The sequence below is a fragment of the Chitinophaga polysaccharea genome, assembly GCF_902150045.1.
GTDB classification, from domain to species: Bacteria; Bacteroidota; Bacteroidia; order Chitinophagales; family Chitinophagaceae; genus Chitinophaga; species Chitinophaga polysaccharea_A.
Genome location: NZ_CABFVU010000001.1, coordinates 2,133,848 through 2,249,190, shown reverse-complemented (window position 1 = coordinate 2,249,190; position 115,343 = coordinate 2,133,848). Strand labels below are relative to the sequence as shown.

General features: G+C 45.6%; 83 protein-coding genes and 6 tRNA genes (2 of these 89 running past the window's edge). 47 read left to right on the top strand and 42 right to left on the bottom strand.

What is annotated here, in order from left to right:
- The 7 genes from FN124_RS09105 to FN124_RS09075 all read left to right on the top strand — a co-directional run.
- Window positions 1–438: the 3' portion of a TetR/AcrR family transcriptional regulator gene (locus FN124_RS09105; RefSeq protein ID WP_185937137.1), read on the top strand. Its footprint begins 168 nt before the window's first position; the window shows 438 of its 606 coding nt (coding positions 169–606); its start codon lies off the left edge, out of view; it ends in the stop codon at window positions 436–438.
- A 9-nt stretch (window positions 439–447) separates the two neighbouring features.
- Window positions 448–1,062, top strand: coding sequence for a TetR/AcrR family transcriptional regulator (locus tag FN124_RS09100; protein WP_142684418.1), 615 nt, complete (start codon window positions 448–450; stop codon window positions 1,060–1,062).
- Window positions 1,063–1,088: 26 nt separating this feature from the next.
- The gene (locus FN124_RS09095) at window positions 1,089–2,444 is read left to right on the top strand and encodes a TolC family protein (RefSeq protein WP_142684417.1); all 1,356 of its coding nucleotides are present in this window, start codon (window positions 1,089–1,091) and stop codon (window positions 2,442–2,444) included.
- A 45-nt stretch (window positions 2,445–2,489) separates the two neighbouring features.
- Complete coding sequence (locus FN124_RS09090) at window positions 2,490–3,560, top strand: efflux RND transporter periplasmic adaptor subunit (protein ID WP_142684416.1); 1,071 nt, start codon at window positions 2,490–2,492, stop codon at window positions 3,558–3,560.
- A gap of 40 nt (window positions 3,561–3,600) precedes the next feature.
- Window positions 3,601–6,783: an efflux RND transporter permease subunit gene (locus tag FN124_RS09085; protein WP_142684415.1), complete on the top strand. Its 3,183-nt coding sequence runs from the start codon at window positions 3,601–3,603 to the stop codon at window positions 6,781–6,783.
- A gap of 154 nt (window positions 6,784–6,937) precedes the next feature.
- Window positions 6,938–7,270: a hypothetical protein gene (locus tag FN124_RS09080; protein WP_142684414.1), complete on the top strand. Its 333-nt coding sequence runs from the start codon at window positions 6,938–6,940 to the stop codon at window positions 7,268–7,270.
- 20 nt (window positions 7,271–7,290) lie between these two features.
- On the top strand, window positions 7,291–7,668 hold the full coding sequence (locus FN124_RS09075; protein ID WP_221887749.1) for a hypothetical protein: 378 nt from the start codon (window positions 7,291–7,293) through the stop codon (window positions 7,666–7,668).
- 42 nt (window positions 7,669–7,710) lie between these two features.
- Here the strand turns inward: FN124_RS09075 and FN124_RS09070 are convergent, their stop codons facing one another.
- The 7 genes from FN124_RS09070 to FN124_RS09040 form a co-directional block, all read right to left on the bottom strand.
- Window positions 7,711–9,297 (bottom strand): class I SAM-dependent methyltransferase, encoded by a 1,587-nt coding sequence (locus FN124_RS09070; protein ID WP_142684412.1) that lies wholly within the window; start codon window positions 9,295–9,297, stop codon window positions 7,711–7,713.
- Window positions 9,298–9,418: 121 nt separating this feature from the next.
- Window positions 9,419–10,834 (bottom strand): nicotinate phosphoribosyltransferase, encoded by a 1,416-nt coding sequence (locus tag FN124_RS09065; protein WP_142684411.1) that lies wholly within the window; start codon window positions 10,832–10,834, stop codon window positions 9,419–9,421.
- A 17-nt stretch (window positions 10,835–10,851) separates the two neighbouring features.
- A complete protein-coding gene (locus FN124_RS09060; protein WP_142684410.1) occupies window positions 10,852–11,757 on the bottom strand; it encodes a pantoate--beta-alanine ligase in 906 nt (301 codons plus the stop codon).
- Between the two features lie 252 nt (window positions 11,758–12,009).
- Entirely contained in the window at window positions 12,010–12,696 is a 687-nt protein-coding gene (locus FN124_RS09055) for an NUDIX hydrolase (protein WP_142684409.1), read from the bottom strand.
- A gap of 12 nt (window positions 12,697–12,708) precedes the next feature.
- Window positions 12,709–13,119: a hypothetical protein gene (locus tag FN124_RS09050; protein ID WP_142684408.1), complete on the bottom strand. Its 411-nt coding sequence runs from the start codon at window positions 13,117–13,119 to the stop codon at window positions 12,709–12,711.
- 12 nt (window positions 13,120–13,131) lie between these two features.
- Window positions 13,132–13,527, bottom strand: coding sequence for a nuclear transport factor 2 family protein (locus FN124_RS09045; RefSeq protein ID WP_142684407.1), 396 nt, complete (start codon window positions 13,525–13,527; stop codon window positions 13,132–13,134).
- 106 nt (window positions 13,528–13,633) lie between these two features.
- Window positions 13,634–14,917: a M28 family peptidase gene (locus FN124_RS09040; protein WP_185937136.1), complete on the bottom strand. Its 1,284-nt coding sequence runs from the start codon at window positions 14,915–14,917 to the stop codon at window positions 13,634–13,636.
- A 203-nt stretch (window positions 14,918–15,120) separates the two neighbouring features.
- Here FN124_RS09040 and gcvT point away from each other — a divergent pair, with 203 nt between their 5' ends.
- The 13 genes from gcvT (at window position 15,121) to FN124_RS08975 (ending at window position 31,586) form a co-directional block, all read left to right on the top strand.
- Window positions 15,121–16,209, top strand: a complete 1,089-nt coding sequence (gcvT, locus tag FN124_RS09035) for a glycine cleavage system aminomethyltransferase GcvT (RefSeq protein ID WP_142684405.1) — start codon at window positions 15,121–15,123, stop codon at window positions 16,207–16,209.
- Between the two features lie 91 nt (window positions 16,210–16,300).
- Complete coding sequence (locus FN124_RS09030; protein WP_142684404.1) at window positions 16,301–16,774, top strand: SRPBCC family protein; 474 nt, start codon at window positions 16,301–16,303, stop codon at window positions 16,772–16,774.
- Window positions 16,775–16,790: 16 nt separating this feature from the next.
- A complete protein-coding gene (locus FN124_RS09025) occupies window positions 16,791–17,513 on the top strand; it encodes a 2-phosphosulfolactate phosphatase (protein ID WP_142684403.1) in 723 nt (240 codons plus the stop codon).
- A gap of 75 nt (window positions 17,514–17,588) precedes the next feature.
- Window positions 17,589–18,383, top strand: coding sequence for an MBL fold metallo-hydrolase (locus tag FN124_RS09020; protein WP_142684402.1), 795 nt, complete (start codon window positions 17,589–17,591; stop codon window positions 18,381–18,383).
- Between the two features lie 226 nt (window positions 18,384–18,609).
- The gene (locus FN124_RS09015) at window positions 18,610–22,347 is read left to right on the top strand and encodes a DEAD/DEAH box helicase (protein WP_142684401.1); all 3,738 of its coding nucleotides are present in this window, start codon (window positions 18,610–18,612) and stop codon (window positions 22,345–22,347) included.
- 275 nt (window positions 22,348–22,622) lie between these two features.
- Window positions 22,623–22,958 carry a DUF7674 family protein gene (locus FN124_RS09010; protein WP_142684400.1) on the top strand — a complete coding sequence of 112 codons (336 nt, stop codon included), beginning with the start codon at window positions 22,623–22,625 and terminating at the stop codon, window positions 22,956–22,958.
- A 106-nt stretch (window positions 22,959–23,064) separates the two neighbouring features.
- Window positions 23,065–23,142, top strand: a complete 78-nt coding sequence (locus FN124_RS31745; RefSeq protein WP_142685518.1) for a potassium-transporting ATPase subunit F — start codon at window positions 23,065–23,067, stop codon at window positions 23,140–23,142.
- Window positions 23,143–23,196: 54 nt separating this feature from the next.
- Window positions 23,197–24,909 carry a potassium-transporting ATPase subunit KdpA gene (kdpA, locus tag FN124_RS09000; protein ID WP_142684399.1) on the top strand — a complete coding sequence of 571 codons (1,713 nt, stop codon included), beginning with the start codon at window positions 23,197–23,199 and terminating at the stop codon, window positions 24,907–24,909.
- A gap of 20 nt (window positions 24,910–24,929) precedes the next feature.
- Window positions 24,930–26,975, top strand: a complete 2,046-nt coding sequence (gene kdpB, locus FN124_RS08995) for a potassium-transporting ATPase subunit KdpB (protein ID WP_142684398.1) — start codon at window positions 24,930–24,932, stop codon at window positions 26,973–26,975.
- Window positions 26,976–27,000: 25 nt separating this feature from the next.
- Window positions 27,001–27,564 carry a potassium-transporting ATPase subunit KdpC gene (gene kdpC, locus FN124_RS08990; protein WP_142684397.1) on the top strand — a complete coding sequence of 188 codons (564 nt, stop codon included), beginning with the start codon at window positions 27,001–27,003 and terminating at the stop codon, window positions 27,562–27,564.
- A gap of 113 nt (window positions 27,565–27,677) precedes the next feature.
- Entirely contained in the window at window positions 27,678–28,760 is a 1,083-nt protein-coding gene (locus FN124_RS08985) for a porin (RefSeq protein WP_142684396.1), read from the top strand.
- Between the two features lie 10 nt (window positions 28,761–28,770).
- Window positions 28,771–29,895: a sensor protein KdpD gene (locus FN124_RS08980; RefSeq protein WP_142684395.1), complete on the top strand. Its 1,125-nt coding sequence runs from the start codon at window positions 28,771–28,773 to the stop codon at window positions 29,893–29,895.
- Window positions 29,892–31,586, top strand: coding sequence for a sensor histidine kinase (locus tag FN124_RS08975; RefSeq protein ID WP_142684394.1), 1,695 nt, complete (start codon window positions 29,892–29,894; stop codon window positions 31,584–31,586). The genes FN124_RS08980 and FN124_RS08975 overlap by 4 nt, the downstream gene beginning before the upstream one ends.
- A 5-nt stretch (window positions 31,587–31,591) precedes the next feature.
- On the opposite strand, the gene FN124_RS08970 is transcribed toward FN124_RS08975, so the two are convergent.
- Window positions 31,592–34,534 (bottom strand): hybrid sensor histidine kinase/response regulator, encoded by a 2,943-nt coding sequence (locus FN124_RS08970; protein ID WP_142684393.1) that lies wholly within the window; start codon window positions 34,532–34,534, stop codon window positions 31,592–31,594.
- A 283-nt stretch (window positions 34,535–34,817) separates the two neighbouring features.
- Here FN124_RS08970 and FN124_RS08965 point away from each other — a divergent pair, with 283 nt between their 5' ends.
- On the top strand, window positions 34,818–35,522 hold the full coding sequence (locus FN124_RS08965) for a porin family protein (protein WP_142684392.1): 705 nt from the start codon (window positions 34,818–34,820) through the stop codon (window positions 35,520–35,522).
- Between the two features lie 84 nt (window positions 35,523–35,606).
- On the opposite strand, the gene FN124_RS08960 is transcribed toward FN124_RS08965, so the two are convergent.
- Window positions 35,607–36,383, bottom strand: coding sequence for an enoyl-CoA hydratase-related protein (locus FN124_RS08960; protein WP_142684391.1), 777 nt, complete (start codon window positions 36,381–36,383; stop codon window positions 35,607–35,609).
- Window positions 36,384–36,394: 11 nt separating this feature from the next.
- Window positions 36,395–38,380 (bottom strand): S9 family peptidase, encoded by a 1,986-nt coding sequence (locus FN124_RS08955; protein WP_260607374.1) that lies wholly within the window; start codon window positions 38,378–38,380, stop codon window positions 36,395–36,397.
- 135 nt (window positions 38,381–38,515) lie between these two features.
- On the opposite strand from FN124_RS08955, the gene hflX reads away from it, so the two are divergent.
- The 6 genes from hflX to FN124_RS08925 all read left to right on the top strand — a co-directional run bounded on the left by hflX (window position 38,516) and on the right by FN124_RS08925 (window position 43,434).
- Window positions 38,516–39,706 (top strand): GTPase HflX, encoded by a 1,191-nt coding sequence (gene hflX, locus FN124_RS08950; protein ID WP_142684389.1) that lies wholly within the window; start codon window positions 38,516–38,518, stop codon window positions 39,704–39,706.
- A complete protein-coding gene (locus FN124_RS08945) occupies window positions 39,706–40,047 on the top strand; it encodes a Rieske (2Fe-2S) protein (protein ID WP_142684388.1) in 342 nt (113 codons plus the stop codon). The genes hflX and FN124_RS08945 overlap by 1 nt, the downstream gene beginning before the upstream one ends.
- A gap of 70 nt (window positions 40,048–40,117) precedes the next feature.
- Entirely contained in the window at window positions 40,118–41,740 is a 1,623-nt protein-coding gene (locus FN124_RS08940; RefSeq protein ID WP_260607373.1) for an ArnT family glycosyltransferase, read from the top strand.
- A gap of 138 nt (window positions 41,741–41,878) precedes the next feature.
- Window positions 41,879–41,952, top strand: a tRNA-Asn gene (locus FN124_RS08935).
- 152 nt (window positions 41,953–42,104) lie between these two features.
- Window positions 42,105–42,458, top strand: a complete 354-nt coding sequence (locus FN124_RS08930) for an ISAon1 family transposase N-terminal region protein (RefSeq protein WP_260607324.1) — start codon at window positions 42,105–42,107, stop codon at window positions 42,456–42,458.
- Between the two features lie 7 nt (window positions 42,459–42,465).
- Window positions 42,466–43,434: an ISAon1 family transposase gene (locus FN124_RS08925; RefSeq protein ID WP_142684000.1), complete on the top strand. Its 969-nt coding sequence runs from the start codon at window positions 42,466–42,468 to the stop codon at window positions 43,432–43,434.
- Window positions 43,435–43,984: 550 nt separating this feature from the next.
- Here FN124_RS08925 and FN124_RS08920 read toward each other — a convergent pair.
- The 6 genes from FN124_RS08920 to FN124_RS31735 form a co-directional block, all read right to left on the bottom strand.
- On the bottom strand, window positions 43,985–45,019 hold the full coding sequence (locus tag FN124_RS08920; RefSeq protein ID WP_142684387.1) for a type II toxin-antitoxin system HipA family toxin: 1,035 nt from the start codon (window positions 45,017–45,019) through the stop codon (window positions 43,985–43,987).
- Window positions 45,000–45,335, bottom strand: coding sequence for a HipA N-terminal domain-containing protein (locus tag FN124_RS08915; RefSeq protein WP_142684386.1), 336 nt, complete (start codon window positions 45,333–45,335; stop codon window positions 45,000–45,002). The genes FN124_RS08920 and FN124_RS08915 overlap by 20 nt, the downstream gene beginning before the upstream one ends.
- A complete protein-coding gene (gene relB / locus FN124_RS08910; protein WP_221887748.1) occupies window positions 45,332–45,559 on the bottom strand; it encodes a type II toxin-antitoxin system RelB family anti-toxin in 228 nt (75 codons plus the stop codon). Before relB ends, FN124_RS08915 begins: the two co-directional genes overlap by 4 nt.
- 119 nt (window positions 45,560–45,678) lie before the next feature.
- Complete coding sequence (locus tag FN124_RS08905) at window positions 45,679–47,928, bottom strand: hypothetical protein (protein WP_142684385.1); 2,250 nt, start codon at window positions 47,926–47,928, stop codon at window positions 45,679–45,681.
- A gap of 95 nt (window positions 47,929–48,023) precedes the next feature.
- Entirely contained in the window at window positions 48,024–48,791 is a 768-nt protein-coding gene (locus FN124_RS31740) for a LytTR family transcriptional regulator DNA-binding domain-containing protein (protein ID WP_376765846.1), read from the bottom strand.
- Window positions 48,752–48,868, bottom strand: coding sequence for a histidine kinase (locus FN124_RS31735; RefSeq protein ID WP_142684383.1), 117 nt, complete (start codon window positions 48,866–48,868; stop codon window positions 48,752–48,754). Before FN124_RS31735 ends, FN124_RS31740 begins: the two co-directional genes overlap by 40 nt.
- A 419-nt stretch (window positions 48,869–49,287) precedes the next feature.
- On the opposite strand from FN124_RS31735, the gene FN124_RS08890 reads away from it, so the two are divergent.
- From FN124_RS08890 to FN124_RS08875, 4 genes are all read left to right on the top strand, one after another.
- Window positions 49,288–49,361 (top strand) — tRNA-Asn (locus FN124_RS08890).
- A gap of 460 nt (window positions 49,362–49,821) precedes the next feature.
- Window positions 49,822–50,520: a dTMP kinase gene (gene tmk, locus FN124_RS08885; protein WP_142684382.1), complete on the top strand. Its 699-nt coding sequence runs from the start codon at window positions 49,822–49,824 to the stop codon at window positions 50,518–50,520.
- Between the two features lie 371 nt (window positions 50,521–50,891).
- The gene (locus FN124_RS08880; protein WP_142684381.1) at window positions 50,892–52,073 is read left to right on the top strand and encodes a glycoside hydrolase family 76 protein; all 1,182 of its coding nucleotides are present in this window, start codon (window positions 50,892–50,894) and stop codon (window positions 52,071–52,073) included.
- A 66-nt stretch (window positions 52,074–52,139) separates the two neighbouring features.
- Window positions 52,140–52,853: a hypothetical protein gene (locus FN124_RS08875; protein WP_142684380.1), complete on the top strand. Its 714-nt coding sequence runs from the start codon at window positions 52,140–52,142 to the stop codon at window positions 52,851–52,853.
- A 143-nt stretch (window positions 52,854–52,996) separates the two neighbouring features.
- Here the strand turns inward: FN124_RS08875 and recB are convergent, their stop codons facing one another.
- Genes recB through recD form a run of 3 tightly spaced genes read right to left on the bottom strand, consistent with a single transcriptional unit; the run spans window position 52,997 to window position 61,467 of the window.
- Complete coding sequence (gene recB / locus FN124_RS08870) at window positions 52,997–56,413, bottom strand: exodeoxyribonuclease V subunit beta (RefSeq protein WP_142684379.1); 3,417 nt, start codon at window positions 56,411–56,413, stop codon at window positions 52,997–52,999.
- Window positions 56,410–59,619, bottom strand: coding sequence for an exodeoxyribonuclease V subunit gamma (recC, locus tag FN124_RS08865; RefSeq protein ID WP_142684378.1), 3,210 nt, complete (start codon window positions 59,617–59,619; stop codon window positions 56,410–56,412). Before recC ends, recB begins: the two co-directional genes overlap by 4 nt.
- 42 nt (window positions 59,620–59,661) lie before the next feature.
- Window positions 59,662–61,467, bottom strand: a complete 1,806-nt coding sequence (gene recD, locus FN124_RS08860; protein ID WP_260607372.1) for an exodeoxyribonuclease V subunit alpha — start codon at window positions 61,465–61,467, stop codon at window positions 59,662–59,664.
- A 188-nt stretch (window positions 61,468–61,655) separates the two neighbouring features.
- Between recD and FN124_RS08855 the strand changes: the two genes are divergently transcribed.
- Both FN124_RS08855 and pth2 read left to right on the top strand, forming a co-directional pair.
- Window positions 61,656–62,111 carry a hypothetical protein gene (locus FN124_RS08855; protein WP_142684377.1) on the top strand — a complete coding sequence of 152 codons (456 nt, stop codon included), beginning with the start codon at window positions 61,656–61,658 and terminating at the stop codon, window positions 62,109–62,111.
- A 39-nt stretch (window positions 62,112–62,150) separates the two neighbouring features.
- Window positions 62,151–62,546: an aminoacyl-tRNA hydrolase gene (gene pth2, locus FN124_RS08850; RefSeq protein ID WP_185937135.1), complete on the top strand. Its 396-nt coding sequence runs from the start codon at window positions 62,151–62,153 to the stop codon at window positions 62,544–62,546.
- Here the strand turns inward: pth2 and FN124_RS08845 are convergent.
- The 6 genes from FN124_RS08845 to FN124_RS08815 all read right to left on the bottom strand — a co-directional run bounded on the left by FN124_RS08845 (window position 62,543) and on the right by FN124_RS08815 (window position 64,848).
- Window positions 62,543–62,752 carry a YwbE family protein gene (locus tag FN124_RS08845; protein ID WP_142684376.1) on the bottom strand — a complete coding sequence of 70 codons (210 nt, stop codon included), beginning with the start codon at window positions 62,750–62,752 and terminating at the stop codon, window positions 62,543–62,545. The two genes, pth2 and FN124_RS08845, sit on opposite strands and share 4 nt — an antisense overlap.
- Before the next feature lie 81 nt (window positions 62,753–62,833).
- Window positions 62,834–63,928 carry a slipin family protein gene (locus FN124_RS08840; RefSeq protein WP_142684375.1) on the bottom strand — a complete coding sequence of 365 codons (1,095 nt, stop codon included), beginning with the start codon at window positions 63,926–63,928 and terminating at the stop codon, window positions 62,834–62,836.
- A 496-nt stretch (window positions 63,929–64,424) separates the two neighbouring features.
- Window positions 64,425–64,499, bottom strand: a tRNA-Phe gene (locus tag FN124_RS08835).
- A 7-nt stretch (window positions 64,500–64,506) separates the two neighbouring features.
- A tRNA-Tyr gene (locus FN124_RS08830) sits at window positions 64,507–64,595 on the bottom strand.
- Window positions 64,596–64,707: 112 nt separating this feature from the next.
- A tRNA-Gln gene (locus tag FN124_RS08820) sits at window positions 64,708–64,779 on the bottom strand.
- An 8-nt stretch (window positions 64,780–64,787) separates the two neighbouring features.
- Window positions 64,788–64,848 (bottom strand) — tRNA-OTHER (locus tag FN124_RS08815).
- An 890-nt stretch (window positions 64,849–65,738) separates the two neighbouring features.
- Between FN124_RS08815 and FN124_RS08810 the strand changes: the two genes are divergently transcribed.
- The 3 genes from FN124_RS08810 to FN124_RS08800 all read left to right on the top strand — a co-directional run bounded on the left by FN124_RS08810 (window position 65,739) and on the right by FN124_RS08800 (window position 66,834).
- The gene (locus tag FN124_RS08810) at window positions 65,739–66,134 is read left to right on the top strand and encodes a response regulator transcription factor (protein ID WP_142684374.1); all 396 of its coding nucleotides are present in this window, start codon (window positions 65,739–65,741) and stop codon (window positions 66,132–66,134) included.
- The gene (locus FN124_RS08805) at window positions 66,119–66,421 is read left to right on the top strand and encodes a winged helix-turn-helix domain-containing protein (protein ID WP_142684373.1); all 303 of its coding nucleotides are present in this window, start codon (window positions 66,119–66,121) and stop codon (window positions 66,419–66,421) included. The genes FN124_RS08810 and FN124_RS08805 overlap by 16 nt, the downstream gene beginning before the upstream one ends.
- A 137-nt stretch (window positions 66,422–66,558) precedes the next feature.
- Window positions 66,559–66,834: a hypothetical protein gene (locus FN124_RS08800; RefSeq protein ID WP_142684372.1), complete on the top strand. Its 276-nt coding sequence runs from the start codon at window positions 66,559–66,561 to the stop codon at window positions 66,832–66,834.
- Window positions 66,835–67,039: 205 nt separating this feature from the next.
- Here the strand turns inward: FN124_RS08800 and FN124_RS08795 are convergent, their stop codons facing one another.
- Window positions 67,040–67,336 carry a hypothetical protein gene (locus FN124_RS08795; RefSeq protein ID WP_142684371.1) on the bottom strand — a complete coding sequence of 99 codons (297 nt, stop codon included), beginning with the start codon at window positions 67,334–67,336 and terminating at the stop codon, window positions 67,040–67,042.
- Window positions 67,337–67,493: 157 nt separating this feature from the next.
- On the opposite strand from FN124_RS08795, the gene FN124_RS08790 reads away from it, so the two are divergent.
- Window positions 67,494–67,706 carry a helix-turn-helix transcriptional regulator gene (locus FN124_RS08790; protein WP_142684370.1) on the top strand — a complete coding sequence of 71 codons (213 nt, stop codon included), beginning with the start codon at window positions 67,494–67,496 and terminating at the stop codon, window positions 67,704–67,706.
- Window positions 67,707–67,714: 8 nt separating this feature from the next.
- A complete protein-coding gene (locus FN124_RS08785) occupies window positions 67,715–68,443 on the top strand; it encodes a hypothetical protein (protein WP_142684369.1) in 729 nt (242 codons plus the stop codon).
- Window positions 68,444–68,558: 115 nt separating this feature from the next.
- Here FN124_RS08785 and FN124_RS08780 read toward each other — a convergent pair whose 3' ends face one another.
- The 6 genes from FN124_RS08780 to FN124_RS08755 form a co-directional block, all read right to left on the bottom strand.
- Complete coding sequence (locus tag FN124_RS08780) at window positions 68,559–69,533, bottom strand: ComEC/Rec2 family competence protein (RefSeq protein ID WP_142684368.1); 975 nt, start codon at window positions 69,531–69,533, stop codon at window positions 68,559–68,561.
- Between the two features lie 9 nt (window positions 69,534–69,542).
- The gene (locus FN124_RS08775; RefSeq protein ID WP_142684367.1) at window positions 69,543–70,292 is read right to left on the bottom strand and encodes a hypothetical protein; all 750 of its coding nucleotides are present in this window, start codon (window positions 70,290–70,292) and stop codon (window positions 69,543–69,545) included.
- Between the two features lie 2 nt (window positions 70,293–70,294).
- Window positions 70,295–73,066, bottom strand: coding sequence for an EcoRII N-terminal effector-binding domain-containing protein (locus FN124_RS08770; RefSeq protein ID WP_142684366.1), 2,772 nt, complete (start codon window positions 73,064–73,066; stop codon window positions 70,295–70,297).
- A gap of 346 nt (window positions 73,067–73,412) precedes the next feature.
- Window positions 73,413–74,666: a type II restriction endonuclease gene (locus tag FN124_RS08765; RefSeq protein WP_142684365.1), complete on the bottom strand. Its 1,254-nt coding sequence runs from the start codon at window positions 74,664–74,666 to the stop codon at window positions 73,413–73,415.
- A gap of 4 nt (window positions 74,667–74,670) precedes the next feature.
- Window positions 74,671–75,951, bottom strand: a complete 1,281-nt coding sequence (dcm, locus tag FN124_RS08760; protein ID WP_142684364.1) for a DNA (cytosine-5-)-methyltransferase — start codon at window positions 75,949–75,951, stop codon at window positions 74,671–74,673.
- Window positions 75,952–76,008: 57 nt separating this feature from the next.
- On the bottom strand, window positions 76,009–76,425 hold the full coding sequence (locus tag FN124_RS08755) for a very short patch repair endonuclease (protein WP_142684363.1): 417 nt from the start codon (window positions 76,423–76,425) through the stop codon (window positions 76,009–76,011).
- A 151-nt stretch (window positions 76,426–76,576) separates the two neighbouring features.
- Here FN124_RS08755 and FN124_RS08750 point away from each other — a divergent pair, with 151 nt between their 5' ends.
- Together FN124_RS08750 and FN124_RS08745 are read left to right on the top strand one after the other, a co-directional pair.
- Window positions 76,577–77,062: a sigma factor-like helix-turn-helix DNA-binding protein gene (locus FN124_RS08750; RefSeq protein WP_142684362.1), complete on the top strand. Its 486-nt coding sequence runs from the start codon at window positions 76,577–76,579 to the stop codon at window positions 77,060–77,062.
- Window positions 77,052–77,423, top strand: coding sequence for a hypothetical protein (locus FN124_RS08745; protein WP_142684361.1), 372 nt, complete (start codon window positions 77,052–77,054; stop codon window positions 77,421–77,423). Before FN124_RS08750 ends, FN124_RS08745 begins: the two co-directional genes overlap by 11 nt.
- 149 nt (window positions 77,424–77,572) lie before the next feature.
- Here FN124_RS08745 and FN124_RS08740 read toward each other — a convergent pair whose 3' ends face one another.
- The gene (locus FN124_RS08740; protein WP_260607371.1) at window positions 77,573–79,420 is read right to left on the bottom strand and encodes an ABC transporter ATP-binding protein; all 1,848 of its coding nucleotides are present in this window, start codon (window positions 79,418–79,420) and stop codon (window positions 77,573–77,575) included.
- 736 nt (window positions 79,421–80,156) lie between these two features.
- Between FN124_RS08740 and FN124_RS08735 the strand changes: the two genes are divergently transcribed.
- Window positions 80,157–81,368 carry a glycosyltransferase family 87 protein gene (locus tag FN124_RS08735; RefSeq protein ID WP_142684360.1) on the top strand — a complete coding sequence of 404 codons (1,212 nt, stop codon included), beginning with the start codon at window positions 80,157–80,159 and terminating at the stop codon, window positions 81,366–81,368.
- 63 nt (window positions 81,369–81,431) lie between these two features.
- Window positions 81,432–83,720: a GH92 family glycosyl hydrolase gene (locus FN124_RS08730; protein WP_142684359.1), complete on the top strand. Its 2,289-nt coding sequence runs from the start codon at window positions 81,432–81,434 to the stop codon at window positions 83,718–83,720.
- 163 nt (window positions 83,721–83,883) lie between these two features.
- Here the strand turns inward: FN124_RS08730 and FN124_RS08725 are convergent, their stop codons facing one another.
- The 4 genes from FN124_RS08725 to FN124_RS08710 all read right to left on the bottom strand — a co-directional run bounded on the left by FN124_RS08725 (window position 83,884) and on the right by FN124_RS08710 (window position 88,695).
- Entirely contained in the window at window positions 83,884–84,975 is a 1,092-nt protein-coding gene (locus FN124_RS08725; RefSeq protein ID WP_142684358.1) for a family 10 glycosylhydrolase, read from the bottom strand.
- A 5-nt stretch (window positions 84,976–84,980) separates the two neighbouring features.
- Window positions 84,981–86,069, bottom strand: a complete 1,089-nt coding sequence (locus tag FN124_RS08720; RefSeq protein ID WP_142684357.1) for a carbohydrate-binding family 9-like protein — start codon at window positions 86,067–86,069, stop codon at window positions 84,981–84,983.
- On the bottom strand, window positions 86,066–86,455 hold the full coding sequence (locus FN124_RS08715; protein ID WP_142684356.1) for a GxxExxY protein: 390 nt from the start codon (window positions 86,453–86,455) through the stop codon (window positions 86,066–86,068). The genes FN124_RS08720 and FN124_RS08715 overlap by 4 nt, the downstream gene beginning before the upstream one ends.
- Before the next feature lie 188 nt (window positions 86,456–86,643).
- Window positions 86,644–88,695 carry a M13 family metallopeptidase gene (locus tag FN124_RS08710; RefSeq protein ID WP_142684355.1) on the bottom strand — a complete coding sequence of 684 codons (2,052 nt, stop codon included), beginning with the start codon at window positions 88,693–88,695 and terminating at the stop codon, window positions 86,644–86,646.
- 133 nt (window positions 88,696–88,828) lie between these two features.
- Between FN124_RS08710 and FN124_RS08705 the strand changes: the two genes are divergently transcribed.
- From FN124_RS08705 to FN124_RS08695, 3 genes are all read left to right on the top strand, one after another.
- Window positions 88,829–90,016: a DUF5009 domain-containing protein gene (locus FN124_RS08705; RefSeq protein WP_142684354.1), complete on the top strand. Its 1,188-nt coding sequence runs from the start codon at window positions 88,829–88,831 to the stop codon at window positions 90,014–90,016.
- Between the two features lie 152 nt (window positions 90,017–90,168).
- Complete coding sequence (locus FN124_RS08700; RefSeq protein WP_142684353.1) at window positions 90,169–90,426, top strand: hypothetical protein; 258 nt, start codon at window positions 90,169–90,171, stop codon at window positions 90,424–90,426.
- Between the two features lie 6 nt (window positions 90,427–90,432).
- Window positions 90,433–90,681 (top strand): hypothetical protein, encoded by a 249-nt coding sequence (locus FN124_RS08695; RefSeq protein ID WP_142684352.1) that lies wholly within the window; start codon window positions 90,433–90,435, stop codon window positions 90,679–90,681.
- Window positions 90,682–90,684: 3 nt separating this feature from the next.
- On the opposite strand, the gene FN124_RS08690 is transcribed toward FN124_RS08695, so the two are convergent.
- The 5 genes from FN124_RS08690 to FN124_RS08670 form a co-directional block, all read right to left on the bottom strand.
- Window positions 90,685–92,577, bottom strand: coding sequence for a monovalent cation:proton antiporter-2 (CPA2) family protein (locus FN124_RS08690; protein ID WP_142684351.1), 1,893 nt, complete (start codon window positions 92,575–92,577; stop codon window positions 90,685–90,687).
- 1 nt (window position 92,578) lies between these two features.
- Window positions 92,579–93,184, bottom strand: coding sequence for an NAD(P)H-dependent oxidoreductase (locus FN124_RS08685; RefSeq protein ID WP_142684350.1), 606 nt, complete (start codon window positions 93,182–93,184; stop codon window positions 92,579–92,581).
- A 70-nt stretch (window positions 93,185–93,254) separates the two neighbouring features.
- Window positions 93,255–94,982 (bottom strand): chloride channel protein, encoded by a 1,728-nt coding sequence (locus FN124_RS08680; RefSeq protein WP_260607370.1) that lies wholly within the window; start codon window positions 94,980–94,982, stop codon window positions 93,255–93,257.
- A 139-nt stretch (window positions 94,983–95,121) separates the two neighbouring features.
- Complete coding sequence (locus FN124_RS08675) at window positions 95,122–96,042, bottom strand: transglutaminase domain-containing protein (protein ID WP_260607369.1); 921 nt, start codon at window positions 96,040–96,042, stop codon at window positions 95,122–95,124.
- A 21-nt stretch (window positions 96,043–96,063) separates the two neighbouring features.
- Window positions 96,064–98,661 (bottom strand): NACHT domain-containing protein, encoded by a 2,598-nt coding sequence (locus FN124_RS08670; protein WP_142684348.1) that lies wholly within the window; start codon window positions 98,659–98,661, stop codon window positions 96,064–96,066.
- Window positions 98,662–99,304: 643 nt separating this feature from the next.
- On the opposite strand from FN124_RS08670, the gene FN124_RS08665 reads away from it, so the two are divergent.
- Together FN124_RS08665 and FN124_RS08660 are read left to right on the top strand one after the other, a co-directional pair.
- Window positions 99,305–114,385, top strand: a complete 15,081-nt coding sequence (locus FN124_RS08665; RefSeq protein WP_142684347.1) for an Ig-like domain-containing protein — start codon at window positions 99,305–99,307, stop codon at window positions 114,383–114,385.
- A gap of 92 nt (window positions 114,386–114,477) precedes the next feature.
- Window positions 114,478–115,343, top strand: partial view of a PorP/SprF family type IX secretion system membrane protein gene (locus FN124_RS08660; RefSeq protein ID WP_142684346.1) — the 5' portion only. Its footprint extends 142 nt past the window's final position; only the first 866 of its 1,008 coding nucleotides appear in the window; the start codon lies at window positions 114,478–114,480; its stop codon lies off the right edge, out of view.

Here is a 115,343-nt window from a genome sequence, read left to right as displayed (position 1 = left end):
ATTGCCGTACTGGAAAAAATTGCAGAAGCATATTTCCAGCAAATGGAAAAAGAAGCAGTACAGGTGAAATCGGCCGCTAAAGCCTTATATAATATCATCGATCTCCGGAAAGATTTTATCAGCAAATTCTGCCGGCTCGAATTATTCCAAATATTACAGGACAACTCAGCGCTTTTCCTCGCGGAAAAGAAAAAAGCAAAACAACGGGAATTTGATATTCATACCGCTATTATCAAAGCAGGAATTGAATCGGGGGAATTTAAAGTAAAAGATCCTGCCCAGGTTGCGGAATTGTTGGTGCTTACCACTATGGGGTTACGCTTTTCGGTGCCGGATCATATCCGGGAAGATATGGATATGGATGAAGAAATGATGGACCAGGTGATAGAAAAACAAAAGCAATTACTTGAAATTTTCATAAAAGGAATAAAAGCTTAAACGGATATCATGGTGGTGAGAGAAAGGATATTGGAAACAGCACTGAAAATGTTCAGAACTTATGGTGTGAAAGGAGTAACTATGTTTGATATCGCCCGCGATTGCGGGATCTCCAAAAAAACAGTTTACGAGCATTTCCAGGATAAACAGGCGTTGATAGACGAAGGGATGCAACAGTTGCTGACAAACCATATTAACTACTTCCATGAATGTTTGCAAACCACAGACAATGCCATAGAAGAATTGGTGCGCAACATGAAGTACATTACCAATATGGCTAAAACAATGAACCCGGTGATGCTGCATGAAATTCAGAAATACCATCCGGATACCTGGCGCAGTATTGAAAGTTTCAAGTCGGGTAATGTGCTTTGTAACATCAAAAAGAATTTAAAGAGAGGAATGGCGGAAGGCCTATACCGCCAGAACCTTCACATCGATATTGTAGCACGCATGCGCCAGCTGCAGCTGGAGGCAGCTTTCGATCCGGAACAATACCCCGCAGATCAATATGAAATGCACGAGGTAATGGAACAGGTAACCGCCCACTTTATACTGGGCATCGCTACCATCCGGGGACATAAACTGGTAAACCAGTACCTGCAAATAAAAGAAGAAGAATAAAACTACTACGCTAACAGATTTATTTTATGAAGCGATTAAAGTTAACGCTTGTCCTCCTCATGGGGATAGGGGTATATAATGGCTATGCCCAAACGCAGCTAACCTTACAGGAAGCGCTGAAGTTTGCATTGAACAATAATAAACAACTGGCCAGAACCAAAATGGACGAAGAAATGGGCAAGTTCAAAACCCAGGAAGTCCGCTCCCAGGCGCTGCCTCAGCTGAATGGTAACGCCTCCTATACAGATAACCTGATGCTGCAGAAATCGCTCATCCCAGGTGCTGTATTTGGTAAGCCCGACAGCTCCATACTGGTGGCTTTTGGGGTAAAATATAATGCTACCGTTGGCGCAGAACTTAGTCAGCAGATCTTTAACCAGGCAGTGTTCACCGGCCTGAAAGCATCCAGGGCAGGAGAAGAATATTATAAGATACAAACAGAACAATCTGTTGAGAATGTGATCTACAATGTATCGCAGCTTTATTACCAGCTGCTGGTAACACAGGAAAAGATCATCACTATCAATAGTAATATCGAAAAGCTTACACAGCTGGTAAGCGCCACTAAATCTCAGTTTGATAATGGACTGGCAAAGAAAATTGACCTCGACCGCATCAAAGTGAACCTCATCAACAATATGACGCAACGCACGCAGTTGCTGAACCAATATGCCACGCAAACCAATAACCTGAAAAAGGTAATGGGTATGCCACTTCAATCTACTTTCCTGCTGCCGCCGGCATCCCTGAAAGACATTGAGGCCAAAGCCGCCGGCGTATTACAGTACGATGATATGAACCTTGCCAACAGAACGGAATACAGGTTACTGAAGAAACAGGAAGAGCTGCAGTTGTTCCAGAAGAAGGCTTACCAGGCGGAAAATTATCCATCATTGTCGCTGTTCGGAAGATATTCCTATAACGGGATGAGCCAGCAATGGGCCTTCTCAAAAGACCCTTCCAATTCTACCAGCTGGTTTGGTGCAGCAGCCATCGGCATATCCCTGAAAGTGCCCATCTTCGATGGTTTTGGCCGCCACTCCAAAGTAAGCCAGGCTAATGTAACCCTCCGTCAGCTGGGCAAACAACTGGAAGACACTGAGCTTACCCTCAACACAGATTACGAAAATGCCAAGCTGATGATCCGTAGCAATTTATCTACCATCACCACGCAAAAGGAAAATATGGACCTCGCCAACGAAGTGTATTATTCCACACAGAATAACTACAAGCTCGGACTGGCAGGTTTAACGGATCTGCTGAATGCAGAAACATCCCTGGCAGATGCACAAAACAGCTACAACGAAGCCCTGCTGCAGTACAAACTGGCAGAGCTGGAAATCATAAAAAGCAAAGGAAGTTTAAAAGAACTCCTAAACTAAACGTATAAACGAAAACAAGGATAGAACACACAAACTATTTTGCAGATGAAAAAGTTTATAATCTGGGGCCTGGTGACAATAGGTGCAGTAGTACTGATCATGTGGAAACTCAACGCCAATAAAAAAGCGAATGAGGCTAAAACAGAATTCGTAAAACAAAGCAATATCGGCGACATCCCTGTGCTGGTACAGAAAGTATCCCGCAACGATTTTTCCCAGGGATTCCTGGCCAACGGTAATTTCGCCCCGGTACGCGAACTGACGTACCTCGCGGAAACGGCCGGCCGTATTACCAAACTGCTGGTAGATGAAGGCAGCGTGGTAAGACAGGGCCAACCCATTGCCTATATTGATGGTCAGCTGCTCAACACCGACCTCGAATCTGCAAAAGCAAACCTCGATCAGCTGAAGGTAGACAAAGAAAGATATGAAAGTGCTTTCAAAACAGGAGGCGTTACCCAGAAACAGATGGATGATGCCCGCTTGCAATACGATATCGCAAAAACACGCTACGAGGCCGCCAGCCGCAGGGTAAGCGATACTTATGTGAAAGCTCCTATCTCCGGAATCATCAATAAGAAATATATAGAACAGGGCGCTTACCTTTCTGTAAGCAACAAAATGTTCGACATCGTAGATGTGTCCAGGCTGAAACTGGCGGTATCTGTACCGGAAGGACAAGTGGTAACACTCAAAAAAGGCCAGAAAGTACAGGTTACTTCCAATGTTTTCCCTGAAACACAATACGAAGGTACAATCACCTTTATAGCAGCAAAAGGTGATAACTCCCTCAACTACCCGGTAGAAATGGAAGTAAATAATATTGAAGGCAAAGATCTGAAAGCCGGTATGTACGGCACAGCGCACTTCGTGGATCCGAATGCTACCCAAACAATTTTCATTGCACGTACCGCATTTGTGGGCGGTGTAAACAGTAATACGGTATACGTAATGGAAGGCAATGTGGCAAAGAAACGTAAAGTGGTGGCCGGCCGTATTGTTGGCGACCAGGTGGAAATACGGGAAGGACTGAAAGAAGGAGAAACTGTGATCACCAACGGTCAGATCAACCTGACAGAAGGTGCGGCAGTAACGGTTCAGAATGATAAAAAGTAAGTAGGGAAATGTATCTGGTGTTTGACCAAATTTTTGCAACATGAAGATTACTGAAGTATCAATAAAACGACCTACGATCGTGGTGGTGGTGTTCACCATCCTCACCCTCCTGGGCGTGATGAGCTATAAATCGCTGAACTATGAGCTGCTGCCAAAGTTTAGTTCCCCAATGGTAACCATTTCTACGGTATACCCGGGCGCCTCCCCCAACGAGGTGGAAAGTACCATTACCAAGAAGATTGAAGATGCCGTAGCATCTATGGAAAAGATCAAAAAGATCATCTCCAAGTCTTCTGAAAGTCTTTCTGTTATTACAGTTGAGCTGAACAGTGATGCAGACGTGGACATTGCGCTGCAGGATGCGCAACGTAAGGTAAATGCTATACTGGCTGATCTGCCAGGCGATGCCAAACCGCCATCACTCAATAAATTCTCCCTGGATGACCTTCCCATCATGACACTGTCTGCCACCGCAAAAATGGACGACAGGCAGTTTTATGACCTGGTAGATAAAAAGTTGCAGCCCTTATTATCCCGGTTACCGGGCGTGGCCCAGGTTTCGCTGATAGGTGGCCAGGAACGCGAAATACAGGTAAACATAGATCCGAAGAAGCTGCAGGCTTTCAATTTATCTATCATGCAGGTGCGGCAGTTGATCACCAATGCCAACCTCGACTTCCCCACCGGTAAGGTGAAAACTGCCAACGAACAGATCCTGATCCGTTTGGCAGGTAAATATAAAAATGTTGACCAGCTGCGTAACCTGGTGCTGAAAACAACGGAAGATGGTACACAGGTACGGCTTGCGGATGTGGCGGATGTACAGGATGCCCAGAAAGATGCAGAACGTATTGCACGTGTAGATGGCGCGGGAGCGATCGCGTTGCAGGTGCAGAAACAAACGGACGCCAACGCGGTAACCGTGAGTGAGGAGATGAAGAAGACCATCAGCAAAATAGAAAAAGACTATGCGGCGAATGACCTGAAGATGACGGTGGTAAATGATTCCTCTGATTTTACACTGGAATCTGCCGACTCGGTTATACATGACCTTATCCTGGCGGTAGCCCTGGTGGCCGTTGTAATGTTGTTGTTCCTTCATAGCATCCGCAGTGCATTGTTTGTAATGATATCCATCCCCGCTTCCCTTGTTGCTACATTCATCGGGATGAAATTAATGGGCTTCTCGCTCAACCTCATGTCGCTGTTGGGCTTGTCGCTGGTGGTGGGTATTCTTGTGGATGACGCCATTGTGGTGCTTGAGAATATTTACCGGCACATGGAAATGGGTAAGAACCGTGTTCGTGCTGCCTTCGATGGGGTTAAAGAGATAGGCTTTACCGTTACCTCCATTACGTTGGTAATTGTGGTGGTGTTCCTGCCTATTTCATTAACCAATGAGCTGGTGTCAAAGATTGTTCGTGAGTTCTGTGTGGTGGTGATGATTTCAACGATGCTCAGTTTACTGTCGTCCTTTATGATTGTACCGCTGTTGTCGTCCCGTTTTGGCAAGCTGGAACATATCACCGGCAAGAACCTTTTTGAGAAATTCATTCTCTGGTTTGAGGCACAGCTGCAGAAATTCACCAACTGGATGACCGTGATCCTGAAGTGGGCGCTGGGTCATAAGAGGGTTACCATCGCGCTGGCGGTTGTTTTATTGATTGCCTCTTTTATGTTGATAGGCAAGGGCTACATTGGCGGTGAGTTTATCCCTAAGGGCGACCGCGGCCAGTTTATCGTGATGCTGGAAATGCCAAAAGATGCATCTGTAGAGCAAACCAACCTGGCTACCCGTACAGCAGAAAAATATCTTAATAAAAAGCAGGAAATCACCCGTTTGATCACCACGGTTGGGCAAACAAGTGAAGATGGTTTCGGTAACTCGCAGTCGACCGCTTATAAATCAGAAATTACTGTGATGCTGGTAGATCCTGAACACCGTGGGGATGCTTCAGATATTTATGCTGCCAAGATCAAGAAAGAACTGAAAGCCATTTTACCCGGAGTAAAAGTAAAAACTACAGACGTAAGTATCCTGGGTACTGCAGAGCGGGCGCCGGTAGAGCTGGTGGTGATGGGTACAGAGCTAGACAGCGTAATGAATTACGCCAAAAGGGCAATGGATACTCTCAAAACCATCAATGGGGCTACGGAAGTAAAATTGTCTGTAGAAGATGGTAATCCGGAAATTAATGTGCAGGTAGACAGGGATAAAATGGCTGCACTTGGCCTCACACTTGATGCCGTGGGTGGTACCATGCAAACGGCTTTCAGCGGTACTGCAGATGACTCCAAAGTTAAATTCCGTCAAGGTGATTATGAGTATGATATCAACATCCGTTTTGATGATTTCAACCGTAAGAACCTCGAAGATGTTTCCAATATACAGTTCATTAATGATAAAGGGCAGCTGATCAAGTTGTCGCAGTTTGCTGCAATCACAGAAGGCTCCGGCCCCAGTCACCTGGAAAGAAGGGATAAGAATACTTCTGTATCTGTACAGGCGCAGGTAATGGGTCGTCCATCCGGTACGGTTACACAGGAGTTTGCAGATAAGCTGGCAAAAATGGATAAGCCTGCCGGCATCAGCTACCTGTTTGGTGGGGATGCCGAAAACCAGGGTGATTCATTTGGTACAATGGGTGCGGCATTACTGATCTCTATCGTGCTGGTATATCTTATCATGGTGGCGTTATATGATAACTACATTTATCCTTTCGTGGTATTGTTCTCCATTCCGCTGGCCATCATTGGTGCATTACTGGCACTGGCGCTCACCAACAATACACTGAACATCTTTACCATATTGGGTATGATCATGCTGATAGGTCTGGTGGCAAAGAATGCGATCATGTTGGTAGACTTTGCCAACCAGATGAAGGAGCAGGGACAAAGTACTTACCAGGCACTGATCCATGCCAACCATGCACGTTTGCGCCCTATCCTGATGACCACTATTGCGATGGTAATTGGTATGTTGCCAATTGCGTTGGCAACAGGTGGTGTGGCTTCTACCAAAAATGGGTTGGCGTGGGTGATCATCGGTGGCCTTATGAGTTCCATGTTCCTCACCCTGATCGTGGTACCGGTGGTATATATGATTATGGATATGGGTATGGCCAAGCTTGGAATTGGTAAATTATCTGCCAAACGTTATATCAGGCAACGTATGGTGGCTTCTTATGAAGAAGTGCCTTTAAATGAAATTCATTCGAATTAAGATATGTTACTAACAGTGTAACAGTTGTAGGTTTAGGTAATAGCCGGAGTAGTCATACTCCGGCTTTCTTTTTCTTTGATATTAACAAGAAATTCTTTCCTTTTCACATTCCTGCATATTTTTCTGCGGATTATATTTGCAGCAAATACTCTTTATGAGAAACTATGTTCCCCTGTTAATATTACTGTTGACTCCTCTTTTTATTCATGCCCGGCAAACGTTTAACGGATTAACCCTTCCGGAAAGTGCAGTTGCTTATAATGGTGGTTATTTCGTATCGGGTATTGGCGCTAAACTGGCGCCGGTTAAGGATGGGGATGGTGTTATTTCTCATATAGGCAGTGATGGGAAACTGGTGTTAAACTATTTTGAAGATACACTTCATGCTCCTTCGGGCTTGCAGCTTATGAATAACATACTCTATGTGGCTGATCTTGACCATTTGAAAGGATATGATGTTGTAACGAAGAAAAGGTATTTGATTTAGATCTTGAAGGAAAAGAAGGAATGCTTAACGATGTATGCCGTGTGAATGACAGCTTATTGCTGACAACGGATTCATTTAAAGGGCATGTATTGATGGTGAATATTTTTACCGGCACTTATACTGTGCTGAAAGGGAATATGGCTGTGCCAAACGGGGTTTGCTATGATGCGGCCGCTGACAAAGTATACGTGTGTGCAATGGGCCCCAATTATGACGGAACTGGCAAGGTATACGCTAAAAAGCATGTATATGATCTCAACAAAAAACAATATACCACGATCAATACGCAACGTGCCCCGGCAGATATTGCCCTGGATGCAAAACAGCAGGTATTGCTGATGCCGCAGATGCTGGATAACCAGCTGAAAATAATTCCACTGAAAGAGTATGGATTATGAGAGGTACCGGGAAGCGATTTACAGCCACTCCCCGGTGACAGATCATTTTCTTGCTAAAAGCAGCATATGCGAAACAGGAAAAGGGACAGGTAAGGGTACACCATTTTTGCACGGGCGCATCAATTGTACCTTACCTTCCAGCCTGTTATTTACAATCCATTCATTACGCCAGGTAGTAGAGAGGTTATCCAACCGAAGGCCGGCTTCTTCGAGAGCAGTTTTCCAGTCTTCGTAATTCCAGAAGCAAAATGTTTCATGCATTTCACTCAGCCAGTTATCATGATAATCTTTTTTGAAAAGAAATTCACATGCATTTTGCATGGATAATTGCGCATAGGTTTGACCTTCAATAGTTACCCATTCATACGGCAGCTGAAACCCTTCGTGATGGCGGAAATCTTTCGCAAATTGTTTAAACAGCGCCATAGTAGACAGTCTCCCCAGCCATGCGGCCAGTTCCTGCGTAGTGGCATTTTCGGGTAAGGTTAGATCATTTTCCCCATCGGCTTCGTTGAGCCAGAGGAGGATAATTTCTTCTTTGTTTTCCGGGCCTACAACATCGCGGTTAATCCAGACGCCGCCGGGTACCAGTTCATTATAACGGTTGTGTATAAACGTAAGCAGGTCTTCCCTGCTGCCATATGATTCAATTTCATGGGTAAGCGAGGAGGTATGAATGGTATTCATGCTGCCTGCTTCAAATACGAGGCTGGTCACTGCATTTTTTTGTGAGAAGAACACCGATGGGTTGGCGAATTCACCATTGTGTTTTCTTTGAAGACAGATATCATACAGGTGCCGGGATACTTCAATCCCGTAGAAGTCGCATTCATGCAGGCGATCATCCCCGCAGGCCATTTTAATCCACGAACCCACCGCACAACCGATATCACCTATATTGCCGGGTTGTATGTAAGGCGCTGTTTCCCGGTATTTCTGCACCGCGATGTCGTCCATTTGTTTTACGTATACATTGTAATCACGGGTGGCAGTTAGATCGCCGTCGGCCCCGATGATGGGGTCTTTCAGGATTTGCTGCACCTTCTCTCCTACATTGTAGAGCGACCATATTTTAAAAGATGCCGGGTGCATCTGGTCGAGAACAGTTTTATTTTTGCGCCAGTCGCCGGCTTGCGCTACCAGTTTTACCACGTCCCATGGCATGGGCTGTGTAAATTGCCTGCTTACCGGGTCCCACTCTGCCGGCAATATGGTGAAGCCATGCTTTATGTACATGTCTTTAACGGCGGTGGAGCAAATAACCAGGGTATTGGCAGGGGTAATAGAGTGAATGCCTTCACTGGAATGCCGTATTGTTTTTACTGTATATTCCGTGAAGTCACTGATCACTCCTACATCGTCGATCCCGTATACATATACCGGAACATCCAGGGAGTTGGAAAATTCCTGGATAATCATAGCCCGGAGATAGAATGGTACAGGGTTTCGTTTGGTGCCCAGGTGATTGGCGGAGGTAACTGCGAAAATCACGCCTTCTATATCCTGTGTGGCTAACGGTTGGCCATATACGTCTTTTTCGCCTTCCAGTTTGCATTTGATCAGGCGGTTCAGGTATTTGAACTGAAAATCTGTGAGCAGGTGATGCCGGCCGGGTATGAGTAAATACATGGCATGAAGTTAAGGAATGCGTTGATTTTTTGTATACAGGTTAACCAAAAATAACAGAGGGTGTATCGTAGATCAGACACACCCTCTCTGAGGTAACATGGTTGGAAGAAATAAGAATAATTTACAGAGCTGCTGTTTTCCTAACCTCCTCGAAAGTGTAGTTAAGCGTTACTTCACCATTTTCGAATACGGTATGCAGAAGATCGGCGGATGCCGGGGCTTCTCCTTCGGTTACAGTTTTAAATGTGTTATTATCTTTTATAAGCCTGAGTTTTCCGGCTTTGGATTTTTTGAAAGAAGTACGCAAATGGCCGGTGGCATCCAGTTCTACAGGCATTTTTTGTACGTTGATGGATTTTCCGTTTACAATAGCGTATGCGCATTTGAGAGCAAATTCCTGCGTATCGCGGTTTACGCGTTGCAGCAAGGCGCCACCCATGCCCAATACCAGGTTTTCCGCGCTGATGCCGGCCTGCTTTAATGCTTCGAATATGCCGGGAATTGAGGAATAGCTGATGCCGTCGCCCTGGATCACCCGTACCTGTGGAGGCAGTACTCTATATCCCTTTTCGTTGACAGTGTAACCGAATTTGTCCATGAGGATGGTAAAGATGCGGAGCAGGGTTTGTACCGGATCTCCGCTGTCGGGGCGGATCACCAGGGTACCGTCTCTTTTCAGGATCTGTTCTTTTAAAGCAGTGCCCCAATATTCTTCACAGGCTCTGAAAATATTGTAGGAGTCTGATACGCAGGCAATGGTACCGGTAGGATAACTATCCAGTATGTGTTTGAATATTTCCAGTTCTCCTTCTTCCCCGAGGAGCGTAACTACAGAATGTTCTGTGGCGGGGATAGATAAGCCCGGGGCCGCAGGCGCATTGTAATATTTTTTTGCAAATACGGAACCTGGAATAGTATCGCTGCCGGCAAAGCTTACCAGATGGGCACTTCCGCCGATACCGGCGCTTTCCACGGAGCTGGCGCCACGGAAGCCAAAGTCGTTCAGCACAAAGTCGATGCCCGCAAAAGCCTCAGCACTGGCAGTTTCGTCATAATATTTCCTTACCACTTTTTTTATTTCCCTGGATACGGAAGCTACGGTGCATGGGTACCATACCTGCATAAGTAATGTTTCAAGGAAGTTAGTGAGCCAGAAACATTCAGGGTCGGTATTTTCGATGGTCATCAGCACATTTCGTACAGGCACAACCGTACCTTCTGCTACTGCTTTGATGCGCACCGGAAGTTTACCTCCGTATTTATCAATAATATATTCAAAGCGGCTGCGGTCAAATACATCTTTCCTGCCAAACACCTCTGTAAGTATGGTTTCGGCCTCGTCCAGCTTTTCTTTTGTGAATACTACTCCGCTCAGGTATTCTTTTAAGAAATATTGCAGGCCATAAAAAACGGTTTCATCAAATTTGCCGCCCCGGCTTTCCAGGTAGGAGTATATAAATTGAGTGCCGGGAACATATAATTTATGGTGGGAATATTTATAAGCATCGGCCAGGAGGATAAGATTTTCCTTTGTCATGTCTCAATATTTTAGTCTTAGTCAATATATTTTTCAGTCAGTTTTGCCAGTAAGGGAATATGGGTATCATTGATTTCTCCTTTGGCAATTAAATTGGGTATATCTGTCACCGTTACCCAGCGTACTTCCTGCAGGTCGTCGCCAGCGGCGGGCTCGCCATACAGCAGGTCGGTGCTGAACAGGGTGGTAATAATTTTATTCACTTCGCTGCGGTAGCGCCAGTCGTTTACTCTTAGGGAAGCTACGTATTGCATAGGACCTGTTTCCACGGCGCCGCATTCTTCCCGCAATTCCCTGGCGGCGGCCATTTCAAAGTTATCGTCTGTTGGATCGGAAAACCCGCCGGGCAGGCGCCATACATTTTCATTGGGTTTGCGGCCCAGCAGCAGTTCAGTTTTGTTATTCCTGAAAAGTGCGATATCTACAGTAGCATATACGGAAGGAAAAAGATTATAGGTATTGTAGATGATACCGGCACGGAATTCTTCTGTATCAAACACCTTATCGGATATAGCTTCCCGCATGGCAGTAGCGTTATAGTCCTGTACCGGAGGAAGGGCCTCAGTTTTAAATTTGCCGGAATAGGTGTCCATAAAACTGTTGCGGCTGCCGTACAATAAGAAAGTTTCATGGGGAAAATTACTGTGAAGCAGTTCATCCAGTTTTTGTGACCATATGACATCACTTTTCTGATCGCTCAGCGGGAGCACAATGATTTCGGGGAACTGTTGTTTGATCATCCGTTCGCGGGTATAATAATCCAGTGGATTTTTGCGGCTGCCCCGTACAGGACTAACGCCAAGTACAATGATCACACGGTTGTGCTTTTGTTTCACCTGGCGGATGAGCTCCAGATGCCCTTCGTGGAGGGACGGTGTCTGGAACCTGGCGATAATAACTCCTGTGGGCTTTGTGTTTTGCATGTTGAGCTATTTTGTGTAATTGTTACACAAATATAGAAACCCTTTTCGGATTTCCAAAATATTTCTTGTAAAAAATACACAAAATAGAAAGCCGACTTGTGATCAGGTGCTAAAACACTGTCACTACTGATGCGTTTACAATTATATCTTATGCTGATGGCTTGCGAAGAGGTTCTAAAACACTGTAACCAGCCGCGTTCCATAATATGGTTATTGTGCCGGGCTGCCTCAATGGTTCTGCAACATATGCATCTATATCTCAAATGTCATTCCTTCTTTCTTCAGTTTAAAATACCGGGCCTCATCGAAGCTGAAAAGTTTGGCTGGTCTCCCCTGTGATACCTGTTTTTGCTTTTCGTTATGTGCAATCAGTATTCCCAGGTGATTGATCTTCTTCTGGAAGTTACGGCGGTCGATGGGCCTGTCAAGCAGCGTTTCGTAGAGTTTTTCCAGGTCGGCGATGGGGAATTTGTTATCCAGCAGTTCAAATCCGATAGGTTCATAGCGGATCTTACTGCGGAGGCGCTGTACGGCAATATCTATAATAGTTGCATGATCAAAGGCCAGCGTTGGCAGGTTTTTGATATTGAACCATTTGGCGTCTTCTGCATCAGAACTGGCGGCGAGTTTGAAATTAGTTGGATTTACCAGCCCGAAGTATGCGATAGACACTACCCTTCCCCGCGGATCGCGGCCGGGCAGACCAAAGGTATACAGTTGTTCGAGGTAGTTGATATTTACACCGGCTTCGGTAAGCAGTTCACGGGTAACGGCTTCTTCCAGCGCTTCTTCATCCAGCACAAATCCGCCAGGCAGTGCCCAGCTGTGCAGGTAGGGCTCTATGGTGCGCTTGATCAGCAGTACCACAATGCCTTCTTTTGGAATATATCCAAATACGACTGCATCTACAGTTAGTCTGATGTTTTGTATGATCGGCAAACTCTTATAGGATTATTTTGCTTGAATGTAATGTTCCAGTTGGGCGGTGCCTTTGTGCAAATTTACGAACAAAGGATTTTTCAGCGGGTCAAAAACAATGATGGTGCTTCGCTCCCAGATATCCTGTGGCACAGGCAGCTCAATGATCACTTCCTGGCCGTTTGCGCGGCGGAAAAGCAGGCTGTCCTTGCCGGCCATATGTCTTTTGTACTGATGCTGGTCGAGGTAATCGGTCAGCTCTTTTCTCAGCTGCAGCACGGAATCGGTCAGCGGGTTGGAGACTGGTTTGAATTCGCGGTACACGTAGCATTTTTCAGTTATAACATCGTAGGCCGATCTGTCGGTGTTGCGTTCGTCATTACGGGTATGGTTACACGCAAACAATAACAGGGGAATACCCAGGAGTGATAATATTTTTTTCATGATCTCATAGCTTTAATGTTCGTAACAATCATAGTTGCGCTGGCGGTAAATTTTCCCGTCGCGGAATTCTATGATAGTGCAAATGAATGCTTTCATTATTTGTCCCCGGCGGAACTGTCCTGCATCTACACCTATTTCCCCGGTCCATTTAGCTTCTACTACCAGGGTATTCCCTGATTCCACCACTTTCAGCACGCTGAAATGCTGTGCTTTCAAAATTATTTTATTCGTAGCCATGCTTTCCAGCATGATGTCAAAGTTCCGTTGTTTAATTTCATTCGAGAGCTGGTTTGGGTATTCAGTCTGAATAATATTTGGATGAAAAATCCTGGCAAATTCAACGGGATCTGCTGAAAAGCTTTCCAGCAGCTGGAAATACCGGTATATAAGCGCCAGTTTCTCTTCCATTTAAAGGGATAAATTGAAATTTTGCGAATTACGTATTTATGCGAAAATATACATTTCGTACTTATATGTAAACCGCAAATTTTGAAGTGGTCTTAATCCGGGTACCTCATTGAATGCTGCTGAATGCAAGTTTGTCTTTATTATTTGTTTTGTCGATGATGTTATACACCAGTTTCAGCACATGTAGTGTGCCGTCGTAATTTACTTTATCTGCGGAGGCGGGAGTGTTTTTACAGAAGTAGAGTACCGGTATATTTTTTTTGTAGAAAGATGCGTGATCAGAGTTGCTGATACCACTGGAGTCATATACCAGTGGCAGCTCTTTGGTAGCGGCCTGCTGGATGATGGCTGACCACCCCGGGGAAGTACCGGTACCGCCGATCTGCAGTGCCGTACCCGGGCTCAGGGTACCAATGCGATCCATATTGATCATGTAGTTCACCTGTGAAAGGTCTACCTTACTATGGGAGGCGAAATAAGAGGAACCAGACAGGCCCTGTTCTTTTCCTGAAAAGGCAATAATGATATAGTTGTTGTTATGGAGACGGGAATTCTTCAGCAAGCGGGCTATTTCCAGCATGGCAGCGGTTCCGCTAGCATTGTCTTCGGTTTTATCGGTGGCGTCCCAGCCGTGGTAGTCGTAATGAGCGCCGATCACGATGGTCCTGGGCGCTTTGTTATTGATATAGCCGATCACGTTGGTACCGTTGCGCTGAATATTTTTAAAGGCTATCTGCATCTGGATAGGGAATCCATCGGCATCATCTGCTCCCAGTTTTTTACTGATATCGGCATTCACCCAAACCGCTGGTATGCCTGTAGCTTTGAGCCGCTGGTCCAGCCATTTCATTACTTCGGCGGCGGTTTCTTTACCATTATAAAATACCACGCCGGTAGCGCCGGCTTTCTCGGCGATCTGTGTTTGTTGCAGGTACTGCGCTACCATGCTTTTGCGGTTATCCGTATCCAGTTCTGCCACATTGATCAGCCAGATGTTATCCGGCTCATTAACTCCCGGAATAGCCTCTCCCCTGGCTGTTTTGCCGGCACTAAAGGGAAGTGGCACAAATTGCCTGCCCGCTTCCAGTTTATTTCCGCCAATGGTCATCTGGCAATCGGCCGATGGCTCACGGGTCTCTTTCACGGTAAATGCCTGTAAAAAGCCATCTTCACCCATAGGCGTTAAACCTATTTGCTGCATTTGTTCAGAAAGATAGGTAGCGGCCAGCCGTTCGCCGGGAGCGCCTGTGCTGCGGCCTTCCAGCTTATCGCTGCTCAGGTAACTGATATGCGCTTGCAGGTTTCCAAGTGTTTTACGGTCTTCCTTTTTCTGTCCATAAATGCAGGTGGTTACAACTACCAATGGTAACAGCCAGGTTATCTTTTTCACAGCGAATCTGTTTTTGGGTGTTGATGCAAAATTACGGATTACAGAACAGCTAAAGCGCATTAACGTGCCAATTCTTTTGACTATATCATTGTATTTTAAGTATTTATAATGTATACCTTCGTCTTAAAACAGTCATACGCCGTTTTATGTTGGCCGTTCATAATTCTCAAATCGCTATTTTTGCCCCGTTTTAAAAACAAAGTATGAAAAACACGCCTTTTACAGAGAAACACATTGCGCTGGGCGCCAAGATGGCCGCCTTTGCAGGTTACAACATGCCTATTTCCTACACTGGTATTAACGATGAGCACCAGGCGGTGCGTACCAACGCCGGCGTGTTTGATGTAAGCCACATGGGCGAATTTATTTTAAAGGGTGAAAACGCATTGGATCTGATCCAGCGTGTTACCAGCAACGATGCCTCCAAACTAACCGCTGGTAAAGCCCAGTACAGCTGCCTGCCAAACAATGAGGGCGGTATTGTAGACGACCTGCTCGTTTATTGCATTGAAGAAAACAAAGTATACATGCTGGTGGTAAACGCCAGTAATATCGAAAAAGACTGGAACTGGATCTCCGGGTTTAATACCAAAGGAGTGGAAATGCACAACATTTCCGATAAAACCTGTTTGCTGGCTATCCAGGGCCCTAACGCTACAAGTATCCTGCAACCGCTCACAGAAGTAGACCTGGTAAACATGAAGTACTACACCTTTACCAAGGGAACTTTTGCTGGTGTGGATAACGTAGTGATCAGTGCAACAGGTTACACCGGCGCCGGTGGTATTGAAATATATTTTGAAGACAAGGACGGGGCTGCAGATAAGATCTGGAATGCCATCTTCGCAGAAGGTGGGCCTAAGGGTCTTAAGCCTATCGGTTTGGGAGCCCGCGATACGCTTCGCCTCGAAATGGGATTTTGCCTTTACGGAAATGATATCGATGACACTACTTCCCCGCTGGAAGCAGGTTTGGGATGGATCACCAAATTCACCAAACCATTTACCTCCAGCGAGTTATTCGCAAAACAAAAAGCAGAAGGCGTAAGCAAAAAACTGGTAGGTTTTGAAATGATAGATAAGGGCATTCCGCGCCACGATTACGAAATTAAAGATGCTGCAGGTAACACAATTGGTCGTGTAACCTCCGGAACCCAGTCGCCATCTATGCAGAAGGCTATCGGTCTTGGCTATGTGAAAACGGCTTTTGCTGCATTGGATACTGAAATTTTTATTGCAGTAAGGGACAAGCTCCTGAAAGCAAAAGTGGTAAAAGTGCCTTTCCTGGGCTAGGAATATGTATGAATAGCCGGTTAAAGTTGTTAATTTCGGTGCCTGGAAAGTTTCCGGCGCACCGGAATTTTTGTATTTTATTGCCATATCTATGCCTACTATTCATTTAACTACCGTTATCTATGCCCCGCTGGAAAGGGTTTTTGACCTGAGCAGGAGCATTACGCTACACAAGCGAAGTATGTCGCACCGGCAGGAAGATGCGATAAAAGGCCGCACCAACGGCCTGATATCCTATAATGAAACAGTGACCTGGAGAGCAAAGCATCTTGGGAAAATGAGGGAGCTAACCACTAAAATCACCGCCATGCGTCAGAATGAATCATTTACTGATCAAATGACTGACGGGGATTTTACCCATTTGAATCATGAACATTATTTTAAACAGATAGAAAATGCCACTGTGATGATTGATATCATGAACTTTGGCACTCCTTATGGCTGGTTTGGAAGAGTATTTGAGCGGTTCTACCTGCAAAAATATATGACCAGGCTCCTGCAGGAAAGAAATAATACCATTAAGGATTACGCAGAGAGTGAGAAGTGGAGGGTGATCCTTGATTAAAACAAAACGCAACTGAATGACAGAAAGCAATAAACCCAGCCTGGAAGTATGTTTATCTCCGGCATTGTTACATTTATTTGATGTAAAAAACAGCATTGTAGTTATTATAGATGTATTGCGCGCTACTTCTACTATTTGTACTGCCCTGTATAACGGCGCTTCCCGTGTAATACCGGTAGCCAGCGTGGAAGAATGTGTGAATATAGGCCGTGCCATAGGTGGTATCACCGCCGGCGAAAGAGATGGCAGGATCGCGGAAGGGCTGGCATATGGCAACTCTCCTTTTGAATATCCCCGTGAATTCGTGGAAAATAAAACGCTGGTACTCACCACCACCAACGGTACCAAATTATTACACATGGCCAAAGATGCCATACAGATCATTACCGGCTCCTTCCCTAACATCAGCGCTGTTTGCGATTACCTGGTGGCGCAAAACCAGAACGTGATACTGGGCTGTGCTGCATGGAAAGACCGCGTAAATATGGAAGACACGCTGTTTGCCGGCGCCGTGGTAAGCCGTATCAAACAACATTTTGACGTAAACTGCGACTCTGCCATTGCTGCTGAAACCCTTTATCACTCCGCCAAAAACGACATCTATACCTTCATGAGGCAGGCCTCTCACTATAAGCGCCTGGCGCAATATGGCCTGGAAAAAGATATACATTACTGTCTTACTGCCGATGAAGCGAATGTATTACCCCTGTTCAGGGATGGGGAGCTTATTGCAGGGTAAGCGGAGAGACTGCCTCGGTCTTCTACTCCACTCTAACCAAAAAATCCTATATTCTGTCTTCTAAAAGATAATGCCATGATACACTATCTGTGCAGCACCTGCGGTGTGCAATATGATGCCGCCGGCCAGGCGCCGGAACACTGCCCTATTTGTGAAGATGACCGGCAATACGTTAATCCCAATGGCCAGAGCTGGACCACTCTGGAGCAGGTGCAGAAAACCCACCGGAATATTATAGAAATGGTAGCGCCCGACCTGTACGCCATTTACACCACGCCCGATTTTGCCATTGGGCAACGGGCGCATTTACTGATCACCCCTTCGGGGAATATCCTCTGGGATTGCATTGCTAACCTCGACGCCTCTACGATAAATATCATCCGGCAGCTTGGCGGCATAAAAGCCATTGCCCTCTCCCATCCGCATTATTTTTCCACCATCGTGGAATGGAGCCATGCTTTTGGTAATATCCCTGTTTATGTACATCAGCTGGATGCCGGGTGGCTGCAACGCCATGATGACGTGATCAAACTATGGGATGGCGGAGAGCTGCCGCTATGGGATGGTATCAGGCTGGTACTGTGCGGTGGTCATTTCCCGGGCGGTAACGTGTTGTATGCCCCTGCCGGGAAAGGCTGTTTGCTGGTGGGAGATGTTATACAGGTATCTTCCGACAGGAAAACAGTATCAGTGATGTATAGCTATCCAAATAATATTCCCGTATCGGCAAAGGAAATCAATGCCCTGCATGCCGCCATAAAACCGCTGAATTATGATGCGATGTATGGCGCTTTTGGAAAATATATTAAAACAGGAGCCCGGGAAGCGGTAGATTTTTCACTGGAAAGATACCTGCGTCATATACGGTAAATAGTTGATAAACAGGCATCTATATTTAAAGAAAATTATATTGAAAAATGGGCGTTGCAATGACCGCGCAAATGAACAGCGATTAACGGGTTGTTAATGGCCTGGCTGCGGGTTATTAGAAATTTTCTGCTTACTTTTGTGGATTGCCTTTTTATCAGCTGTTAAGTTTTTTTGATATATCTATTAACCCTTTTGCTGATAATAAAAGCGGGCAACAACGTATAGTATGTCGCTACCCCATTTGCTAAAATATGTTTACAACAACGGCACTGATGAAGTGATCCGCAGGGGGAAGCGTATTTTTTCTTCCGGGGGCGTTGAACTCATCGAGGCAGACCCGGTGCTGAAAACAGCTACCTTCCGCGTAAAGAGCGACACACATGCCAATTACTACCGTGTTTCCATCAACAAGTATGGGGAAACAAGCGGTATGTCTATCCGGTGTCAATGCCCTTACAACCTGGGCGACATCTGCCGGCACGAAGCCGCAGCGCTGTTCCAGCTCCAGGAAATGCTGGACAAAAATCATTTCGAGAGCTTCGACACACAGTTTGATCAGCAGCATACGCTGATTAAAATGAAGTCTATCGATATTAAATCCATTAAACTGCTTACATCCGGTACCATACTGGCAGAGGCAGAGGAAATTGCCAAAAAACATCCCGCCAAAATAAACCTGGCTAAAGATGAAAAGGTAGAAGCTGTACTAACGCTTAACGGGAAAGAGTTTCCGATGATCATCCAACGGAATGAAGAACGGTTTTTTGATACGCATTGCACCTGCGACGAAACAGAACATGCGCTATGCGTTCATAAAACAGCCCTGTTCCTGCAACTCCTGCAGAAAAACGGCCCGTTCTATTTCGATACACTCCGGAACTGGGACAAGGAAAAGAATAAGCTGTTATCACTATACGGCTATTCCCTTACCGATGACCTCGACGGAAAATTTGCCTTCTCCTACATGGATGGCAAACCCTTTCTGCGCGTACTCGACCCTTCCATCAAACGCGTAGATGGCGCTGCCGCAGGCCGGCAACCGGTTACAGCCCCGCCGCCACCGGAAGAGACCATCACCATTACGCAAAGGCTGGCAGCAGTTTTCAACGCCAACGAAACACTGTATCCCTATTTTAAAATAGACCTGGTAAGCGGCGAAATAAACGAAGAACAAACCGCCTTCGTATCACTGGCCAGTAAACTGGATCTTACCAAATACATCGACTTCTACCAGTTCAAGGAAAAAGACCGTGAACTGATAGCGCCTATACGAAAATTACAGGGCACTGAAGTCAGCAAATTCCTCAGCAAAAATTCCCCCTTTGCCGGTATATGGGAAAATATTACGCATGAAAATGCAGAAGAGCTCCCTACCGAAACAAAAGAACTGATGCTGGAATACCTCCATCCCAAACTCGCCAAACTGTTCCCACAGCTGGCAGAACACGGACTGGTATTTGAACTGCCCAACAGGCAGGCCTTCAAAACAAAGAACCTGCAGCAACTGCAGATTGGCGCCGACAGGCTCAAACTGATCATAAAAACCAATACCGGCGATACTCATGTAGACATCAACTGCTATGTGAACATTGAAGGAGAACTGGTAAATGTATCTGAAAATGAATGGGAAAGCCCGTTAATGTTCCTGTACAAACAAGTGATCTATTTGTTTGAAAGCCCGCAGGATGCCCTCCACGTAGAACTTTTCCGCCAGAACGGGCAGCTGCGGATCGCTAACCGGGAATGGCCGGCCTACCTGAAAGATTACCTGCTGCCGCTGAGCCGCCAGTACGATATACAGTTCGATAAAGGACTGCTCGCAGAACTGAAGGATGTAATGCCGGAACCTCGGGTATTCCTGAAAGAGCTCGGCGAAACATTTATCATACAGCCCGGTTTTGCTTATCGGGGCCAGGAAGTGGAGTGGAACGACGAAGGCAAGATCACCGTACAGGAGGGAAATAAAGTGCTCGTTATCCACCGCAATAAAGAAGCAGAAGATGCTTTTGTAAATAAGCTCCGCACTTTACATACTAACTTCGCACAACATGATAACCATAATTATTTTTATCTGCGCGCGAAAGAAGCGCTGAAAAATAACTGGTTCTTCCTGTTCTTCGATGCACTGAAGGAAATGAATGTGCGGGTGTTCGGATTCGATAACCTCCGCAACTTTAAATTCAGCTCGCATAAACCGGTCACCAACCTGCAGATCAGCTCCGGTATCGACTGGTTCGACGCACAGATCGAAGTACTGTATGGTGATCAGAAAGTAAGTATCAAGGATATTAAGAATGCGTTGGCCAACAAACAGAATTATGTTCAGCTGGCGGATGGCTCCCTGGGTCTGCTGCCGGAAGAATGGCTGCGCAAATACTCCCTGCTGTTTAAAGTTGGGGAAGAAAAAGATAAAGGACTTAAGCTCAGCAAATACAACTTCAGCGTGATTGATGAGCTCTATGAGTTTATTGATGATGAAGCCGTAGTGCTGGAACTTGAACAGAAGCGCCGCAAACTGTTGCAGTTCGATGAGATCCGCAGTATTGCCCTGCCGGAAAACCTGCAGGCAACTCTTCGCCCCTACCAGGAAAGCGGCTTCCAGTGGCTGAACTACCTCGATGATATCAAATGGGGCGGTATCCTGGCAGATGATATGGGGTTGGGTAAAACCATCCAGGCCCTCACCTTCCTGCAGTACTACAAGAATAAGCACGAAGGCAAAACAATGGCGCTGATCGTTTGTCCTACCACATTGATCTATAACTGGGAAAATGAGATCAGGAAATTTACACCGGATATCAGGCATCATATTCATCATGGCCCTGCGCGATTGAAATCCTCCGAGGAACTGGGTAAATTTGATGCTATAATCACCACTTATGGTACGCTCCGCAGTGATATTCAGCTGCTGATGAAGCTTGAATTTGACTACGTGATCCTCGATGAATCGCAGGCTATCAAGAATCCGCAGTCGAAAGTAACCAAAGCGGCACAACTGCTTCAAACCAAGAACCGGCTGGCGCTGAGCGGTACCCCCATGCAGAACAATACCTTCGATATTTATGCCCAGATGAACTTCCTGAACCCGGGCATGCTTGGCAGCGTAGACTTTTTCCGCAACGAATTTGCTACGCCCATCGATAAGTTCCAGGATGAAGAAAGAAAGGAACATCTGCGTAAACTGATCTATCCGTTTATCCTTCGCCGTACTAAGGAACAGGTGGCGAAAGATCTGCCGGAAAAAATAGAAACCGTGATCTTCTGCGAAATGGATGCGGAACAACGGCATATTTATGATGCCTACCGTAACACCTATCGCTCCAAGATCCTTGGTGTTATTGAAGATCAGGGTATGGAACGTTCTCAGCTTACCATCCTGCAGGGCCTCATGAAGCTGCGGCAGATATGCGATTCGCCCGCTATACTGAATGATACAGAACAGTATCCGAATCATTCCGTGAAGCTGCATGAGCTTACCCGTGAAATTTCCGAAAACATCGGCAACCACAAAGTGCTGATCTTCTCTCAGTTCCTGGGAATGCTCGGATTGATCCGCGACCGGATGCAACATCTCAAAATACCATACGAGTATTTTGATGGAAGCACTTCCACCGTTGATCGTGAAAAGGCTATCCAGAACTTCCAGCACAACGACGAATGCCGTGTATTCCTTATTTCACTGAAAGCCGGTGGCGTAGGTTTGAACCTCACTGCTGCTGATTATGTATACATCGTAGATCCATGGTGGAACCCGGCTGTAGAACAACAGGCCATTGACCGTACCCACCGTATCGGGCAAACCAAGAATATTTTTGCTTACCGCATGATCTGTAAAGATACCGTGGAAGAAAAAATATTGCAGTTGCAGGAACGCAAAAAGTCACTGGTGAAGGAAATTATTTCTGACGACAGTGGTTTTGTGAAGAAGCTGACGAAAGAAGATGTATTGTATTTGTTTAGTTAGAACAACAATAAACGATTCATAAAGGAGCGGTTTTACGAAAGTAGAACCGCTCTTTTTTTACGACATTTTTTAAAAGATGTTCCTGGCCAGCACTTTCATTTTCTGCATACACCCTACCATTTCTGCATGGTTTGGCCATTGAGCACCTTCTCCACATCTCCCATAAATATTATTTAATAGCCTGGTTATTAGTTAATTAAGAGAGAAAGTAAGCCCCTGTTCCAATGCTGGCACTTCGCTGGCATTACCCTGTTTGTATCAAAACAATTGATCACATGCTACCAGATTCAAAAATCTCCCAATTGATAGGTTTACAGATTCCGGGCTTAACATTTCCCGCAGAACAACAAAAAGGAGCGATCAGCAAGGTGATTCACACCTTTGCCGGTTATACCGGCCGGATGATCAGAAGCGGGCAGCTTCATGAGGTAAAACGTTGTTTTAACGTGGCCGCTGTATTGTATCACAATGGGAGCAGTGCCCTGCGTAACGCCATAGAGGGCGCATTTATGTACACGCTCTCACCCCTCCTCTGCGGAAAACATAAGGAGCTGCTTCCTTTATCACTGAAGAATGTAAGGATTCAACATTTACAAACTATAGCTATTTAAAACACTTTTTATGATGACTATTCTCCTGGTACTGGCGGGATTGGCCTGCTTCGCAATATTCTTCAAATCAGTCGACTATTTTGAAAAGATCTAAACACTGTTATTTATGAACGCATTATTTATTCTGTCACTTTTCGTTTTCGGCTATATGATCTATGTACTGTTGAAACCTGAAAAATTCTGATCGTAGATATCACTCCAACGCCTATACGCAAAGTTTATTTAACTGACTATAAAAATGACAACAGAAATCTCAGGCGTCATTGCCACCTACGGCATCACGCTATTACTTGCCTGGCCACTGTCGAGGTACATTGTAAAGGTATTCAGGGGCGACCGGACCTGGTCCGATTTTATGTCGCCGCTGGAACGCTTCATCTTTAAAATTTCCGGTATCAATCCTGCCGAGGAAATGAACTGGAAACAACACATGAAGGCATTGCTCACCATCAACCTTGTATGGTTTGTATATGCCTTTTTTGCGCTGTTCTTCCAGGATAAACTGCCACTGAACCCGGATGGAAATCCCGGGCAGTCGGCTGACCTGGCGTTTAACACCGCCATCAGCTTTATGGTGAACTGTAACCTGCAGCACTACTCCGGTGAAACGGGTGTTACTTATTTCACACAATTATTTGTACTTGCCTTTCTGCAGTTTGTGAGCGCCGCCACCGGCATTGCTGCACTTATAGTGGTTTTCAAAGCCATGAAAGAAAAAACCACTACTAAGCTTGGAAATTTCTGGGATATTTTCCTGAAAACAATCACCCGTATCCTCTTACCAATAAGTATTGTAATTGCGCTGATCTTTGTTTTTAATGGTATGCCAGCCAGTTATGCCGGCAAGGAAGCTATTGTAACCATGCAGGGCGATACAGTGAATGTTTCGCATGGCCCTGTAGCGGGCTTTGTCGCTATCAAACATCTCGGTACCAACGGTGGCGGATGGTTTGGAGCCAACTCTGCACACCCGCTGGAGAATCCTAACTATGTGACCTGGATGACGGAAATGGTAGCACAGGTACTTATTCCTATCGCCATGGTATTTGCACTGGGAATGTTTATACAGCGAAGAAAGTTTGCGATGGTCATCTTCGGGATCATGACCATCGGGATGATATGCCTGCTGGTCCCTTCCATGCAGCAGGAAATGGCTGGTAACCCTGCCATAGCCCATATGGGCATTCAACAGGCCACGGGGGCAATGGAAGGTAAGGAGGTACGCTTTGGCGCTGCAGCTACGGGTTACTGGAGTACGGTCACTACTATTATTTCAACCGGTTCTGTATGCGGCTGGCACGATAGTACCATGCCTATGACCGGTATGATGCAACTGCTGGGTATGATGCTGAATTGCTTTTATGGCGGTTGCGGTGTAGGTATTCTCAATTATTACATCTTTATTATTATCGCTGTGTTTATATCGGGCCTGATGGTGGGCCGTACGCCTGAATTTATGGGTCATAAACTGGAGGCAAGGGAAGTAAAGATAGCTGCCATTATTACGCTGCTGTCGCCATTCCTGATACTGGCAGGTACTGCTTTATCGTCGTGGGTATTATCACATTACCCCGATGCCAACTGGGCGGTGAAACCATCGGCCTGGCTAAATAATCCCGGCTATCACGGTTTTTCTGAAATGCTCTATGAGTATACTTCTTCCAATGCCAATAACGGTTCTGGTTTTGAAGGTTTGGGAGATGGAAACGTTTTCTGGAATGTATCTACCGGTTTTGTGCTGATCCTGGGCAGATTCCTGCCTATAATCGGGCCGGTGGCTATTGCCGGGCTGATGGCCTCCAAGAAATACATACCTGAATCTGCCGGTACGCTGAAAACAGATTCACTCACTTTTGGAGCGATGACCTTTGCGGTGATCATTATCCTCACTGCCTTGTCTTATTTCCCGGCGCTGGCACTGGGCCCGATCGCAGAGTATTTTTCCCTGTAATTTTTTAATGACTGATTACCATGAAGCATGATAATAAATTGTTTCCGAAAGAACTGGTGATGGAGAGCCTGAAGCAGTCTTTCGTAAAACTGAATCCAAGATTAATGTTCAAAAACCCGGTGATGTTCACCGTGGAAATAGGCACTGCCGTAATGCTGATAGTAGCGCTGTATGCGATCTTTACCGGTAACAGGGAACAAGGCAGCGTGGCATATAATGTGGCTATTTTTGTGATACTGTTCCTTACCGTGCTGTTCGCCAACTTCGCAGAAGCTATTGCAGAAGCACGTGGTAAAGCACAGGCAGAAAGCCTCCGCAAAACAAGAGAAGAAACACCCGCCAAAAAAGTAGAACTGGTAGGCGAAATCTTCACCAATGAAATAAAAATTGTTTCTTCTTCTTCCCTGCGCAAGGGCGACATCTTCGTATGCGACCCGGGCGATATTATTCCCGCCGACGGTGAAATAGTACAGGGTTTGGCCAGTATCGACGAATCGGCCATCACCGGTGAAAGCGCGCCGGTGATCCGGGAAGCCGGCGGCGACAAATCCAGTGTGGTGGGCGGTACCAAAGTATTGTCCGACCATATTAAAGTAAGGGTAAGCACAGAACCGGGAGAATCTTTCCTTGATAAAATGATTGCCCTCGTAGAAGGCGCCAGCAGGCAGAAAACACCAAATGAAATTGCACTGACGATCCTGCTGGCCAGCTTCACCCTGGTGTTTATTATTGTATGCGTAACGCTGAAACCATTTGCTGATTATGCACAAACGCCCATCACCATTGCGGCTTTTATCTCTCTCTTTGTATGCCTTATCCCTACTACCATTGGTGGTCTATTATCAGCTATCGGTATTGCCGGAATGGACCGCGCACTGCGTGCAAATGTGATCACCAAATCAGGGAAAGCCGTGGAAACTGCCGGCGATATAGATGTGCTGCTGCTGGATAAAACCGGTACCATCACTATCGGTAACCGTAAGGCCACTAACTTTTATGCTACCAATGGTATTCCTGCTGCAGAATTTATCCGCCTCTGCGCACTCAGCTCCTTATCGGATGAAACGCCGGAAGGAAAATCCATCGTGGAACTGGCCGGCAAAGAAGTAGTTAGTAAATTATCTGTAAGTGGCGCCAGCCTGGTGAAATTCACCGCAGAAACACGCAGCAGCGGAATAGACCTGCCCGATGGAAGCCGTATCCGCAAAGGTGCTTACGATGCTATACGCCGGCTGGCAGAAAAGGAAGGATTTACTTTCCCCGCAGAAACACTGGCTAAAGTGGAATCTATTTCAAAAGACGGCGGTACGCCACTGGTGGTAGCACTCAACAGCAAAGTGCAAGGGGTGATAGAATTGCAGGATATCATTAAGCCCGGTATCAGCGAGCGTTTCGACCGCCTGCGTAAAATGGGCGTGAAAACGGTGATGGTAACCGGTGATAATCCGCTTACTGCCAAATACATTGCCACCAAAGCCGGTGTGGACGACTTCATCGCGGAAGCTAAACCGGAAGACAAAATGAGCTATATCCGGAAGGAGCAGAATGAAGGCCGCCTCGTAGCCATGATGGGCGACGGTACCAATGATGCGCCTGCCCTGGCCCAGGCCGATGTAGGCGTAGCCATGAACAGTGGCACCCAGGCTGCCAAGGAAGCCGGCAACATGGTGGATCTTGATAACGATCCTACCAAACTGATTGAAATCGTGGAAATCGGAAAACAGCTGTTGATGACACGCGGCACTCTTACCACCTTTTCCATCGCCAATGATGTGGCGAAATATTTCGCTATCGTTCCCGCCTTATTTATGGCGTCTATACCGGCCTTGCAGGGCATCAATATCATGAAACTGCACAGCCCCGAAACGGCCATCCTCAGCGCGGTGATATTTAACGCTATCATTATCCCGATGCTGATCCCGCTGGCTTTACGCGGGGTGGCTTACAAACCCATCGGCGCCAGTGCATTGCTTCGCCGTAACCTGCTGATCTATGGCGTTGGCGGTATCATAGCGCCGTTCATTGGTATCAAGCTGATTGATATGCTGATCGCGCTTTTCATGTAATTATAAACTGATAAAATTTAAAGAGATGAAAAAATATCTTTGGCCTTCTGTAAAACTCACATTGTTACTCGTGGTATTACTGGGAGGGTTATACCCGCTGTTCATTGCTGCTGTGGCTAAAATGGCCCCCGGCGCAGGCGATGGTATCAAAGTAACACATAACGGAAGAGTAGTGGGTTATGAAAACATTGCGCAGAAATTCAGTGACGATAAATATTTCCAGCCCCGCCCTTCTACCGTGGATTATAATGCTGCCGGGTCCGGTGGCTCCAATAAAGCGGCCGGTAACCCCGACTACCTGAAAACAGTGCAGGAAAGGATCGACTCCTTTATGGTACACAATCCTGATGTTAAAAGAGAGAACATCCCCGCAGAACTGGTTACCGCCTCTGCCAGCGGGTTAGACCCACACCTCACTCCTGCTGCCGCCTATGTACAGGTGCCACGTGTAGCGAAGTTAAGAGGTATCTCCGCCGGTAAGCTGAAACAACTGATCGACGCCAATACTCAGGGGCCTTTAATGGGGCTGTTTGGTTTATCTACTGTGAACGTATTAAAACTGAACATAGCGCTCGATGATATGAAATAGGGCGCTGTCCTTTTATTCCTTTAGCCTGTGAACGTCTTGTGAAAAACTCTTAGCTGGTAACCTGTCGCAGCAGGTTACCAGTGATTCAACTCACGCGAACCTATATATTTAAAATGAAGAAGATTTTATTACTGGCCGGCGCCCTGGCAGCTGCTATTACTATGTTTGCACAGGATGCTCCGCCACAAGAAAAAGAGAAAGGAAAAGTGACCTTTTCCGGCTATGCCGAAGCCTATTACAGCTATGACCTGAACAACCCGGAGAATCATATGAAGCCCGGGTTCCTGTACAACTATAACCGTCATAATGAATTAAACCTTAACCTGGCAATGGTGAAAGCCACCTATACATCAGACAGGGTCCGGGCCAACATAGGACTAATGGCAGGTACTTATCCGCAATACAACCTGTCGGCAGAACCTACCCTCATGCAATATGTATACGAAGCCAATGTTGGTATCCGCGTAGGTAAAAATGTTTGGATCGATGCAGGGGTGATGCCTGCGCATATCGGTTTTGAAAGTGCCATCGGGAAAGACTGCCCTACCCTTACCCGGAGCATCCTGGCAGAGAACTCACCGTATTACGAAACTGGCGCCAAAGTAACCTGGACGCCCAACGATAAATGGTCGTTTGCCGCCATGTACCTGAACGGATGGCAAAGGATCAAAAAAGTGGATGGCAACCAAACCCCTTCTTTTGGTACACAGATCACCTTTAAGCCAACAACAAAAATATTGCTTAACTGGAGCACTTATATCGGTAATGATCTGCCAGACAGTGCACGCCAGATGCGCTACTTTAATAATGTTTATGGTACCTTTAGTATAACAGATAAATTCAGCCTCATTACAGGATTCGACTACGGATTGCAGCAGAAAGCCAAAGGATCGTCGGACTTCAACAGCTGGTACAGCCCCGTTGTAATTGCCAGGTATGCGTTTACAGATAAATTTGCAATGGCAGGCCGTGTGGAACACTATAATGATCAGAACGGTGTTATTATAAGTACCGGTATACCGGAAGGCTTTCAAACTACCGGTTACTCGCTTAACCTTGATTTCACACCGGTAAATAACGTCATGTTCAGGCTGGAAGGCAGAACATTTAATGGAAAGGATAAAACATTCATGAAAGGAACAACGCCGGAAAACACCAATACTGCTGTCACAGCTTCATTAGCAGTATGGTTCTAACCAGATAATAATGACAGAAAAAGAACACTCCGTACAACAGTTTCTTAACCTGGCCAATCGCGCCGGCAGGGGAAAGTTTAAGATCTATATCGGTATGAGCGCCGGTGTAGGTAAAACCTACCGCATGCTGCAGGAAGCGCATACCATGTTAAGAAACGGGGTGAATATCCAGATTGGTTATATTGAAACCCACGGGCGTGCGGAAACGCATGCCCTGCTGGATGGCCTGCCCCAGATACCCCGCAGGCAGGTATTCTATAAAGGGAAGATGCTGGAAGAAATGGATCTTTCTACCATCCTGCTCCTGGCGCCCGACTGGGTAGTGGTGGATGAACTGGCACACAGCAACATACCCGGCTCCAAAAATGAAAAACGCTGGCAGGATGCGGTAGACCTGCTGAATGCAGGGATCAATGTTATTTCTGCAGTAAACATACAGCATATTGAAAGCATTAACCAGGAGGTGAAATCCATCACCGGCGTGGAAGTGCAGGAGCGCGTTCCGGACCTGGTGCTGCAAATGGCTGATGAAGTAGTGAACATCGACCTCACAGCTGATGAGCTGATCACCCGCCTGAAAGAAGGTAAGATCTATGACCGCTCCAAAGTAGAGAGCGCACTGAGTAATTTTTTCCAGGCAGATAAGATCCTGCAATTGCGGGAACTGGCATTGAAGGAAGTAACCACACAGGTGGAAAGAAAAGTGGAGATACAGATCCCCCGTAACATGCAGATGCGCCATGAAAGCTTCCTGGCCTGTATTTCCACCAACGATGAAGTAGCCCGGAAGGTGATCCGCAAAACAGCCAGGCTGGCTGCCTATTATCATGCCGATTGGTTTGTATTGTATGTGCAAACACCTGGCGAGAGCGCTGATAAAATTGCACTGGCTGCCCAACGCCATCTTATCAATAACCTGAAACTCGCTACAGAACTGGGTGCTGAGGTTATACAGGAGCACAACGCCAAAGTATCGGAAGCTATTATTAACATTGCATTGGAAAAACGGGTCACCACAATTTGTATGGGAAAACCGCATATCAATCTTTTCCGGATCATTTTGCGTACTAACCTGTTTAATCAATTGTTGAAAACGCTTTCTTCCAACGATATCGATATTATCATATTATCATGAGCACGTTCAGATTAAAAACAAAGATTACGCTTGGGGTATTGTTCCTGTACATCATGCTGCTGGTGGTGAGCATACTTGGCTATTACTATCTGAACCGCCTGAACGAAAAGGCGAAGTTTATTCTGAAGGATAACTATGAATCATTGGAGTACGCGAAAAATATGCTGGCAGCTCTGGAAGATCTGCCGGCACATCGTGCTGCTGCTATGCAAACTTTTTCCCTTAACCTCAAAAAGCAGCAGGCAAACGTAACAGAAAGAGGTGAGAAAGACGCTACTGCAGCAGTTGCCCGCATTTTTGAACTGCTGCAAAAAGATTCTACTGTAGAAATAAGCGCCATAAAAAAGAATATCTATACCATTATGGATGTTAATATGGCGGCCATTGTGGGTAAAAATGAAAAGGTAAAGAAAACGGCGGATAACGCATTGCTTTATATTGCTATTATCAGCGGTCTTTGTTTCGTGCTGGGCTTTACTTTTGTTTATAATTTCCCTGGGTATATTGCCAACCCAATAGGTGCGCTCACACAAGGCATAAAAGATATCGCCAACAAACAATATGGGAAGAGGCTCTACTTTAAATCCGGTGATGAGTTCGGCGATCTGGCCACTGCTTTTAATACAATGGCCCAGCGGTTGGATGAATACGAACATAGTAACCTGGCGCGTATTGTGTTTGAAAAGCAGCGCGCGGAAGCCGTGATCAGCAGTCTAAAAGACGCCACTATAGGATTTGACGTGAATAACGTTATCCTGTTTGCCAACATCCCTGCATTACAACTGCTGAATATGCAGGAGAAAGACCTGATAGGGCAGGCGGCGGAAGAAATCTCCAAACGAAACGACCTGCTGCGTTTCCTTGTGAATACAAGCGAAAATGCACCCCTTAAGATAGTAGTGGATGGAAAAGAATGTTTCTTTACCCGGGAAACAACAGATATCCGGCATGAAGAAAAACGTATAGGCTATGTAGTGATCCTCCGGAATATTACCACTTTCAAAGAGCAGGATATTGCGAAAACACATTTTATTGCTACTATTTCGCACGAGCTGAAAACGCCATTGGCAGCGTCGGACTTCAGTATTAAGCTCCTGGAGGATGAACGCACCGGAGTGCTCAGCGAAGAGCAGAAAGAGCTGCTGGATAGTTTGAAGCAGGATAACCGCCGCATGATAAAAATTGTGAGCGAACTGCTTGACCTGTCGCAGGTGGAAAGCGGTAATATACAGCTGCAGCCACAACCTGTTGCAGCTATGAACATTGTGCAGTACGCCATGGATACTGTTCGGAAACAGGCTGCCCAGCGGGAAATTACCATCCGTACCCAGGTCCCCGATACTTTACCAAAGGTGCTGGCCGATGTGGAAAAAACAGCCTGGGTACTGGTGAACCTGTTAACCAATGCTATCCGCTATTCCGCTCATGGCGCTGCTATAGACCTGGCGGTGACTTCTACCGGAACAGAAATGTTATCATTTGTGGTACAGGACTACGGGAAAGGTATACCTGAAGCTTTCAGGGGAAAGATCTTTGAAAGATTTTTCCAGGTGCCGGGAATGAAGGGCCAGGGAAATGGGCTGGGACTGGCCATTTCGAAGGAATTTATTGAAGCCCAGGGAGGCATTATTGGTGTAAACAGCGAGGAAGGAAAAGGAAGCCGTTTTTATTTTACACTTCCGGAAGCATAAATTTTTCAGGCTTGTTCAATATGTGCTTTTACAAGATGTACATGCCGGTAATAGATGTTCATAATTTCCTGCAGCCGGTCAGGGATGCTGTCCAGGTGCTCTTCCAGCCTTGCATCCCTTTCAATAGACCAGGCAACTTCCGATGCATACTGCATACCTGCCATGTTCAGGTTAAATTTCATCTGGTGAGCCAGCATATAAAGTGGCTGCCAGTCTTTTTCTGCCACCAGCTGGCTCATCTCTGAAAATTTCTGGGGAATGCTATCCATGAGCTCTTCCAGCATTATTTTTACATGCTCTTTCTCGCCCGACATCATACTGTATACAGCAGAAAAATTCAGTTCGCTGAGCGGTGTAATTACCGCCTCTTCTTTTACGGGAGCCGGTTCAGGTGCCTGTTCCCCCAATCCTCTCAGGATCTTATGAAACAGGTCGGCACGGTCAAATGGTTTTGAGATGTAATCATTCATACCTGCTTCCAGGCAGCGTTCTTTTTCGCCTTTCAGCGCGGAGGCAGTCATAGCGATCATATAAGTTTGAATACCTTTCGCGCGTATGGCCTGTGTAGCCTGGTACCCGTCCATTCCAGGCATCTGTATGTCCATGATAATACAATCGTATTGTTTATAGTCCAGCATTTCAAGTGCCCATTTGCCGCTGTTAACCACATCTGTTCTGGCGCCGGCATTGCGTAGCGTATGGAATACCACCTGTTGGTTAATGTCGTCATCTTCCACTACCAGTATGGTTTTTCCCTGTAGTGGTTTTTCTATGTGATGCAGGTGCCCTTTCTCATCCTTACCGGCAATGTTTTCATTGTTCCGCTCGAATGGCAGTTCAAAGTAAAAGGTAGCCCCTTCGTTCAGCTGGCTGTTCACCCGGATAAAGCCATGTTGCAGGGTAATGAGCTCCCGGGTGATGGCTAATCCCAGGCCGGTACCGCCATACTTGCGGGTATTGTCTGCATGTGTTTGGGAGAAACTTTTAAAGATCAGCTCATGCTGTTCAGGATCAATGCCAATGCCGGTATCTTTTATCTCAAAGCCCAGCCGTAGGGCGTTGGCATCTTCTTTTACCAGTGATACTTTCACGCTTATTTTTCCGGCAGGCGTGAATTTAATGGCGTTTTCCACGAGGTTGGTGACTATCTGCTGGAGTCGCACCTCATCTCCCAGCATGTAAGGCGGGATCGCCTTATCTATCTCATCAAAAAATGATAATCCTTTTTGTTGGGCCTGGAGTTTCAGGGGAAAGAGGGCATTGTCCATTACCTCATAGATATCAAATGGTTCCCGGAGCAGCAGCAGTTTACCGGCTTTTATTTTTGAGAAGTCGAGGATTTCGTTGATGATCACCAGCAGGCGGTTAGCGGATGTTTTAATGGCGCCGGTGTATTCCAGTTGCAGGGGCGACAGCTGGCTTTGCTGCATCAGGAGGTTGGTCATGCCAATAATACCGTTCATGGGCGTACGAATTTCGTGGCTCATATTGGCCAGGAACATTTCCTGTGCGCTGATGGCTTCCTGTGCCAGGTTATTGGCATTTTCAATAGCGGCGATATAGTTGTTCTTTTCCGTGAAATCCTGTCCTATACCGCAGATACCGATCATTTCACCCTCTGCGTTCCTGAGCGGGAATTTGGTGATGAGGAAGTGATAGATTTTATCATTAACGGTAAAGCTCTGTTCAGATTTAACCCTCGTGCCGGATGTAATTACTTCCCGGTCAAGAGCCGTATACCGTTGTACCCAGTCGTAAGGCAGTTCTGCATCTGTTTTACCGATAATATCCTTTTTATCTATGCCGTGTACTTCGGAGAACCGGTTGTTCACAAGCAGGTATTTTCCGGGCATATCTTTTATGAACATCATTGATGGCATAAAGTCGATAATAGCGTCCAGCCGTTCCTGGAGATACATTACCTGGTCTTCGTTTCTTTTTTCCTTGTCGATATCCCTTACAATGCATTGGAATTCTTTTACCCGGCCGTCTTCCCCATAAACCAGGGCAGCCATCTGCTCCACCCATTTTTTTGTGCCGGAACGGGTAATGATTTCAAACTCCTGGGAGGTATAGTCGTCGCCGGTTTTAACCTGGTTCATGTAAAAAGCTTCCAGTCGTTTCCAGGTGGGCTCGTCAAGGAACATGGAGTAGTGTTTACCGACGAGTTCCGTATTGGTATAACCCGTCATTTCAGCGGCGCGTTTGCTCACATAGGTAAAGATGCCATCCACCTGCGATTTATACAGGATCAGCTCTGTTTCTTCTGCCAGTCGCAGGAAAGATTGCTCTCTTTTGTACAACTGGTTATTTCTCTGCTTCTGTTTTTTGAACATCCGGTATAAATAGCGTGATTCGCCCAGTAGCAGTACCAGGGTGAACAGGCTGATGGTAATGGTTGTCCAGAAGGAGTACAGCGTATAGTGGTTGTCTTTATCTATCCGTGTAATCAGTTTGGTCCGGTTTTCCCGCATGAAATCATTTACTTCTTTCCTGATGCTGTCGCGGAACAGGGCGTTTTCAGGTGCAATAGCCAGTTGCCTGGCCAGTGCCGGTTGGGAGGAGGCCAGGGCAAGGATACGCCTGTTGTAATTAATTTTTTTCCGGAGAAGTGTACTGAAGTTGTCCAGTATTTTTTGAGAAACCGTATCACCGGGCATGCTGGCGGCAACAAATTGCAGAATGTGCAGCATACTGTCTGGCAGGGCATAGTTGGTTGCCGGAATAGTAGCCTGGTTCATCAGCAGCATATCGCGGATGCTGTTGGTGTAATTATTATCCAGCATCGCCGCTTGTCTTACTTTATCGATCAGAAGGTTGGTTTGTATCATGCTTTCAGCAGCGCTCCTGCTTCTTTTTTTTATCACCCAGGCATAGTATACAAAACCGATGAGCGCCATAAATACTACCAGGATAAGTACGAGAACCGTATTTACAATTTTTTTCATGCGTACATTTTCAACGACTCTTTAATAGTATTGGCAGGGGTTATGGGGGTGGTGATGGATTATTTATTCAAATTAGGATATTTTGCGGCAATATTGCTGTTCATCTTGTTCAGTATAACGTGGAGATCAGGAAAAGATTATGGTGGCCGATATTTGTTTTTCTGTTACTTTCGGCCTGCGAATGTATTATCGGGATGAATGTTTTTGCAATATTTTAACCAATTGTGTTACAATCATTCCATTATATTTGCCTAATATTCTTTTTCCTAAGTATGTATAATATATGAAGAAAATAATTTTTACCCTGGGTCTGATAGCTGTTTCTATTGGAGTTTTTGCGCAGGATGGTGGCTCGCCGATGAATAAAGCGGTTAATAAGGTTACCCATTCCAACGACTTTTTGATGGTACAGTTATCATACGATGGCTGGGCTGGTGCGCCTGACAGTATTAAGAGCGGCCTTAACAGGGGTTTTAATATCGCCCTGATGTACGATTTTCCGTTCAAGAAGTCCAAATTGAGCATGGCAGCGGGTTTAGGCTTCAGTACCAGCGGTGTTTACCTGAAAGATCATACGATGGATATACAGGGGAAGCTGAATCCCAACCAGGTATCTTTCCCCACCTCTACTGCAAAAAAGAATAAAGTAGCTACCACTTACCTCGAAATTCCTATTGAATTAAGATACCGCAGTGTGCCCGATAACGCCAATAAAGGCTTTAAAGCCGCTATCGGTGTGAAAGTGGGCGCCCTTGTGGATGCCCATACCAAGATTAAATATACCGGCGCCAACGGCAGCAAGGATATTGATAAAGATGCCAACAGGGGATTCTTTAACCCATGGCGCTTTGCGGCAACCGGCCGTGTAGGTTATGGTAATTTTGCCCTCTTCTGTGCATATTCCCTGAATCCGTTGCTGAAAGACAATGCCAGCAACAACCTGGATATCAGGCCTTACCAGATCGGTATTTGCTTAAGCGGATTGTAACAGCCTCAGGGCTTTTATATAAAGGAAACGGCCCGGGTACAGTACCCGGGCCGTTTTTATTGGAAGATGATCTGAGCGGTTGGCTTACTCCCCTTTAAATACAGGCTTTCTTTTTTCGAGGAAAGCCTGTATGCCTTCAGCATTATCCGTGGAGTTGCCTGCAATTTCCTGGCAATAAGCCTCGTATTCAAGCACCTCATCCAGGTTGTCTGTCATGCCTTTGGTGAGCATTTTTTTCATGAGTGCAATGGCTTTAGTAGGTGCGGCAGCGTAATAAGCGGCTTCCGCCTGCACGGTGGCATCCAGTTCTGCTGCGGGCACCACTTTGTTTACCAGTCCCATTTTCAATGCTTCCGCCGCAGGGATCTTACTGGCTTTGGTAGCCAGTTCAAAGGCCCGGTGGTAGCCAACGGTGCGGGGCAGGAAATAGGAAGACCCGGAATCCAGTACCAGTGCAATGTTCACAAAGATCTCTATCATGGTGGCTTCTTCGCTGGCAATAATCATATCACAGGCCAGTGCAATGGAGCATCCTGCGCCGGCGGCCACGCCATTAAGCCGGCAGATAACCGGCTTAGGCATGTTGCGGATGGCGCGTATAATAGGGTTATAGCGCTTATGCAAAGATTCGCTCAGGTCGCGTTTCCCTGACTCCATAGATGCCTTGAGATCCTGCCCGCTGCTGAAAGCCTTTCCGGCGCCGGTTAGCACTACTACCCGCACTGCCGGATCTTTTTCTGCTTTTTTTAATGCGTCCTGCAGCTCATAGCTGAGCGGGTCATTGAAGGCATTGTATACTTCAGGTCTGTTTAAAGTAATGGTAGCAATACCATCCCGGATATCCAATAATAAGGCAGTCATGGTAATATGATTTACAGGGTTTCTTTTAGCCAGTTAAAGAATTCACGTTGCCATACAATGGCGTTCTGCGGTTTTAATACCCAGTGATTTTCTTCCGGGAAATACAGCAGCTTGCTTTTGATCCCTTTCAGCTGTGCCAGCTGGAAGGCCTGCAGTCCCTGTTCAATAGGAACGCGGAAGTCGATGCCTCCCTGGATGATAAGAATGGGTGTATTCCATTTATTGGCATATTCACTTGGATTAAAATATTTGTAACCGTTGGCATTGGCAGGGTCCCAGTAGGCGCCGATGTCCCAGTTGGCAAACCACAGTTCTTCTGTAGTGCCGTACCAGCTTTTCAGGTCAAATAAGCCATCATGGGCAATAAAGCTTTTAAAGCGGTTTTCGTGTACGCCTGCCAGCATATATACGGAGTAGCCGCCGTAACTGGCGCCTACAGCGCCCAGGCGGGCTTTATCCACATAGGTTTCCCTGCTTACGTCATCAATGGCGCTGAGGTAATCTTTGATGGGTTGTCCGCCCCAGTCCTTGCTGATGGAAGCATTCCATTCTACCCCATGCCCCGGCATGCCCCTTCTGTTTGGCGCCACTACTATGTAGCCCTGGGATGCCATCAGCTGGAAATTCCAGCGGTAAGAGTAGAACTGGGATACGGCAGATTGAGGGCCGCCCTGGCAATACAGCAGGGTAGGATATTTTTTTGCAGGATCAAAATCCGGTGGGAAAATCACCCAGGTAAGCATATCCTTGCCATCAGTGGTTTTTACCCAGCGTTTTTCAATTTTGCACATACCTATTTTATCGTAAGCGGCTTTATTTACACTGGTAAGCGGGGTAATGTCGCCTTTCTTCAGGTCTACAGTAAATAGTTCCGCTGCGTGGTTCATATCCGTGCGCGATACTACCATCGTATTGCCGGCCTGGGCCAGCATATCGTTGATATCAAAATCGCCGGTGGTTACCTGGCGTATATGCTTTTCCGTTGTTTGTGCAATATTTTTCTGCAGGGTGATTTCCAGCAGCTGTTCAGTGCCTTTAATCACTGCAAGAAAGTATATTTTTTTCCCGTCGCTGCTGAAGCGGGAGGAAGCGGCGGTACCATCCCATCCTTTGGTGAGGTTGGTAATAACGCCGGTGGCGCGATCCATAATGATCACATCATTTTTGTCTGCTTCATAGCCATCGCGGGCCATGCTTAACCAGGTAAGGTATTTGCCATCCTGGCTGAAAGCCGGCGCCACATCATAGCCCATCATTCCTTCGGAAAGGTTGCGCGTGGTTTTAGTGGCGAGGTTATATTCGTAGATATCAGTATTGGTGCTGACAGCGTAATCTTTCCCGAATTTCTTCTTACAAACATAGATCACACTTTTGCCATCGTGGCTCCAGATCATATCTTCAGGGCCACCGGAAGGCATTTGAGGGCAGTCATAGGGCTCTTCCGCCATAATGTCTATGGGTGTGCCTACTTCGCCATTATTGTAAGTGGCATAAAAAACGTGTGAAAAACTGCCGTCTTCCCAGGTATCCCAGTGGCGGTAGTTCAGGTTATCATAGATCTGTACATTGGATTTTGGAAGATCCGCGTAATGATCGCTGCCGGAAATCTTCTTTATTTTCACATCTTTTGAAAATAAAATATGCTTCCCGTCGGGGGAAATACGGATATTCTGCATACCGCCTTCCACGTTGGTTTTCTGTACCGGATCTGAGCCATCGGCATTCATTTCATACCATTGCCCTTTCAGGGAAAACCCGATCTTATTCCCGGGTAAAACGGCTACATCGCCTTCTGCACCGGGTGTTTGGGTAAGCTGTTTCGCAGCGCCGCCCGACAGTGGAATAGCGTAGAGGTTCTTCTCGCTTTTGTTTTCCGTCATATTGACCTGGGATACGCCATAGATAACGGTTTTCCCGTCAGCGCTCAACGCTTCCCCGCTCACCCGTCCAAGTTGCCATAGCAATTCGGGTGTCATCTTATCCTGGGCTACTGCCATAGTTGATATTAATAGTCCTGTCAGTAAAAAAGGTTTAAACATGATATCGAAAGGTTGTTTTGGATCGGGTAAATGTAGGAAGAAATGGCTTAGCGATTAAATTCTCTGTAAATTTGCTCCAAATTCAGAAATAACTTGATTGAGAAAAAACAGGTAGTACAAAAAGAGGAAAGAGCCGTTATAGTAGGCGTTATCACTAAAGACCAGACAGAGCGCCAGGTAAATGAGTTCCTGGATGAGCTGGTGTTCCTGGCGGAAACCGCAGGTGCTGCCACTGTTAAGCGCTTTACCCAGCGGCTGGCCCATCCCGACAGGGCCACCTTTGTAGGAAAAGGCAAGCTGGAAGAGATCCAGCAGTTTATTGCAGGCAGGGATATATCACTCGTTATATTTGATGATGAGCTAACGGGCTCTCAGATCGCTAATATTGAAAAGGTGCTTAAGGTTAAAGTAATAGACCGCAGTGACCTGATCCTGGATATTTTTGCACGGCGCGCACGCACAGCCCAGGCCAGAGTGCAGGTAGAGCTGGCGCAGTACCAGTACATTTTACCCCGACTGCGTGGTATGTGGAGCCACCTGGAAAGACAGGGGGGCGGTATCGGCAGCAGGGGCCCGGGTGAAACGGAAATTGAAACAGACCGCCGTATTGTGAAAGATAAAATAGCGCTCCTGCGTAAACGGCTGGAGGATATAGACCGGCAATCCCTTACCCAGCGTAAGGAACGCGGTGAATTTATCCGGGTGGCGCTCGTAGGTTATACCAACGTGGGCAAAAGCACGCTCATGAACCTGCTCAGTAAGAGTGAAGTATTTGCGGAAAACAAACTGTTTGCCACATTGGATACTACCACACGCAAAGTGGTATTCGATCAAACACCTTTCCTGCTCAGCGATACCGTAGGTTTTATCCGTAAACTCCCCCATCACCTGGTGGAAAGCTTCAAATCAACGCTGGATGAGGTGCGTGAAAGCGATATCCTGATCCATGTGGTAGATGTATCCCATCCGCAGTATGAAGAACAGATCGAAGTGGTGAACCGCACGCTGCAGGAACTGAAAGCGTTTGAGAAACCCACTATCATGATCTTTAACAAGATGGACCTGTATGAAGCCAACACCTTTGATAAATGGCTGGAACCGGAAGTGAAACAAGACATCCTTGATAACCTGAAACAGCAGTGGGAAACAAAAACACAGGGAAACTGTGTATTCATATCCGCGCTGGAAAAAAGGAATATCGAAGAATTGCGTAAAACGATCCTTGATAAGGTAACCCAATTGTACAGGGACCGCTTCCCCTACAAAACAGAATTCTTCTACTAATGGCCAAAGAATATTCCTGGTATAAACTGGAAGAAGGCCGTTTACCCTTTGCAGAGAAGGAGATCAGCGTATTGGAGGTAAACGGAAAGAAGATCTGCTGTACCCTGTATGAAGGGCAGCTTTTCGCTTTTGCATTTAAATGCCCCCATGCCGGGGGTATTATGGCCGACGGTGTAATAGATGCCGCTGGTAACATTGTATGCCCCCTGCACCGTTATAAATTCAGTCTTAAGAATGGCTATAACAGCAGCGGTGAAGGATATTACCTGAAAACATACCCTATTGAACAGCGTGAAGACGGGCCCTGGCTGGGCATGGAGAAAAGCGGCTGGTTCTGGTAAAGCAATTATCTTTTTGTTAAGTGTGATCGTCATATTTGAAGTAACCGGTATATGCCTGTAACTTTTCGTTATGCTGACTACAACTGCTACACGCTCATTTGTTCTTTCTGAGAAACAAGTATGGCTGCTCATTATTGCCATGCTGGTACTATTACAATTCAGTGCCCTGTTTGTGCCGATCCTGGAGCCCGACGGCGCCCTGTATGCCGGTATCGCCAAAACTATGGTGATTAAACACGACTATTGGAATCTCTACGCTGATGGCCACGACTGGCTGGACAAGCCTCATTTCCCCTTCTGGATGGCTGCAGTTAGCTTCCGGCTTTTTGGTTTTCACACCTGGTCATATAAATTGCCCGCTATTCTTTTTTTACTGATGGGGGCCTGGTATACCTACCGCTTCGCCTTTCATTTGTATGATGAAAAAGTGGCCCGTTGGGCAGCGTGCATCCTGCTTACTGCTGAACACCTTGTGATTTCCAATAACGATGTGCGTGCAGAACCTTATCTCACCGGGTTGATCATTGCTGCGGTATATCATTTTTATCGCCGTCGCATTTTGCCTGGGGCCCTTTTTACTGCCTTTGCCATCATGACTAAGGGAATGTTTGCGCTGGTGCCTGTTTGCGCCGCTATTGGCGGCCATTTGCTGTTTACGCGCAATTGGAAGGAACTGTTCCACTGGCGCTGGGCAATAGCAGCCATATTAATTGCCCTTTTCATTACCCCGGAACTATATGCCTTGTACCGGCAGTTTGACCAGCACCCGGAGAAAATTGTATTTGGCGCCAGCGGTGTATCGGGTATCCGCTTTTTCTTCTGGGACAGCCAGTTTGGCCGATTTATGAACACCGGTCCTATCAAAGGCTCCGGCGATCCGTTCTTCTTCTTTCACACCCTTCTCTGGGCTTTTCTTCCCTGGTCAGTAATGCTGTACGCGGCAGTTATCATCTTTATGAAAAAATGGAAACAACAAAAGGAGTATTACTGCATTTGCGCAGCCCTGGCCACTTTTGCGCTGTTTTCGCTCTCCCGTTTCCAGCTTCCGCACTACCTGAACATCATTTTCCCGTTTTTTGCGATTCTGACCGCACAGTATATTTTATCGCTGCACACGGAAAAAGGGCTGAAATTCTTCCGGGTTACACAGTATACCATCATTATCCTGGTAGCTGTTGCCGGCGTGGTGATCGATCTTTTATACAAGCCAGCCATGCATTATGCCTGGCTGCTACTGGCCGGAGCCCTGCTCCTGCTATACCTGTTGCTGCATTACTGGCTGGATAAATCTACCCGGCAGGCCGTGTTTTACCGTACCATTTCCATCAGCATTTTGCTGAACCTGTACCTGAATACCATTTTATATCCCGATATGATGCAGTACCAGAGCGGAAGTACGGCCGCTGCTTATGCCAATACGCATCTTCCGGGTAAAAGTATAGGGCTGTACCAGGCCAATTCCTACGCATTCGATTTTTATTTGCAGGCCCCTGTGCTTCGCCCGGATTCAGCATCAGGGCTCATTTTCACCACCCCTGATGCAGTAGCTTCGCTACAGCGGCAGGGATATACCTGTACCGTTATCCAGTCGTTCCCGCATTTTTATGTGAGCAAACTGGATCTGCCTTTTGTCCGGAGGGCTACGCGGGCGGGGGCTTTAGGAGAAAGGCAGCTGGTGGCAGTAAAAAAATGAGATTGCCCTAAGCCTTATTGGAGGCGGCTTTCGGGGAGAGGCTCAAAAAAATTTTTAGAAAAGTGAAATAAGATTTTGCAAAAATGAAAATTTCCCTATTTTTGCAATCCCAAATCGCGCAAACGATACGGGAAACACTCCTCCTTAGCTCAGTTGGTTAGAGCATCTGACTGTTAATCAGAGGGTCGCTGGTTCAAGTCCAGCAGGGGGAGCGAAGAAAGAGCCTGGCAATTTGCCAGGCTCTTTCTGTGTTAATAGATATAGGGATAACGGGGATCAACTTGATCCAGTTTTAGGATCAAGTTGAAAAGTTGGGGGATATGTAAAAAAATAGTTTTTTTGCACCCAATTAAGATTAATAGCCGTGGATAAGAATTTTAGCCTTCTGATCGAGGCCCTGCTACCAGAAGGGATTTTATATTATTTCGAGATAACTGATGCTTGTCAAAGTGAGACTGAAATAAGTATTTATTTAGAAGAAAAGAATATTGTTCCAGCTGAGCATCAGCATAAAAAACTTCACGCCAAAGACTTTCTTCCTCCCGTTGCTGTTCAGGATTTTCCTATCCGCAGAAAGAAGGTTACTTTATATGTAAAGCGGCGTCGGTGGGAGGTTGTAGCCACCGGAGAAACAGTAACAAGAGATTGGGAAATAGTGAAAAAAGGAACGCGAATGACATTGGAATTCGGTTATTTTTTAAAAGGACTACTTAGATAATCACCCCATCAGCCCCGTTCAACTTGGCCATCTTTACAATGTTGACGGTAAACAACTCGGGCAACAATACAAACATCATTTAAGTGATTTTTCCAGTTGGGAGCAGAAAGAACATGCTACTGAATGGATGCTTTTTGAACAAAACATTGGTGCCGCTTTAAGTATAGACGAGACAGCCTTTTCCAGTGGAGAACTGTATACAATTGTCACTAATAAGCTGGCCAAAGGGCGCAAAGGCTCAATAGTGGCTATGATCAAGGGCACTCAGTCTGAATTTCTGAAAGAAATACTATTTAAAATCCCTAAACGCCTGCGTAGGATGGTACAAGAAGTTACCATTGACATGTCTGGTAGTCTCAATAGCGCTGTTAAAGCCTGTTTTCCTAACGCCCATCGGGTAATAGATCGCTTCCATGTGCAGCACCTGGCTTTTGAAGCGGTACAGGAGATCAGAATAAAACATCGTTGGGAGGCCCTGGAACAGGAGAATCTGGAATATGAGCAGGCAAAACGAAATGCAGTAAGGTGGGAGCCTGCCAGACTTCCCAATGGGGACACAACCAAGCAACTGCTGGCCAGAAGCAGATATTTACTATTTAAACATCCCCGATTATGGACCAGAGAGCAGCAGCAGAGAGCCGAGCTTTTATTTAGTCATTATCCTCTTATTCATAAATCCTATCAGCTATCCCTGCGTCTGGGCGAGGTTTACAGACATTGTAAGTGTAAAGAAGAAGCATTTAAGAAGCTGGCATTGTGGTATAATGACGTGGAGGAAGCGGGGATTTTATCCTTCAAGACCGTTGCCAGGACTATCAGAACTCACTATCTGGGTATCCTCAACTTCTTCAACAACAGAGCCACCAATGCGGCGGCAGAATCATTCAATGCAAAAGTAAAGTCCTTTAGAAATGCACTACGAGGGGTGCGGGATGTAGAATTCTTTCTTTATAGATTGACTAAACTTTATGCCTAAAATTTATGCCCATCCCCCAACTTTTCAACTTGATCCCAATTAGGGTTTTAAAACTTTTGCTCACTCCAAAACTATAAGATGATACCCGATGAGTGGCCTATAAGGTCATTTGGGTTTCAAAATGGGTATCAAAACAAAGAAGCTCTATGCTGAAACCTTCAATGTGGAGTATCTCGCAAAACCAACGAAACCCAAGAGGTGTCTTGCCCCCAAATGTAGAACACAGTGTAAACCGGTAAAATGTAAATAGGTCATCGGAGTTACTAAGGCTAAGGTTAAATCAGGGAATGTTTGTGATGAATATTTTGTGATTATCTTATTTTGCTCCAATAAATCATTCAGCAATTGGGTAGGTAATTGTCTCATTCAGTGAGCGAAAGGAAATGGAAACGAATCCAAATGAAACATAAGCCTGCGCTTAGCGCGGGCTTTATTTATTTAATCTAGTTCATAAATAATATCAGTCTTTACTTATGATCGGTATAAGATCTATCCTCATGATTTTATGATGGGAGAGATATGATTATGAGTATGATAATTGATCCTATGATTACCCTTTAAATCCCGTCTCAGCTTCATACGCCAGCAGCCGTTTGCGTTGAACCAATATCTCAATATATTTGTTTTTCGCATTTTCACTTAAAAAGCTATGTTGAACCAACTTAATGGCCTCAGGGGTTTTGCTGATGATTTTGTTAATTACCTGCCGGGCCAGAGAGACAGGAATGCCAGCCTTTTCAGCAAACACAATAAAAGATACACCGGTATACATTCCAACATCATAATAGGTTGCTTCATCATAATCTTTATCATATAAACCACCGTGAAGCCCCAGGTGATTATCATCAAGATGCAGTTTGGTGCATAACAGATCATAGGCTGGTGAAAGGATATAATCCCCCTGCCTGGTTTCCATTAGCGAAAAGTTTTTAAGATGGGCATCTCCGTTAGCAATAAGGTAGTTAACTATCAACAGCTGGAAAAATTCCATAAGCACTACCGGGGTTGCCACTGTGTATTGTTTGATCAGATTTGCAATATCCAGGTATGAAGCATTATACTTGAAATTCACTCCTTCCCGCTCCGGTGATTTGCCCATCAGGGCAGCGAAATCTTCTAAATGATATTTGCCTGTACCATCGGGTTTATGATCAAAGCGCCTGGTCAGATAGGCAGGAGCTCCATCGTCAAAAAAAATTATACCGCATTCAGCTGTGTTTACACCAAATATTTGTTTGGCAATCTGCATACTTAAATGCTCGTTTGCGGGGAGATCTTCTAATCGTTCTAACCGCTCATTTGGTATAGGTTTCAGGATATGGGTACCTTGTGTGTCCGTTAATTCCAGGACATTTTTTTTCTGACGTAAACTGTATTTTTCCTGCACGCCGCTAATGCTGATATGTTTACGTTTTTCGTTGTACTCCCGTGTGAGCGCTGTATTTCTTCCTGGTGACCCAAATGGCAAAATATGTGAAACCTTTCTGGTGCGGCTTCCAAAGAGATTCACCTCGGCCAACGGGCTATATGTAGTGAATCCCGGCCGCAACGTTGACGGGCAAACATTAATTTCCGGCAGCGGCATGATCTTCTTTTATTGTTAATGGACCTATATGGTCACCACCAGCGGTGGCAAGCAAAAGTCCGAAATAATCATTTTCATCAATTTTCAGCAACCGGACCTGCATAGCTTTATTAGATCCTTCACTTAGCAGGTTAACAAAAGCCGGAAAAAGTATGTCACTTTCATAAGGCGCTTCCTGTAAGGGTAGCGTAAGACTAATCGGGCGACTATCAGTAGTAGTCAGGTATTGCTTCTCATATACAAAACGGTACTTGTCTCCATCTTTAGACAGATACCCGGCTAACTTGTTATTATAAAAAACCTGGACTGTTTTCATTGCTCAGTATTTATCGGCTGCTTTAATAACAGATCAATACGCAATCCGAGAGGATCAGCTAACCTGATCAGCGTTTGTAGTGATGGATTACCTTTGCCCTGCTCTACTAACTGGATCGTGCGTGTGCTGACACCTGATAGGGCTGCCAATTGCGCCTGCAGCAACCCAAGTAATTCCCGGCGTTGTTGAATCTTTTTTCCCAAATCAACGACTACAATGCGCATTATCCTTTGCTTTTACGTAAAAATAAGAAAAAAAATCAAAAAATTACATCAAAAGCGCAGTATCCTTTGCTTTTCAATACTATAATAATTTGGAAATCGAACCTTATTGCCTAATTAAGCTAATTAGTTAGTCCTCCTTCTCTCCCTACCTCCACATACTCCACCCCTTTCCCGATCAACCCCTGTTCGCTCACTCCTTCTACACTTACCTGGAACCTCCCATAAACATCCGAACAGTAAAAACTGACTGTTGCCTCACCATTTTCATCTGTCGTAATATCCGGTATCCAGGCAAGGGTTTTTCTAAAGTCAGGACCGTTGTTTGACTGATCAAACTGCGGAGAAATATAGTAACCACCAGCTACAGCGAGGTTGAATTTTTTTAGTAGTTGTTCCTCTGTAAATGTAGGGTAGTGATATTTTACTTTTTTCATTTCATCAGCGGTGAAGGCAAACGGATGCGATACAATTTCCTGCCTGCGGTTCCCGATATACGCGCTGTATTTCTTTCCTTCCACGGGTTTGGTCCCTCCCCCACAGGCGGGGCAGTTTAAAAGTCCGCATGCGCCTACATAATCTGCGGGGCCTTCAAGTTTAGCAATGCTATCGAGTTTACCAAGGTATTTGGGCCAGGCGGTTTTGGCGCCTTTGGCGGAGATTTCCACGCCGGCTAATGTTTTACTGAACCGGTTGAAAATAATAGCAGTGTCCGCGGTTTTTATTCTTTTAAAAGCAGGGGGATAATAAGGTGTTTTGTTTTTCTCTGCAACGGCAATGGCGGCAAACGGATCGGTAACGGTCATTGTGAAAGGTTGTTTGCTCTGTCCCGGGTATTTGATATAAAGCCGGTTCCCGGAGGCCAGGATAGCGGGATCCAGGAAGAAACGCCCGGCACTGTCCGTGCTTAACAAGGTATTGTTTTTTTCTTCTGCGTTGAATACAAAAAGCAGGTTGGGAGATGAGTGGGACTTATTCCTCCTGCCCTGGAAACTTAAATTACCGGCAATACTATCGGTGATCACGGGCCTTGTATCAGGATTGGCTTGCCGCTGATCGCTCCACAGGTAACTGTTCTGTTGCCGGGTAAGCAGTAACAGGTCCAGCGCGGCTAACCGGTCTTTATTTTTTTCATCAAAATAGTATCCGGGATCATCGATCCTGGTTTTCAGCTGGCTGGTAAGCAGGTAATGATCATCAATGTGCTTACCATCGTTGTTATCATAGGCATTGTAAAATACTTTCAGGCTAAGCCTTGCGGGAACAGGATTACCTTTTTCGTTTGTTGTTTTAATCACCAGGGAAACTTTTTTCCGGGTGAAGTAATGTTGTTCTGGAAGTTGAAGATGGATGTTTAATTTTTTATCAGGGTGTACAAACACCAGCCGTTTTGCCAATGGTTTCAGTTGCTGGTCAAATAGCGCAATGGCTGCAATGCCGCCGGGGCTTTCGCCCACGGGGATCCGCACCAGCAGGCTGTCTTTGAGCAATGCGGTGGCAGCTGCCTGCATTAGTCCGCGTATCTGGCTGCCGATATAGATCCTCTGCATGGCCATGCCAGGGCTGGCGGTGATTTTAATAGAGATGCTGTCGGGCCCTGCCGGTTGTACATGCATCACAACGCCGGTATCTGCAGCTTTGGGAAGGGGAATCAACTTATCGCCTGCCTGTATGGTGTATGTGGCACCCTGTTGAGGAATAAGATCAAAACTTCCCATTCCCAGGTAGGTGGTTTCAATGTGTTGTAACGGTTTTCCATCTTTAAGCAGTGTGCCGGTAATTTGTACCGGTGCACCGTTGCTGGTTGTTGCGTTAAATGCAATGTGATTTTTTAACCCGGAGATGAATGTACCCCCTTCCGGAAATGTTTGCAGTTGTACAGGGTCGTTTGTTTCCGGCTGTAGGGAAATATTGCCGGACGCACGGGGCAGAGAATAGGAATCTTTAATGATGTGCACTTTGCGTAAGGCATAAAATGGCGCAGGCCCTGCTGTGAAGGAATGCGCGGAATAGGCTTTCAGCCAGTAATCGCCAGCTGTAAGGCTGCCATCCAGGTATATATGACCGCTGGAAGCGCCATTGCTAACCGGGTAAAGCTGCTGCCATATTGTGCTGTCGCTGCCGGCTTTTGTTAGCTTCACATACAATGTCTGATCGGGCGTATACCATACGAAATGCTGCGTATTCAGCAGGCGTGCATTGAACCAGAGGTCTTCGCCCGGCTCATACACTCCACGGTCTGTTTGTAAATAAATATTCCCGGCGGGAATAGCTGCAGCCGCTTCTGTTAATGCGGTGGCTAACTGTTCTGCCTGTGGAAACTGCTGGCCGTTGGAAGTAAGCGGATGAATTGCCAGTAGTATAAGAGCCATAAGTACTGTCTGCCGAAATATTTCCATCTGCTTAAAATATAAAAAATACTCCGTAAAGCGACAGCTGTTTCCGGCTGAGATAAGTTGGCGCCCGGTTATTCATTAGCAATCACCAGCCATTCCAGCAACGGGCTCTTTTTCTCTTTACTTACAATAATATCTTTGCTGAATGGAAATTTCAGGTTCACTTTAAGTTTCCTGGGAAAGTGTTCTGTTGCGTCCCGGATAGCATTGCGGTTAACAAGGAATTGCCTGTTCACCCGGAAAAAAGTGGTGCTTACCTGTCTTTCAAGTTCTTCCAGGTTTTCGGGAATCGAATATATTTTGCCTGAGTGAGTATACAGATGATTGATTTCATTCTCCAGATAAAACAAGGCAATCTTATCAAAACTGATCGGCAAAAAGCGGTCACGGTATTTAATATGAGTGCCGTTGTCTTTCAGCTGATAGGTGGAAAGTGCTTTCATGGCTGCTTCGTATTGATGTACAATATCGTCGGCCAATAATTTTTTCAGGTTTTCAAATTTGGAGATCGCTTTCTCCAGGGATTCTTTACTAAAGGGTTTAAGTATATATTCTATCCCATTTACTTTAAATGCTTCTATGGCGTAGTCGTTGTAGGCGGTACAGAATATGATGGGAACATTGATATGGCCTTTCAGTTGTTCCGTGTTTTCAACCACCAGCTCCCAATCCATAGCGGCACCAAATCTTATTTGCTGCATTTCCAGGTAGTTTTTGCAAACAGAAAGCTCTTCTTGCAGTGTGGCGGCAAATTGTTTATTATGCGATATAGCTACCCGGAAAAATTCAGCCAGTTGTATCAGGTAATGCTCTCCCATTTCTGGGTTGTTTTTATCAATGTATTCAACGCATTAAACAGGAAATGCGGATGCATCTGTTGACGCAGCAACAGGTTTTCGGCTTCTATATTTTTCATTTACAGGCGGGAGTATTCCAGGTCGGTCTGGATCTATAAAGATATACACCTATGCAAATGCGTAAACCTGCGCGTTTTCACAATGTGGCAGTTAATTAATTTAATGTGATTTTTATATATGTAAAATATACACCATATTAATGCCAGATAGTCATTGCAAAGGCGTTTAATTGGGCATATTTGTTTGTTTCTATTTATTGATATTCCCTTTCCCACAGGGAGGAAGCAGATCAAGTCCACCTCCACTCCACCTCCACTCCATTTTTACTGCGGGCCCTATTTTTCTGCACGGTATGCGTATCACTATTCCTGTATGGATAAGCTATACATCACACAATAAAAATCAATATAATCTGCACGTTTAATAAAATTTTAACTAGCTTTGCCGCCGATGTTCATCTTCCTGAACATTGGTCTATTCCTCCTTAGCTCAGTTGGTTAGAGCATCTGACTGTTAATCAGAGGGTCGCTGGTTCAAGTCCAGCAGGGGGAGCAAAAATAAAAAGGCGCTTAACATAATCGGTTGAGCGCCTTTTTATTTTTATAGTGATTTGCCAGTATATTATCTACGCCGTCACCCAATATCATACATCCCGGGTGCACAGGAAATAATTCAAACACCGCATGATCAACACCGCTCACTTTTACCAGCAGCTCATGAAGGCGTAATCAGGCTAAGCGGTTCCAGTATGTTGTGCCGGACGAAGTGACTGAAAATGATGTCGCCAGATTTTTTGATCGCTCATTTGTTTGCCCGCGACAGATTTGGAAAAGTTGTTTTCAAATATTGAATGATAACAAAGACCGGTGGAGGGCAGCCGTTTTTATTAAAAAAAACTTCACTAACTTCGCCGCCATGAAGGTAAAGGGTCTGCAATAATGCAGGCTCTTTGCATTTAAAACATAACAACGAGGATTTTTATTAATTTCCCCTCTTTAATTCAGACAACATAATGGATAAAGCCAGCAAATTTATAGCGGTAGAAGGTTTAGACGGCGCGGGTAAGTCAACACAAATAGAACTGCTGACACAATACCTGGAGTCGAAAAATGAGAAAACCAGGTTTATACATTTCCCCCGTAGCAATAAGGGAATGTTTGGTGAGCTCATTGCTAAATTCCTGCGCGGAGAATTTGGCGACGTGAAAAATGTGCACCCGCAACTGGTTGCCTTGTTATTTGCTGAAGACCGCAAAGAGTTTGCTGCTACTATCGATGAATGGCTGAATGATGGTTATTTTGTATTGGTAGATAGATACGTGCTTTCAAACATTGCTTTTCAGTGCGCTAAACTCCAGTCAGACGAAGAAAAACAATACCTGCGCAACTGGATCAATGAATTTGAATACAACTATAATAAGATCCCTAAACCCCATTTCTCTATTTACCTGGATGTTCCCTTTTCTTTCACGGAGTCCGCACTTACTAAAAGACGCACAAATGAGGACCGGGAATACCTGCAGGGGAAAGATGATATTCACGAAGCGGATTTCTCCCTGCAGCTGGCTGTAAAAAAGGAGTATGATGCCTTGTTAACCGCAGATCCAACCATTAACAGGATCACCTGCTATAATGATGCACAGCAAATGCGCCCCATACAGGAAATCCATGAAGAAATTATCCAACTGGTGAACAGCCAGGTGAAATTATAATAGCTTATTGCTGTGAAGCTGCAACTGTGGGGAAAAATATTCCCTTTAGGCAGATAGAATTATAGTCGCCTGTTGCTGCAGAGTTTTCTCCGCCGGAAAAAATATTCCCTTTAAGCAAGTGGAATGATAACCTCTTATTGTTGCGGGACCCGCCCTTTCGTACAACCGTTCCCGTACCTGAAAAATATTTTTACCGGTTGTAAGTAATTACCGGTAGTATACCTGTCCTCCTGTAAAAACGCCTGCGCCAAACCTGGTTCCACTGTTATGAGCGCACAGTAGCAATTATGACGGCTTTATATACGACTGGCTGAGCACACCAGGTAAACTGTTTATTCCACAACACCCACAAAATCCACAAACTGGAAAACATGAAAACTCTTCCCTGCGCTAAAGCGCTCCTCCGCAGCACCTGCATAGCAGTGCTTCTTCTGGCATTGATTGCTACCGGCTGTAAGAAACCGGAAATGATCAAATCTTCCGAAAACAACACCCTTTCCGGTACAGCCGGCCTGGTAACAATTAACTCCGTACAACCGGTGAAATCCGAAGCGTTGCTGGCCATGCAATGCTACAACAACGCATTTTATCATCAGTACGGCACTTATGGTCCCTCTTTTAAAGCCTATTACTATTCAGATGTAAACCACACCGGCAGGATGGATTTCTGGCGACAGGCAGAGGCCATCGAAACACTGATTGATGCTTACAACATCAACAACGACACAGACCTTAAAAACAAAATGGTGTACCTGTACAACGGAATGCGGGATAACTATGGCCTGCTCTGGACTTCCAACATCTATAACGATGATGTGATATGGGGCGCACTGATGTGCATCCGCGCTTTCCAGATCACCAACGACGGCGGCATGAAAGACATGGCCAAAAACAACTTCGACATGGTATGGAACCGGGCCTGGGATACCAACCTGGGCGGCGGCCTCTGGTGGACCACCGCCAACAATACCAAGAACGCCTGCGTGAACGCGCCGGCAGCTATTTGTGCCATGTACCTCTACCAGGCTACCGGAGATGCCACCTATAAAACCAAAGCCAAACAAATTGTTGATTGGATGGTGACTAAATTATACGTACCCGGCACCGGCGAAGTAAAAGGCGCTATGAACGCTGCCGGCGTTATTACGGAGGGCCCCCGTACCTACACCCAGGGCACTTTTATTGGCGCCTGCGGCCTGCTGCACAACTCCTATCCTTCAGATAATTACAAGACAATGGGTGCTAAAGCCATGGACTATACGAAAATCAGCATGTGCAACGCGCAGGGGCTGCTGCCGGATGAATATGACACCGACGACTGCCAGGGTTTCAAAGCCATTTTTGCACGTTGGGCCTGCCGCTTTGTGAAAGACCATAGCTACCAAAGCACTTACGCCGCCTGGCTCAACTACAACGCAGCTGAAGCCTGGAATTACCGCAACTCCAACGGGCTTATGTGGGGCCAGTGGTGGCACAGAACTCCCGATAATTACGTGAATTCCTTTGAAACTACCTGCGGTATTGCTATGATGAATGGCGTTTGGCTGTTTTAATGACTGCTTTTGTTTTTGTTCCGGGAGATATTTAATTTGTGTGAAACAAACCTATATCAACCGGTTATGATACACACAAAAAGAATAACACTGCTGCTGCTCGTAATATTTTCAGGCATCATCACACAGGCGCAGTCCCTGGCAGATATCGTGAATAAGAACGTTGCAGCGCTCGGTGGCGCCGATAAGCTGAAAGCATTGAAAAGCCAGTATGCCGAAGGCACTATGGAAATGCAGGGAATGAACTTTCCCTTCAAAAGATGGGTGCTGCAAGACAAAGCCATGCGCCTCGAATTTGAAGCGATGGGCACTACCAATATCCAGGTGCTTACAAGTGCCGGCGGCTGGGTACAAATGCCCGTGATGGGTAAAACCACCCCGGAGGATATGGACAGCGCCTCCATCAGGGCCATGGGCAAACAGCTGGACCTTACCGGTGATTTCTACCGCTACAATGAAAAAGGTAATAAACTGGAATTGCTGGAACCTGAAACTGTAGATGGCGTAAAGCTGGCGAAAGTGAAAGTAACCTACACTAACGGCAACGTCACTACGTGTTTTGTAGACCCGGCCACCGGGAATGTGCTGAGAATGGCCAATTCATTGGAAATCCAAGGTCAGCACATGGACCTGGTTACTAACCTCAGCAATTTTGCAAAAACTGCAGATGGCTATAACTATGGCTCCAGCATCTCGCAGGAACCGGTGGGAGTGAAAATCAGCATTACAAAAATGGAGAATAATGTGCCGGTAGACGAAAGCATGTTCAAAAAGCCATAAAACGAAGAAGTGTATCAAAAGAAATGGATATTTCTTAAATGCCTGGCTAGCCAGGCGCTCACATAAAAGAGGCTGTTCAAAATTGAAGTGCTCCAAAAGTGTCGAACTTTTTGGAGCACTTCAATTTTGAACAGCCTACTTCCTTATTTCGTAAGCAACGATTCCAGTAACCTGATCTTCTTAAGATCCGGCTTTGTAGTAAAGATCCCCTGCCCGCTTACATTCCTCACCCCGCGCACAAAGCAGTAGATAACACCCCCGAACTGTTTCTCATAATTAAAGCCAGGAATGCGGCTTTCCAGGTATTTTTTTACCGCTACAGTATAAATAAAATACTGAAGATGGTAATTGTTTTCATTCATCGCTGCCGCCAGGCTGTTCGCATCATAATCAGCCATACTGTTGCCCAGGTAATTCGATTTCCAGTCGAGGATATAATATTTCCCCTGGTGCTCAAAGAACAGGTCTATTTTCCCGTTCATGATGCCTTCCAGCTCCTGGTTGCTGTATTCAGAGAACCGTTTTACGCTTACACTTACCTGGTCGTCGGACAGATTATTGAGCAGGTTCGACTTAAAGACCGGCACCGGGAAATCAAACTCAAATTCTGCCAACCGTTGCTGCCGCCCTACAGATGCCAGTTGGAAACTAACGCCGTCAACATGTATAGTGGAGTACATTACATGTTGCAACATTTCGTTTAGCCGTTCCAGGTATATTTCCCGCTGCCCGGGCACAAATTTCCGGATGGCTTCTTCCAGCCAGTGCTCCCACTTGCTGCTATCGGAGAAATTAATACTTTCAAAGATGAAGTGCAGCAGGTTACCCGTTTTGGCGCCGCGGCGCAGCGTATTGAATATAAAATTATCATAAGGGTCGGTTTGCTGTAGGGAACGTAACCGTGGTTGGTGTTCCGGTTTGGCAGCCAGCATGGTATAGCTCATTTTCCGCCAGTTTTGCTCCTGCAAATGAAAAGATACCGGCGCCCTGCTCACGGCCAGCTGGCCTTTGTTAAGCTGTTGCAGGTAGTTTTCTGCAGACGCTTCCGGTAGGACGCCCTGTAGCTGTATCAGCGAGGCATCCGGCGGCGCTGCAGCCAGCGCCTTCAGGAAAACAGACAGCGACGAATCCTTGAAAGAATGATGGCAGTTTTTAAACAGGTAACATTTATACACAGCACGGGTAATGGCTACATAAATCAATCGACGGTTTTCCTGCTCCTGTTGCTGCTGGTAGGCTTTTAGCTGTTCTTCTGTAAGCAACGCCTTTTGTGTGCCCAGGTAATCGCCGGTGACAGGATCGCGGAAGCTGACAAAATCAATTTTTTGCTTCTCCACAAAATCCAGGAAAGGAGCCATCACTATTTTATATTCCAGTCCTTTACTTTTATGGATGGTTACTATATTCACGGCGTCTTCATCGCTTTCCACGCGTTGGGCATATTCGTCACCGTCGGTGTTCATACCATCAATGCCGCGTTTGAGCCAGGAGATAAGATCCCGCATGGAAAGGTTTTTACGGCTCTGTACCTGGTGCACCAGTTCGGATAACTGGTACAGGTTGGTAATAATACGTTCCCCGTTTTCAGTATGGCCATCCAGCAGTACCTGGCGTACATTGAAGTCCGCAATGAATTCCATAAGCGCGGTATAGGCTCCATCGCGCTGCCACAGGGTGCGGTATTTGCCAAACAGCTCCAGCATTATCTCATCGTCCAGCTGAAGAATGGTGTTGCTGTTGTAGCCGGTGAATGATCCCAGCAATGCCCGGTTGATAGTTGACCGGTCCGGCGCCTCCATGGCTTCCAATAAGTGCAGCAGTTGCTGCGCCTCGGCAGACCGGAGCACTTTGGCTTCATCTATAGTAACAGCAGGGATGCCAAGTTTAGCCAGTGCATGCTTGATGTCCCTGCCCTCCTGCCCGGTGCGCACCAGTATACCAATGTCCGACGGAATAATGGAGCGGGAGCCTTCTTTGTTTTCAATGCGGTAATCCTTATCCAGCAGCAGCTGTGCAATTTGTGCGGCCACGCTGTTACAGATGGATTCTTTTTTATCGCAGGCCATTACCTCAATGGGTACATCGGGCGTATTGCCTTTATAGAGATAGCCTTTCCTGTTATCCTGCGGACTATGCACCTGGATATAATCTATGCTGTCGCCCTGCCCGGTAAAATCAAAAGTGGGAAAGCCGGGTGTTGGCTCAAAGAACACGTTCATGGCACGGATCATATTTTCCGATGAGCGGAAGTTCTGATTCATGTCGTACACATGCTGTACGCCATTGCGGGCGTTGAAATAGGTGAATATATCTGCTTTGCGCCAGGCGTAAATACTTTGCTTGGGGTCGCCAATATAGAACAGGATGGTGTTCTGGCCAAAGGCCCGGTCAAATATTTCGAACTGTTCCTTATCAGTGTCCTGGAACTCATCCACAAATACCGCTTTGTATTTATTTTGTAAAGAAGCAATCAGCTCTTCATTATTATTTTTCACCAAAGCAGTATGCAGGTTGTTGATAAGATCATCATAACCCAGCATGTTGCTGCGCTCCTTGAAAGCGCGCACCTGTTCACTGATTTCCTTGATGGCAACATAGTAAACCTGCCGGCGGATGAGTTGCTGATGTTCTTCCAGTTGTTGGGTTAACGCCTCTATTTTGTCTATTTCTTCCAGAATTTCAGGAAAAACAGCATTGATGAACTTTGCTTTCTCCCGTTTGGCCTTTATTTTTTTAACCAGTTCTTCCGGCTCAGCTACCAGGTCCGGCCATTCGCTTTTGGTGTACCGGTTGGCAGTGCAGGCGGCTACCCAATGTGCGCTGTTAGCTGTTATACCGGTATATAGTTTTTCAGTGGCTTCCTGTTCTTTTGCCTTTAGTTGCTGCAGTTCTTCGATCCATTGCGCCTGCAGGGCTTCATTGATCTCATCCGGTATATCATCTGTATAACCAAAAAACTTCTTCCCGCTGAGATGTTCTTTGATCACATTCAACAGTTCGGTTTTCATATCTTCGTTCCAGATCTGTTCCAGAAGGTCGGGATGAAGGGTGGTTATATTCCTGCGCCAGAATTTATTCAGCTCATTTTCAATAACCGGCGTAAGGTCGGGCACCATGGTGGCGCCAAACAGCTGGTTGGTTTCAAAGGCATATTCATTCAGAGTTTGCTGGCAGAAGCCGTGGATGGTGAGCACAGATGTTTCATCCAGCAGTAGGATGGCATCGCGCAGCAGTTGCTGTACAGGGCGGGGATCATCAAAGTCGATAACGCTGAAAACCAGGTCCATGATCTTTTGATCGCTGATCTCCTGCCCCCGGCTTACTTTATAGGCCTGGCGTATAAACAGCCGGATCCTTTCTTCCAGTTCAGCCACGGCAGCACGGGTAAAGGTGACCATCAGGATTTCTTTGACAGATAGCTTCTGCTCCAGTATCAGCCGTAATACCAGTATGGCGATAGAGTACGTTTTGCCGGTACCGGCGCTGGCCTCAATGAGGTTGCTGCCTTCCAGCGGAACAGTACCCGCATCAAACTGTTTATATGTAATGCTATCGATCATTTCTCTTTGTCTGGTGTTTCAAAATAGGCCTGTAACAGGATAGTTAGCGGCTGTATCAGCAATTCATAAATATCGAGGTAGCTGCTCAGCGCTTCTTCTTTCTCAAAAAATCCCTGTTCATATACCTGTACAAGGTAAGGATCCGGCGATTCCTGCCGGTCTATCATCCCCGATATCTTATCCCTGAATTTCTTCAGATCCATATTCAGCCAATCTTTTTCCGTAATCTCAAGATCAGGGTAAAAGGATATTATTTTGCTGAAGCCTTTTTTATACACTTTTACAATTTCCGTTAAGCGCTTTAATGCTTCTTCCTGCGTTAGCGGAGCGGCCTGGAAGGCGTCTTCTTTTTTGGTGCCTGAAATAAAACAGAGGTCCGTTACTACCCCCGCCGCTTTCCCGGCCAGGTAGCGGAGATAAGCTTCTACCAGGTATTTGCTCTCTTTCTTCGACCATGATACCTGTACCAGGGTTTGGTCAAACACCCGTAGGTTCCCCTTCAGCAGGCTGTCATCTGTCATTAACTCAATTGTGATCCGCTTTTCTTCAGCGCCTTTGGTAACTGCTTCATACAAGCTGCGCACCGGCATTACCATTTCTTCCATTTTATGGATGGCAACGGTAGCCATATTACGGAGCGGCAGTTTCCCTTTTTTTACCAGGGTAGTTTGCAGCGTATTCTTTTTATCGCCTGTTGCCGGCAGCAGTTCGTTTTTCACCGACCATTGCTGCAGCTTATTCAGGTTAAAGATTTCCGTTTCGCTGAGCAGCAGCTGGTTGTCGTTATAGCGGATACCGAGTACCTTGTTGTAATAGGCCCGGAAAGGATTTTTAAAAAAACTGATCAGTTCTTCCAGGGTAATTTCTTCGAAGGTTAAGGGAGTAACAGTTTTATTTTCGTTGAGATAATTTTTTGGGCCGGTTTCCTTATTGCCCAGGTAGGAAAAAAGACGCTGATCTGAACCTGCATATTTCCTGCTGAAGCTTTGCAGTGGCTGCAAGGTGATCAGTTCGCTGCGCACGGCTTCCGGTGTATTTGTACCAGCTTCAATATAATCTACCAGTTCATCTACCAGTACCGATGGCGGAAGATCAGTGTTGTCTTTCGCATCTTTCCCGATATAGCTGATGTACAGGTATTCCCTTGCGGAGAGCAGGGTTTCGAGGAACAGGTGCTTATCGTTTTCTTTTACATTACGGTCGCCTTTCTGCCGGTCTTTTTCCATGAGGTTGAAGCTCGACTTATTCTCCCGTCGTGGAAATTTATTGTAATTGAGGCCCATGAGCGCTACTACTTTGAAAGGGATACTGCGCATGGGTATGAGGGAGCTGAAGGTAACGCCCCCATTTACAAATAATCCCGCGCGGGTGCTGCCGGTAAGCGTGTCCAGGAAGCTGTGGCTGAACACTTCGAAAGTTACTTTTTCGCTCATGAATTCATTCAGCGCATTATAAGCAGTGAGTTGCTTTACGAGCGTATTATAGTCTTCATCAATATCGTCTACCGGCTCGTACACCATATTATGCAATACCCTTTCGGTATAGGCTACCCATTCCACAATGCTGCGTGGGCGCCGCCTGTCTGCGATAGAAGACATAAGTACTTCTGCAAAATGACAGAAGCGGATCACATCATGTGCATCGCTGCATTCGGTAATATCCAGCGGGAAAAAGCTGTCTTCCCCCTGGCCGTATTCTTCTTCCCCACTCATACAGATACCAAACATGATACGTTGGATACCGTATTGCCAGCTCACAAAATGGGTTTCCTCTTTTTTGTTGCCGTTAATACCAAAGCGGATATTGGCAGCTTCAATGATGCGGCGGATAAGCACCGGGTCGTTGAGGTTAAAGCGTTTGCGGATATAGGAAAAGTCGAGCAGCTGCATCACCGCTTCCGATGTGAAATTCTCCTCGTTCATGGTGAGGATGGCGTGGAGGGCATTAAAGAGATTGTCGTTATCCGTATAGCTTTCATCCGCAATCGTATACCGGAAGGTATAAGGCGCATTGTTGAACACGGCTTTGATATAGGGGGCATAGGCGTCTATATCGCTTACCATTACCACGATGTCGCGGGGGGATAAAGCTTCTTTCCGTTGCGCTACCAGGTGTACGAGGTAGTTGTAAAGCACTTCTACTTCACGGGCGATGGTATAGCAGGCATTGATGGTGATGGAGCCGTCGCGCACATCATGCAGGGTGATGGGCTGCCTGTCGGCAGTGGTGGCTGCCGCGTTGAAAATATCGTATTGTATTTTATGGAGCAGGTTATCCGGTTCGGGCTCCACGGTATCAATTTCCTCGTAGGCGTTGATAAATGCATCGTATGCGAAGAAGAGGCCAAAGCTGTCTTGGATAACCCGTCCCCAGCCTGTGAGCAGGGCGTTGCCGGCTTTAGCGTCCTGTATATCTTTTAAGCCTTTCTGGCGCCAGCGGGCTATCTGTTTTTCGTTCCGGTCGTCGAACCAGAACACTACGGGCGATGGGTTAATGATATGAAAATATACGTCTATAAAAGACGATAGTTCATGCAGGATCTTCACGTGGTAGGCGGTGATGATAGACAGGCCGAACAGGTGTACCACCGGCATACGGGCTGCCAGTCCTGATTTCTGGCTGTTGCTGTGCAGGGCATCGAGAATAAAATTTCCTACGATGGTTTTATCCGGAAGGGCGCCGCCGGAAAGTTGTTTTACTTTTACCCATAGCCAGTGCTGCCACCCGGCGGTGGCCAGTTCGGGGGTATCGGTGAAGGTCCATGCCTGGATCATTTCCGGGCGATACACCTGATACTGGTCGAACAGGTCGGCTACTTTTTCTGCGAGGGCCATTCGTTTCAGATCGCTTTCTGTTTCGGCTGCAGTGTAGTAAGCAGCAACTTTCGGGTATTTGGCAATGAACTCTTCCTGGCCGAGTAGTTTAAATACCAGCCAGCTGAGGTTTTGGGGTGAGAGCACTTCTGAATGTGGTCCGCCCAGGATTACGTACAACTGGTACAGCAGGTCGTTGGGCTTCATGAAGCGGCAATTCGCTGCAATGCCAAGATGATCTGCCAGCTGAAGTTTCAGCCAGTTGTTCATCCCTTCCGTTTGGGTAATGATATAATGTGGCTGGAACACACTGTTGCCTGCATCGCGGAGGTTTTGCGCCAGCCCGGATGATAAACTGTTCAGTGAGTTCGAAACTTTTAAAAACAATGCCATTGATAGATCCTTTTGCACTCCGCCATTCCCGAAGCAGGTGATTTAATTTGCCGTTGCCTCCGCTTCCCTGAACCTCGAGGCAATGCCCGAAGCCCTTTCCACGAAGCGTTCTGCCGCCATAAGTATTACTTCCGGCGTTCCCTGTACATACACTTTGTTTTTTGCGCGGCTTACCGCGGTGTACAGCAGTTCCCTGGTGAGAATGGGTACATCGGTAGTATCCGGCAACAGTACCAGCACTTCCCCGAATTCAGAGCCCTGGCTTTTATGGATGGTCATGGCGAAGGCGGTTTCCGCCTGGGTTAAGTAGCCGGGCAGCACGGCTTTTAATGCGCCGGTACTGTCTTCGAACCAGGCCATGAGCACCCCGTTTTCATCTGCACGGATGATGCCGGTATCGCCATTGAACAAGCCATGTTCATAATAATTACGGGTAAGGATCACCGGCCGGTTTTCATAGAATTCCGTATTGGCGGTGATCAGTTTTTTATCGAATAAATATTTTTCTATTTTCTTATTTACAGTATGCAATCCTTGCGGGCCTTCCCTTACGGCAGTGAGCACACGTTGCGCATTCAGGAGTTTCAGCGCAGTGGCAATATCTTTTTCTATAATAAAACCGGCGTAGCCGGCAATAAAGCCTTCAAACAACTGTTCCGAAGCTTCAGGGTCAATGATCACCTGTTCATCTGCCGAAGGCGGAAAAAAAGAACTGATCACCGGAACATTATTGCTGATGATAGCCTTGCTGAATTTACCGATGCCCTTATCCCCGGTGAAACGATGACTGTATCTCAATTCCACGAGGTGTTGGAACAAAGGGTGATGGTCGTCGTTCTGTGTTGCGGATGCAGGGATCTGCCGGCTTTCTTCCGAAATAAAATTATTGATCAGTTGCCGGCGGCTATCTGTAAAACGGTTCAGGTGTTCCTGTGCCTGGCAGAGGTCACCAAAAAGACTTCCCGCTTCTACGGAGGCCAGCTGGTCTTTATCGCCCAGCAAAATGAGCCGGGTATCCGGGTGTATGGCATCCAGCAATTTGGCAAACAGGGCCACATCAATCATGGAGCACTCATCCACGATCACCACGTCGTAGTTGAGCGGGTTATCTTTATTATGCCTGAAATAGGGGCTGCCGCTGATGGGCTTGAGCAAACGATGAATAGTAGCCGGTTGCAGCGTGCGGAATTTTTCGGTGATATGCGCATCCACATCGATGGCGGTATTACGCAGGCTTTCCGCCATACGGGCAGCGGCCTTACCGGTAGGCGCCGCCAGGGCTACTTTCAGTGCCGGGTTGGTGGCAAAAAGGATAGCCAGTATTTTAGCCACGGTGGTGGTTTTACCGGTACCCGGGCCACCCGTGATGATGGTGAAATTATTCAGTACGCCGCTAATGGCGGCGGCCAGCTGCCAATCGGTGGGATCGTTATTATTGCCGGCAAACAGTTTACTGATGAGCGGTTGCTGTTGTTGCAGCAGGGCAATTCTTTCAGGCAGCTGTGTTTTCTCTTTTACCAGGAATTGCCTGATGCGCCGGAGGAAATCTGTTTCATACCGGAAATAGCGTTGCAGGTACAATCTATTCTGATAAATCACAAAAGGTTGTTTATCGTTGCCTTGTGTACCTACCAACGGGATATTTTCCAGGGCTTGATTACTTGTTTCTATTTTTTGATAAGATTCAGGGAGATTATTTTTTTCTTCTACTATTTTATCGAGATGAATGCAAATATGTCCTTCACTTCCTTTTTTGGATAACAGGTAAGCATAAGGCTTTAGCGCCGGTATATCAAAATACTCGGCGAATTGTTGATGAACATCATTGAGTGTGGCTATGTTTCGCATTCTTACCTTATCACTTGAAAAGATTAAAGTACAACTTTTTCTGCTTCTGCTGAAACGCTATATATTGCAGGCATTGTAAACCTATATTCTGTTTTATGCTTAGTAAATTGCTAACCCTTTGCACTGTTTTTTTAGTTGTTTGTTTACATGCCAGCGCCCAGGAAGAATTCTGGAGAAAACCTGGCCAATTGAAAGCAAATTTATCCCTGTTGGGAGTGAATGCAAATTACGAATTGCGGCTGTTAAAATATTCAACGCTTAACCTGGAGGCAGGAGTTGAAATGGGCCTTTCATATTCCAACAGCAGCTATTTTGGAGAAGACTGGGAGTTTGCGGCTTATCCGGTTTTTTCGGCGGAGTTCAGACAGTATTATGGTATTGCCCGCCGTGCTGAAAAAAACAAAAGGATAGATAACAATGCCGGTAATTTTTTCAGCCTCACAGGCGGGTACATTGGCGAACCCCTTACATCTACCAAATACTCCACTGGCAGCGTATTTATCACGCCGGCCTGGGGAATGCAGCGTAGCTGGGGGCGTCGCTTCAGTTTTGAAGGCCGCTTTGGTCTTACTTTTTTCCCCAAAGAGTACGCCGATGTGGTACAGCCGAGTATACGGATCAACTTCGGGTATATAATCCTGTAACGGCGCGTTTTCGTAAATTAGCTGCTTAAACCGTGAGAAATGTCTTCCAGGATAATTAAGCAGGTAATAGTGATGCGCAAGGATCTGAATATGCGCAAGGGAAAAATGATCGCACAGGGCGCGCATGCTTCGATAGCCTTTCTGACGAGGCATGCCACCATTAGTGGGCATACATTGCAAACCAATATCAGGAACCCGGAAGAGGTATCGGAGTGGATGACAAAGGGATTTACGAAGATCTGTTTGTCGGTAGATTCTGAAGAAGACCTGGAGCGGGTATACCGGCAGGCGGTGGAAGATGGGCTGAATGCTACGCTGATCACAGATTCAGGGTTAACTGAATTTGGTGGCGTGCCCACCAAAACCTGCTGTGCCATTGGGCCTAATTTAAACGAGGAGATAGACCGGATCACAAAAGATCTGAAGCTGCTTTAATCTTCGTTGCCTACCACATCGGTTTCCACTACCCTGCCTACCTGTCCGTCTTCCAGCCGTACTTTAATACCGCGGGAATGATAGGCAGCAGAGGTGAGCAGATCCTTTACGATGCCATATGTTTTTTTACCGCTGCGCTGGTCTTTTTTCAGGATGATGGCCACTTCCAGGCCAGGGTAAATATCTTTTCTGTATTGTCCGTTCATAAGTGCAAAGCTAAATATTTTTTAAGGGAAGATGATTATTTCTGCATAAATAAAAGAGGCGGATCAATTGATCCACCTCTTTTATTTAGAGATAAAAATCTGGCGCAGCTGATCTATCAGCATACCGTTTCCGCTTACACTGATGTTGCTGATCTTCTCCGCGATCTTTTCCACATACTCCATTTCCTTCAGCTTAAAGAGCATCGGGTTGTCTTCCATCAACTTAGCGGTATTCAGCAGGCTCCTGGTGCTGGCGGTTTCTTCCCGGCGCATGATGATATTGGCTTGTGCCTTCTTTTCGGCCACCAGTACCTGGTTCATGATGTCCTTTATATCGCCTGGCAGGATAATATCCCGGATACCGAAGCCGGTTACGCTAGTACCGAGAGCTTCCGCTTTTGCGGTGACGGCCTTCAGGATGGCAGGCGCCAGGGTATCTTTCTTTTCCAGTAATTCATCGAAGTTCAGGGCTGCGATATATTCCCTCAAAGCCAGCTGGAACAATACATATAACTGCCGCTCGTATTCCTTGTTTTGCAAAACGGCCTTGTTGATATCGGTTACACGGTATTGTGCCCATGCGTTCACCCGCAATGCCGCTTTGTCTTTGGTCAGGATTTCCTGGCCGTTCACTTCCACCTGCAGCTGGCGGGTATCTACTTTACTAATGGTGATGGTGATATTATTCTTCCACCAGAAGTAAACACCGGTGTACAGGGTCATGGCATACTTACCATCTACCAGCATGATGGCCTGTTCGTAGTTTTCCACGCTGAAGGATCTTACGTAAGGCGCTACCAGCCGGTGGCACAAGGTAGACCGGTCTATATTTTCAGTGATCGCTATTTTAGAGATATCGGCACGAACAAACTTGTTGTCGATGATATTTTTCCAGAACGTATAACGGCCGGTAGTCAATACCTGCTTCAGCAAGCCATTTTCATAGTGCAGCACGATTTCGGTTTCTTTTACTTCCACAACCTGCAATGCGTTCATCACATCTGCATCCTGCAGGAGAATGTTCAGCTCAACCGGTGCAATGAATGGTTTGTTGATATCGTAGATGGTCACATCTTCGTTGATCAGCCAGTGGCGGCCTACCTGCAGCATCCGCTGGTATACGCCGTTCCTGAATACCAAACCTCTTTCGTAGGTGTTGATGGTTACTCTTTTCATTTTCTTCAATTTTTGGGGTGTTGATAATAAAGCCAGCGCTGCTGTCTGGATGGCGAACACGGAAACAGGTGCAGCTCAGTGATTACGCATCACTCAGGGCGGAAGTGCCAAGTGATGGTAAGGAACTGATGTATTCCCTGTTTGCGGGGTGTTTTCCCTCCTGCCGGGTATCATCCTTTTGATGAAGTGGCGGGGCAGTAAGCCCTGGCTTTGTTTGTTTTTGTTAAAGGATTTTCAGTCCTTCTGATTTTAATCTCCCTATGAGATTGTCTATTGCTCTACCAGATGAGCTACCGTTTTTCAAGAACGGAAAGGGTTCGAACCTTTTACCCACAGACTATGTGTGCAGGAACCCTGTTTTTGCAGCAACAGCATACAATTCGTTATTACGACTGCACTGCGGAGTATGGTGATACTCCAGCCTGGGTTGCTGGAAACGGCAGTTGTTCCTGTCTTCCTGATGAGGAAGCTTTTCAGCAAATGCTTTTCATCTGCCTGGTGGATGAAGCAGGGGTCGAACCTGCACGGGCGGTGCTTCAAACCGCTGCTCTACCATTGGAGCTATTCATCCTGTTTGTTGGTGTGAGTAGCGGGATTCGAACCTGCTAAGCCTTTAGGGGCGATGGTTTTACAGACCATTGCGACACTCCCGCTTCGCCGTACTCACTTTGGGGTTTAGGTGTTTTTGGGATTATGATGGGTGCAGGCGGGGTTCGAACCCTGATCTTCCGGTTCACAGCCGGATATTCTGCCATTGAACTACAAGCACCATATTTTAGTAACCCTGACTGGACTCGAACCAATAACTTTCTGCTCCAAATGCAGACGCGCTAACATTGCGCCACAGAGCTGTTTTGAGTGGTCCGGATTGGATTTGAACCAATAGCCGGCAAGTGCTCTGACCATTGAGCTACCGGACCGGATTTGCCTGTTGCTGTGCAGGCATAAAAAAACCGGGCGTTCAGTACGACCGGTTTCTACGTATATACATAAGCGTTACTCATGTTCGCCGACGCCGGTGTCGTTGATGAATAAATTGGCAGCCATAGTTAACCAATAGCAATGGTTTGCTATGATGGCTGTTAAATTGTATTTTATGTGTATGCATTTGCATGCGTATTTTCAGTTTTAAGTGCAAATAAAAATCCCCGCAATCTCTTGCGGGGTCTGTGTTATATCGAATTCGTTTATCTCAACTTATTCTTCAGCATAACATGCCCCGCCACTGGTATAACCTGGTGTCAGGCTAAACTGGTGTTTTGAATGTATGTTAAAAATTGAGCGGTGCATGTTTGTTGTTTTTTGTTAATGCAAAGGTGGGGATATTTTTTTAATATCTCCAAATATTTTTCAAAAAATTTTTTCTGGATAGGTGTGGAAGAGGGAGAAACAGATGGTTAGATAGATATTTACAAGAGAAAGAAATTCGTTTAGTCGTGTTATTTACTGGCATAAAACAATACCAATTGTTAATCAAATACAAATAGTGCGCTTATAATAAATATTTCGGAATGCTAACTTTATCAAATGTTTGTTAACGTCGGATTAACAAAAAGTTTCCTTTATTACTCTTATTGGTAAAGGATTTGAAATTTTTAGACTTAAAGCTCATTTTGATTTTTAGAATTAAAATTTTCCGTTAAGACTTCCATTTTAATGATGAATAGTCATTTCCTTTGAGATCTGAAAATGAAATTTATGAGTCCCATTTTTGCCTTGAAGCAAGAGTTTCGATATAAATGTGAGGCATATACGATAATGCCGATATCAGTTTGTAAAACTTTGATTTATCACCCAAGTAAATATAACTATGAAAAATCGTATCCTACATGCTGAGGACGATGTCCTGTTTTCGGGCATTGTAAAAAAGATACTTCAGCAACAGGGTTTTGAAGTGTATAGTGTCTTTGACGGGGAGCAGGCATGGCAGCTTTTTAACGGAATGAGATTTCATTCATGTTTGTTGGATATTATGATGCCAGGGCTGAATGGAATTGATCTTGGAGAGCGTATTCGCACTCTGGACAAACAGATTCCCATATTTTACCTGTCGGGAGAAGATATTGCGATGGTGTCTGCAGAAGTGTTCGGGAGAGGAGGTGCAAATGGTTATTTCCCTAAAACCTTCAACCTGCGTGAGTTGACAGGAAAATTACAAGCTTCTTTAATTCATATCAATAATTACGCTTTATGGAAAGAATTATAAAGACGTCCTATTATGATCCCGAAGCTAATGAGTTTTATGCCTCTCATGGCAGACCCAGGAAAGTTGCGCCGGAAGTTAAGAAAGTGTACAAGTGCCTTTATGATAATGCAAATAAATTAATCAGTAGAGAAGCTATTATGGATAATGTTTTCGGGAAAGATAATCACGATATAAACAAATTGTATGTATACATATCCAGGATCAGGCGAATTATCAAGGATCACTTCGGTTCAAGGATACATAATGTACGTGGTAAGGGATATAAACTGATTGTGCCCGTAACGTAGGAATCCTCTGTTTATCCCTATATTATTTATTCCAATACCTTGTTATCCTAATGGGATATTTTATTATATTCGTTTCCTGTTTAGTAAACCCAAAGTATAACCGTTAACCATATTTATCTACTACAAAACTAATAGTCATGAAACTCCTTAGAACATTGCATCATCCGGATGGTGTGCGTTCATCAGCCGAATATGAAATAAGGGATAATAATGTTTTTGCCACTGTCCACCATCCCGGTGGATCTGCTCCCCTGCCCTGGTATGAGGTGAGAGAAGATAAGCTCTATCCCACTATCCATCATCCGCAGGGGCGGAGCTCATTTCACTGGTTTGAAATTAATGACACGAGTATCAGGCCTTCCATTCACCACCCAAAAGGCAGTGATGGGTTGCCATGGTATAAGATTGTGTAACCGCTGAAGAAAATGGGTTTATGAAGCTGGCCTGGCATGGATGCCGGGCTTTTTTTATAGCATTTTTGCACTGTATTTTATCTGGATAAATAAGCATTGACCCCGCATTCGAATCTTCTCATCCGTCCCGATCCGATGTTTGCAAGCCTGCTGCATACCCCTATACAACCTGCTTTGGGGTCAATGCTACTCATTTGAAGTGGAATCAAAGCGGTATGATTAACGCCTTATTTACAGGCTTTTCTAAACTTAACAGGTAATTGGCGTCCAATAATTTTAGCAGTTCATTGTAAAGCAAAAGCAGATCGGCCCGGTGCAGGGCATCTTCGTATTGGGTATCCTCCGCAGCCAGTGTTTCAGATAACCACAACCAAAGCGTTTGCCTCGCTGCAGCAGGTGGAAATAGTTCGCAGAAGCGGCTAATGGCCAGCATAGGATCCACAGACTCCTGTTCGGATAAAATGTGTGTAATGAAATAATGACGGTGAGGTTTGTATAACAATAGATTTTTATTGTGCTCTAAGATAGTAAAATTATGATAATAAATGTGATTTTAATCCTTTTAAGTAATGATAATGTGCTTATTTGTGTGATTTTAATGATGCTATAATGATTTTGCTTATGCTTATATTGTTGAAAAATATGCTTATAAAGCAGTTATGGCAGATCAAGTATTCAATAGAATAAAAGCAGTGCTCGCTGAAAAAGGCAGAACAAATAATTGGCTGGCGGAAACTTTGGAAATGAATAGAAATACTGTATCAAAGTGGTGTACGAATCAGATGCAACCAACCATAGAAACATTGTTTAAAATTGCGCAGGCCTTAGATGTAGAAGCAAGAGATTTACTGGTACTAAGAAAAACTAAATAACCCGTTATTTGTCAAACCCATTGCCATATAAAGAGCAGCTTCACCTGCTCCGCCAGCAAATTCCAATCGGTATCCGCCAGGGTATCCAGCTGCTTAATCAAACTAATGGGGATGTTGATGAGGCCCGGCTTATATTTGAGGCTGCAGTAATTGAAACTATCATTCAAAAAATGGCCGTATCCGCAGATACGGCCAGGAAGTATTTAGCAATACATCACTACGATATTCCCCAAACTATTGCCAGTATTAACACAGAACGTTTCACTTTATCTGAACGTATCTTGCAAAGATCGAAGAATAATAAAGAAGATGCGTTAACGCTGATTGTGCAAAGCGTTGAATCTTCATCCGGTATCCAAAGAGAATTCTGGTTGCCTTTGGAAGAACTGGCATATTTACCTCCACCTGTGTATTGCTTATTGGTAATGTATGAATTTTTAAACTATGAAGATTGGGAAGGTTTTGCCAGCGCTATTTACTTCTACTCCGGTATAGTCACCATCCAGCTGGAAACATTGCCCGGATTGGAGTTTGTAGCAAATCACCTGCGCGAGGCAAAAAGGCGTAGCGACGAAATTTACCAGCAGTGTAAAGGATGGCAGGCGTCGGAGATATCCAATAAGGTAGCGGATGATGCGGAGTTTGGTAGACACCAGGCAGTGTTTAATGCTGCGAAAACAATGATCATTAACGGGTTGTATAGTTTGGTGATGGAGCATGTTGGGGTGTTTCCTTAATTGAGTCACTATATTTTATAAATATTATAATGCTAAAAGACTAAGCTGTATTTGGTCATGAAATGAAATTGCTGGTTTATTTATTTGAATAATCATAAGGTAAAATGTTAGTTTGTCAGGATAATATAAAGACCTGATCATTAGACTTCATATAGTCTTCTGCTATTTCACTAAATGTATCAAACATTCTAGATATAGATCGTTGTTCAAGTATAAATTGCTCCATTCCATTAATTATGTTTGTACAATGCACCTGATAGCCTTCTAGATGAAAATGAACCACGACTTCATATGATGGGTGGTTATAATGCCGGTGTTTTCCTGCGGAGATCACAGCATTGCGCCCATCAGTTTTTTCTATTAAATCCCAGAAATATCTATGGTGATTTTTTATCGATCCATGATGCGGAAGCTGACATACAACGAATCTCTTGCCGGAAAGCTGCGCGACACTTCGGTGAACAATTCCTTGCAATGCAAAAATTTCCGCGTCAGAAGTAAGAAGCACATAACAATTATTTATATTCAAACGGAATATCGCAGAGAGGAGATTGGCTGCCTGACTAGCCTCTTTGCTATTAATATCCGGTTCAAGCTTAACAAGCCTCATATATTCTTGTATATCATCATGCGATGGAGCGAGGCATCTGAGATGAATATGTTCTTCTAATTCTAAGGTTTTGTCATCTATCAACCCGTCCATTCTTTTAATAAGGCCCGAACGCTTTAAACGTGCCCATTTATCTACTATTTTCCGTAATAGAAGAGTATCGCGTCTATCAGTTTCGAAATACTTCCAAAATTTTTTCCCACCTTCAAAAAGCATTGTATGGGCAACGCGATGTACAGTTATATTTTTGCATTCTACATACTCGAGAAGCTCAAGCAAACCGGAATAGTGATCACGATGGGGGTGAGTTAAGACAATAAATTCAATTTCTTTGTAACTCTTCTGTTTAAGATGTGTAAGCACAGGATTATTTTTTCCTTTTTTACTACAGTCCACGATACCAATCTTTGCTACCCCATTATGTGTCCATTCCAGTATAATTGAGTCTCCTTGTCCTACATCCTTGAATGTTATTTTCATTATCAGTAATTAATTATCAATCAGGAAAGAAACATCGTCAAGGTCCTCAAAATCATCTGGTTTAATAAATAGATCTGATCTGTCTATATCATCATGGAAAAAGTCGATAGTTCTGCTTCCGGATTTCGTTTCTATTCTGATTGTTAAAAAGCTCCCTTTTTGGTATTTGAAATTTTCCAGAAGTTTAAGATCGAATCGGCGAACTTCAAATGTAGATGTTTCTTTATGAATAAGACAGTTGATAAGTACACAATCTTCCTCTACTGCAATGATTCGCCCATGAAATTCCTGTACAATTGTTTCTTCCTCTTGTTTATTTAACAATCCAAGTTCATTAAGTAATCGATCGATATCATATTTATTTTCACCCGATAATCTGTAGTCTGGTTTTGATCTTGCTTCCACTTGATATGGCATTGGAGATTCCATTTCTCTCATTTTTTGGAGTAGCTCATCTGTATAGCTTTTATCTTTCGACCATATCACCAGGAAATATTTCTGACCAGCCGGAACAATTTTTGTAATCCATTGTATACAGGCATGTACATCAAATTCTGCCCCAAAACCAGTGTTATAAAATAGGTCCAAAAATACAAGTTCTGTCGTGGTTATTGGAGTATCTGGATATGCAGGTTCCACGTAATCAACTTCAAAAAATCTCGTCCCGATATTCCGTTCTGTGAAAAATTCTTTAAGAGGCTCGGCCTCTTTTTTAATATCGTCAATTAAGATAATCTGTGGTCCAAGTACTGGTCGCATATTTATACTTTTTTATTGAATATTAATTCCACTGCAGCGCCATCATACATTTCGGGAACTCCTCTTGTTCTTAATATTTCTTTATCATGAATGATATTTAGTTTCCCAAACTGAATCATAATTGTATCTATCAAATATAAGCCTATCCCTATGCCATCCTTTTTTCTTGAGAAAAAGGGTAATACAACATCTTCTGTTTTATCTTTAAACCCAGGGCCATTATCAACCACAAGAACTGAAGTAATGTTCCCTTCCCGAGCGGTTGATATGTAAATACCGCTTTGCTGCCTGTATACAGTCCCTAACCAATACAGACTATTATCTAAAAGATTCATTATTATAGTAATCAATACTCGTTTATCCGCAATTATTTTATCTGCATTGTCACTAATATTAGCTTCTACAGCAATTTTATGATCACTTAATCTTGTAGTATAATTTTTTATTGCCTGATTAATCACTTCACGAAGTGATATCTCTTTATTGCCTCCTTTTTTCAGCACAGATAGGATTCCTTGAACATAATCATTGAGTTCGTCCATTTGTCCACGCATTTTTTTTATGTCCACGGGCATTTCGCGAATGCTCTCTTGCATTCTCGGTACGAGCTTTTCAATTTCATGCATGGCAAATGATGCTGTCATTCCCACACCGGCTGGTATTAACAAGTTATTTCGGTCTTGTTCATATCTTTCTTCTACTTTTTCCGTTTCAGTTATTAGCTCTTGTTTTTGTATCTGCTGTAATTCCAATTTTAGTATTAAACTCTTTAACGCAGATATACGTGACTCAAAGGATTCCTGGGGGCCCGATTTATTAAATCTTAACCATTTTTGGCGATCGGATTGCCGTTCAGCACTAAATTGAGTAAGAATAAAATCTAATATAACTCTAAAGTGATTATAAGCATCATTTTCAATAAATCCCTCTCTATTAGTTTTTTCAATTAACGCCCCAGAAGTAGCCGGATCCATATAAATATATCCAATATTTTGATTATTAGAAAACCACTCCTTGTTCTGTATGCGTTTCAAATCGAGTCCCAGCCAGTCATTACCAGGATCTCCATAATCATATACACGCAAGTCTCCTTTAAAAACCTTTATACCGGCATGATCCTTCAATAACTCTCTCACTAATCTTGCTGAGTCAGTTGTATCTCTGAGAGATTCCGCGTCAAGATCAAACGAGTATATTTCAAGCATCAGATTACCATAAGGCATTGGATGAGATAAGTATTTTTCGATCATTTCCTTAAGTAAATTTGGCTCATAGCCCTTATCCCTGAAGGAGCTTTCAAAAAATGGCTTTAGCTCCTGCTTGATATTTCTTTCATATTTTGCTTTATCTATTGAATCTGTTGTTTGTTCATTAATATCTCTATTGCCAATCTGTGGATTATTCTTTAATAGAAAACTGTACTCAAAGGTCATTTTATAGTTTTCGTCTATCAGTACGGCCAACTTATAGGGGGCTGATTGCAGAATCTGTTCCGTTTCGGGGAAATGATCCAGCCAGTTATTATTAAAGTTGAGATCAATTTTGAACTTGCTAGGATCATTTTTAGGAGACAACATAGAGATTGTGTTCCGCTTAAGTTGTCTGGCCATCCCTCTCGTCCACTCTTCTTTTAGATCGCTTATCTCTATATATGTTCCTGAGTCGTTTTTAAACCTGAAATTTTCTTTGTTTCGGTTTTTATACCAAGTTATATTAACATCTTCAAGATATCTGCTTTGAGAAAACCTTCTCCAATCAATATCAACAATAAGCTCATAATCAAGTAACTCTTTACTGATAATATTTTCATTATTATCTGTATGAATTATTGCTGGCCTTGAGTACATTCTGATCTTGTTCCCTAGCTTATGTACTGCAAACCGGCCAACACCCTTTTCTCCCATTGGAATCCGTTTAAAAAGGGGACTTCTTTTTATAACTCTTATTCCTTCTTCGCTAATTGGTTTTCGAAAATCACTGCCAGGCTCGAACCAGACGTTTTCCAGCACTTCTTCAGTAATACCGGTGCCTGTATCTTTTACAATGATTGTGGCTTCCTCAAGATTTTCTATATTTTTGAAATTTACTTCTACAGATTTTGCATCAGCATCATATCCATTTTTTATTAGTTCATAAATTGCCATGACCGGATTTTTTATGAGCTCTTCTCCCAGTAAAATAAGGATATGGGCTTTGGGCCTGAAACTAATGATTTTCTCTTGGTACCCTGTTGGAATGAGAGCGTCTATATCCGTATCTTCCACAGTATCAGGGACTAAATAACTCTCGTTTCCAAGGGGTGTTAGTAGATTTTCAGTTTTGCTAAAAGGTGAATCAGTCTGATTACTTGGCAACAGATTATTTGTATCTTTTCTGCTAAGTCCGAAAGTTTGAAGGAAATATTGTTTGTCGTCGGGGTTTGTAAGACAAAATCCAGCATATTTTGTTTCTTCCAGTTTTACGATGATTACTAGATCGTCTTCATTAAAGGTTCTGCCGAGGTTTGTAATCCTGTATTCGTTACGCGTTTTACGACCATAATAAATAAAACGGCACGCTTTGGTATCTCCATTCCACCAGGTAATATCTACCCATTTCTCTAACTGTTGTCCTTTTACTCCGGGCTTGTTGAAAAGTAATGGTATAGAATTACGGGGAATATATAATCCTGCCTGATGCCCACCTGTCGTCCCGGCGTCATTTGAAGAAACAAATTTACAGAAGCTCAGTATACCTGAGTTTACAGCAGCTATGGCACCCTGCAGTTCGGTCATAATTCGAAGTTATAGTTATAGAATCCGAAAATAAGATTTATATATTAAAAAAAGCAGAGCATGTTTTCAAAACATTTATTTTACCTCTTACGCAAATGTTCATGTATAAAGCTTAATATCATGAATATAGGGTCTAATAAAAATAAAATTTCTTTCTTTTAGACAAAAGGTAAACATCCCGCACGTCCAAATGCCTCTTTGAGACTCATAACTAAAATAATCTTAGGCGTTGCCATCATTTTTCAAGTTTTCTAGCGTATGAGATTCGGATTAGTAAGATTCTAGGTACTAATTTTTTGGGGTGTGCTTATTAATGTATGACCAATCGGAGTAAATTACTTTTTAATTATAATGTATATCCCAATTCAGAACTCATAATTTGTTTTCTTAAAATCAGATTCACGAAATCTTTTAAGGTTAAAAGCTCGCTACGCTGGGTATCGGTGAATGTTTGGTGAATTTCGTATGGAACAACTAGTTGGAGATTCCGGGAGCGCATTTCTGCAGTTTGGTCTTCGCTGATTCCAGGTTCTAATGTCAGAAGATGTTTATGTGAAATTCTTGCTGCTTCGGATAGAACTTGCCTCCATCTATCTTTGAGAGATGTTTTTGCGCCTAGCATGGTCAATAATTCTGATGGATATGCAGGGGTGTGATAATACCTTACATCTGGGAAAAGAAAGTCTGGTTTTGACTTATTTTCGGTTCTTTTACCTCTGGAAAAGGAAATATTAAGAGTGTCGAAAATATACTTTATGTGTTCTTCAAATGCACTTCCAGCCCGCGCTTTTCTACGATTTTGTATGCTTAATGAATAGTTTATAAAACCTTCTACATCTGGGGCCTGGCCTTCAACCATGAATCCTAGCCGCAAGCGATCTGCTATGTTATTTTTCTCTATGCACTTAAATAGCTTTTCTTCCCAGTTCATGAATTGCAATAGTGCATGATCTGGATCTTCTCTAAGATTGACTGCTATAGGTAATGTTTGACGTGCATAATGTGAAAATTCAGTGGTTGAAGGTAAATTGCCCGAAAATTTTGCTACTAACCTATTAATTATTTCTTCTTCTGGCTCCTCAATCTCCACGCCTATCTCCTCTAAAATAAATCTTGCAGAAAAATCAATGGATCTGTCTTTAGATGAATAAATATCCGATAAGGTAAAAAGATTTCCTTCAGGGGGAGTTAAATTAAAGAGCCAGTATAATTGATTCACAGCTGTACTTGTGGGGGGGCTTATAATTATTAAGAGGGTGTCGTTTGTTTTACGTGCAACAAACATAATATCTCCTTCCTTTGCTTTTTGGGTAACTTCATTGTTTTTAAAGTATAACCTGTATTCGGGGCTTCTATTGGGCTTATTTATTCTAGCGTTATACCATTTTACCTCCCCGTCTGCTGCAAGGCTTTCATTTTCTTCTCCTAGCCATATATAGCGACAACTAAATTTTCTATCCTCAGTTGTTCGGATAAGTCTTTTTAGTTCCTTTGTACCGTTATATTCATGTTGCGTGGATTTTGACTGGATCACTTCTACTGACCGAAGTGTTTTAGCAACAACGATTTCAAAATACTGAGATAGATGACCGATTCTCATGAATTTAAATTACTGTTTCCGGATGATCGAATGGAATCAACATTTGTGGATCATTGGCACGCATTACACGAAGGAGATAGGGTCTTATAAATTCGGCTATGGCTTTTGCTGCCGGTACAACGACAGAATTACCAAATTGGCGATAAGCTTGAGTATCAGAAACAGGAATTTTAAAATTCGATTCATTCGGTAAATCAAACCCCATTAGTCTTGCACATTCCCTTGGAGTTAATCTCCTGGGCCTCATACCATTTTGATGGATAAGTATTTCTGATCCGTCCTTATGATATCTGGCAGAAAGAGTACGGGTGACATCAGTTGGGCCAAAAACACTGAATCCAAAACCATTTCCTTTAGCGGTGTGTTTTTCTTTGTATCCCTTTAGGTATGACCATAGTTTTTCAGATAGAGTATACTTTTCGGCTACGATGCCATCTCCTATGGTATATGGGGATGAGTCTTCTGACATTTCTCCAGGTTTATGCAATATGGAACCAAGTTTTGGCCCATCAGTAGTAGATGGAATAAGAAAGTCATCGAATTTAAAGCCTACATCTTCGCGAAAACCAGCTATAAAAACCCGCTCTCTGTGTTGAGGCACCCAGCTTTTTCCGTCTATAACTCTATAATCAATTTTATAGCCCAATTCCTCCGTGAGCGTTTTGCATATTATATCAAATGTTCTTCCTTTGTCATGACTTTTTAGATTCTTTACGTTTTCAAGTAAAAAGCCAGCAGGTCTATGATGCTCTATGATCTGCGCCAAATCAAAAAACAGTGTTCCTTGCGTTTTATCCTTGAATCCGTGTGCACGTCCAAGAGAGTTTTTCTTAGAAACACCAGCAAGAGAAAATGGTTGACACGGAAAACCACCAACCAAAAAATCATGCCTCGGAATTCTGTCTAAGGCTTCCGGGCTATTTGTATATTCGCGGATATCACCGACAACAGGATGGTCACAGGCATAGTTTGCCTGATAAGTGATCCGGCATGATTTATCCCACTCACTTGTAAAGAGGCATGTGCCATTTATAGATTCAAAAGCTTTTCGAAAGCCGCCGATTCCAGCAAAGAGGTCAATAAATGTAAATGGATTTTGAACGGGAGGGGGAGCAACCATATTGGCAGCCCTTACTATCTCTTTTAAGTCTCTGATAATTAATGGATTAGGGGATGATGATCCTTTTTGCCATCTATAAACCGTCCTGAGGCTTACCGCATATTTCTCTGCGGCATCCTTGCAGGATAATCCTGAACCTTCTAATAATTCTGCGAATTCACTCATCTGGGTCTGTTTTTGACATTTTGACGCAATTAACAATAATTTTCTTTACTAAAAAAATTAGTTTTTTATTTTTTCAATTAATTGCTCAAAGAGGTTTGCCATTTTCGTTTTTTTTAGTTCACATTCCCAGATGATGATTACTTTCCATCCCTGTTGATGTAGAGCTGCAATAGCATTATTATCATTGTCTATGTTTTTGTTAATCTTTTCTAACCACCAATTAGTCCTAGTTTTAGGGACTACAAAGTATCTGCAATTACTATGCCCGTGCCAGAAACAACCATTGATAAAAATTGCTGTTCTATATTTAGTAAGAACAAGGTCTGGCTTACCTGGGAGGGTTTTTACATGTAATCTATAACGAAATCCTTTTGAATGGAGATATTTACGAACCAGTATCTCGGGTTTTGTGTCTTTCCCCTTTATCTGGCTCATATTATAACTGCGGGTTGCCTTATTGTGGACATCTGTCATCAGATTGACGTTTGCGACATTTAAATGCAAATAAAATTACTATAACTAAATAATAAAGTATAGAATTAATTACGAAGTTGACAGCCAATTAATTGTTTATAAATGTCTCCCCCCTTTGCTAATCCCCTCTTTTCTCCCTATTTTTACCATAATGTCCACGCACCGTCCAAAACAATCTCACCTCCAACTTAAGTCAGTATTTGACCTGCTATACGTGCGCCTTTGCCGGTTTGCCACTCTTTTAATTGCCAATCCCGCCATGGCGGAGGATATCGTTCAAAAAGTGTTCGTAAATTATGAGCAGGAAGATGACGATTTTCCCGCAATTAAAACTTACCTGTACAAAGAAGTGCTGAATGCCTGCAACCAACATACTGCAGCTGTTAAAACAGCCGTTATAAAGGCAGAGGTAGGCGGGGAAATAAACCGGGCTATCGCTGCGCTGCCGGAAGGCTGTAGTAAAGTTTTCAAGCTGAGTTATGTGGAAGAGCTGAAGAACGAAGAGATCGCAGCAGAAATGGCAATGCCGCTAAGCTGGGTGAAAACACAAAAAATGCGTGCATTGGAATTATTACATTGGCGATTAAAACCGGAAACTTTTCTCGTATTAAATTTTTTTCTTTCCATTGCAGAATGATCTTGAGTCATATCAATACGGAGCCCGGCTAATAGTAAAGTACTGGGAAAACACGCTTTCAACTGAAGAGAGTGAGGAGTTAGAGGCATGGATAGCTGCCAGCGAAGAGAACCGGTTGTTATTTGCGGAGCTGACAAAGGAAGCTACCTTAAAAGAAGAATTGCGACAGATAAGCAGGTTCCATCCGCAGCGGGCCTGGAAAAAGATTGAAGCTGCACGTAAGGAAAAGAAACAGGTTCCCTGGGTGGGTGTTGTTGCTACGTTGATCATGTTACTGCTGGCCATTACCTTAAAATGGTGCTATCTCCGCGAGGCACCGCCGGCAGATAAAAAAACAGATAATAGGGGTATCAGCCGCTGAGCCGCGTCAGATAAGGAAAGAGGGATTACCTCTTCTTTCCGCCATAGGTTTTATAGAAGGGTGTATCAAAATTAGATACACCCTTTTTTATTTGGTTACCTGATGAAGGCCGGAGATCGTTTAAGCGAAGCTCCGCGCCCCATATTTACTTATTTATATCCGGCCGCCTGCAGCTCAAATAATTCGGCATACCGCCCTTTGCGGGCAAGCAGTTCTTCGTGGCTCCCTATTTCAATAAGGGCACCACGTTCCAGTACCAGGATACGGTTAGCCATGCGTACTGTAGAAAACCGGTGCGATATCAATACTGCGGTCTTATCGCGGGTAAGATCCGCGAAACGGAGAAATACATTGTATTCTGCCCGCGCATCCAGGGCAGAAGTGGGCTCGTCCAGTATCAGCAATTGGGCATCTTTCATGTAGGCCCTTGCCAGGGCTATCTTCTGCCACTCGCCACCGGAAAGCTCTATGCCCTGGTTAAAGCGCCGGCCCAGCATCTGGTCGTAGCCGAGCGGCATTTTCTCTATAAGCGGGGAGGCAAGACTTTGCCTGGCGGCATCTTCAATCATCGGGAGGTTATTGCTTTGGGTAATGTTGCCTACGGCAATGTTTTGCGAAACCGTCATCTGGTAACGCTGGTAGTCCTGGAATATAACGCCTACCTGCGTACGCAATTCCTTCAGATCGTATTCCCGGAGATCAATGCCATCGAGCAGAATATGGCCTTCTACCGGATCGTAGAGGCGTGACAATAGTTTCACAAGCGTGGTTTTACCAGCGCCATTCTCCCCTACCAGCGCTAATTTTTCACCGGGATGAAGCGTGAAGCTAAGATGCCTGATGGCCCATTTATCGGAATTAAGATATTTAAAACCCACATCCTCGAAAGTAAATCCCTGTTGAATAGGTCGTGGAAATGCCCGCGGATGAGGTACGGGAACCATTTTAGGCTGTATCTCAAAAAACTCAAACAAATCGCGCAGGTAAAGAGCGCCCTGTGTAACGCTGGAAAACCGGATAAGGATGCCCTGGAAGGTAGTGCGTAACTGCCGGAAAGATCCCGCAAGAAAAGCCAGGTCGCCGATACTTAGATGCCCGTGGATCGTTTGCAGGATAATGATCACATAAGCGGCATAATATCCGGCTGCACCTACTATAGCGAAAACGGTACCCCAGATGGAGTCCCGGATCTGCAGCGCTTTTTTATCAGTATAAAATTTATTGGAGATGAACTTAAAACGGTCTACCAGGAAATTGGAAAGATCAAACACTTTCACTTCTTTTGCGGTTTCATCACTGGCGCCGAGATAGCGGATATAATCCAGTTCACGCCTGTCGGATGTTTGGCCCCAGGCCAGTTTGTAATACAGGTCGTTGAAGTGCGACTCATTCAGGAAGGCCGGGATCACTGCCAGCAGCAGTAATAATATAAGCCATGGGTTGAATAACACTAGCCCTGCTGCAAGAAAAACAATCGTAATAATATCCTGCACCTGGCTCAGCACCTGTGCCAGCAACACCGTTCTGCCACTGGTTTGCTGCCGGGCGCGTTCCAGTTTATCATAGAATTCTGCATCTTCAAACTGGTCGAGGTCTAGTTGGGCAGCATGTTCCATAATTTTTACGGAGGTGTGGTTGGCAAACAGATCGCCCAAAAGTCCATCCAACAGTGAAATAGCGCGACTCAGTGCATCAGATATTATTGCCAGGCCCAATTCCATCGCTACCAGTTGCCACAACCACGTAGTAGAGTGCCCCGGATCTTTGGCGAGATGTACTACCTGGTCAATGATCAGCTTGCCCACATACAATAATGATAACGGCATGGTAGCCTGGGCTACTCTCAGCACTGTATTGGCTATGGCCAGCCCCGGGCTGGTTTGCCATACCATCCGGAAAAATGCCGGTAAATTACGAAGAGCGGCCAGCCGCTCTTTGAAGGTTAATTTTTCATCTTTGCCCGAACGTTTTTTCCGGGGATTTGCCATTGCGCTCATGAAGGTAATTTACGAAAATTGCCTTCATGAGCACATAGGTGTATTGTGTAAAAGGATTTTGTTATTTTTGATTTTCATGTGAATAAACCGGAATGCTATGTTATTACTGATCGTTTCCTTACTGGTAGCTTGTTGTGTGATCGTTGCCGGCGTTGTGTACGCGGTGAATGAACAATCCAGAGAATGGGCGGCATCGGAGAGTTAATACTGCGCCTATATTGCAGCAGTGTCCTGGCCCGCCTTCGGCGGGTAAATTGTCCTGGAGCAGGATTATGATGATTATGCTGATTTGTTTGATTTTATTATAGCAGGTGGTTTATCTGTTGATGTCTAAACCAGCTAGAACTCTGATTTCAGCCGGAAGAAACCCCTGTAATTATTTTTCCCGCCGACCTTTTGGAGCAGAAAACGGGATAGATAGAAATAACCTGGAGCTTTACTTCAGACAGAAGAGTCCCTTGCAATTATTCGGGTCGCTGCCCCTTTGAAGCACAAAAACAGAATAAAGAGAAATAATCCTTCAGGTAGAAGAATCCCTTACAATTATCTTAGCCACTACCCCTTTGGTGCGCAATACACATAGAAATAACCTGGATCTCTGATCTCCGGTAGAAAAATCCCCTGCCATAGATTCACGGATAAAAGCACCTGAATCTTCCCTGATTAATAGAGGGATACGCTACACAGCCGCGTTATACCAGCGTATTGGGGCTTTATTTAATTAGCATTTATCGATATGCGTGAAAAAAGAACAGTGCTGAATTACCTGGCAGAAAAGGAATGGCTGATCATGAGCTTATGGTTTGGATTATCCTTTATTGGCGCCATCCTGGAGATCTCCCGGCATAACATCAATAATTATCTCATATTTAAAGACGTATTTTTTCACGTCATACACCAGCAGCCGCTATACATCCCCTACCCGGCCGATTATTATGATGTGAATCTTTATGGCCCGGTATTCAGCATTGTCATTGCCCCGTTTGCAGGGCTGAATACCAACCTGGGTGCAGTACTCTGGTCACTCTCCGGCTCAGCTATTTTATTTTATGCCATCCGGCAATTGCCGCTCACACGTATGCAGCAGAATATCATCCTGTTGCTGTGTTCTATGGAACTGATGGGAGCCGCCAGCTGGTTCCAGATGAACCAGTTCATCGGCGCTTTTATTATCCTCACTTTTACTCATATCATCAAAGGAAAAGAGCTTTGGGCGGCCTTCTTTATTGTTTTGGGAACCCTTACAAAATTTTACGGCATCGTAGGACTGGCCTTTTTCTTTTTCAGTCCCAATCCCAAACGCTTTATCGGCAGCCTGTTTTTATGGGGCGCAGTAATGTTTGCACTGCCCATGATCATCTCTTCTCCCCAATATATCATTCAATGTTATTTTGATTGGTATGCCGCACTGGTACACAAAAATGAACTGAATGAAGGAGCCAATATCCTGTTCCAGGATATATCTGCCGGAGGCTTTATTAAAAGGGTATTTCATCTGCCGGGACTGAGTAATAACGTGGTACTCATTCCCGCAATAGTGCTTTTCCTGTTACAATATACCCGGCTGAGCGACCGTTATAACTCCCGCTACCGCCTGTACATACTCTGTTCTACGCTGATGTTCCCTGTGTTGTTCAGCACCAGCTCGGAATCGCCTACCTACATCATTGCCATACCTGCAGTATGTATCTGGTATGTAATGCAGCCATATACCAGGTGGAACAACATATTTATGTTTTTCGCCATTGTCCTGATCAGCTTTTCCCATTCAGATGTAGTAACGCCGTGGGTAAGGAGGAACATAGCGATGCCATATGCCGTGAAAGCCTTTCCCTGCCTGGTTTTATGGCTCATGATCGCTTACAATATCTACACCCGGAAATATTTGCTGAAAAATGATGCTTCTCCCGCGCCAGTCAGGGAGCTGGAGCCCGCCGCCGTATTGTGAAAAAATTAACTGAAAAAGTAATAATCCGGGCGTAAATTGCCGGATTATTAAAGGTTTTTGATTATGAACACGGGATTCAAGATAGGTAGCGCATTTGCGTTATCTGCGATGCTGTTTCACGGCATTCAGGCAAATGCACAGAGAAAATCAGCACCATTGCCAGGCTTTGTTGAAAGTAAATCAGTTGCTTCGGTAGATCCTTATATCGGCTCCGGGGGGCACGGGCACGTATTTGTTGGCGCCAGCGTTCCTTACGGCGCAGTACAAACCGGCCCTACTAATATTGTAAAAGGTTGGGATTGGTGCTCAGGATATCACTATTCAGACAGCGTTTTAATAGGCTTCTCCCAGATGCACCTCAGCGGAACCGGTATCGGCGACCTGGGCGATGTGCTAATTATGCCCTACACCGGCAACGTTAGAACCAACCGCGGCACACAGGAGAATCCAACTTCAGGATACGGCTCCCACTATTCACACGACCGGGAAACCGCACGCCCCGGCTACTATGCAGTTCAGCTGGATGATTACAACATCAAAGCTGAACTAACCGCTTCAGAAAGAGTGGCTTTTCATAAATACACCTTTCCAAAAGATCAACAGGCTAACATCATCATCGACCTCAAAGAAGGTATAGGATGGGATGCGCCGGTAGAAACATTTATCCGCCAGGTAGATGAATATACTCTTGAAGGCTACCGCTACTCCAAAGGCTGGGCGGTAGACCAGCGTCTTTGGTTTGCCATTAAATCCAATGTACCGGTAAAGCAATTCCAGGTATTTGACGGAGATAATAAACAAAACGGGAAAGAAGTAAAATCGAAAGAAGCAAAGGGCGTGATCGTATTCGATAAATCGCCCGGACAGGTGATGCTGAAAGTAGGCATCTCCCCGGTGAGCAGCGAAAATGCCCTGGCTAATATCAAAGCTGAAATTCCAGGCTGGGATTTTATCAAAACCATCAACAGCGCCAATGCCAAATGGGACAAGGAATTGTCTAAGGTAAGTATTGAAACAAAAGATGAAGCCGCCCGCCGCGTATTTTATACGGCCATGTATCATACCATGATCGATCCTGCCCTGTTTAACGACCATGACGGCAGCTACCGCGGCACTGATAAAAAAGGATATTCCAATCCCGGATTCGATAACTACTCCGTATTTTCTCTCTGGGATATCTATCGCTCCTGCGCACCTCTCGCTACTATCCTGCATCCTGAAAAGGTGAACAGCTTTGTGAACTCAATGCTGGCCATTCATAAACAACAGGGAAAATTACCGGTATGGCCGCTTATGGGTAACGAAACCAACTGTATGGTGGGCTACCATGCAGTGCCTCCTATTGTGGATGCATACCTGAAAGGATTTAAAGGATTCAACGCAGAAGAAGCATTCGAAGCCATGAAAGTAACTGCCAACCGCGACGACCTCGGGCTGAAATACGTAAAGGAACTGGGTTATATTCCCGCAGATAAGGAATATGAATCCGTTTCCAAAGCAATGGAATATGCTATCGACGACTGGTGTATTGCAGCCATGGCAAAGAAACTGGGCAAAACAGCCGATTTCGAATACTATAAAAAACGCGCGGCTTATTACCGTAACTATTTCGACAGCACTATCCGCTTTGTGCGTCCGCGCATGAGCGATGGCAGCTTCAAAACACCTTACGATCCGTTTAACTCCATCCATGAAAAAGGTGATTTCACGGAAGGTAACGGTTGGCAATACACCTGGCTGGTGCCACAGGATGTGGAAGGCCTGATCCAGCTAATGGGCGGCGACGATGCATTTACCCGTAAGCTCGATAGCCTCTTTACTGCAAAAGGCGATATGGGAGCCGAAGCCTCCAGCGATATCTCCGGTCTTATTGGTATGTATGCGCATGGTAATGAACCGAGTCATCACGTTACCTATATGTACGCTTTCTCCGGCTATCAATGGAAAACCGCAGAGAAAGTAAGACAGGTAATGAAAGAGTTCTACTTTGATCAGCCGGAAGGTCTTGCTGGTAATGAAGATTGCGGGGCTATGTCTTCCTGGTACGTATTCTCCTCGCTTGGCTTCTATCCCGAAAACTCCGCCAGCGGCATATATGTATTAGGCAGCCCGCTGTTCGACAAGGCATCGATTAAACTCGGTACAGGTAAAACCTTCACTGTTCAGGCTATTGATAACAGCGCAGAAAATATCTACATCCAAAGCGCTACGCTCAACGGTAAGCCATATACGAAAAGTTTCATTACCCATCAGGACGTGGTGAAGGGTGGAACGCTGGTAGTGAAAATGGGTAGCAAACCCAATCTCAATTTTGGTAAAGCGGTTGCTGACAGGCCGTCGAATGCGCTTTAAGCGGATGTTGTCTGACTCAGGATTATGCTGATTTGTTTGATCACTTTGGATCTGAAAGATTAGTGGGATATAATCGAATAATTTTTCTTCCTGTGGGTTAAAAATATTTGGGGAGATATAAGCAGGTAATTGCTTTTATCTCCCCAAATATTTTCCAAATATGCTAAGCATTTTCACCCAGCACCCGCAACACTTCCGGTGTTACTTCACCAAAAATAGAAACACCTGCTGCTCCATTTTCTATGGCCAGTTTCACGGCTTCGCCGAGATCAGTATAATTGCCGTGGAAGTCGGGAAGATACAAGCCGGCATACAACGGGAATGCCCCATGTAATTCCTTCACGCCTTCTGCTACGGCGTCTCCGATCCAGCTTACATTTTCCTTATAAAAACCGTGATAGATCATCGGGCAAACAGCGTTCAGCGGCCAGTTGGTCCAGTCCTGGCGAACAATACGTTTAGCAATTTCGGGTGTGGGGAACACCGCTGCTGAAATAGGCTTTTTATGTTGCCTGGCCACCGCTGCAAGATTACTTACTACGTTGGTGATCCGGTCGTATCGGAACTTCCGCCAGGAAGGGCTTTGGTCCGGATGCTCCATCTGCAGCGGATCTACGCCGCTTTTTTCTTTATACGCATTACGGCATTGCCCGCAATAACAGAAATCATATTCCGGTAATTCTTTCGACTGGTCAATGCCATAGTTACTCCAAAGATTAACCGGTAATATCACATCACAGAAACGTACATAGTCGAGGTGAATGCCATCTACATAATCCAGCGAAAGGATTTTCTCCACCTGGTTTTTCAAATAGTTCACCACTTCCGGTTTGCTGGGGCATAACCAGCGGTAGTAATCTACATAAGGGGGATGATTGGCACAGGATTCACCTTTGCGGTTTTGTGCATACCATTCCGGGTGACTGGCCAGCAGATCTTTCTCTCCCCTGTTCATGGTCCACATCCAGCGGTGAGCCTTGATGCCATTGGCTTTGGCCATTTTAAAATGTAGGGGACTGTCTTCCTCAAACATAATATCAGTGATGCCTGCTTTACTATAAGCGGCATACCTTGCCTGCAACACGGTCGCAGAATCTTTATGATTAGGGTTAATCCACACCCGGTGCTGCACGGCATTTTTTTCCAGTGTGGGTGCTGCTTTTTCAGCAACTGCAGCGGCACTGGCCGGCAATGGTGGTTTTACCAATGCCAATCCACCTATACCCAATGATTTTATAAAAAGACGTTTATCCATAGCCGTTATTTTCTATTGTTATATACTTTACCTTCCTGGTTGATATTTACAGAACCGCTAAAATTGCTTCCGGTAACGCTGGCATTATATTGCAACGAAATACCTTCCATCGACAGCGTATATATCTGGCCGTTAGGACCTGTTTGTTTTTCAGGGATCTTCAGCGCTTTTAAATTGCTGGCATACCGCCCGTTGGCTTGCCTGTACTCCAGTTGTGCGCTGTATATCTGCCAGAGGTATTGACGGGCTTCCTCCGTTGGGGGTAATTGAAAAGCAGTATTAGCCTTGCTGGTAAACAGCAGGTACCCCCACCGTTCCGGTGCATGCATATTCACAATACCCTGTGGCGACCATACCCAGTTGTGTTCTGGCCGCTTCAGTTTTACATACTTTCCGTTCTTAATATCGGTATCCCACTCCACCCGGGAAAAATTGATCCGCCAAAGGGTGTTTTCCTGTGGCCGCTGCTCTCTGTTAAAAAAGCTAAGCGCACTGAAAGGGATGGCCATTTCCACTGTCCACTCTTTATCCGTATCCAATGGGTTATTAATGGTACCGTTTATATGCACGGCGGTGATAATTCCTTTAGTGTCCCAGTTTATCAGCGCCTCTCCCATATTGCGGTACGGCTTTCCCATGAAAAGGTCCATTACGGTATTTAAAGCGTTGATCTCTATTTCGTAATATTGGTGGGTATCTCCCTCGGGATCTATAAACACCTCAAAATCATTATCCCGGAAAATGATGGCATCATGATCTGTCAGCGTTCCCCAGATATGAGGTTCCTGAAGTGTGGCTGCAATATAAAGATACTGTTGATCCCACATCATTTTCACCCTGGTACGCAGTGCGGGCGCTGGTTTGGCATCGCCTTCAATATCCTGGAAATCGTTGGTCCATGAGGCTTGCTGCCAGGCGGCTTCTTCCAATTTGCCATCGATTACCACCTTATCTTTCGTTTCCTGGCATACGTAATGCCGGGGTGTTCCTTTGAACGGCTTCGCGCTTTGCGCGGAAATTGTCTGACTCAGGATTAAACTGATTACGCTGATTACACTGATTTTTTTTTGTGTATTGAAAGAAAAATTTTTCATTTATAGTTTCCGTTGATTAATCTTCTAAAGTCGAGGCTTGGCCGGCCAAAGTTAATAAGTAATCCGGTTTCTACATTATATGCTTCGAGATAGCTTTTAATCTGGGATAAATGGACTTGTTCTGTTACTGTTAAGGCCTTTAGCTCTACAGCCACAACGTCTTCTACAATGAAATCGGCCCTTCTGCCTTCTACATGTTGTCCTTTATAATATAAAGGAATCTCTTTTTCTCTCACAAAATGAATTTGATTTTCACTCATTTCAATGGCTAATGCCCGTTGGTAAATTACTTCCTGGAATCCTGATCCAAGTATGCGATGTACTTGCATCGCACAACCAATAATCTTTCCGGTAAGCTCGGAATGCTTATAATCTGGATTAATCATACATTATATATTAGGTTAAACAAACAATGGCTCTAATTTAGCTCATTCTAATAATCAAAACAAAGAGCCGGATAAAATCCGGCTCTTAAAATAATACCCAATGAAAATCAAAAATCAAAAATCAAAAAAATAAAATCAGCGTAATCAGCGTAATCAGTTTAATCCTGAGTCAGACAAAATCCGCTGCATTACCAAATGCGTACCCTTGCGCTATCCGGCCTATACATAGCATCCCCGGGTTTTACGCCGTATACTTCGTAGAAGGCATCTACATCCGCAAACGGTCCATTCACCCTGAACTTGGCAGGAGAATGCACATCTGTAAGCACCTGCCTGGCGAGGGATTCCTTTTTGGAATGTCCCAGCCAGCCCAGTGCGTAACCCATGAAATAACGTTGTGATGGAGTGTAGCCGGCAATTTTCTCATTCTTTTTGAACTGCTCCGTTTTTTTGAACGCTTCCCAACCCAGCAGGATACCGCCAAGGTCGGCGATGTTTTCACCGAGTGTGGCTTTACCGTTGATGCGTAAGGTATCTACCACTACGTAGTTGTTAAACTGATTCACCATTACAGCTGCGCGCTCATTGAATTTTTTCTCATCATCCTTTGTCCACCAGCTTTTGAGGTTTCCGGCAGCATCAAACTGGCGACCTTCATCGTCGAAGCCGTGTGTGATTTCGTGGCCAATGGTGGAGGCACCGGCGTAGCCATAAACGATGGCGTCATCCAGTTCTTCATCGCGTTTACCGGGAACGGTGAAGATACCTGCGGGTAACACTATTTCATTGTTGCTGGGGTTATAGTAGGCGTTGTATGTTTGTGGGGTCATATCCCATTCGGTGCGGTCTACCGGTTTACCCAGTTTGCTGATCTGGTAGTTCTGCCACCATTGTTGTGCTGCCTCTATGTTCTGGTGATAGGATTGCTCCTTGATATCCATTGCGGAAAAATCCTTCCACTTATCGGGATAACCAACTTTCTTCGTGATCTTCGACAGTTTATACAATGCTTTCTGCTTGGTGCTGTCGCTCATCCAGTCGAGGTGCTCGATGCGTGTTTTCAGTTCGGCACGTATTTCTTCTACCAGGTTTTCATATCTTTTTTTGGCGGTGGTGTTAAAGAATTCTTTTACGAACAATTGTCCCAATGCCTCGCCCATAGCGCCTTCTTCAGCATCCAGCACTCGTTTCCAGCGGGGTTTCTGTTTGTCTTGTCCTTTTAGAAGAGTTCCATAAAAGGCGAAGTCGGTGTTGGCAATGGTATCGCTGAGATGTGAGGCCGCAGCGTTGATCAGGTTCCATTTGAGGTAGTCTTTCCAGGTTTGAAGTGGTTGCGACTTAACCACGTTGCTCAGATTGGTGTAAAATTCCGGCTGACCCACAATCACAGTATCGGCAAATTTGTTGATGCCTTGTTGTTTAATGAAATCATTCCAATCAATATTCCCGGCAATTTTATTGAGCTGAGTCACTGCCATTTTGTGGTAGTTGGCTTCCGGGTCGCGGAGTGCTTCCAGTTTACGGCTGTTTTTAGCCAGGCTGGTTTCCAGCTGCACAATGCCGGCAGCGGCCTTTTTAGCGGAGGTGCTGTCGTAACCAACAAATTGAAGCATTTTGGCAATGTGTGCGGGATAAGCATTTCTTATGTTGGTGGTACGTGCATCGGTGTTAAAGTAGTAGTCGCGGTTAGGTAAGCCTAATCCGCCCTGGCCCAGCTGAACGGCAATCACCTCGCTGTTTTTGGCGTCCTGGCCTATGTACAGGCTGCAGAAAGCGCCTGTGTTCATGTTCAGTTTAGAGGCTATTTGTACCAGTTGTGGAATAGTAGTAACTGCATCAATGGCTTTCAGTTCAGCTTCAATAGGCTTTATGCCTTCCTGGTTGATGCGAACGGAATCCATACCGCTTGTCCAGAAAGCGGCAATTTTTTTAGAGATTGGATCGGCAGGATTTTCCACTGCCTTTTCGTTGATGATGCGCAGGCGTTTGTACAATTCTTCCTGTACAAGATTACCAATACCCCATGAACTATATTCTGCGGGTATGGGATTGCGTTTTATCCAGCCGCCGTTGGCATAATCAAAAAAATCCTGTGTGGGGCTCACGGTACTGTCTACATTAGCGGCTACTGCATCGGGTGTGTGGGAGTTGGCATCGCTGGGCTGTTTCTGTCCCTGGTTACATGCTGCAAAGCAGGTAACGGCAGCCAGGCCGGTTACGGTAAGGATGGATTTTATCATAAGCTTTTCAGATTTTGTTATCGGCAGAAAGGTAATTATTTTTTGGGACCCCGGTTATTAAAATGGGCTTAACGGCAGCAGGAGAATATAAAGTAAATATTGTACTTTGTATAAAGTCATTTCCTTACCACTTATGATTAACAATTTAAAGACTGGCCGCATTTTATCTATCGATGCCTTCCGCGGAATTACTATTCTTGTCATGATTTTCGTTAACAGTGTTGCGGGGGTGAGCAGTATCCCGTTGTGGATGCAGCATGCGCATGGTAATGAAGACAGGATGACTTTTGTGGATGTTGTTTTCCCTGCTTTTCTTTTTATCGTGGGCATGTCAATACCTTTTGCTATCAATAGCAGGTTGGAGAAAGGAGATACTTTCTGGCAGCTGCAGCGGCATATTATATGGCGTACGCTGGGCTTATGGGTACTTGGTATTTTCATGGTAAATGCGGAACTGGTGAACGCTGCTGCTACCGGGATAAGCGGCGCTGCCTGGTCGCTTCTTTTTTATATATGCGCCATACTGGTATGGAATGTTTATAAGTTCAAAACAAGCTGGATCTCCTGGTGCTTCAAAGCTGTAGGTGCAATCGGATTAATAATACTTGCCGTTATTTTTCGTGGTGGTGAGGACGGAACTGAACGTTTAAGCCCGCAATGGTGGGGAATCCTGGGCCTGATAGGCTGGGCTTACCTGTATGCATGTATTATTTACCAGGTGTTTAAAGGTGTTGCAGGAGGTATTATGCTGATGATAGCCGTATGCATCGGGTATTATATTTTATGCAAACAGCCCTTTATGCAGCAGGGAGAATGGAGCTGGCTTACTTTGCAATCGCGTAATGCTGCCCATACTGCTATTGTTTTGTCGGGAATGCTGTTAACATTATTTTATTTTGATGATGACCTGGGATTGAAAGGAAGTAAGCTGGTGGCAAGGGTAATGGGATATTTTTCCTTATTACTGATTGCCGGTGTTGTGTTAAGGCCCACTTACAAACTATCAAAGATCCAGGCTACACCTAGCTGGTGTTTGTATTGCAGCGGTATATGTGTGGCTATCTTTTCTTTATTATATTTCCTGATAGATGTAAAACACATCAGTAAGTGGACGGCTTTCTTCCGTCCGGCGGGATCCAATCCTTTGCTCACCTACATATTGCCGGATATCGTTTTCTATGGTATGCTGCTGGCGGGGATCGGGCTGCCGGCTGTGTTGGGTGAAGGACTGCCGGGCATTGCCTGGTGCGCTTTTTTTGCAGTGATCATGCTTTTCCTTGTAAAAGGATTAAACAAGCTGGGAATCCGTTTACAACTGTAACAATCTTACACGCCGGTTCGTTATAACACTCGCAATGTAGAGAAATATCTACGTGAAATACATTCGTAACAGGTGTATAACACGTAAATAGGTAATGGCATTTGGTTTGTCCCTTTTTGCGGAAACATATTTTTTATCCCAAAAGTTCCCCCATGAAAAAAATTGCAATTGTATTAGCGGCAGCAGGGTTGATTTTAGCTATCTTAGCGCAGTATGCCTTAACAAACGACTGGATGTGGTTCAAAGTGTTCCATACCATGGGTTTTGTTGGCTATATATTAATTATCAGCGGTCTTGCTTGCTTTTGCCTGTGGCTGATTCATCAGTTTTCCCGCGATGAGAAGAACAGGATAAAGCGTTACTATCATCGCCGGCACGATGAAAGGGGAGTAAATACTGCGCAACAGTAATGATCTATGTCAGACTTCTTCACACTTAAATTTGAATATAAAGGGCATCCACATATCCTGGATGTGCAAACTGTTCATCAGCAATTCAAAACGGTTTACAAAGTGGCCATTGAAGAGCACGAAATTACTTTTGAGCCTGATGAAGAAGGCTATGTACGCGCTGTTTCCAGTAAGCCTATGCACGATCATCTGCCGCCGGTAGATATAGGCCTGTTACATCATGTGGCAGAACTTATTATCCAGCATATCCAGTAACAATCAGGCTTCGTCCGGCTTTTCCCCCCGGATCTCGTCACGCAATGATTCAGGATCCCAGCCCTGTCCTTCATCCAGCCAGGTTTTTACCCGGTCGGAAGAGATAAGTTTTTCCATTTCTTCAATCCGTTCCTTCATAGAGCTGATGTATTGCTTTTTATCGTCGCGCAGGGCTGATAAGCCTTTCAGGGTCCGCTCATCCTGGCGGAAGAAAGTCCGGGCGGCACGCTCGCTATGATAGGCTCTTTCTCCCAGCATGCGCAGGGCATCCACCCCAACACGCAGGGAAGTATCTACTGTTTCACGATAAATATGCAATACGCCCAGGTCCATCAACTCAAAAGTATCTTCATTATTTTCAGCCCTTACCAATAGCTGCAGGTGGGGAAAATACCGTTGTGCCATTTTCACTATTTCCAGTGTTTGTTCCGGATGATCGGTGGCGATGATCAGCATTTTAGCATCTGCGGCGCCTGCGGCCGCCAACAGGTCATAACGGGATGCATCTCCATAATATACTTTAATACCCAGGTTATGAAGTGCGTCTACCCGGTCGGAATCGAGATCCAGGATAGTAGTGTTAATCCCGTTTGCCCGGAGGAAGCGGCCTGTCATGCTGCCAAAGCGGCCAAAACCCGCGATAATCACAGGATTTTTTTCTTTGATCTCATCCGCTTCCCTTTCTGCTTTCACTTCAGACCGGGTATAATGTGGCTGTATCACTTTTTCATACAGCAGCATGATCAACGGCGTGAGCGCCATACTGATGGCTACTACTGCCGTGATCATGGCAGTCATTTCTTCACTCATAAGCCGCGTTTGACTGGTAAACGACAACAGTACAAACGCAAACTCCCCGATATCAGCAAGGGCAAACGCGAACAGCAGGTTCTGATCTGTGCTGAGCCTGAATATTTTTCCGAGCACAAGTAACACAATGGCTTTCAATGCCATGATAGCCGCCACCAGTCCTATGATCAGCCAGGGCTGCTCCAGTATTAATTTAAAATCGATAGATGCGCCGACGGCAATAAAAAATAAACCAAGCAGCAATCCCTTGAAAGGTTCAATATCACTTTCCAGTTCGTGGCGGTATTCGCTGTTGGCCAGTACCACTCCGCCGAGAAATGCGCCCAGTGCGGAGCTAAGGCCTACCAGGTTCATCAGCACTGCAATACCAACCACCATCAGTAATGCGGTGGCGGTAAATAATTCGCGTACCCGGGTGCGGGCTATGATACGCATGAGCGGTCGTACCAGGTACCTGCCGGCAATAATGATAATGGCTACAGCTCCAAGTACTACCAGCGTTTGGGCCCAGCCGGGTAAATTATCTCTAAGGGAAGGCGTGTGTGAAGCAACATCGCCGGCCGCATTGCCCGCCAGTAAAGGAAATATGGCCAGCATAGGGATCACCGCAATGTCCTGGAACAGCAATACGGAAAAGGCGCTCTGCCCCGCAGAGGTGCCCATCCATCCTTTTTCATTCAGTGTTTGTAACACAATGGCGGTGGAGGAAAGCGACAGGATCATGCCCAGCGCCAGTGAAGTGTTCACCGGTTGTCCGAGCAGGTAAGCAATACCCGCAATAGCTGCTGCACTTAATGTTACCTGCAGCCCTCCCAGCCCGAGTATGGAAGAACGCAGCCGCCATAGCAGTGCGGGTTCCAGCTCTATACCAATCAGGAACAGCATCATTACCACGCCGAATTCTGCAAAGTGCATAATATCTTCTCCTTCTCTTCCTATAAAACCCAGCAAGGAAGGTCCGATGATAATGCCCGCTATCAGGTAGCCCAAAACAGCGCCCAGTCCCATCTTTTTGGCCAGTGGCACAAATACAATGGCTGCAGCCAGGTATACCATCGACTGAAATAGCAAAGAATGTTGATCCATATTATCTGGTTTGAGCGGGTAGTTGAAGTATTTGAGTCAGGTTTTCCAGGCCGGGCAAAGGAGTAAGATCAAACTTATCATCGCGGAGGCGCTCCAGTACCTGTTTCAGCCTAACGGCATCTTCCTGGATGTCGGAAATATCCTGCCGGTGCACTCCATATATAACATAGGGAGCGGCGTAATGCATATTGCACAATTTGGCTGTTTGTATAAAAGGCAGCAGGAAGTCCTGCACGGTATGACCATGATGCCCATCCCGCTGATACGAATGTTCGGAGCCACCTGCGGTGATGATATTACTGAAGTACTTCCCCTGCAAGGCTTTGCCGGTATGGCCGTATGCCCATCCATGTTCCAGCACCAGGTCCATCCATTGCTTTACGATAGCAGGTGCGCTGTACCAATAAAAGGGATGCTGCATAAAAATAATATCGTGCTGTTCCAGCAGTTTTTGTTCACGGGCTACATTCACATCCAGGTCGGGATATTGCTCATATAAGTCATTGAAAGTAATGCCCGGCATGTTCCTGATCACCCGCAACAAGTGGGCATGTACCCTGGATTTTTCCAGGGCGGGATGTGCAAAATTTATCAGAACTCTGGCCATTATCGGATTTTCGTGTAAAGAAATTTAGGCATTTTGTTTCAAAAATATTGGCACTGTGCTATTAAATCTGTCAGCCCTCTGAATATTCCTGTAATAATGAACGGTATTTGTTGAGAATGCTGGATTTGGAGATAAAGCCCACCAGCTGTTTATCCTGTATTACCGGCAGGTTCCATGCCTGGGCGGTATCAAATTTCTTGATCACCACGTTGATATTGTCTTTCAGATTAACCACTGCCGGCGGCGCCTGCATCAGTTTCTTTACAGTAATCTTATCATACATTTCCGGATTGAACATAACAGGCCGGATATCGTCCAGTGTAATAATCCCTTCAAATAGCTGATCCTGGTTTACCACGGCAATAATATTCCGGCCGCCTGTTTTTACCAGTTCTATAATTTCCCGTAAAGTGGCGTCAATGGAAACGGTTTGCACATCTTTTTCTATGAGGTCGTCCATTTTCAGGAGCAGCAGGATGTTTTTATCATGCGCATGTGTAAATACTTTACCGTCTTTTGCCAGTTCTTTAATTTCCGGGGAGATGGGAGAAAACCATTTTGCCATCAGGAAGGAGATCGTGGAAACGATCATCAGCGGGATGAAGAGGTCGTATCCAGAGCTGGATTCAGCTATCAGAAAGATGGCAGTAAGCGGGGCATACATCACCCCGGCCATTACGCCGGCCATGCCTACAATTACCAGGTTGGTTACGGGGGTATCAGCAAACCCCATTTGCTGGCAGGCCATCGCATAAAAGAATCCGAGGAATCCGCCGGCAAACAGCGATGGCGCAAAATTACCGCCATTGCCGCCGCTTTGTATGGTAACTGAAGCCGCCAATGCTTTCAGCAGGCATACGCAGCCGGTAAATACCAGTATCATCCAGCTTTGCAAAGGCAGATACCGGAAGAAACTGTTTTGCAGGATAGCCTCGCCATTGCCCGCAGCCAGCGATTTCACACTGGTATAGCCTTCCCCGAATAAAGGAGGCATGGCCACGCAGAGTGCAGATACGAGTATGCCGCCCAGTATAGCCCGCTGCAGGGCCGTCCAGTTAAGGGTGTGAAAAAAATGTTCCATTTTCTGGGAGATGACTACATAATATCTTGCATAAAACCCCGAAAGTATTCCCAGGGCTATATAATAGGGTACATTGTGATAATTAAAAGCAACCCTCGATTCAAAATGAAACAACGCTTCTTCCTGTAAAATAATTTTGGAGAGCAAACTTCCGCAAACAGCCGCCACGATCAATGGCATAAAATCAGAAAATACCACGCCGGTAAGTAAAATCTCGAAGGCAAACATCATCCCCGCAATAGGTGCATTGAATGCTGCTGCTATCCCGGCAGTAGCGCCGGCTGCCAGCAACAGTGTGCGTTCTTTATATCCAAGTTTATAGGTACGTGCATAATTGGAGCCCAGTGCCGCCCCGGTAACAGCGATGGGGCTTTCCAGTCCGGCAGAGCCGCCAAGCCCGACAGTAATGGCACTTTGCAATATCTGGGAATACATTTTTACAGGTGGGATCAGGCTGGAGTTCCTGGCTATTTCATGCAAGATAGCAGGTATTCCTTTCCTGGATTGGCCTTTAAAAAACCAGATCACCACGAGGGTGGTCAGTACAATTCCGAGAAACGGGAATACTATATAAAAAATCACCTGGGTACTGAAATGCACCTTATAGGTGATCACATAATGAATATAATGGACGAGACTTTTCAGTATTACGCCGGCCAGCCCTGCTGAGCACCCTACCAGTATACCCGAAAGCAGGAGGAACTGGTTGCGGTTCATTTTGCTGTGTAACCAGTGTAGAATGAGTTCATAGCTTTTTGCGCTCTTTAAACTGTATTGCTCAAAATCTCTCCTGAATCGAAAAAAACTATGATATTTCCGCAGTCGGTTAAATTGACTCATGCGGCAAATTTAAGGATCAAAGTTCAATCAGCGCATAAACTTTATCATTCATATAAGGACCGCCAGGGCGGCGGGCAGTGTAGTCCAGGTTAATCCAGTACTCCCCTTTCAGTTCGTGATAATATATTTCCTTTACGGCCGGTTTGGGAAAAAGCGTGATGATGGCCTGCTTCATGATTTCGAATTCTTCTTTATCACCACAATAAAGCTCAGGGTAGGCATGACCTTTTACCAGTACAATACGGCAGCGGGCCCCGATGGATTGCAGGCAGGAGGTCATCAGGATGGAATGATCATCACAGTCGCCGCCAAGCCCATTCTGGATGGTTTCCTGTGCAGTAGCGAAGTACTCATCACGCCTTGAATCGAGCACGTATTTAAACTGGCTGTTGATAAAGCGGAACAGGGAAAGGAACCGGGTTATTTTTCCATACTTGTAAAAGTATTCGTCGTAATAGTCGAGGGAGTGCTTTACAGAAAAATTGCGAACCACAGAATCCTGGTAATTGATCTTTTCCTTTATGCCACGCACGGTTTTATCGCGGTAGCTTTCCACCCTTCTCGGGTATAAACTAAGGATATCCAGTTGTTTGCTGCCTTTGGTGTTAAGATTGCCCTGCACCATTCCTTTATAATCGTTGAGCACATTATAAAAGGTATAGCGGTCGGTGAGTTTATTTACTACCAGCACGCTGCACATTGTTAAAAACACCGGGATGATGAGTGGTCTGAAAATCCAGCGGAGGAGGTAAACAAGGATGAAACTTCCTGCTACGGCCAATAGCAGATCAATATGCCAGCCATTCAGCATGAGAGGCGGCGTAAAGCGGTTGATATAGGGTGCGAGCAATAATAAGGTCAACAGGCTCAGTGTGTTGAACAATATTTTCTGTGCTACGGTATATTTGCTTTCGTCTATGGCCATTATGCTACGCAATAAAGCAAAATTATGCCATAATCACCTCGCAAAATTTGAAACGGCCTGTTTAAAAGAGGTACTTTTCCTGATGAGCTCTATTTGCTGAACGGTATCATTTTTTTGTTTATCCATCTGTAGTTGCTGGTAGATCTTGTTCAGCAGACCGAAATTCATCAGTGCCAGTACTTTGAAATCAAGCTTCTGTGCGTTTTCCACGGCAGTTTCTGCCGTACGGATGGCCTTATTGAATTCGTGTTCATTAAAATAGACGCCGGCGTAAAGCAGTTTCTGAACAGACTCCAGGTATTTTCCGCCAAAATAATCGACAGAATATTTTTTGATTACCTGGTCGGTGTGCCGGCAGATGCGTGCAGCAGATGCCGTTTGCCCTAAGCCAAGGTAGGCCTGCGCCTGCCAGCAGAGCAGGGTGAGGCGCAGTGAGTCTGTTTTACGGTGTTGTAGAGAAGGATATGTTTCAAAGATCCGTGTGGTAAAGCTCAGCAGGTGCTCATTGTCACCCAGTAAGGTGAAAACGATGCCCATATTACGGAATACAATTTCCTGTGGTTCAGTGATGGGTTTCTTGCCACCGCCTGTCCAAAAGCGGAAATAATTGTAGATCTTCTCCCTGATATCTTCATTGATGATACCAAACTTGAGAAATTCATAAATAAAGAGCTGGATTTCATAAGGTGTTACCCAAAGCTCATCTTCAAATTCATCCGGTGCGTAAATCTTCTTGATATTATTGAGCTCTATCTCACATTGTTCTGCATCCAGCTGCAATAATGCCATGGTGAATAACTTGCTCCTGATTTTCAGTTTATCTTCCCGGGCCTCAGCAAGTCCCAGCAAAGCGGTAAGTACTTTGCGTTTCCTGAAATGAATAAATTCGTCACTGATAAAGGGACCAATAGGATTTTTCTTGAAGAAGCCCGCCGGGAAGATGGATTTGAGTTCACCCTGGTTGTTGCCATCGTGCTGGTAATGTAATACCAGGTACTCCAGCAGATGTGATTTTTCTATGTTGGATAATGGTAAGTGCAACATTTTGATGATGCCATCGATCTGTGCATGGTTAATGGCGTAGCGGAGCAGCCATCTGAACACGCCTATCCGGTAGGGCGACTGTGGCAGATGCTCAAGTATAGCCATCAGCATGGGCTCATTTATTTCCTGGCCGTTTTCTTTCAGGTAATGCATGGCCACAAAATATTCGAGCAGCATGGTATGGGCAAAGCGCACCTTCACGTTGAACATGATTTCCTGGCTCAGGTTTTCCTCCACCAATATATTATCTGCCAGCAGTTCTTTATAGGCTGGGAAGAGTTCTGCATTCTGGGTGAGCAGCAGGTTTTTATCTACATAGATCCCTGTTCTGCCGAGATCGAGCAGGGTTAGTAATTTTTCAATGATTTTTATTTTGAATGCATTGCTTTGCGAATTGAATACGCGGTTCTGGATAAAGCGCGAGACAATTTCAAATAAGCTGAGATGCTCGTCTACAAAGGTTTGATCCGGACCACTGTTGAGCTGGCAAAATAACTGCAGGTAATATGGATAACGCAGTTTTTGCAGGAAATTTTCAGAAAACAGGCGCACGGTGGCAGGATCGAACTGGTGATTATAGAGAATAGACTTTACTTCCTGTTCCGTAAGCCGGGGCATGTTGATATTGGTTTCTTCATCCATTTCAGCGCCCAGGTACCAATAGCGGCGGAAGGCCGGGTATTGCTGGGAGTGCTGGAATATTTCGGCCCAGGTACTGCTTCTGATGGAAAGGATCACTTTCACCCAGGGATACAGGTCGTTGGAGTACACAAAATCTTCCAGTTTGGAATATAGCAACCGTAGCTTTTCACCTGCTACTGCAATTTCATCAAACCCGTCTATTATTAATATAAGGCGTCCGCCTTTTTTATCGAAATGGCTGGCGAAATATTCCCGGAAGTTTTCGCCGTTGCCGAGGTTCATCTGGTTATCCAGCCACGAAGAGAGTGAGAATCCTTTCAGCAAAAGGCTTCCTGCAGCGTGTGCGTGTATAAACCAGCATACATCCTGTTTATACCGGGCTTCTTTGCCAAACCAGCAATGTTCTGCAAGGTGAACCAGTGCCAGCGACTTACCCCATCCTGAAGGCGCTATTAAAGCGGTGGCTGCGTAGTCGCTTTCCAGGAATTTTTCGATGTGGGCGTTACAGAAAGGCCTGTGAACAGTATACGGGAAGGCAATACCAGAGCGGTTTTTGAGAGTGAGCATGGTATAATGTGAAACTGCATCTGCCTTGTTTTTCAAGTCAGACCATTTACTATTATCCAATGCTGCGGCTGAAGTAGACGCACTGGTTGTTTTCGAAGCGGTGTTTAGCTTCCGGTAGTGATGTTGCTGAAAATCCTCCCAGTCTTTGTACTGGCAATATTGCGAAAGAGTGTTCAGGGTATATCTGGAGAAGCTGTGTTGAGCAACAGCAAATCCGAACACCCTTTTCAGCGTAGTTTCGCTTACCAGTTTTGTGGTGTTATCCAATATGGACTGAGAGAGATGTTTGCAATCTCCTGGCAACATGACTTCAACACCAAACCTGCGGAGTACTTCATTCTGCAGGGTAATGATAAAGTCATAGGATAGATCAATCATAGGGGACAGTAAATGGATTTTCGAATTTTCGGTACCTGTTTAATTACGTATCGTATTTGCGTTTAGATTTTCGAAAGACCGAATGAACAAAATGAACAGAAGGTATTAAACTGAATTATATATATAGAAATTGATAATAGAATAAACCTCTTTATTAATTATCAGATGAATATCATATATAAATATGACCATTACCATATAGTATTATTATATAAAATATATTAATATTTTATTTATTGGCTTTTGAATAAAGAAATAATTATCCATAAGTGAATTGTTGAGATTGCTTTATTTTTTTTTACGATACGTCAGCGTTTTCCTTTTTTGCCCCAAAAATGTATGTGTATTAAATGCGCAAATGGACAAAATGAATATCATTTTTTCAAACTGAACAAACTGAACATTTCAAATTAAATGAACAAAAAGGGCTTTCGTATAACGCTTACATCCATTTACTTTCGTACCACAATTGTAACAATACTTTAACTTTTTGAAAAGGGGAAGATATCAACCAGTCATATACGTAAACAAACTGATATACTGTTAAGATTGCTTCTTTTGTTACTCCTCATAACCGCCTGCCTGCCTAGAGTTCTTGAAAACAAGAACATTAAAAAATGCATTTATAAAACCCACTATTGCTATGCATCCTATCTTTACTCCTAAGGGGTCGTTAAGGGCTGTCACTTCATTAATTCTTCTACTATTGCTGATCATCACAGCGGGTGGATCTATCAATGCCCTGGGAACCAAACCCATTCCTGTTGCACATGGCAATTTGAATAAGGGGGACCTCAACTTCCTGGTAAATTATTTAAGGCTGCATCCCTATGCACCACTGAATCCTGATAGAGTTATGGGCAATCGCCGCGCTGCGGGCCCGCTCTGGAGCTATGCCTCTGGTCAAAGTCAAACCACCGCTGGTGGCTGTTTGCTTTGTACCGTTAATAATCCGCAGCTCGCGATCGATGGAGACACTTCCACCGCTTCCACGCTGGTATTGGCTGCAGGCTTAGTGGGTAGCATCGGACAGAATTTGCAGTTCTCCGGCTCTTATCTGGCAGGAGACCAGGTGGCCATCGACCTGGAAATTCCCAACCAGATCTATACAAAACAATTTTTATCGGCAATAAAAATACAGACATCCAACGCCGGTATCTCCAATAATGATCCTGTAACATTAGACAATGCATTAGTAAGAGTACAGGTATTGGGCATTGGACTTGGCACTACCAACAAGTTCAGGGTAGTAGTGCCAATTACAAAAAACTTTGATGCTGTACAGGTAAGTCTTTCTGCCTTGTTCGCTGAACTGGGCTCACTGAAAATCTATGAGGCTGCTGCTATTATCCCGGTAAGAATACCTGCACCACCGGTAACGCCTGTAGGCAGTATGGTAACATTAAATGCTTCCATGCCCCGTGTTTCAGGTGCTACCTTCAAATGGTTCAGCGCTCCATCCGGCGGCACAGCACTGGCTACCGGCAATTCTTTTACTACTCCGGCACTGAGCAGAAGCACTACTTATTATGTGGAAGCATCCGCCGGTGTACCTGGTTTGATAAGCTATGTGCGCACACCGGTACATGTAAAAGTGAGTGGCGGAAACGGGGCGCTATGGAGCTTTGCCTCTGATGAGCAAAGCCCTGTTACAGGTGGAATTGCCTGTGCATTGTGCTTTGTGGATTATCCGGAGCTGGCCATCGATGCCGATACCAGCACTGCATCAAAGATTGTATTACCCGTTGGTATCGCTACCTCAGCAGGACAACGCCTTATTTTCTCCGGCAGTTATAAAGCCGGTGATAATATCTCTCTTGATCTTGAAATTCCGGGAAAATTATATACTAAACAGGCGCTGTCTGGTATCCAGATTGAAAGCTTTAATAATGGTGTGTCTAATGGTGACGTTACCAATATTGGTGCTGCCCTGATCCGTTTACAGGCCCTGGGCGTAGGCCCGGGAGGCATCAGCAAATTCAGGGTGGTGTTGCCGGTAACAAAAGATTTCAATGCAGTACAGGTAAGCCTGTCGGCCCTCTTCGCCGAATTTGGCGCACTGAAAATATACGAAGCAGCAGCTTTTGTACCCGTAAAAGCAACACCTGATACGGTTAGTATTACGGCCGGCCAAACAGCCAGTCTTACTGCTTCTATTGATCCGCGCATGGCCGGAGCCACCTTTAAATGGTATGCTGATTCCATAGGAGGAACCGCACTGGCTACAGGTGCAAACTTTACCACTCCAGCACTTTCCGCTACTACTAACTATTATATTGAAGCCACCACGCCGGATGGCCTTCACAGTTTTGTACGCACACCTGTATATGTTAAAGTAACAGGGGGCGCCGGCGCTTTGTGGAGTTACGCAGATAACCAGACAAGCCCTATTACCGGAGGCGTTGCCTGTGCGCTCTGCTTTGTAGATAGCGCAAACCTGGCTATAGACGGTGATACTACCACTGCTTCTAAGATAGTATTGCCGGTAGGTGCGCTTACTTCTGTAGGACAGTTGCTGAAGTTCCCCGGCAGTTATAAAGCCGGCGATAACATTGCACTGGATCTTCAGATACCCGGTACCATCTACACTAAACAACTGCTCTCTGCTGTAAAGGTGCATACCTTTAACGGTGGGGTTGATAATGCTGATCCTATTACACTGAACAGTGCCCTGATCCGTTTACAGGCACTGGGCATAGGTATTGGCGGTACACCCAAATTCCGGGTGATCATCCCTGTACAAAAAGATTTTGATGCTGTGCAGGTGGATCTTTCTGCGCTCTTTGCAGAATTTGGTTCACTGCGGGTATACGAAGCTACCGCATTTATACCGGTAGCTGTTGCTCCTGATTCAGCCAATGTGGTGCGTGGTAGCAGCGTAACTTTCGCTGCCAGCATCGATCGCGTGCCGGGAGCATCCATCCGGTGGTTCAGTACTCCTACCGGAGGAACGCCGCTGGCAACCGGTAACAGCTTCACGACACCACCACTGAACCGAACCACCACTTACTATGCAGAGGCTACCGGCACAGATGGTAAAAAGAGTTTTGTGCGTACGGCAGTTCCGGTAACAGTAACCGGAGGCGTGGGACCATTATGGAGCTTTGCAGACCAGGAACAGAGCCCGATCACGGGTGGTGTAGCCTGTGTGCTTTGCTTTGTAGATAGCGCCAACCTGGCTATTGATGGCGATACCACCACAGCTTCTAAATTAGTATTGCCTGTAGGTGCACTTACTTCTGTAGGACAACTGCTGAAATTCCCCGGTGGCTATAAAGCCGGTGATAATATTGCACTGGATCTCCAGATACCAGGCGCCATTTATACCAAACAATTATTATCAGCAGTAAAAGTACACACGCTTAAAGGTGGTGTGGACAATGCTGATCCTATTACGTTGAACAATGCGCTGATCCGTTTACAGGCCCTGGGTATCGGTATTGGCGGTACACCCAAGTTCCGGGTGATCATCCCTGTGCAGAAAGATTTTGATGCGGTACAGATTGACCTCTCTGCACTCTTTGCAGAATTTGGTTCCCTGCGTATATATGAAGCTACCGCGTTTATCCCTGTTACCGTTACACCACCGGCGCCTGCTACAACTGCAGGAGGTACTGTGGCATTAACAGCCGGCATTGATCAAACCAGGATAACCAATCCTACCTTTAACTGGTTTACTTCTCCCACCGGCGGAGCACCTGTGTTTAGTGGTACCACCTTTACCACACCGCCGTTGGCACGTAATAAAACCTATTACGTGGAAGCCAATTCACCGGTTGATGGATTAAACAGCTATGTACGCACACCGGTGTCCATCAAGGTGGGTGGCGGGCCAGGCATCATCTGGAGCTTTGGCCAGGACCAGGTGAGCCCGATCACTTCCGGTATTGCTTGTGCAGCCTGTGTTATTGACAATGCAGACAGTGCATCTGATGGCGATACCACAACAGCTTCCAGATTTACAACAGGTATAGGAATAGGTACTACACTGAGCCAGCAGGTGATCCTGCCTGGTGTATATGAAGCGGGCGACAGCATCGTGCTTTTCCTTGACCTGCCTACTGATCCTATCGCCAATGCCCAGTTATTACCTAATATTACTGTTCAAACATTCAATAATGCAATCGCTGGTCCGGCCGTACCTAACAACGACCAGGTATTACTGAATAATACAGGCCTGGTGAGGTTACAGTTACTGGGAGCAGGTTTGAACGGCACCAATAAGTTCCGTGTAACCATTCCTGCTACCAAGCAGTTTGATGCAGTGCAGGTAGGTCAGGCTTCATTGGCGGCATTGTCTTCCTCCATGCATTTGTACGAAGTAGTAGCTGCCATCCCGGTGAAGGTTACTCCATCTCCTGCTACTGTAAATTATAATAAACCTGCTACGCTTAATGCCACTATCCGTGTTCCTAACGCTACCTTCCAGTGGTTTAATACACCTACCGGCGGTGCTCCGATCCCTAATGCAGGCGCTACTTTCACTACGCCTAATTTAACAAGGAACACTACTTATTATGTAGAAGCAACCGATCCATCGGGAACGAAGAGTTTTACCCGTACGGCTGTTACGGTGAAGATAAAAGGTGGTAACGGACCGCTGTGGTCATATGGAACCGATCAGCAAAGCCCGATCACCGGCGGTATCGCCTGTGCACTTTGTACCATACAGGATTCACTGAAGGCTATCGACGGAGATACTACTACTTCTTCCAAACTGATCGCCCCGATCGGTTTAGCAGGATCAGTAGGACAGAAAATCATCTTCCCCGGATCATACCAGAAAGGAGATAGTATTATTGTTTTCCTGAGTTCTCCTGTTGATCTCCTGGCACAGGCAGCTGTATTGAAGAGCATCTCTGTAAAAACATCCAATGGCGGCGTTGAGAATAACGATCCGACTGCACTGGATGCAAATGTCATTGGCATCAACCTGCTGGGTTTAGGTACTGATGGCGAACGCAAGTACAGGGTGGCTATTCCGGCGAAGAATCCGTTTGATGCAGCGCAGGTAGACCTCGGCGGACTGCTCACCGTAAGTAATTCCCTGCGCATTTATGAAGTAGCGGCGAGCATCCCTGTTACGGTTGCAGTAACACCAACAGATACCACTGTAAATGTTGGACAAACTGCCACATTCAATGCCAGCATACCAAGAATACCTGATGCTACCTTTAACTGGTACGAAACCAAAACCGGTGGCACACCGGTAGCCACTACCAGCAGCTTTACAACTCCACCGCTGACACAAGGTAAAACATACTACGTTGAAGCTACTTCTCCGTCTGACGGGCTGGTGAGCTTTGAACGTACAGCCGTTACTGTTCGCGTGAACAATGCCCCAAGTAATGCAGATCTTGCATGCGGTAGCGCCAAAACGCAAACGTTTGGCTCGGTGGGTATCTGTTTGTTATGTTCTGTGGATTCGGCAGCTAATGCAGTAGATAACTCCATCTACACTGCCTCTAACCTGCACACTGTAGTTGGTGTGGGCGGAGGAATGGCGCAGCGCCTGAACTTTGGAAAAGTAGGAAAGCCTACAGATAGCATCAGGATAAGGATAGGCATCCCTGCGTCGTTGGTGGACCTGGGCCTGCTGAGCAATCTTACACTTACTACCTACAATAATAATGTATCCAATGGCGACTCCAGGCCATTGAGCGGCGGCTTGCTGACGCTTAGCCTGCTTGGATCAGAACAGGTGGGTACCCTTACAGTACCTGCAGGTAAAGCCTTTGATGCAGTGCAATTAAGTGTGACCGGTTTGGCTACGGCTGCATCTTCAGTGAAGATTTACTATGCTGAAGTGATCACACCGGTTGCCACTGTGGCCAGTAACAATGTAAATGTATGTAGCGGCACTGCTGCCACATTAACGGCCACCGGTCCTGCTGGTTATGCTTACCGCTGGTATACACAGGCGGTTGGCGGCACACCGGTTGGTTTCGGTCCTAATTATACCACACCTTCATTAACTGCAGATGCAAACTATTATGTGGAAGCGATCACCCTGGATGCAGATAGCTGTGCCAGCAGTGTTCGTACGCTCGTTTCTGTCAGAATAGGACAACCAAGTGTAACAGTAACGCCGGCCTCTGCACAAGTGGCACAAGGCGCTACTCCTACCTTCAATGTAGTGAGCCCTGTTCCTGCCAATAAATACAACTGGTATACTACGCCTACCGGCGGTACGCCTGTTTTCGTAGGACCTACCTTCAGTGTACCTGCAGTAACAGCGAACATTACTTACTATGTAGAATCAACAGATGCAGCAGGTACCTGTAAGAGCCTGAGAACTCCGGTGCCGATCACATTAACCGGTGGCGGCGGACCTTCCTTGCCAGGTGACATCGACTGTGGTGGTGCTACCAGCCAGTTAAGTAGTGCCAATGGTTTGTGTGTGGGTTGCTATATAGAAAAACAAGATTCTTCTGTAGATAATAGTACAGCTACTTCTTCTGTATTACATACCATCCTCGGACTGGCAGGTGCCTATACACAGCAAATGTTGGTCTTCCCGACCCATGGTAACCTGGGAGATAGTGTAAGGATCGGTATATCCGCAAATACCGGTTTACTTGACGCTGGTGTGCTCAACAGCATTATGGTTGGTTCCTATAATGGAACTACCGCCAATGGCGACAATGTTACACTGGATAACGCAGCAATTAAAGTAAAACTGCTTAGCGGTAATCAGCGCGCTGATATTACTTTCAAGCCAGGAGCTGGTTTCGATAGGGTATTTATCAGGCTTAACTCTGGTTTAGCTACTGCGCTTTCATCTCTTAACGTTTACTACGCACAGATCTTTACCGGTGCACCAACAGTTGAAAAAGACACTGTTTACGTATGTACCGGCCAGGCAGCTACACTGAAAGCTACCGGCCCTGGCACCAGCTTCCGTTGGTATAACCAGATTACCGGCGGTGCTCCGTTGGCTACCACTGCTACTTACACAGTTAATAATGTGACTGCTAATGCAGTATACTATGTAGAATCTGTATCCGGTGCAGGTTGTACCAGCACCGCCCGCAAGCCAGTGTATGTAATGGTGGGATTACCGATTGTAACTGTTGCGCCGCAAACAACGAGCGTAAATAGCGGTAGCACGGCAACCATCACTGTTACCAACCCGAATCCGGCCTATCAATACAATTGGTATGATGCGCCGTCAGGTGGTACATTGGTAGCAGCTAATAAAATTACTTTCACTACACCACCGTTAACCGGTGCAAGGATCTATTATGTAGAAGCCTTTGACCCGGCCACCAGTTGCGCAAGCTCTCAGCGCACCAGGGTGTCTGTAGATATTAATATGTCGCCGGAACCAACTCCATGTAGCTATGCCAACCAGCAGCAAAGTCCGATCATTACCGGTGTTTGCCTGCTGTGCGGTGTGAACAATCCTGCGTTTGCAGTGGATACCAACGCCAATTCAGCGTCCACCATCAGTGCTGCGCTGGGTGCATTGGGATATGTAGGTCAGCTGTTGCGCTTCCAGAATACATATGCAGCTGGCGACAGCATCACCATTGATATGGAGATACCAGGACAACTGGCTTCAGCAGCCTTGCTGGGCGGTATCAAAGCAGAAACATACAATGGTACTACTGCTAATAATGATGAGGTTACACTGAACAATGCCCTGATCAGGCTCGACCTGCTGAATGGCAGCAATCGTTTCAGGGTAACGATACCAGCAACGAAAGCATTCAATGGTGTATTGATCAGTATCAACGGCACCATCTCCGTGCTTACAAATCTTAAAGTTTACTTTGCAGCGGCATTCCCGCCACGGCCGGTACTGTCACAAACCAGCTACAGCACTTGCGCAGGTAAGAAAGATACCTTAACTGTTACCGGTCCTGCCGGAGCAGACATCAGGTGGTATGACGCTGCGACAGGCGGTACCCTGGTAGGTTCAGGTAATACCTTCATCACACCTGCTCTTACCACTACCACCACTTACTATGCTGAATCCGGCAAATTTGGTTGTGCCAACCCTGTGCGTGTACCTGCTATTGTAAATGTAGGTGCGGGTCCTGCTGCTCCAACAGCAGCAGCGGTAACGCTTTGCGCAGGTGGTAAGGCAACGCTGGTAGCTTCGGCGCCGGCGGGTGTATTATTCCATTGGTATAAGAGTGCAACCGACACCACTATACTGGCCACCGGAACTTCCTTTGTAACACCGGTGCTCACTGCAGATACCGCTTATTATGTAGCATCCGATAACAATGGCTGTATCAGTACCCGTACAAGAGTACCTGTAACCATAGGTGCGGTACCGGCGAACTTCACTGTTACACCGGAAAATACAACGGTGAGCAGAGGTCAGGGTGCCATCATTAATGCTGCAGCTACAGGCACCGGCATCATCTTCAAATGGTACAGCGCTACCGGCGATAGCCTGTTTGCTGGAACCAGCTTTAATACCGGGCCATTACAAGCCACCTCTACTTACCTGGTAGAAGCGGTTGGACCAAATGGTTGCGCTACTGCCCGTAAAACTGTTACAGTAACAGTACTCGGTGGTGGAGGCAATGATGTACCATGCGATGCCGCTAATAGCCAGACCAACAATGCCAATGGCATTTGTATAGGTTGCTACGTGGAGAATCCCGCCCTGGCAGTAGATAGCGCTGTTTCCTCTTCTTCTACCCTGCATGTGATCGCAGGATTGTTGGGTGGTTATGTACAACAGACGCTGATCTATCCGTCTGCCAGCAATGCGGGTGACAGTGTAAATATCCAACTGAACTTCCCTGTTGGTATCGCAGATATTGGATTGTTATCATCTATACAGGTAGCAACTTACAACGGTACTACCTATAATAACGACAGAGTAGCTATAGGAAACGCATTGCTGTCGCTGAAATTACTCAGTGGCAATCAGCAGGCCATCCTCAGCTTCAAGCCTACTGCTACTTTTGACCGTGTGGAAATACGCCTTAATTCAGGCGCGGCCACACTGCTCAACGCAGTTGGTGTGAACTACGCCAGCCGCCTGGTGGCAGCTCCGCAGGTGGTTGCTGATTCGGTGATCATCTGTGCCGGTGACTCCGCCAAATTGGCTGTGAAGAATCCGGTAACCGGTGTTACCTATAGATGGTACAACCAGGCTAGTGGTGGCAGTGTGCTGTTCACAGGAACCAGCTTCACCAGTAACCCTGTTAACTCAGCTGCTATCTTCTATGTAGAAGCAGGCAAAACAAGCAATGGTTGTATCAACCCGGTTCGTACACCTGTAAGGGTTAACATCGCAACAGCACCTGCTGTTCCTGGTCAGCCATCCACCGTAACAGTTTGCGCCGGTGCAGATGCTGTACTTGCCGTACCAAACCCGGATACCAAACTGCGTTACAACTGGTACAATGTTGCTACCGGTGGAACCAAGTTGAACACCGACAGTGGCTTTACATATAAAGTACTGCATGTAAGTGCTGATACCACTTATTATGTTGAGGCGATGAATAGCTGCGGTACTGTTTCCGCAAGACAGGCGGTAAGGATCACATTGGGTTCTGCTCTGCAGGCGCCAGTGATCACACCATCACCTGATACAGTACGGATTAACGAATCTCCTGTGCTCAAAGCTACACCGCCTGTAGCCAATGCAGTGATTAACTGGTATACATCAGATACTGCTACGCAGATAGCATTTACCGGTAATATTTATTCTCCTGCCGGTAAAGCCACACCAGGCACTACTACCTATTGGGCACAAGCGGTGCTGCAAGGTGGCGCTACCTGTCAGTCTGTACGTGTTCCGGTGAACGTTGTAACCATCAGCGGCTCCGGCCCGCTCGCAGTACCTTGTGAAGGCGCTACCACCCAAACTATTGGCGGCAGCGGATTGCTCATACTGGGTAATGTTTACAACCCTGCGTTCGCGGTAGATAACGATCAAACTACAGCTTCATCTCTTGTAATAAATCTTGGAGCATTAAATGCTACCGTATGGCAGCGCGCTCGCTTCAATGGCGTGTCTGCGCCGGGCGACAGTGTACGTGTACTGTTGTCAAGCCCAAGCCAGGTTCTCTCAGCCGCCCTGCTGGCCAGCGTTCAGCTGACCACTTACAACGGCTCAACTCCTGGTGATTCTATACTGGTTAGCAATCCGATAGTACATCTGAACCTGCTGAATGGTCAACGCCAGGCTGAGCTGACCTTCCTGCCTGCACATCCGTTCGATGCAGTGGAAGTGAAACTGAAATCAGGTATCGTAGGTGCGCTCACCGATATAGGCTTTAACTATGCACGCCGTATTATTACTAAGCCACAGGTACAGGCATCATCCGTGAAAGTATGCGCTGGCAACACCGCTACTCTCAATGTAGCCAACCCTGCAACAGGCATCACTTATCGCTGGTATACCGCTAACGGTACTTACCTGAGCGGTAAAGATGGCAGCAGCTTCACTACCGGAGCGCTCACAAAAGACTCTGTATTTTATGTAGAAGCATTCAGGGCGGCAACAGGTTGCGCAAGCACCGACAGGACCGCTGTGAATGTAAGCGTAACCGCTGCACCGGTTGCTCCTGCTGTAGTGGCGGATACCGCTTCTGTTTGCGCAGGCGCTGATGCAGTACTGGCAGTGTCCAACCCGGTTAAAGGCTACACTTATGGCTGGTACAATGTACCAACCGGCGGTACTAAACTGAATACCGACAGTGGCTTTACTTATAAAGTGGTGAATGTAACCGCCAAAACCATCTACTATGTGGAAGCGAAGAATGACAGCTGCAATAGCGTATCTGCCACCAGAACTGCTGTAGTGGTGCAAACTTCCAACGGGCTCACCGCGCCAACTGTAACACCGTCACCTGCGAGGGTAGGCATTGGACAACAGGCAGTATTGACTGCAACTGCAGGCACTGCCAATGCAACACTGGCATGGTTCCGTACACAAACAGCTACAGATACACTGGCTAAAGGTGCGATATTCTCGCCGGCCGCCAGGAATGCTGCCACAGTAGATACCTTCTGGGTAGAAGCATTCCTGCCAGGTGGCATAACCTGTAAGTCTCCACGTACCTCCGTACTGGTGATTACACAGCCTGTAGTACTCGACACTGTTCCTTGTGAGGCAGCGATCAGCCAGACCATCGGCGGTAGCGGCCTGCTTATCCTGGGCAACGTGTACAACCCTGCTTTGGCAGTAGATAATAATATTAATACCGCATCATCGCTCGTCATTAACCTCGGAGCGCTTAACGCCAATGTGTGGGAACGCGCCCGCTTCAATGGTGTATCTGCCATCGGTGATACCGTGAAGGTGATGCTCTCCAGTCCAAACCAGGTTCTCTCAGCCGCTCTGCTGGCCAGCGTTCAGCTGACCACCTATAACGGCAGCACACCTGGTGATTCAGTTCTGGTAAGCAACCCGCTGGTAAGCCTGAAAGTGTTGTCTGGTACAAGAGGCGTACTGTTGTCTTACGTTCCGACGAAGACATTCGATGCGATCGAAGTGAAACTGAGATCCGGAATAGCAGCCGCATTGACCGCAGTAGACTTCAATTATGCACAGCGTGCTATTGCTGCGCCAAAAGCGAAAGCATCCGGCGACTCTGCAATTTGTACCGGTAAATCCGCTACCCTGTCAGTAGTGAACCCTCAACCAGGTGTAACCTACAGCTGGTACGATAGTAAGGGCACTCACCTGAAAGACAGTGTAGCCTTTATTACTCCGGCCAACCTGGCCGCTGGTAGCTACAGCTACGTAGTGAAAGCATCCAGGAATAGCTGTAACACCGCTGCATCTGCACCGGTAGTGGTTACTGTACAAACACTGCCGGCACCACCGGTAGCCGACACCAGCAACCCTGCAACGGCTTGTATTGATAAGTTGCCGGTAACACTCAAAGTGAAACCTGTAACCGGCGTTACCTTCAACTGGTTCGATGCAAACGGTCAGCAGATCGCTACCAATACTAATAGTTATCAAACAGCTGCTAACCTTGCAGCAGGTACCTATAACTTCTTCGTAGTGGCTTCCAACAGCAATGGTTGCGCTAATGATAGCGGCCGTACGAAGATTTCACTTAACGTAACAAGTGCATCTACCGCTGTAGATATCAACATCTCCGATGTATCCATCTGTGCAAGCGATAGCGCTGTACTGAAACCAACCAGCACCACGGTTAGCAACCCTGTATTCAAATGGTATGCAGATGCTAACAAGGTAACACCGATCACACAAGGCGTAAGCGCAACAGGTGTATTAACCATCCGCGGATTAACTGCCGGAACATATACCTACTACGTAAGCGTAAGCAACGGCGGCAAGTGTGAAAACGCTGCCGGTGATCTTAAAGCAGTTAAGGTAACAGTAAATACAGGTGCTACTGCGGCCGATATCACACTGGCCGACACTACTATCTGCGCAAGTAATACTGTGAAACTGACCGCTACCAGCACCACCGTTACCAACCCTGTGTTCAAATGGTATAAGGAAGCCAGCCTGACAACACTGTTGTTCACCGGTGCAACATATACCACTGGTGTTATAGCTACCAATACCACCTACTATGTAACAGTAGAAGGAGCTAACAAGTGCGCTAATGATGCTGCCAACGCGAAAGCGGTAACAGTAACTGTACGTGATGTACCGGTACCGATCATCACAGCATCTGCTATCAGCATCTGTGTAGGCGATACAACAACATTAACTGTACAGAACGCTGATAATACGCTCACCTATCGCTGGTACAATGCTGCCACCGGAGGTACCTTACTGTTCACCGGTCCGGTTTACAAAGTAACTGGTCTTACCACTTCAGCAGATTTCTATGCAGAAGCATCTGCCGGTGGATGTAGCAGCGCTACAAGAACGAAGGTATCCATAGGCGTAGGTGTGGCACCAACCCCGATACTGGAATCTAACAATGTAACAGTTTGTCAGGGTGGTACAGCAGTACTGAAGGTGACTTCTTCTGTCAATAACATTACTTACAAATGGTACACAACTGCAACAGGCGGTACCGCAATATTCACTGGTCCGATATTTACCACCGGTGCAATCAATACGAACACTTCCTACTTTGTAGAAGCTACCGGTGATACTTCAAAATGTGGTAAACCATCTGCCCGTGCAATGGTAACAGTAACAGCGGTACCGGTACCAGCAGCTCCAATCCTGGTAAGCACCAACGTACAGGGCTGTAAAGGACAGTCTGCTTCACTGGCAATTCAGAGCCCGGCAGCAGGTACTACTTATCAATGGTTTGACGAAGCTACAGGTGGTACGCTGATATTCGAAGGACCGGTATTTAACATTACTGCCCTGGATAGCACCGTTACCTATTATGTACAGGCATTGGTAAATGGAGGCTGCCCAAGCGCCACCAGGACCAGCGCTACCATTAAGGTAAATGCGGTTCCAGCAACGCCGGTAATAACAGCAACTTCCCTGTTCGTTTGTCAGGGTGGAAGCGTAACACTTTCTATTAAAGATCCGGTTACAGGTACTACCTACCGCTGGTTCGATGCAGCTACCGGAGGCAACCTGCTCTTCACAGGCAGCAGCTTTACAACAGGTGCATTAAACGCCAATACTGATTTCTATGCTGAAGCCAGCAACGGTAATTGCAGTAGTACTCAGCGTACTAAGGTATCCATAGGTGTAGGACAGGCGCCGACTCCAATACTGGAATCCAACGCGGTAACTACCTGTCAGGGTACTCCGGCTACGCTCCGCGTAACTTCAGCAACCAACGGTATTACCTATAAATGGTATACACAGGCAACCGGCGGAACAGCTGTATTCACAGGACCTGTATTCACCACAGCTCCGCTTAATACCAGCATGGACTTCTGGGTGGAAGCAACCGGTACTACGGGTCAGTGTGGTAACGCATCTGCGAGAGTAAAAGCTACTGTAACAGTAGTAGTAGCTCCAAATGCACCGGATGTAGTAACGTCTTCTCTGAAAACATGTGCGGGCACAGGTGTTACTGTAGCTGTGAAAACAATACAGCCAGGCATTACTTATCAATGGTATGATGCCGCGACCAATGGCTCATTACTCTTCACAGGACCTGTTTACAGTGTGCCGGTGGTGACAACAAATACCACATACTACGTACAGGCTAACCTGGGCAGTGGCTGCTCCAGCTCTACCAGAACGGCTGTGAACGTATCCGTTGATCCGGCTCCGCCAATTCCAACAGCAGACCTGGATAATGTGGTAACATGCATAGGCGGTACAGCAACGTTCGCCGTTAAGAATCCTGATCCGGCAATGACGTATCGCTGGTATGATGCTCCATCTAACGGACTCCTCCTGGCTACCGGTAATGCTTATACTACCGCACCGCTTGCACAAACTACTGTCTTCTACCTGGAAGCATTGAACAGTGCAGGATGCAGCAGCGCACGTAAAGGATTAACCGCAACTGTAGTAAGCACAATAGATGCACCGCTCTCTGATCCGATCACTGTATGCAGTGGCCAGACTGGTGTATTGATGGTGAAGAACAGGCAGACAGGTGTGATCTATAAATGGTTCACAGTAGCACGTGGTGGTACAGCTGTATTCACTGGTGCAGACTTTACCATCACACCAACTGCAAATACAGTATACTATCTCGAAGCATCTACCAGTGGTGGTTGTGTAAGCGCCAGCAGAACTCCGGTAAATGTATCAGTGAATCCTTCTCCGGCTGCTCCGGCTGTTGCAAATGCAACGCTGCAGGCTTGTCCTGGTCAGACAGTTACACTGAATGCACTGAATCCGGATCCGGCACTTACTTATAAATGGTACACAACTCCAACTGGTGGAACAGCAGTGGCTACAGGAGCTTCTTATACAACATCTCCTGTAAATGCCAACCAGATGTACTACCTGGAAGCAACCAACAGCAATGGCTGTTCAAGCCCAACACGTACAGCTGTTAGCGTAGTAGCAACACCGGCTCCGGGTAAACCAACAGTTACCGGTAACGATAACGGGGTATGTCCTGGTAAAACGGCCACACTCGCTGCGGCATCAACAACAGCAGGCGTCAACTTCCGCTGGTACACAGTTGCTACGGGTGGCACACCAATCTACACCGGTGTAACATTTGTAACACCAGCATTGAATGCAAATACTACTTACTATGTGGAAGCATTTACAACCGGTGGTTGTATCAGTGCAGGACAAAGAACAAGTGTACAGGTAAGTATTGCACAACCGCTGCCGGCACCGGTAGTAGTAGTGGATAACACAACAGCTACCACCATTACCTTCCGCTGGTCTTCAGTAACAGGAGCGCAACGCTATGAAGTAACACTCGACAACGGTATAACCTTCATACCGCCAAGCTCAGGTGCGAACGGAACAACGCATACGGTAACAGGCCTCCAGCCTAACCAGAGCGCTACAATACAGGTAAGGGCCATCGGAGCATCTGAATGTGAAACAAGTGCATTGTCCACAGCAATAACTGGTAAAACAAGTAATCCGCAGGGCAACAACATCTTTGTTCCAAATCTCTTCAGTCCGAATGGTGATGGTATAAATGATATCGAGTATGTATACTCAACTTCCATCGCACAACTCGAATTCAGGGTTTACAACCAGTGGGGTCAGTTGGTGTTCACCTCCAAAGATCAGCGCCAGGGATGGGATGGTACTATGAGTGGTCAGAAACAACCGGTTGGTGTTTATGTATATATCCTGAGGGCTACTATGCAAGATGGAACGGTGATCACCAAGAAAGGTAACATAACCCTCATGCGATAGAAATGATTCATCAGGTCAAGATCACATTAATCATAAAACCGGGATGCGCCACTGCATCCCGGTTTATCCAGAAAATACTAAAAAATGTTCCTATGAAAAGGATTTTTATAGTCACAATAATTTTATGGAGCAGTTTATTGCCCCGGACGTCTGTAGCCCAGGTCGATCCTCACTTCTCACAGTACTATGCTTATCCGCTATGGCTGAACCCAGCGCTAACGGGTGTAATAGACGGTGATTACCGGATCAGTGGCGACTACCGTAATCAGTGGGCCAATTATGGCAAGCCGTTCTCAACGGCAGGAATTTCTATTGATGCTGCCACCGATAAGAATGTTGGCGTAGGCCTGAACGTGATAAATATGTCTGCAGGAGATGCCGGCTACAATCACTTCAACGCGATGGCCAGCGTATCCTATAGCGGCGTGAAATTTGGACCTACCAAAACCAGCCGCCTGGTATTTGGTATCAATGCGGGTTTAATTAACAGGCGACTGGATCCTGCCAAGTTTCAGACAGGTAGCCAATATCAGCCGGTTACAGGTTTTGACCCTAGTATTTTCAATGGCGAAAATGTAAACAACACAACTTCCACACAATTTGATGCCGGTGCGGGCGTAGTATATTTTGATGGTAATCCCAATCATATGTTCAATCCGTTTGCCGGATTTGCTGCAGCTCACCTTACTCAACCAAAAGATCCTTTCTCCTCTGATGGAACCGAAAGAAAATTACCAGTACGCTACCTGGTGCATGGAGGAACAAAGATCAAATTAAACGAAGCACTGAGCCTTACGCCTACCGGTCTTTATATGAGACAAGGGAATGCGGAAGAGATAGTTGCCGGTATGTATGCGCAACTAATGGTAAACCCCGAATTCGACTTCCTGGTGGGAGGCAATTATCGCTTTAACGATGCGGTAATACCTTTTGCAGGATTCCATTTCAAGAGCTTTAC

Coding starts and splice junctions, on each gene's coding strand:
- FN124_RS08715 (WP_142684356.1), bottom strand. CDS start 86,455: ATGATTAATCCAGATTATAAGCATTCCGAGCTTACCGGAAAGATTATT.
- FN124_RS08970 (WP_142684393.1), bottom strand. CDS start 34,534: ATGAAAAAAATTGTAAATACGGTTCTCGTACTTATCCTGGTAGTATTT.
- FN124_RS09050 (WP_142684408.1), bottom strand. CDS start 13,119: ATGAAAAAAATATTATCACTCCTGGGTATTCCCCTGTTATTGTTTGCG.
- FN124_RS08705 (WP_142684354.1), top strand. CDS start 88,829: ATGATTAACAATTTAAAGACTGGCCGCATTTTATCTATCGATGCCTTC.
- FN124_RS09075 (WP_221887749.1), top strand. CDS start 7,291: ATGCTTAACGATGTATGCCGTGTGAATGACAGCTTATTGCTGACAACG.
- FN124_RS08775 (WP_142684367.1), bottom strand. CDS start 70,292: ATGCGACCAGTACTTGGACCACAGATTATCTTAATTGACGATATTAAA.
- FN124_RS08710 (WP_142684355.1), bottom strand. CDS start 88,695: ATGATAAAATCCATCCTTACCGTAACCGGCCTGGCTGCCGTTACCTGC.
- FN124_RS09085 (WP_142684415.1), top strand. CDS start 3,601: ATGAAGATTACTGAAGTATCAATAAAACGACCTACGATCGTGGTGGTG.
- FN124_RS08725 (WP_142684358.1), bottom strand. CDS start 84,975: ATGGATAAACGTCTTTTTATAAAATCATTGGGTATAGGTGGATTGGCA.
- kdpB (WP_142684398.1), top strand. CDS start 24,930: ATGAAGCATGATAATAAATTGTTTCCGAAAGAACTGGTGATGGAGAGC.
- FN124_RS08960 (WP_142684391.1), bottom strand. CDS start 36,383: ATGACTGCCTTATTATTGGATATCCGGGATGGTATTGCTACCATTACT.
- recC (WP_142684378.1), bottom strand. CDS start 59,619: ATGGCATTGTTTTTAAAAGTTTCGAACTCACTGAACAGTTTATCATCC.
- FN124_RS08920 (WP_142684387.1), bottom strand. CDS start 45,019: ATGCCGCTGCCGGAAATTAATGTTTGCCCGTCAACGTTGCGGCCGGGA.
- FN124_RS08945 (WP_142684388.1), top strand. CDS start 39,706: ATGGCCAAAGAATATTCCTGGTATAAACTGGAAGAAGGCCGTTTACCC.
- FN124_RS08940 (WP_260607373.1), top strand. CDS start 40,118: ATGCTGACTACAACTGCTACACGCTCATTTGTTCTTTCTGAGAAACAA.
- dcm (WP_142684364.1), bottom strand. CDS start 75,951: ATGAGTGAATTCGCAGAATTATTAGAAGGTTCAGGATTATCCTGCAAG.
- FN124_RS09065 (WP_142684411.1), bottom strand. CDS start 10,834: ATGACAAAGGAAAATCTTATCCTCCTGGCCGATGCTTATAAATATTCC.
- FN124_RS08720 (WP_142684357.1), bottom strand. CDS start 86,069: ATGAAAAATTTTTCTTTCAATACACAAAAAAAAATCAGTGTAATCAGC.
- FN124_RS08695 (WP_142684352.1), top strand. CDS start 90,433: ATGTCAGACTTCTTCACACTTAAATTTGAATATAAAGGGCATCCACAT.
- FN124_RS08670 (WP_142684348.1), bottom strand. CDS start 98,661: ATGATTGATCTATCCTATGACTTTATCATTACCCTGCAGAATGAAGTA.
- gcvT (WP_142684405.1), top strand. CDS start 15,121: ATGAAAAACACGCCTTTTACAGAGAAACACATTGCGCTGGGCGCCAAG.
- FN124_RS08980 (WP_142684395.1), top strand. CDS start 28,771: ATGACAGAAAAAGAACACTCCGTACAACAGTTTCTTAACCTGGCCAAT.
- FN124_RS09100 (WP_142684418.1), top strand. CDS start 448: ATGGTGGTGAGAGAAAGGATATTGGAAACAGCACTGAAAATGTTCAGA.
- FN124_RS31745 (WP_142685518.1), top strand. CDS start 23,065: ATGAACGCATTATTTATTCTGTCACTTTTCGTTTTCGGCTATATGATC.
- FN124_RS08875 (WP_142684380.1), top strand. CDS start 52,140: ATGATACACACAAAAAGAATAACACTGCTGCTGCTCGTAATATTTTCA.
- FN124_RS09045 (WP_142684407.1), bottom strand. CDS start 13,527: ATGGAAGAGAAACTGGCGCTTATATACCGGTATTTCCAGCTGCTGGAA.
- FN124_RS08805 (WP_142684373.1), top strand. CDS start 66,119: ATGGAAAGAATTATAAAGACGTCCTATTATGATCCCGAAGCTAATGAG.
- FN124_RS08905 (WP_142684385.1), bottom strand. CDS start 47,928: ATGGCTCTTATACTACTGGCAATTCATCCGCTTACTTCCAACGGCCAG.
- recD (WP_260607372.1), bottom strand. CDS start 61,467: ATGCGAAACATAGCCACACTCAATGATGTTCATCAACAATTCGCCGAG.
- relB (WP_221887748.1), bottom strand. CDS start 45,559: ATGCGCATTGTAGTCGTTGATTTGGGAAAAAAGATTCAACAACGCCGG.
- FN124_RS08730 (WP_142684359.1), top strand. CDS start 81,432: ATGAACACGGGATTCAAGATAGGTAGCGCATTTGCGTTATCTGCGATG.
- FN124_RS08975 (WP_142684394.1), top strand. CDS start 29,892: ATGAGCACGTTCAGATTAAAAACAAAGATTACGCTTGGGGTATTGTTC.
- FN124_RS09010 (WP_142684400.1), top strand. CDS start 22,623: ATGCTACCAGATTCAAAAATCTCCCAATTGATAGGTTTACAGATTCCG.
- FN124_RS08915 (WP_142684386.1), bottom strand. CDS start 45,335: ATGAAAACAGTCCAGGTTTTTTATAATAACAAGTTAGCCGGGTATCTG.
- FN124_RS09090 (WP_142684416.1), top strand. CDS start 2,490: ATGAAAAAGTTTATAATCTGGGGCCTGGTGACAATAGGTGCAGTAGTA.
- FN124_RS08685 (WP_142684350.1), bottom strand. CDS start 93,184: ATGGCCAGAGTTCTGATAAATTTTGCACATCCCGCCCTGGAAAAATCC.
- FN124_RS09095 (WP_142684417.1), top strand. CDS start 1,089: ATGAAGCGATTAAAGTTAACGCTTGTCCTCCTCATGGGGATAGGGGTA.
- FN124_RS08780 (WP_142684368.1), bottom strand. CDS start 69,533: ATGAAAATAACATTCAAGGATGTAGGACAAGGAGACTCAATTATACTG.
- FN124_RS08790 (WP_142684370.1), top strand. CDS start 67,494: ATGGCAGATCAAGTATTCAATAGAATAAAAGCAGTGCTCGCTGAAAAA.
- FN124_RS08800 (WP_142684372.1), top strand. CDS start 66,559: ATGAAACTCCTTAGAACATTGCATCATCCGGATGGTGTGCGTTCATCA.
- FN124_RS08955 (WP_260607374.1), bottom strand. CDS start 38,380: ATGGCAGTAGCCCAGGATAAGATGACACCCGAATTGCTATGGCAACTT.
- FN124_RS09030 (WP_142684404.1), top strand. CDS start 16,301: ATGCCTACTATTCATTTAACTACCGTTATCTATGCCCCGCTGGAAAGG.
- FN124_RS09060 (WP_142684410.1), bottom strand. CDS start 11,757: ATGCAAAACACAAAGCCCACAGGAGTTATTATCGCCAGGTTCCAGACA.
- FN124_RS08840 (WP_142684375.1), bottom strand. CDS start 63,928: ATGAAAAGAGTAACCATCAACACCTACGAAAGAGGTTTGGTATTCAGG.
- pth2 (WP_185937135.1), top strand. CDS start 62,151: ATGTCTTCCAGGATAATTAAGCAGGTAATAGTGATGCGCAAGGATCTG.
- FN124_RS08665 (WP_142684347.1), top strand. CDS start 99,305: ATGCATCCTATCTTTACTCCTAAGGGGTCGTTAAGGGCTGTCACTTCA.
- FN124_RS31735 (WP_142684383.1), bottom strand. CDS start 48,868: ATGAAAAATATAGAAGCCGAAAACCTGTTGCTGCGTCAACAGATGCAT.
- FN124_RS08880 (WP_142684381.1), top strand. CDS start 50,892: ATGAAAACTCTTCCCTGCGCTAAAGCGCTCCTCCGCAGCACCTGCATA.
- FN124_RS09015 (WP_142684401.1), top strand. CDS start 18,610: ATGTCGCTACCCCATTTGCTAAAATATGTTTACAACAACGGCACTGAT.
- kdpA (WP_142684399.1), top strand. CDS start 23,197: ATGACAACAGAAATCTCAGGCGTCATTGCCACCTACGGCATCACGCTA.
- FN124_RS09070 (WP_142684412.1), bottom strand. CDS start 9,297: ATGTATTTACTCATACCCGGCCGGCATCACCTGCTCACAGATTTTCAG.
- kdpC (WP_142684397.1), top strand. CDS start 27,001: ATGAAAAAATATCTTTGGCCTTCTGTAAAACTCACATTGTTACTCGTG.
- FN124_RS08700 (WP_142684353.1), top strand. CDS start 90,169: ATGAAAAAAATTGCAATTGTATTAGCGGCAGCAGGGTTGATTTTAGCT.
- FN124_RS08750 (WP_142684362.1), top strand. CDS start 76,577: ATGTCCACGCACCGTCCAAAACAATCTCACCTCCAACTTAAGTCAGTA.
- FN124_RS08770 (WP_142684366.1), bottom strand. CDS start 73,066: ATGACCGAACTGCAGGGTGCCATAGCTGCTGTAAACTCAGGTATACTG.
- FN124_RS09025 (WP_142684403.1), top strand. CDS start 16,791: ATGACAGAAAGCAATAAACCCAGCCTGGAAGTATGTTTATCTCCGGCA.
- FN124_RS08985 (WP_142684396.1), top strand. CDS start 27,678: ATGAAGAAGATTTTATTACTGGCCGGCGCCCTGGCAGCTGCTATTACT.
- FN124_RS08965 (WP_142684392.1), top strand. CDS start 34,818: ATGAAGAAAATAATTTTTACCCTGGGTCTGATAGCTGTTTCTATTGGA.
- FN124_RS08765 (WP_142684365.1), bottom strand. CDS start 74,666: ATGAGAATCGGTCATCTATCTCAGTATTTTGAAATCGTTGTTGCTAAA.
- FN124_RS08735 (WP_142684360.1), top strand. CDS start 80,157: ATGCGTGAAAAAAGAACAGTGCTGAATTACCTGGCAGAAAAGGAATGG.
- FN124_RS09020 (WP_142684402.1), top strand. CDS start 17,589: ATGATACACTATCTGTGCAGCACCTGCGGTGTGCAATATGATGCCGCC.
- FN124_RS08810 (WP_142684374.1), top strand. CDS start 65,739: ATGAAAAATCGTATCCTACATGCTGAGGACGATGTCCTGTTTTCGGGC.
- FN124_RS08690 (WP_142684351.1), bottom strand. CDS start 92,577: ATGGATCAACATTCTTTGCTATTTCAGTCGATGGTATACCTGGCTGCA.
- FN124_RS08680 (WP_260607370.1), bottom strand. CDS start 94,982: ATGAACCGCAACCAGTTCCTCCTGCTTTCGGGTATACTGGTAGGGTGC.
- FN124_RS09080 (WP_142684414.1), top strand. CDS start 6,938: ATGAGAAACTATGTTCCCCTGTTAATATTACTGTTGACTCCTCTTTTT.
- recB (WP_142684379.1), bottom strand. CDS start 56,413: ATGATCGATAGCATTACATATAAACAGTTTGATGCGGGTACTGTTCCG.
- FN124_RS08845 (WP_142684376.1), bottom strand. CDS start 62,752: ATGAACGGACAATACAGAAAAGATATTTACCCTGGCCTGGAAGTGGCC.
- tmk (WP_142684382.1), top strand. CDS start 49,822: ATGGATAAAGCCAGCAAATTTATAGCGGTAGAAGGTTTAGACGGCGCG.
- FN124_RS08755 (WP_142684363.1), bottom strand. CDS start 76,425: ATGACAGATGTCCACAATAAGGCAACCCGCAGTTATAATATGAGCCAG.
- FN124_RS08740 (WP_260607371.1), bottom strand. CDS start 79,420: ATGAGCGCAATGGCAAATCCCCGGAAAAAACGTTCGGGCAAAGATGAA.